Consider the following 95,502-nt stretch of genomic DNA (forward strand, 5'->3'; position numbering starts at 1 on the left):
GAGTCCCTCGTTGCAGGCCTGGTGCAGCAGGCGGGCGAAGACGTATTCGGGGTCGGCGTCCAGCGCGAGACCGAGAGCGACCCGGGCGGCGGGTTCGTCCCCGGTGGACCAGGCGACCCAGCCGGCGAGGGTGAGCGGCGCCGCCGCGTACTCGTCGAACGGCGCCACGCATCGCCGGGCCAGTACTCCCCACAGCCGCAGGGCCGCAGCGCCGTCCGGGCCTTCCATCCATTCGGCGGCCCGGTCCCGTGTGTCACGGTCCTGGAGCCCGAGAATCAGTGCCGCGGCCTTGACGGGGTCGATCAGTGCGTCGTCGGCCGCGTCCCGCTCCGTGGTTCCCGTGCCGCGTACCACCCGGACGGACTCGGATGTCCGTGCCGGTCCTTCGGCCACGGTGGCCGGCCCGCCGTACCTCCGCAGCATCTCGCGGGCGAGCGTGAGCGTCTTCTCCCTGATGTCCTCCCTGCCAGGGCCCGGCGGGTCGTCGAGGATCTGGGGGACGATCACGGACGCGGCCTCGTTCAGGGCCTTGCGCTGCCGCTCGTCGTCGGGCGACGCCCGTGGCCTGAGTCGCGCCTCCATGTCGCGCAGCGATCCCCTCACCTGGATTCCGGCGTAGGCGGCCGACGCCGCCATGACCGATGTACCGGTCAGAGCGAGGGGGGTGCCGTCGGGCGGACAGCAGCGGGTGTCGGGGCAGACGTACGAGAAGTAGAGACCGTCGGAGATGCAGAGGACTTCGTAGACGGGAATGTCGAGCTCGCCGCAGGCCGTACGCAGCCGCTGGGAGAAGGGGCGCAGTCGCTCCATGACGTGGCGGCCGGTCTCGCCGGGCGCGGGGTCCTGGCAGAGGAAGACGACGACGCCGTCCGGGCGGGTGCCGCGCCGGGCGCAGCCTTCGACAAGGCACTCCGCGAGGTGCTCCGCCGTCGAGGGCCACTCGGCGGACGAGCGCGGGATGCCGAGCCTGACCCTGCCGCCGAAGCGGCCGTGCTCGCCGTGGAGGGCGACGAGGACGACGGAGTCGGTGGGGTGGAAGCCCAGCATGAAGGGGAGAGCGTCGGCCAGTTCTGCCGGGCCGCGCAGGGTGATCTGCTGCGATTCGGTCGATCCACGGGATTCGTGCGGGTTCGTGTTCATGGTCACGACGGTCTCGCGGGCGGCGTCGACTCCGAAACCCCTGTGGATAACTCTCGGCGGCCCTCGATCCCGGTTGTCCACAGGTTTCGCGGCTCGTTCGCGCAATGTCCGACCCATCGGGTTGCATGGGGGGATGACCAACGCAGACCGTCTCACCGACCGCGCGGGCCTCCGAGCCACCGCCGATGCCGTACTCGCCCGTCTCGTCGGGGATCCGACCGGCACGGCGAGACTGCGGGAGGACCAGTGGCGGGCCATCGAGGCGCTCGTCGCGGACAAGCGGCGGGCGCTGGTGGTGCAGCGGACCGGGTGGGGCAAGTCCGCGGTGTACTTCGTGGCGACGTCCCTGCTGCGCGAGGCCGGAAGCGGCCCCACGGTGATCGTCTCCCCGCTCCTCGCGCTGATGCGCAACCAGGTCGAGGCGGCGGCCCGTGCCGGTATCCGTGCCCGCACGATCAACTCGTCGAACACGGAGGAGTGGGAGACCGTCCAGCAGGAGGTGGCCGCGGGCGAGGTGGACGTGCTGCTGGTCAGTCCCGAGCGGCTCAACAACCCCGACTTCCGTGACGAGGTTCTTCCTCGGCTCGCCGCCGCCACGGGTCTGCTCGTGGTCGACGAGGCACACTGCATCTCCGACTGGGGCCACGACTTCCGGCCCGACTACCGCCGTCTGCGCACGATGCTGGCGGAGCTTCCGGCCGGCGTCCCCGTGCTCGCCACCACGGCGACGGCCAACGCCCGGGTGACGGCGGACGTCGCCGAGCAGCTCGGTACGGGCGCGGGGACGGACGCGCTGGTGCTGCGTGGCCCGCTCGACCGGGAGAGTCTGAGTCTCGGTGTGGTCCAACTGCCCGACGCCGCGCACCGGCTGGCCTGGCTGGCCGACCATCTCGGCGAGCTTCCCGGATCCGGGATCATCTACACGCTCACGGTCGCGGCCGCCGAGGAGGTCACCACCTATCTCCGCCAGTGCGGGCACACGGTGTCCTCCTACACGGGCCGGACGGAGAACGCGGACCGGCAGCAGGCGGAGGAGGACCTGCAGGCGAACCGGGTCAAGGCGCTGGTGGCGACATCGGCCCTGGGCATGGGGTTCGACAAGCCGGACCTCGGCTTCGTGGTGCACCTCGGTTCGCCGTCCTCTCCGATCGCGTACTACCAGCAGGTGGGCCGTGCCGGGCGTGGGGTGGAGCACGCGGAGGTGCTGCTGCTGCCGGGCAAGGAGGACGAGGCGATCTGGCAGTACTTCGCGTCGGTCGCCTTCCCGCCCGAGGAGCAGGTGCGCCGCACTCTGGACGTCCTGGCACACGCGGGCCGCCCGCTCTCCCTGCCGGCTCTGGAGCCGCTCGTCGAGCTGCGTCGGACCCGGCTGGAGACGATGCTCAAGGTCCTGGACGTGGACGGCGCCGTGCAGCGGGTGAAGGGTGGCTGGACGAGCACGGGACAGTCATGGGTGTACGACACCGAGCGGTACGCCTGGGTGGCGCGTCAGCGAGCGGCCGAGCAGCAGGCGATGCGTGAGTACGCGGCGACGGCGGGCTGTCGGATGGAGTTCCTGCGGCGCCAGTTGGACGACGAGGAAGCCGCCCCGTGCGGCCGCTGCGACAACTGCTCGGGGTCCCGGTTCGACCCGAAGGTGACCGACGCCGCGCTCGACGCCGCCAAGGGTGAGCTGGGGCGGCCGGGCGTGGAGGTGGAGCCGCGCAAGATGTGGCCGACCGGACTCACGGCGGTCGGTGTCGATCTGAAGGGCCGCATCCCGGCGGGTGAGCAGTCGTTCGGCGGGCGGGCGCTCGGGCGGCTCTCGGACATCGGTTGGGGAAACCGTCTGCGTCCGATGCTCTCGGAGCGGGCGGCCGACGGTCCTGTTCCGGACGATGTGGTGCAGGCGGTGGTCCGCGTGCTCGCCGACTGGGCCAAGGGGCCCGGTGGTTGGGCGTCCGGCGCGCCGGACGCTCCCGCTCGGCCGGCCGGCGTGGTCACGATCGCCTCGCGCAGCAGGCCGAACCTGGTCGACTCACTGGGGCGGCGGATCGCGGGGATCGGCCGGATGCCGCTGCTGGGAGCGGTCGAGTACGTGCCGGAGGCGGAGGAGCTGCGGATCTCGCGAACGAACAGCGCCCAGCGGGTTGTGGGGCTCCATCAGGCACTGACGGTTCCCCCCGCGCTGGCCGAACGGCTGGCCTCGGCCGGCGGTCCGGTGCTGTTGGTGGACGACCTGTCGGACAGCGGCTGGACCCTCGCCGTGTCGGCCCGACTGCTGCGCCGGGCGGGAGCGGACGGCGTGTTCCCGCTGGTGCTTGCCGTCCAGGGGTGAAACGGGGAGTGAACACTAGGTGGCTGGGCAGGGATATGAGTGTCATACCGGCGCATTCCAGTCAGCTGCCTCAATTGCTCGTTGCCGCCCGCGCACAGGCCCGCAAGAATTGGGACCCCGCCCCGCACAGCCTTGTACGCGGTCCGGAAGGACTGTGCTGTGGTGCGCCCTCACTCGACTCTGCCCGCCAGCGGGCGCGTATCCGAAGGGAGGACCGTGACCTTCGGATTCGCTCCGTCCGCAGCCACCTCGATCAACTCGCCGTCCGAGTCCGCCAGCCGCCTCGCCCGGATACTGGAACCGTCCGAGTGGGCCGCGGCGGGGATCCCGCTGCTCGGCAACCCTCGTGACGTGGTGAGCGGTCTGCACACGCGCCACCGGCCGACACCCACGACCGCTGTCGTCGCCGTCCTCGACCACGAGGAACGGCTGGCCGCCAGTGCGTCGTTCACCCGCCGGGCCGTCCCCGCGGACGGCTGGGAGTTCCGCAACGCGCTCCTCGCGCATCTGCGCCGGGTCATCCCGCACGATCTGCGACGCCGGACCCCGGTGCGGACGGCCGTGCTGCTCTACTGCCGTGACGGGGACGAGCGATGGACCGAGGAGGACGGCGCCTGGATGTGGGGGCTGCGCGACGCCTGCACGCTCCACGGGCTGCGCTGCGGTGCGTACATCACGCTGACCCGCGGCGGTTGGCAGGTGCTCGGTGAGGGCCGGGGTGGCCGGCATCCCGGCTCCGACTCGCGTCCGACCGCCTTGGGAGACGTCGCCTCCGAGATCGGTGTCCTGACTCCGCGTACCGCGGGCGGCGCCACCGAGTTGTTGCGCAGGACGGCGGCACGCTGACGCGGCAACTCCCGCGCCGGTGCGCGGGACCCTCGGGGCCACGGCCCGGCCGCCCCCATGGGGCAGCCGGGTCAGGACCGCGAGACGTACTCCGCGTCAGACACCCGCGCCGAGTACGGCGTTGATGCGCTGCGGGTCACCGCAGACGACGAGCAGCGCGGTCGCGCGTCCCATCGCCAGGGGCAGGGCGTGTGCGGCGGCGCCATCGGCTCCGCCGTTGACCGCCACGACGACCACGGGTCGCGCGGCGGCCCGCTCCACGGCGGCGGCGTCCGCGAAGAACACGTCGTCGCGGGCGTCCTGCTGGGCCCAGTACGCGGCATCACCGAAGGACAGCTCGTGCGCCGCCCACGGGTGCTGCTCACCGGTGGTGAGAACGAGGATGTCGCCAGGCGGGCGGCCGGTCTCCAGAAGCAGATCGACAGCCTCTTCGGCGGCGTCGAGCGCGCCGTCGACCGGGGCGGGGATCAGCTGGATCTGTGGACCGGACCCTGGTTCGGAGCGATTCTCCGAACGGGACGACGGGGACTGCCCGGCACCGGGGTGCGGGCGCTGCGCCGGCGGCGCGGGCCTGGCCGGTGCGGGGCCGGGACGCCCTGGACGCGGCGAGGCCGCCGAGCGCGGACCGGGTACGGGACGAGGGGTCGGCGCGGGGTGGCCGGCGGCCATGGCGCGGGGACCCTGGGCACTCTCGTGAATCTGAGGCTCCTCGGGGATGAGAGGCATGGGTGGATGTCTATCAAACGCCGGTGCGCGAGGCTCCGGCGGGTGGGCACAATCGTGCGACCCGGCTGGCGACATGGCGCTGCCGGGACGTTCAGAAGTCGAAGCCGAGTTGGCCCCCGCTTTCCAGTGCGACCGCCTCGGCGGAGATGCGGACCTTCTTGAGGTGCCGCCACTGGGGCAGCGCGTCGAGATACGACCAGGAGAGCCGGTGGTACGGGGTGGGCCCCCGCTCCTCCAGGGCAGCCTTGTGGACCGGCGACGGGTAGCCCGCGTTGGCGCCGAAACCGAAGGCCACGCACTCCTCCGCCTCGCTCTCCAGCTCGGCCATCATCGCGTCGCGCCGGACCTTGGCGATGACCGAGGCGGCCGCGACGGCGATGCAGGACTGGTCGCCCTTGATCACCGTACGGACCTTCCAGGGGCTGCCGAGGTAGTCGTGCTTACCGTCGAGTATCACCGCGTCCGGGCGTACGGGCAGGGCCTCCAGCGCGCGCACGGCCGCCAGCCGGAGCGCCGCGGTCATCCCGAGCTCGTCGATCTCCTGGGGGGAGGCGTGCCCGAGCGCGTAGGCGGTGACCCACTTCTCCAGTTCCGCCGCCAGGGCCGTACGGCGCTTGGGGGTGATCAGCTTGGAGTCGGTGAGCCCCTCGGGGGCCCGGCGCAGGCCCGTGACGGCCGCGCATACGGTGACCGGACCGGCCCATGCCCCGCGTCCGACCTCGTCGACCCCGGCAACGATCTTGGCGCCGGTGGTGGCTCGGAGCGATCGCTCGACGCTGTGGGTGGGTGGTTCGTACGGCATGGCGCCAGACAGGTTACGCCGGTGGGGACCGCCCGCGATACCCGGATTCCCATCGGATGCCCGAAGTCGCCACGGGAGGCTGCTCACGAGCTCGGAGGACGGAGCAGCGGCTCCATGATCCGATCGATCACGGCGGCAATCTCGACGGCGAGCCATTCACTTATGCACATTCTTGATCGATGCACCGCCATCGCCGGCGTAACACTGAAGATCAGGCCATCGGCGAGATCGACACTCGCATCTCTGTGCAAATAATCCCCGCTCAACCACCCACAAGAGGGGCCGAATGCAGGGGGTCAACCACCCGGTCACGACCGGCCCGCACAATCGTTCCATCATCTGGCCATCGCATTCGCGAACGTTCCGACTGCTGAGCGAAGTCGGGCTTCCGCCTGCACGGCAGCTGTCGGCATGGAGGTGCTCGCGCGGATCACGGCGGTGGGCGGTGATCCGGGTGCCCAAGCGCGATCCTGACGCGTCCAACGGCAAGGCCGAGGCCGCGGACCGGCCGTCCGGAGCGCCCCGGGGCGGTCGCGCGGCCGCCCCTCCCCCGAAGCGAGTGGGGAAGGGGCGACGCCAGTGGTTCCGGTGCGATGGAAGGGAGGATCGGACTCAGGGGATGCTGTACGGATCGCCGTCCGCGTCCGGGTTGTAGTCCTCTTCCCTGCTCGGCCCGTCGCAGTCGACGGAGGACCGCTCGATCCCACGCTCAGCCAGGATCGAACGGGCCCTCGCCTCCGACCAGCTGGTGGCGAACCACCCACCGTCGTCGGCGCGCAATCGCGCCTCGATGTCCATCAGTGCGCAGGAACGTTGCGGCTCGGGCAGCCGATCGAGCGCGGGCACGGCGTCGGCCGAGAGCCCCGCGAGGTAGGGGACATCGATCTTCTCGAGGCGGTCGTACCGCGCGACGTTGTTCTCGGCAACGATCGCGTCGGGCGAGGCAAGGCCGAAGGCCAGCACGGCCGCCGCGGCACTCGCCGCCACCGCCCGCGGCAGCAGGCGCGCGCCGAAGATCCCCGCGGCCATGATCAACAGGATGACCAGTCCCAGCCAGATCTCCATCGCTGCCACCGAGATGCGCAGCCGGGTGAGCCCGTACGCGTCCACGTACAGGTCCATCCTGCGCAGCGCGGAGGCGACCACGATCAGGGTGAGGACACACAGGGTGCCGAGCACGGCGCGCACGAGGGTCCGGTCGCGGGCCTCCGCGCGTGGCGCCCACCACAGGGCGAGCCCGATGACCACGAGGGTGAGCAGGGTGGCCATCAGGAGCTGCCAGAAGCCCTGGCGCGCGTACTCGGAGTAGGTCAGGTCGGTCTCTTCCAGGACCTTGTCGTATCCGCCGAAGAGAACCGTGAGTTGGACCGCGTTGAAGGCCGCGAAGAGCAGGTTCAGGACGATCAGCGGCGCGGCCCACTCCAGTCGGGCCCGCGCCCGGCCGGGACGGATGACCATACGGTCCCAGCGCAACGGAGCCGCGGCGGTACGGGCGAGGGAGATCGCACCGAACAGGCCGAGCAGGAAGAAGGAGAGCCGCCACGGCACCTGGGCCGGCGAGAAGTCGGGGATGAGCGAGCCGAGCAGATCGGCGAAGGCCGCGTCGGCGCCCGCGAACAGCGCGCCGAAGACGACGAGGAGGGCGACGGCCACTCCGACCGTACGCACGACCGGGCCCCATCGACCACGGGAACCGTCAGCCCGGTCACGCAGCCCTCGCCACGCCCAGGTGGTGCCGGAACCCAGCGAGTCGATCAGACCGATGGGGCCGAACAACACGCTCGGCCAGCCACGACCGCCGTGCAGGGCGAAAGAGGTCAGCACCAGCGCGGAGACGACCGCGAGGAAGGTCGGCCAACCGGCGTCCCGCAGGGCGGGGATGCCGAGGAGGGCGAGTCCCCCGATCGCCCAGATCAGCGTCCAGGGGCGAAGACGGCGGCCCGCCGCCCGCGCTGCGAAGGACGCGGCGATCACCGCCGGGACGGCCACGAGCACCAGATTCACGCCGAGTCCGTCGCCGAGGAGCAACGCGCTGAGGAGCGCGGTGGCCCCGACGGCCGCCAGGGTCGCGGTCGTGGCCCGGGCCGGCGCGGCCGGCCGCAGGCGGGTCAGCCAGCTGTCGCTCGGAGGCCTCGGTGGTGCCCAGGGATGCTGAGGTCTCTGCCCCCCGGGCCATCCGGACGACGCCGATGCCCGGTGCTGTGGCGGTACGGGTGGCACGACACCGGGTGGCGTCGCGGCGGCGGGCGGCGGCGTTGCCGGCGTGCCGGGCGCCGACTGGGACGCGGCGCCGCCCTTCGGTTGAGGAGTGCTGCTCTCTGGTGAAGGAGTGCTGTCCTTCGGTGGTGGTGCGGACGATGTGTCGGACACGGGACCCCCTCCCGACCCGGTCCGCAAACGGGGCCATGGGGGCGGAGGGCCTGCGTCCGGGTGTCTCGTCGGCGCTCTCTCTTCATGATCAGCGCTTGGGAGTGGCCGACTCTAACCGTGCCCCCGGATAATCGACCCCGGTGGACCGGCGCTGTGGCAGGACCGTGACATGCGTCCCGGGCGGGGCCGCAAATCCGCGTGCCCGGCGACTCGGCGGATGGGGCTCGCCGGGCAGGCGGAGCGTCGTCAGGGGCGTACGGCGGCCGGGACCCAGTCCGGCAGTTCCTCGGTCTGGTCCAACCAGGCGGCGGGAGGTGCACCGGTCGTGGCGGAGGCCACGACGCCGCCGGCGATCGCACATGTGGTGTCGACATCGCCGCCCACCTGCGCGGTCGTCCAGAAGACCCGCTCGAAGTCGCCGAGGCCGCGGGCGGCCGACCAGAGCGCGTACGGCACGGTGTCGTGCGCGCTGGTGCGGCGGCCGCTGCCCAGGACCGCGGCCACCGTCGCCGCGTCGCCGTAGTCGAGCATGTCGCGGGCCCTGCGCAGCCCCGCGCCGACGGCGCTGCGCGGGATGAGCGCGATCACGCCGTCCAGGAGGTCGGTGGGGGTGGGCGGCCCGGCCGGGTCCGCGGCGAGCGCGGCCGCGGCGGCCACCGCCATCGTGCCCACCACGGCCTCGCGGTGCTGGTGCGTGGTGTACGCGGAGATCTCGGCCTGATGGGTCGCCTGCTCGGGGTCGTCGGCATACCAGGCGCCGAGCGGGGCGATCCTCATCGCGGCCCCGTTCCCCCATGAACCCTGGCCGTTGAAGAGCGCCGCGGCCAGCTCCCGCCAGTCGCCACCCTCCCTGATGAGCCGGAGCATCCGGTTGACCGCGGGCCCGTAACCCCGGTCGAAGTCATGATGCTCGGCGAACGCCTGCGCGAGCGCGTCCTGGTCGATCCGGTTGTGGTGCGCGAGCACGGCCAGAACGGAGCAGGCCATCTCGGTGTCATCGGTCCACTGCCACGGTCCCGACGGCACTTCGCGTCGTTTGAGCAGGGGATAGTTGGCGGGGACGAAGTACTGGGAGCCCAGGGCGTCTCCCACGGCCAGCCCTCGGAGGCTGGCCAGGGCGCGGTCGAAGCGCCGGTCGAGAGAGGAGTCAGCGGTCATCGCTCTGCCACTCTATCCGGTGTGGCCGTACGGTTCGGGGGTACGCCAGCGTTCGAACGGCCGGTCCAGGCGGTATCGGCCGTCTTCGCCGAGCAGCAGGGTCCGCGTCTCGGCGTTGCCCGGGTTGGACAGTGACTCGAAGTCGGCGACCGTCCAGTGGAACCAGCGCATGCAGAACAGCCGCATGGTCAATCCGTGGGTCACCAGCAGCACGTTGGGCGGATGGTCGGGCGCCTCGAAGCTGCGGTACAGGCTCTCCAGGAACGCCCCGACCCGGTCGTACACATCGGCCCCCGACTCGCCCTGGGCGAAGCGGTAGAAGAAGTGGCCGTAGGCGTCGCGGTACGCCTTCTGCAGCCGTACGTCGTCCCTGTCCTGCCAGTTTCCCCAGTCCTGCTCCCGCAGCCGCGGCTCCTCGCGCACGCGCACCTGCCCGGGATCGAGGCGGAAGGCCCTGAACGTCTCGTGGGTGCGCCGGTACGGCGAGACGTAGACGCTGACCTGTTCCTTCCCGAACAGTTCCCGAAGCCGTTCCCCCGTCTCCTCCGCCTGCCGCAGACCGGTCTCGGTGAGCCTGAGCGCATGGTCCGGCTCACGTTCGTACACCGTGTCGTCGGCATTGCCCTCGGACTCTCCATGCCGTACGAGAACGATGCGCCGCGGTCGTGCCATGCCATGACCCTAGATCGCCCGCTCCGTACGGGCTCAGCCGAGGAGGTGTCCGGAGTCCATCCGGCGTATCCGGCCGGCGAAGCGACGGCGCAACTGCCGGTCGTGGGAGACCACGACCAGAGCCCCGGACCACTGCTCCAGCGCCTCCTCCAGTTCTTCGACGAGGCCGAGTGCGAGATGGTTGGCCGGCTCGTCGAGGAGCAGCAGGTCGGCCGGGCGCGCCAGCAGGCGGGCGAGAGCCAGCCTCCGGCGCTGCCCCGCGGAGAGGCTGCCGACGGGCACCAGGAGGTCCGCCGGGCGGAACAGGCCGTACGACAGAAGCAGTTCGGCCTGCTCGTCCTCGGAGAGCGCAAGCCCGCGCCCGAAGGCGGCGAGAACCCGCTCCGCCGGCCGGTGGGCCGGTATCTCCTGGGCCAGGAATCCGATGCGCCCGCTGCGGCGCACCTCCCCCGCCTCCGGCTCGGCCAGGCCCGCCATGACACGGAGCAGCGTGGACTTGCCCGCTCCGTTGCCGCCGTGGATCAGGAGTTTCTCCCCCGCCCGTACGGTCAGACGGTCGACAGTCAGCCGGTCCGCGACGCGCACACCGGTCAGCGTGACCAGATCTCCCTGGGCGCCGGCGGCGACCGGCCGGGCGGCGAAGGCGAGCGGGCGTGGGGGCTTGGCCACGGGCTCGGCCCGGAGGCGGCGCAGGCGCTCCTGGGCGTTGCGCACCCGCCCGGAGACCGACGCCTGGACCCGGCCGCCCGCCCGGTCGTAGGCCATCTTGTTGTTGTCCTTGATGGAGCGTCCGGCGGCGACGCCGTGCGCGGTGGTCGTGGCGTACTCCTCGAGCCGTGCCGTCTCCTCGTGCCACTCCTCGTACGCCTGCTCCCAGCGCTGTCGAGCGGCCGCCCGCCCGGCCCGGAACCCGGCATAGCCGTCGCCGTACCGGACGACCGTACGGCGGTCGGCGTCGACCTCGAGGACGGCTGTGGCCACCCGCTCCAGGAAGACCCGGTCGTGGGAGACGGCCACGACGGTGCCCCGGTGGGTCGTCAGCGCCTCCTCCAGCCAGCCGAGGGCCTGTTCGTCGAGGTGGTTGGTCGGCTCGTCGAGCAGCAGCACCTCGGGCGCGGCGGCGACCGCGCAGGCGATACCGAGCCGTGCCTGCTCGCCGCCCGAAAGGCTGCCGAGCCTGCGATCCCTGCTTATCGAGGCGAGCCCGAGGCCGTGCATGGCCTTGTCGACCCGTGCGTCCGCTTCGTACCCGCCTCGCAGTTCATAGGCGGTCAGCAGTTCCCCGTACGCGTCGAGCGCGCTTCCGTCGGCGGTGCCGAGCGCCGCCTCGAGTTCCCTGAGCCGCCGCTCCATGGTGCGGAGTTCTGCCAGGGAGTCGTCGATCGCGTCGGCGACGGTGTGTTCGGCGGACAGCCGCGGTGTCTGTGCCAGCAGTCCCGTGCCGCCGTCGGCCACGGTGACGACGTCGCCCTCGTCGGGCGCTTCGACTCCGGCGAGCAGGCGGAGCAGGGTGGTCTTGCCCGCCCCGTTCTCCCCCACGATCCCGATTCGCTCGCCAGGGCGCACGGCGAGCGAGATCCGGTCGAGCAGCAGCCGTTCGCCACGGGACACGGTCACGTCATGCAGAGAGATCTGTGTGGGCAAGGGCGCCTCCAATGATGAGCGGGAACGAACCGAACAGGATGGGACAGAGCGCTACGCACCCGCCCCGGCAAATGCAACCTGAGTCGCGTTATGAAGAGTGTGACAGACTCGATCCACTAACGCAACGGGAGTAGCAATTGAATGCATCCATCGAAGATGAGCAGTCGCCCGCCCCGGGCAGCAGGCGCCCCGGCGGCCGTACGGCACGCACCCGGGCCGCCGTGCGCGACGCGGTCCTGACGGGCCTGGCCGAGCACGGCTATCCGGCCCTCACCGTCGAGTACGTGGCGGAGCACTCCGGAGTGCACAAGACGACGCTCTACCGCCGCTGGGGCAGCCTGGAAGGACTGCTCGCGGACGCCCTCGACCTTGCGGGAGAGGACAGCTGGACTCCGCCCGACACCGGAAGCCTCGACGGCGATCTGCGGGCGCTCGCCCATGAGGTGGTCGATTCCTTCGCCGACCCGACCGCCGCGGCGGCCCCCACCGCGTTCGTCGGCGCCGCCTTCCAGTCCGAGCGGGCCGCCGAAGCGCTGCGCGCCTTCTACACCGAGCGGTTCACCCGCTGCGAGGCGGTCGTCGAGCGGGCAGTGGCCCGCGGTGAGGCGCCGGTGGGCACGGACGCCGGCGCGGTCGTCCGCGCCGTCTCCGCGCCCCTGTTCCTGCGCCTGTTCGTCACCCGCGAGCCGGTCGACACCGCCACGGCGGACCAGGCGGCCCGAACGACGCTCGCCGCGGTCACCGCGGGCGCGTTCGTGCGGCGAACGGAAGACGGCGGCCGGGAGCAGGCCGCAGAGGAGTGATCAGACGGTCCAGGTCGGCTCGAGCTGCACCACGTCACCGGTCAGTGCCGCCACGTCGGCCTCCGTCTGGGCACGCAGCCCGAGCCGCTCGACGCGCTCGACCCGGTACTTTCCGTGCTCCGCCGCCGACCGCCACATCGACAGCACCACGAACTCGTTGCCCGGCGCCTCGCCGAACACACCGCGCAGCATTCCGGGGGAACCGGCCATCGCCGGATTCCACACCTTCTCCTGCATCAGGGCGAAGTGCTCGACCCGGTCCTCGTGGACGCGGCAGTGCGCCACCCTCGCCACATCGGCGTCGGTGAACTTCGGCTCGAATCCCGTCTTCACATCGAAGCGGTGGTCGAAGAGCTTGACCTGGGCGTCCCTGTACGTGCCCGACTGCGCGGCGGCGAGCCGGTCGTGGGAGCGCGCCATGAAGGAGTCGTAGAACGCGCGGCTCTCCCAGAACCCGAAGACATGGGCCACATCCGGCCGCGCCCGGCTCCATCCTCCGCCCTGTCCCCGGAATCCCGGCTCACCGAGCAGCCCCGCCCATTTCCGCTGTCCCCGCTCGAACCCCCGACGGTCCACCACGGTGCAGCGAATCCACTTGACCAGCACCGCGCCATCGTACGGGGCGGGACGGGGCCCCCGTCAGACTACGGAGGAGCGCACTGCGGCAAGTACGGCCGCCTGCTCACCACCCGACGCCCCACCGGCGGCGCATGACACCATGAACAACCTGCCCGCGACCACGGGCAGTTGGTCTGACCGGCGGCGCATGTCGTACACGGAGAGGGGATTCACGGTGAGCGGACTCAACAAGGGGGTCGGCAAGGTCGAGGTGACGCTCAAGTGGGATCCGAGTCCGATCGGCGCCTCGGCGCACGACCTGGACATCATCGCCGGGGTGTACACGACGGACGATCCCTACGGCTCGCCCGCCTATCTGGTGCACTTCGACAGTCGCTCCCCCGACGGCACGATCACGCTCAGCCGGGACAGCCGTACGGGACAGGGTTTCGGCTACGACGAGGCCATGACCCTGGAGCTGAACCGGCTCGCACCCCTGTACGCGCGCGTGGTGGTGGGCGTGGCCATACAGCAGGGCGGGGGCCGACTGACGTTCGGCGACGTCGCCAACACCGGCGTACGGGTCCGTGAGGGCTACACGGACCTCGCCGCGCACGGCTTCGACGATGTCGCAGAGGCGACGGCCGCGACGGTCGTGGAGTTCACCCGGGACGGCGCGCAAGGCTGGTCGTACCGGTCGATGCGCCGTGGGTTCGACGCGGACCCGCAGGTGTTCGCGACGCTGATGGGTGCCCGGCGCTCCTGAGGCTTCCTCGCCCGATACGGACAACCACGAAGGGGACCGGCCACGGGCCGGTCCCCTTCGTCAGTCACTGCTCAGCGGTTCAGCTGCAGCCGCTGGTCGAGCCGCAGCCCTCGCAGATGTAGCAGGAGCCCGCCCGCTGCATCTTGGTACCGCAGGAGAAGCAGAGCGGGGCGTCCGCGCTGATGCCCAGCTGCATCTCCACGAGCTCCGCCGAGGTGTGCGCCTGCTTGGGCGCCGGGACCTCGGCCTTGACGGCCGGGGCGACGGCCTTCAGGGTCTCCGTCTGGCGCGGAGCGGACTGGGCCAGGCCCTCGACGTCCATCTCGTCGTCGGCGGGCTCGTAGGAGCCCGTCTCCAGGTGGCGCTGACGCTCCTCGGCCGAGTGGATGCCGAGCGCGGAGCGCGTCTCGAAGGGCAGGAAGTCCAGCGCCAGGCGGCGGAAGATGTAGTCGACGATCGACTGCGCCATCCGCACGTCCGGGTCGTCCGTCATGCCGGCCGGCTCGAAGCGCATGTTGGTGAACTTCGAGACGTACGTCTCCAGCGGGACGCCGTACTGCAGGCCGACGGAGACCGCGATGGAGAAGGCGTCCATCATGCCCGCGAGCGTCGAGCCCTGCTTGGACATCTTCAGGAAGACCTCGCCGAGACCGTCGTCCGGGTAGGAGTTGGCGGTCATGTAACCCTCGGCGCCACCGACCGTGAAGGACGTGGTGATCCCCGGGCGGCCCTTGGGGAGGCGCTTGCGGACCGGGCGGTACTCGACGACCTTCTCGACGGCCTCGCGGATCGTCGCCTCGGACTTCGCGGTGACCTCGACCTTCTCCTCCTCCTTCTTCTTGGCGGAGAGGGGCTGGCCGACCTTGCAGTTGTCGCGGTAGATGGCGAGCGCCTTGACGCCCATCTTCCAGGCCTCGAAGTAGACCTCCTCGACGTCCTCGACCGTGGCCGTCTCCGGCAGGTTCACAGTCTTGGAGAGGGCGCCGGAGATCCACGGCTGGATGGCGGCCATCATGCGGACGTGGCCCATCGCGGAGATGGAACGCTCGCCCATGGCGCAGTCGAAGACCTCGTAGTGCTCGATCTTCAGACCGGGGGCGTCGATCACATTGCCGTGCTCGGCGATGTGGGCGACGATCGCCTCGATCTGCTCCTCCTGGTAACCCAGGCGGCGCAGGGCCTGCGGAACGGTGCCGTTGACGATCTGCATCGAGCCGCCGCCGACCAGCTTCTTGAACTTGACCAGGGCGAGGTCGGGCTCGAGGCCGGTGGTGTCACAGGACATCGCGAGACCGATGGTGCCGGTCGGAGCGATGACCGACGCCTGGGCGTTGCGGAAGCCGTTCTTGGCGCCGAGGCGGATCACGTCCTGCCAGGCCTCCGTGGCGGCGGCCCAGATCGGCGAGTCGAGGTCGTCCATGCGGACGGCCACGGTGTTGGCGTCGGCGTGCTGCTTCATCACGCGCTGGTGCGGCTCGGCGTTCCGGGCGTAGCCGTCGTACGGGCCGACGACCGCGGCGAGCTCGGCGGAGCGCTTGTACGAGGTGCCGGTCATCAGCGAGGTGATGGCACCCGCCAGGGCGCGACCGCCGTCGGAGTCGTACGCGTGGCCGGTGGCCATGAGCAGGGCGCCCAGGTTGGCGTAACCGATGCCCAGCTGACGGAAAGCGCGGGTGTTCTCGCCGATCTTCTGGGTCGGGAAGTCGGCGAAGCAGATGGAGATGTCCATCGCCGTGATGACCAGCTCGACGACCTTGGCGAAGCGCTCGGAGTTGAACGACTGGTTGCCCTTGCCGTCGTCCTTGAGGAACTTCATGAGGTTCAGCGAGGCGAGGTTGCAGGACGTGTTGTCCAGGTGCATGTACTCGCTGCACGGGTTCGAGCCGTTGATGCGGCCGGACTCGGGGCAGGTGTGCCAGTGGTTGATCGTGTCGTCGTACTGGATGCCCGGGTCGGCGCAGGCCCAGGCGGCCTCGGCCATCTTGCGGAAGAGCGTCTTGGCGTCGACCTCCTCGATGACCTCGCCGGTCATCCGGGACGTCAGGCCGAACTTGCCGCCCTCCTCGACCGCCTTCATGAACGTGTCGTTCACGCGGACCGAGTTGTTGGCGTTCTGGTACTGGACGGACGTGATGTCGTCGCCGCCCAGGTCCATGTCGAAGCCCGCGTCGCGCAGGGCGCGGATCTTCTCCTCTTCCTTGACCTTGGTCTCGATGAAGTCCTCGATGTCGGGGTGGTCGACGTCAAGGATGACCATCTTGGCCGCGCGACGGGTGGCGCCGCCCGACTTGATCGTTCCTGCGGACGCGTCGGCGCCGCGCATGAAGGAGACCGGGCCGGAGGCGTTGCCGCCGGAGGAGAGCAGCTCCTTGGAGGAGCGGATGCGGGAGAGGTTCAGGCCGGCGCCGGAGCCGCCCTTGAAGATCATGCCCTCTTCCTTGTACCAGTCGAGGATCGACTCCATGGAGTCGTCGACGGACAGGATGAAGCAGGCGGAGACCTGCTGGGGCTGCGGCGTGCCGACGTTGAACCACACCGGGGAGTTGAAGCTGAAGATCTGGTGCAGGAGGGCGTACGCCAGCTCGTGCTCGAAGATCTCGGCGTCGGCGGGCGAGGCGAAGTAGCCGTACTCCTCACCGGCCTTGGTGTACGTCTTCACGATCCGGTCGATGAGCTGCTTGAGACCGGTCTCGCGCTGCGGGGTGCCGACGGCCCCACGGAAGTACTTGCTGGTGACGATGTTGACCGCGTTCACCGACCAGAAGTCGGGGAACTCGACGCCACGCTGCTCGAAGTTGACCGAGCCGTCGCGCCAGTTGGTCATGACGACGTCACGACGCTCCCAGACCACCTCGTCGTACGGATGCACGCCCGGGGTGGTGTGGATGCGCTCGATACGCAGGCCCTTGCTCGCCTTGGCTCCCTTGGCTCGGGAACCTCGTGCCGGACCGCTCGCCGTCTCTGTCATGCCGCCTCCCATATACGGGCAAAACACCTTTAAGTGCCCAGATAGTCCCAGGGCACTGTCTTCTTGTCTGCTGTCGTGAGCACCGCTCGGGGCACTCGCGACACGTCTTTTCAGCCGCGCGCGGCCGGCCTCGGCCGGACCCTGGTCCGGCCCGCCGGTCAGTCGGCGGCGGTGGCGGGAACGGGGACCTCGGGGGTCGCTCCGGTCCCGCAGTCCACTGCGGGAGGCCGCTGCTCACGGAGTTCCGCGATGGCGGCCTCGAAGTCGTCGAGGCTGTCGAAAGCCTTGTAAACGGATGCGAAGCGCAGGTACGCGACGAGGTCGAGCTCCTGCAAGGGGCCGAGGATGGCCAGGCCCACGTCGTGGGTGGTCAGCTCGGCGCTTCCGGTGGCACGCACCGCCTCTTCGACCCGCTGGCCGAGCTTGGCGAGGGCGTCCTCGGTCACGGGTCGGCCCTGGCATGCCTTGCGGACGCCGGAGATGACCTTGGTGCGACTGAAGGGTTCGGTCACGCCCGACCGCTTGATCACCATCAGCGATGCGGTCTCCACCGTCGTGAAACGACGGGAGCAGTCGGGGCACTGGCGGCGGCGTCGGATCGACGTCCCGTCGTCGGTGGTGCGACTGTCGACGACACGGCTGTCGGGGTGCCTGCAGAAGGGGCAATGCATGGTTCCGACCCTCCCTCGCGGCACGACTGAATAGCCTCGCCGAGCCCGTCAAGGCCCCTCGAAGCGACCACCAGCATAGGCGATGCGGGCACCGCCGATAGACCGGGGACCACAACTTGTAGGTGGCTGATGCCATGCAACCACTAGATCTGGGGTTGGCTCGCGTTTCCGGCACTTCGCGCGTGTCGCGCGTCCGGCGCGCCCGCGACCGGGCACGAGGGTACGGGAGGCGCGCGCCGCCGCCGATTCCGGCCCCAGGAGTGCCACACTGGGAAGGCACCCCCGCTCCCAGGCGGCTCGGCGACGAACGCTACCGTAATGACCGAATTGCCACCGCAACCGGGGTCTGCGTATACACCCACCTACGCATACACGTAAGGCAATCTGCGATTTTTCACTCGAACGTGTGTTTGGCGCAACCTTTCGAAAGCCACTACCGTTGTGCCAGCCAGGGAGACCATTCGAGAGGGGCCGCCGACGTGACCACCACCGCAGACAGTGCCACCATCACTGCCCAGGACCGCTCCCAGGGCCGACTCGAGCCGGTGCATGCCATGAATGACGCAGCCATGAACGGGGACGGGGAGCCAGGCCGACCTACGCGCTCGCTGCCCGGGCGACCTCCAGGGATCAGGGCGGACAGCTCCGGCCTCACGGACCGCCAGCGGAGGGTCATCGAGGTCATCCGCGACTCGGTCCAGCGGCGCGGCTACCCGCCGTCGATGCGAGAGATCGGCCAGGCGGTCGGCCTCTCCAGCACCTCCTCCGTGGCACACCAGCTGATGGCCCTGGAGCGCAAGGGCTTCCTGCGCAGGGACCCGCACCGTCCCCGGGCGTACGAGGTACGCGGCTCCGACCAGCCCAGCACGCAGCCGACGGACACCACCGGCAAGCCTGCCGCGTCGTACGTGCCGCTCGTCGGCCGCATCGCCGCCGGTGGCCCGATCCTCGCCGAGGAGTCCGTCGAGGACGTCTTCCCGCTCCCCCGGCAGCTGGTGGGCGACGGTGAGCTGTTCGTTCTGAAGGTCGTCGGAGACTCGATGATCGAGGCCGCGATCTGCGACGGCGACTGGGTCACCGTGCGCCGCCAGCCGGTCGCGGAGAACGGCGACATCGTGGCGGCCATGCTCGACGGCGAGGCCACGGTCAAGCGCTTCAAGCGCGAGGACGGCCACGTCTGGCTGCTGCCGCACAACGCGGCCTACCAGCCGATCCCCGGCGACGAGGCCACCATCCTCGGCAAGGTCGTCGCGGTACTGCGGCGGGTGTGACACCACCACGCCGGCTCCGACCGGGCCCCGGGACCCACTGCGCCGGTCCCGGGGCCCTGCTGTGTCCCTCCGGGGTCCTGCCGATGCGGCAGGACCCCGGCCGGCTCTCAGACCCCTGCCGCCTTCGAAGCGGCGTCGATCGCCGCCAGTGACTTGCGCACCTGATTGCGGTCCGTGGTGTACCAGAAGTCGGGCAGCGAAGCCTTCAGGTAGCTGCCGTACCGGGCCGTGGCGAGCCGCGGATCGAGTACGGCGACGACACCACGGTCCCCGGTCGCCCGCACGAGACGGCCGGCGCCCTGGGCCATCAGCAGCGCCGCGTGCGTGGCCGCGACGGCCATGAAGCCATTGCCCCCGGCGTCCTCCACCGCCTTCTGGCGGGCGCTCATCAACGGGTCGTCGGGGCGCGGGAACGGAATCTTGTCCATCACGACCAGCTGACAGCTGGCGCCGGGGACATCCACTCCCTGCCACAGCGAGAGCGTGCCGAAAAGACAGGTCTGCGGTTCGGCCGAGAAGTTCTTGATCAGCTCGCCGAGTGTGTCCTCGCCCTGGAGCAGGATCGGGAAGTCGGGGATACGGGAGCGCAGCTCCTCGGCCGCGAGCTGAGCGGCTCTCATGGAGGAGAAAAGGCCGAGCGTACGGCCGCCGGCGGCCTGCATCAGCTCGGTCAGCTCGTCGAGCATGTCGCCGCGATCGCCGTCCCGCGCGGGGCGGGCCAGGTGCTTGGCGACGTAGAGGATGCCCTGCTTGGGGTAGTCGAACGGCGAACCGACGTCGATGCCCTTCCACACCGGAATGTCATCGCCCTGAGTGCCCTCCGGGGCCAGCCCCAGGGAGGCTCCCACCCCGTTGAAGTCACCGCCGAGCTTGAGCGTGGCCGAGGTGAGGACCACGGACCGGTCCGCGAACAGCTTCTCTCGCAGCAGCCCCGAGACAGAGAGCGGCGCCACCCGCAAGGAGGCTCCGAAACGGTCGTGGCGCTCGTACCAGACGACGTCGTACTCGGAGCCCATCGTGATCCGCTCGGCGACACCGTGGACGGTCTCCACGGACGCCATCGCCTGCTTGCGGACGGCGTCCTCGTCCTGGACGGACTTGTCGCGCGTGGAGCCGAGCGCCGTGATGACAGCGCGAGCAGCATCACGCAACGCCATCAGCGCGTACGCCAGGTCTTCCGGAATCTCCTCCAGGCGGCCCGGCAGGGCGAGCTCCATCAGCCGCTCGAAGCCCTCGGCCGCGGTCTGGAGCTGGTCGGCGACCTTCTCGTCGACGAGCTTCGCGGCACGGCGGACCGCCCGGTTGACCTGGCCGGGGGTGAGCTCGCCAGTGGCGACGCCGGTGACCCGGGAGACGAGCTCATGGGCCTCGTCGACGATCAGCACCTCGTGCTGGGGCAGCACCGGGGCGCCCTCGATCGCGTCGATGGCCAGCAGGGCGTGGTTGGTGACGACGACCTCGGCGAGCTTGGCGCGCTCGCGGGCCGCCTCGGCGAAGCACTCCGCGCCGTACGCGCACTTGCTCGCCCCCAGGCACTCCCGGGAGGAGACCGACACCTGCCCCCATGCGCGGTCGGAGACGCCCGGCGTCAGATCGTCCCGGTCTCCCGTCTCCGTCTCGTCCGACCAGTCGCGGAGCCGCAGCAGGTCCTGTCCCAGCTTGCTCGTGGGGGCCGCGGCCTCGAAGGGATCGAAGAGGCCGTCCTCCTCTTCCTGGGGTACGCCCTCGTGGAGGCGGTGCAGGCAGAGATAATTCGACCGCCCCTTGAGCATGGCGAACTCCGGGCGTCGACGCAGCTGCGGGTGCAGTGCGTCGACCGTCCGCGGAAGATCACGCTCGACCAGCTGCCGCTGGAGCGCGAGGGTGGCCGTGGCCACCACGACGCGCTCACCGTGCGCCAGCGCCGGCACCAGATAGCCGAGGGACTTTCCGGTGCCGGTGCCGGCCTGGACGAGGAGGTGGGAGCTGTCGTCGATGGCCTCGGCCACCGCTTCGGCCATGGTGACCTGGCCGGGGCGCTCCACACCGCCGACGGCGGAGACGGCGGCGTGGAGGAGGTCGGGGAGGGATGGCTTCGTCATAGCGCGTCCAGCCTACGGCGCGGTACTGACAGTCGGATCACGCGAGCGGATTCGGGACCGTCCCGTGGACGGCGGCATGGGGCCGCTCCGGGCGGTCGCGGTAGCCGTCCAGGTGCAGACGGTTGCGGTTGAGGCAGAGTCGCTCGATCCGGGGTGTGAGGAGATCGAAGAGCTCGAACCGTTCCTTCAGCTCTGGAAAGCGCGCTTGGTGGCGAAGGATCTCGGTGCGTACCAGCGTCCAGAAGTCTCCCTCCGGCACGGCGAGTTGTTCCTCGCACAGGGGAGCCAGGAAGCGGAACACCCCGACGAAGAGCCCTGAATGGATGAACTGGGTGAGGAAGTCGGGCTCCTCGGTGAGCAGGACGGCCCGGACATCGTCCGGCATCGCGTCGTGCTCGGGCAGCGGCCGGGCGCTGATGTTCACGTCGTCGACGAAGTCCTTGATCGCCAGCCGTACGGGGACGTCCTGGTCGTCGTAGACGACGATGGCGTTCTCTCCGTGCGGGGAGAACACGGTGCCGTACTGGTAAAGGAAGTGCAGCAGCGGCGGCAGCATGGCCGCGAAGAGACGCTGGAGCCAGATCCTCGGCGCGAGCCCGGAGCGCTCGACCAGTTCGGCGACGAACGCCCGGCCGTCCGGGTCGGTGTGGAGCAGGGAGGCGAGGGTGCGGGCGCGCTCGCCGGGCGGGAGCCTGAGGGGTTCGCGCCAGATCGCGCCGAGGAGTTCCTTGTACTGGTACGGGACCTCGGGCAGCCGGTCGTAGAGGGGGTGCTCGACCGTGACGGAGGCTACTTCGCCGAGCAGGATCACCCCGCACTCGTCGCGCAGGAACGTGTCGGCGTCACGCAGCCCGTGGACCCAGGAGGTGACGGCGGGGGCGGCGAGGGTCCGCTCCGTGGGGAGGCCGCGCCAGACGAGGGTGTTGAGGACCGACAGCGGAAGCTTGACGGTGTGCCTGTCGGGCCGGCTCGTGTTGAGGAACGTGCGGATGGACTGCTGCGGCAACCGGAGGTCCCCGTCGGCCGGCAGCGGCACGATGGCTCCGGCGGCGACGGCGGGGGTGTAGAGCGGGAGGACGATCTCGTCCCACTGCCAGGGGTGGACGGGCAGGAGGAGGTACGTCTCGGGGTCGAGCCCACGGGCCCGCAGCGTGCTGTGGAAGGTCTCGCGGGTGTCGGCGTCGAGCTCGCCCTCGTAGAGGCGGTCCGGGGTGTCGAGGCCGGGGACGCCGCGGTAGGCGGCGAGGTCGGTGCTCACGGCGATCCAGGGGAGCCGAGTGGCACGGCGCGCCTCGGGCGCCCAGCGGGCCGCGTCGGTCGCGGAGAAGCCGATCCGGCCCTTGTTGAGAACGAGCCACGGATGCCCGGTCTGGTGGCCTTCGAGTTCGGCGTATCCGAGATCGGCAAGCCGGTCGACCGTCAGCGCGGTCCGGTCGAGGCGGGCGTCGGCGGCGAGGGTGGTGGTGAACTCGCGGATGAGATGGCCGAGGGTGGCGCCGTCGAGACGGAGGAGCCTGCGGGCCCGGACGAGGAAGTCGAGGGGGTCGGTCATCGGCTGCCCGTCGAGGGCGAGGGAGTCGGGAGCGACCCGCCAGCTTCCGTACGCGCCGCGGCGGGCCGTGAAGGTGAGTGTCGAGCCGTTGTCGAGCCGCAGGAGATAGCGGTCGGGGTCGTCGGCGGCGTCGGTCTCCGGGTCGGCGGAGACGGGCTCGACGATCTCCTCGTACGCGAACTCACCGATGGTCTTGGCGAGCAGGCGCGCTGCGGCCCTGGTCCAGGCCGCGGCAGTCAGCTCGGGGGGTGTGAGCAGCGCGGAGTCATGGGTGGCAGGGGACGACGGCACGGGGACTCCTCTGGGTGGGAACCGCTGTGGGTCGAGCGGTGTATGTAAGGCAGGGAGGCGTTCACAGGACGTGACGAAGGGCGCGGTCACGGACCACGAGCGCGGCTCGTTTGTCGGGAAGGTCGACTTCCGCCGAGAGCCGGAAGCCGGCGCTCAGGAAGGCCGAGACGGAGGGGGTGTTGCGAAGGTCGGGTTCTGCGATGACTCGCGTGCAGCGAGGCCGGTGGTCGAGCACGAGGTCGGCGACTGCTCGTAGCAGTGTGGTGCCGACTCCGCGGCCGCGGTCGGCGACGCCGCCGAGGAGGAGGTGAATGCCGGTGTCATGGGGCCGGGCGGGATAGTGCCGGGCGAGCGGGTCGAGGTCGGCGCGGTAGATCTCGAAGTAGCTCATCGGTGTGGAGTCGAGGACGCCGAGGCAGGGCACGCTGCGCCCGTCGCCGTCGAGTTGGGCGCGGAGGTGGGACTCGGTCACCGACTCCGGGCCAGCGAGCTCCCAGAACGCGGCCACCGCCGGGTCGTTCATCCAGCGGGTGAGGAGCGCCAGGTCCCGTTCGATCCGCACTGGTACGAGGTGGAACGAGCCGACAGAGGTGGCCGCCGGACCCCAGGTGGCGACGTCGTCGAGGAGGTCGCCGAACGTTGTCGCCGTGCCGTCGGTGGCGAGCAGGGCGACGAGTTCGTCCGCGAGGTGCAGGTCCAGGGTGTCCTCACCGCCCGTGTCGGTCGGTGGTCGGGAGCCGGCTCCTGGGTCGGTGCTCGCATCGGTGGGGGGCATGGTGACGCTCCTCTCGGCGGTTCGGTTCGGATCGTGGTCTTTCGGCCGGGCGGTGGGCGGGTGGTCGGGGTGGGTGCGGGGTGTGTCCTCAGGAACGGAGGGGGTTGGTGATGGCGACGTAGACGGACTGGGTGTCGACGGGTCCGACGAGTTCGTCGAGGCCGTGCAGGCGGGTGAGGAGGTTGGCCTTGCAGCGCAGGGTCGCGGCTTCCAGGAGCCGGTGCGGCAGCGGGGAGCCGAGGCCGGTGGCGGAGGCGAGGAACTGGCGGAAGCCGGCGAGCAGGACGCGTTCGTCGGCGAGACGCTGGGCGCCGAAGGCTCCGATGAGGCCGAGGACGTTGTTGATGCCGAGGTAGTAGGCGAATCGCTCGTCGGTGACCTGGTCGGAGACGAACGTGTCGCTGACGGTGCCGATGCCGGGGAGCCGGCTCTCCAGCTCGTCGCGGCGGGACTCGCGGAAGTAGTAGCCCTGGTTGTCGCGGTAGCGGCCGCCGACAGGCCAGCCGTCGGCGTCGAGGAGCACCAGGGTGTTCTGCTGGTGGGCTTCGAGGGCGACGCCCGCGTGGCCGTCCAGCCAGAGCACGGGGCGGACGACCTGGTCGAGATAGCGCAGGAACCACTCCGCGGCGACGGCCGTGGTGGGGCGGCCGGTGCGGGCGGCGAGGCGGGTGACGATGTCGGCGAGGCGGGAGCGCATCCGCGTGGTGCCGGGCCACGGGCGCGGCGCGGTGAGGGCGGCGATGCAGACGGCGTCGTCCCCGGCGGCGAAGGGGTTGTGGCGGACCATGACGTCGAGTCCGGGAATGGGTTCGCCTGCCGGGGTGTCGACCGCGAGCCAGGCGGGGTCGCGGACGATGTCGAAGCCGGGGTGGGCGGCCTGCCACTGGTCGACGAGCCCGGTGCGGAGCAGCCGGTGGACCTCCACGCCACGGTGGAGTTCCTTGCGGAGGTTCTCGCGACGGGAGTTGGTGATGCGTACGCCGAGGGAGAGCTTGAGCATCGTCCGGGCGCCGGGTCGGTGCACAGTCCGGACGGAGGAGGTGGGGTGCCAGGTGGCGCCGTGGGGACCGAGGTCGTGGAGCAGGCCGGCGTCCAGGAGGGCGGCGACGGCGGGGCGGTGCGACAGCTCGCGCGCCTGCCAGGGGTGGAGGGGCAACGGCACTGTGCCGGAGGGCAGTTCCAGACCTTCGGCGAGGCCGGTGGCGAGCTGGGCCGCGGTGACCGGGCGGCCCTGTTCGGTCCAGGCTGAGTCGGCGGCGAGGATCGTGGGGTCGACGGCCATCCAGTGCAGGGGGAAGGAGCCGTGGAGCTCGGGTGAGTAGAGCCTGGCCTCGGCTTCCGAGAGCCCTTCACGGCTCTTGGGGGTGGGGTGGATGGGGTGGCCGAGCAGCAGGGACTGCTCGGCGGTGAGGAAGAGGTCCGCTTCGGGGCCGGGGTTGGGGCGGCGACGGCGCTCGGTGATGAACTCGGCGGTGCGGCGGGTCGAGTCGGCGACGCGGCCGACGAGTTCGGTTCCTTCGGGGCGGCCGGTCTCGCGGCTCAGGAGGGCGGCGACGGTGACGGCGTCGGCGGTGGGAGCGGTGGGGTGCAGTCCTTCGAGGGCGGGAGGCCCGAAGCGATGCCATCCCGTCGGCGACCAGTAGAGGACGGGGACGAGGAGGGCGGTGCCGCTGGCTTCGAGGGGGATGCGGAGGGTCGTGGACTCGGGGGCGGGAAGGTTCTTCTCGCGTACCCAACAGCGCAGCAGGTTCTCGATGGTCGCGGCGTCGGCGGCGCGGTGTGCGTCCGGGTCGTCGAGGTGGTCCATCCGGGCCGCCGTACTGCCCACGGCCGCATCGATGTTGACGGGTGCGTGCGGAGCGGGGGCGGGCTGGGGGTCGTACGGGCCGACGTGCTGCCGGGGGACGGTGGCCGGTTCGACGGTGAGCGGGCCGCGTGCGGCGCTGCCGGTGTCGGACGCTTCGGATGCGGGGCTGGCGTTCACGGGGGCTTCCTTGTGAGGGTGTCCGGATTCGGTCCGGAATCAGTGGGACGGTCCGGTCGGTCCGGTGTCGTTGCCGAGACGCGTACCGCGGGCGTGAGGAGCTGGGCGGTGGACGCCTTCGGCTGCGGCCAGGGCGTCGGCGAAACGGTCGAGGACGGCTTCCGCCTGCTCGTCGGTGAGGGTGAGCGGAGGGAGGAGGCGTACGACTCCCGAGTGGCGGCCGCCGAGTTCGACGATGAGACCGCGGTCGAGGCATTCCCGCTGGACGGCGGCCGCGAGGGCGGGGTCGGCCGGCGGGACGGTGGCGCCGAGGTCGCCCGGCTCTTCGGAGTCCGGGTCCACCAGCTCGACGCCGATCATCAGCCCCCGGCCGCGCACATCTCCGATGCAGGGGTGTGCCGCGGCCAGGCCCTGGAGCCGTCCGAGCATCCGGGCACCGAGGGTGGCCGCCCGGTCGGCGAGCCGGTGCTCCCGTACGTACGCGAGAGTGGCCGCTCCGGCCGCCATGGCGAGCTGGTTGCCACGGAAGGTGCCCGCGTGGGCGCCGGGTTCCCAGGCGTCGAGCTCCGACCTGTAGACGATGACCGCGAGCGGGAGGGAGCCGCCGATGGCCTTGGAGAGGACCATGACGTCGGGGACGATGCCGCTGTGCTCCACGGCCCAGAAGGCGCCGGTGCGTCCGACGCCCGTCTGGACCTCGTCGGCGATGAGTGGGATGGAGCGGGCCGCGGTGATCTCCCGCATCCGGCGCAGCCAGGCGTCCGGTGCGGGGATCACGCCGCCCTCGCCCTGGACTGGTTCGAGGATCATCGCGGCGGGGGTGGGGACCCCGCTCTTGGGGTCGTCGAGGAGGTTCTCCGTCCAGCGCGCGGACAGTTCGGCTCCTCGTTCGCCGCCGACGCCGAAGGGGCAGCGGTAGTTCTGCGGATAGGGCAGCCGGGTGACCCGTACGTCCGTCGCACCCCCCGAGGCGTCGAGGGCTCCCGCCGTCATGCCGTGGTAGGCGCCGGTGAAGCTGAGCAGGCCGCGTCGGCCGGTGGCGGTGCGAACGAGTTTGAGGGCGGCCTCGACCGCGTCCGTGCCCGCGGGTCCGCAGAACTGGATGCGCGCGTCGCGGGCGAGTGCGGCCGGCAGCGTGGCGAACAGCTCGGTGGTGAAGGCGTCCTTGACCGGGGTGGCGAGGTCCAGGACGTGCAGGGGGGCTCCGGAGTCGAGGACCTTCCTGATGGCTTCGAGGACCACCGGGTGGTTGTGCCCGAGGGCCAGGGTCCCCGCGCCGGACAGGCAGTCCAGATATCGCCGGCCGTCCGCGCCCTCGATGGTCAGTCCCCGGGCCCGTACGGGAACGATCGGCAGCGAGCGCGCATAGGTGCGCGCCGCCGATTCGCGCAGCGACTGGCGACGCAGGATGCCTTCAATTGCGCCCCCTTCACCCGCCCTCCGATCCCGCTGGTGCGCCTGCGCGGCCGGCGGTACGGCCGGAGCTGGTTCGGTCACGGCCACGGCTCGGTGTCCTCCCGCTGTAACAGTTGCGTTGCACATCGGTACGTTGCTCCGCCGCGCGAACGGCGTCGCTGAACGCTCCATATGTGTCCCCCGTACGTACCAACGACGAGGGCTGCCAAGGATCACGGGAAAATCCCAAGATCCTTGAGACGGTGGGGATCACGACCTGGCAACGGCCGCGCGGGGGCCGGAACCGCGGACCTGCCGCGCGCCGTCCCACCGGGCACCGGCATAGTGGGGGCGCACATCGGCGCCGGTCACGGCGCCACCACAGTTCACTCATGCACAAGTTGACGTAGTCCCAGGGGGATCACGAGATGCGATCGATTCGTCCGCTGCTGGCCGCGGCAGCCGCCGTCGCGGCGTTGACGCTGACGGCGACGGCCTGCGGCCCGACCGAGGAGAACGCGGGAGACAAGCCCAGTGCTTCCGCGAGTCCGTCCACCGGCGACAAGATCACGATTCCGGACGATCTCAAGGACCGGCTCAAGGAGCACGGGATCGATCTGGACAAGTGGAGGAACGGCGAGTGGAAGAACTGGGACCGCGACAAGTGGCTTCGTGAGGCGAAGGACTACGTCAACCCGATCATCGAGGACCTCTGGGACCCGGACCGGATGCGGGACGCCCAGCGGCCCGACAAGCCGGTCGAGGAGGAGGACATCTCGGGCGACGACGGTGTCACCGACCCGACCCCCGCGCCGGTCAGGGCGAAGGGTGTGCAGTCGCCGTACCACTCCAACGCCCCCGAGGCGGGCAAGGTGTTCTTCGACGGTCCCGAGGGTTCGATGGTCTGCTCGGCCACGGTCGTGAAGGACCCGGCCAACCCCGGCAAGTCCAACATGGTCTGGACCGCGGGTCACTGCGTGCACGCGGGCAAGAAGGGCGGCTGGTACCGCAACATCGCCTTCGTCCCCTCGTACAACGACCGCGCCCTGTCGACCGCGAAGCTGGAGAACGCGACGCGGGAGCAGGTCGCTCCGTACGGCGTGTGGTGGGGCGACTGGGCGCAGACATCCGAGCAGTGGATCTCCCAGGGTGCGGCGACGGGCGGTCAGGGCGCTCCGTACGACTTCGCGGTGATCCATGTGACGCCGGAGAAGGGCAGCACGGGCAAGTCGCTGGAGGAGACGGTCGGTTCGGCGCTTCCGGTGGAGTTCAACGCTCCCGCGGTGTCGAAGATCGCGAGCATGACGGCGACCGGTTACCCGGCGGGCCCGCCGTTCGACGGTCAGACGATGTTCCAGTGCCAGGACAAGCCGGGCCGTCTGTCGGTGAAGGCGGAGCAGCCGACGATGTACCGAATCGGTTGCACGATGACCGGTGGTTCGTCCGGCGGTGGCTGGGTCGCCGCGGGGCAGGACGGCAAGCCCGCGCTGGTGTCCAACACCTCGATCGGCCCGGTGACGGCCGGCTGGCTGGCCGGTCCGCGCCTGGGCGCCGAGGCCAAGGGCGTCTACGACGAGGTCAGCAAGAAGTTCGCCGGCCGCTAGAACGGCGGCCGAGGGGCGGGACCCTGCGGGGTCCCGCCCTTTTCCTACGGGCATACTGTGCACCGCAAGTGACGCGTCCATGGCAACTTCGACCGTGGCATTCGGTCCGTGGCGTCGCCCGGACGCGGAAACATCATCTGGGGGATCTCAACGCATGCGTTCCACACGACTCATACCGGCCTTCGCCGCGCTGGCGTCAGCGCTCGCGCTGACCGCCACCGCCTGCGGCCCGACCGAGACACCGGCGGCCGACAAGCCCGCGGCGGAGACGAGCGCTCCCGCCACCGGAGGCGGCGATGCCGCTCTTCCCAAGGATCTCGCCGACAAGCTGAAGAAGCACGGCGTCGACCCGGACAAGTGGAAGAACGGCGAGTGGAAGAACTGGAACACGGACACGTGGCTCCGTGAGGCCGAGGACTTCGTCAACCCGGTGATCGACGGGCTCTGGGACTCCCAGCGGATGCAGTCCGCGAAGAGCCCGGACCAGACGATGGCCACGACGGCGGGCTCCGGGGGCAGCGACCCCACGCCGCGCCCCGTCCAGGCCCAGCGGGAGAAGACGCCGTACCACCGCAACGCGGCGCCGGTCGGCAAGATCTTCTTCGACTCGCCCCAGGGTCATATGGTCTGCTCCGGCACGATCGTGAAGGACCCGCGTCGGCCCGGGAAGTCCAACATGGTGTGGACCGCGGGTCACTGCGTCCACGCAGGTCAGCGTGGCGGCTGGTACCGCAACATCACCTTCGTCCCGGCGTACAACGACCTCGGCAAGTCGCCGGCCGCGCTGCGCAACGCCCAGCCGCACGAGGAGGCGCCGTACGGCCAGTACTGGGCCGACTGGGCCGTGACCTCGGGCGAGTGGATCCAGCGTGGCGGGTCGCAGGCCGCCTGGCCGTACGACTACGCCGTGCTGCACGTCCAGCCGGCCCGTGGGAAGAAGTCCCTGGAGGAGACCGTCGGCGCCGCGCTGCCGATCGACTTCTCGGCGCCCGCGCCCGCGCAGGCCGGGACGGTGGGAGCCTGGGGTTACCCGGCGGCGCCTCCGTACAACGGTCTGATCATGCACAAGTGCCTGGACCGGGCCACCCGGCTCACCACGGCACCGGCGACGCCGACCATGTACCGCATCGGATGCACGATGACCGGTGGCTCGTCCGGCGGCGGCTGGTTCCGTGCGCTGCCCAACGGGACGACCGCGCTGGTGTCGAACACCTCGATCGGCCCGGCCGGCGGCAACGGCTGGCTGGCCGGACCGCTGCTGGGTCGCGGCGCGAAGGACGCGCACGAGATGGTGAGCAAGAAGTTCGCCCGCTGACCCCACGGCACTGATGCCCACGCCGGCGGAGACCGGCGTACGACATGCGGAAGGCCCCGCCCCCTGATGAGGGGGGCGGGGCCTTCCGCATATGAGCGAACCGGTCAGTGAGCGGCCGGTACGTACGGCGTCAGGAACGCCGCCAGCTCTTCGTGCACACGCGCCTTGAGCAGCGTGCCCTCCGGGGTGTGCTCCTCGGAGAGCAGCTCGCCCTCGGCGTGGACGCGGGAGACGAGACCGCCTTGCGTGTACGGCACGAGTGCCTCGATCTCGACCTGCGGCCGCGGCAGTTCGGCGTCGATGAGCGCGAGCAGCTCCTCGATGCCCTCGCCCGTACGGGCGGAGACCGCGATCGCGTGGCGCTCGGCCCGCATCAGCCGCTGCAGAACGAGCGGGTCGGCCGCGTCCGCCTTGTTGACGACCACGACCTCCGGCACGTTCACGGCGCCGACGTCGCGGAACACCTCGCGTACCGCCGCGAGCTGCTCCTCCGGAGCCGGGTGCGAACCGTCGACCACGTGCAGGATCAGATCGGAGTCGCCGACCTCCTCCATCGTGGAGCGGAACGCCTCGACCAGGTGGTGCGGCAGGTGCCGTACGAACCCGACGGTGTCGGCCAGGGTGTACACCCGGCCGCTGGGCGTCTCGGCCCGGCGCACGGTCGGGTCGAGTGTGGCGAACAGCGCGTTCTCCACCAGCACTCCCGCACCGGTCAGCCGGTTGAGCAGCGAGGACTTGCCGGCGTTGGTGTAACCGGCGATGGCGACCGAGGGAACCTTGTGACGGCGCCGCTCCTGCCGCTTGATGTCGCGGCCGGTCTTCATCTCCGCGATCTCCCGGCGCATCTTCGCCATCTTCTCGCGGATCCGACGCCGGTCGGTCTCGATCTTGGTCTCACCGGGACCACGGGTGGCCATGCCGCCACCGCCGCCGCCACCCATCTGGCGGGAGAGCGACTGACCCCAGCCTCGCAGTCGCGGCAGCATGTACTGCATCTGCGCGAGCGCGACCTGCGCCTTGCCCTCTCGGGACTTGGCGTGCTGGGCGAAGATGTCGAGGATGAGCGCGGTCCGGTCGACCACCTTCACCTTGACGACGTCTTCGAGGGCGATGAGCTGGCCGGGGCTGAGCTCGCCGTCACAGACGACGGTGTCGGCGCCGGATTCGAGCACGATGTCCCGCAGCTCACGGGCCTTGCCGGAACCGATGAACGTGGCCGGGTCCGGCTTGTCACGGCGCTGGATCACGCCGTCGAGCACCAGGGCACCCGCCGTCTCGGCGAGGGCCGCGAGCTCCGCCAGGGAGTTCTCCGCGTCCTGGACGGTCCCCGAGGTCCATACGCCGACCAGCACGACGCGCTCGAGGCGCAGCTGCCGGTACTCGACCTCGGTGACATCCTCGAGCTCGGTGGAGAGGCCCGCCACGCGCCGCAGGGCCGCGCGCTCGGAGCGGTCGAACTGATCGCCGTCCCGCTCTCCGTCGATCTCGTGGCTCCAGGCGACGTCCTCTTCCATCAGGGCATCGGCCCGAAGGCTCTCGGTGCGGCTCGTCTCCGCGAAGCTCTGCTCGTCCTGGGAAGGGGATGAAGAGGAGGTCATTTGATCCTTACGTCGATGGAAAGTGGTTGCGTCGATCACAACGTGTGACGGCACGGAAAGATTCCCGGGCCGACCGCGTCGTCGACCTGACGATGGTGACACGGTCCGGCGTGGCCCGTCACCCCGGTTTTACGGCGCTGCGGGCCTTGGTGGCCGGGAGGGAGCGCCAGTCCGCGTGCCCGGGCATCGGCGGGGTCTTCTCCGCGTACAGCCAGCCCGCGAAGAACGACGTGAGGTCACGCCCCGCGATCTCGGAGGCGAGCGCCGTGAAGTCGGCGGTGGTGGCGGTGGAGTCGGCGTGCTCGCTCACCCAGCGGCGTTCCAGGCTCTGGAAGGCCTCCTTGCCGATCTCCTGACGGAGGGCGTAGAGGACCAGGGCACTGCCGTCGTAGACGACGGGCCGGAAGAGGCTGATCTTCTGGCCGGGTGTGGGCGGCTCGGGGGCGGCGGGCGGTCCACCGCCGGCACGCCAGGTGTCGGAGGCCGCGTAGGCGGCCTTCATGCGCTGCTCCAGGGACTGCTTGGCCGTCTCCTCGGCATACAGCGCCTCGTACCAGCTCGCGTGCCCCTCGTTGAGCCACAGGTCGGACCAGGTGCGGGGCGAGACGCTGTTGCCGAACCAGTGGTGGGCCAGCTCATGGACCATGATCGAGTCGACGTACCACTCCGGATACGCGGGCTCGGTGAAGAGCCTTCTCTCGAAGAGAGAAAGGGTCTGGGTCTCCAGCTCGAATCCGGTGTCGGCGTCGGCCACCAGGAGTCCGTACGTCTCGAAGGGATAGGGGCCGACCTGGCGCTCCATCCACTCGATGTGGCCGGGGGTGCGCTTCAGCCAGGGCTCCATGAGCTCACGGTCGGCGGTGCGCACCACGTCCCGCAGGGGGAGCCCGTGGGGTCCGGTCCGGTGGACGACGGTGGTGCGGCCGATGGAGACCTGGGCGAGCTCGGTGGCCATGGGGTGGGTCGTGCGGTACGTCCAGGTCGTGGTGGTCCCGTCGGCCTTCTGATCGACCGGGAGGCCGTTGGCGACTGCCGTCAGCGAGCTGGGGACCGTGATCCGGAAGGTGAAGAACGCCTTGTCGGCGGGATGGTCGTTGGAGGGGAAGACCCGGTGGGCGGCGTCGGCCTGGTTGGCCATGGCGAGACCGTCGCCGGTGCGGACCCAGCCGCCGGTGTCGGCGGGGCCACTGGGATCGCTGGTGTGGGTGACGGCGATGGTCAGCGGGTCGCCGTCCTCGGTCGGCTGGGCGGGTGTGATCACCAGGTCCTCGCCGGTGGTCACGAAGTCGGCCGGTTCGCCGTCGACGGTGACCGAGGAGACCTTGCCGTGGGTGAAGTCGAGGTTGATCCGCTCCAGGTCGGCGGTGGCGAGGGCGTCGATCCGGGTCACCGCAGCGAGCGGCTCGGTGTTCTTGCCCTGATAGGTGAGATCGATGTCGTACGAGAGGACGTCGTAGCCCGGGTTGCCGAGGTGGGGGAAGAGCGGGTCTCCGATCCCGAGCGGCGCGGGTGCGGGAAGGGAGGCGGCGACGAGCCCGGCCGAGGCGGCGACCAGGACGGCGGAACGCAGCCAACGCGCGCGTGGGGAGCGATTTCGGGGTGTGAACGGCATGGGCTACGGCTACCAGTGCCCGCGCCGCTCCCCCGTGCGGCGCGCTCGCCCGCCACCCGAAGGAGTCACCGCCGTGCTGACGTCACCGGCGTGCTGCCCGTCATGCGCGCCGACGTCACTCCTCGTGCGAGGCGGGGTGCCGGGCGCGGCTCACGTCGTACACCCCGGGCACGTCCCGCATGGCTCTCATCAGGGCGGGCAGCCCTGCCGCGTCGGGAAGTTGCAGGGTGTACGTGTGGCGGACCCGCTGCTCGTTGGGGGGCTCGACCGTCGCGGCGACAACGGCGACGCCCTCGGTGGCGATGGCTTCGGTGAGGTCCGCGAGGAGGCGGGGGCGGCCGAAGGACTCGGCGACGAGCGTCACACGGCACTCGGCGGTGTCGCCCCAGTGGACGGGGACCGGAGCGCGCCCGAGCCGCCTCATGGTGTCGACGGCGGCGCAGCCGGTGCGGTGGACGGTGACGGATCCACCACGGACCTGGAAGCCGGTGATCTCGTCGGGCGGTACGGGGGTGCAGCAGCCGGCCGGCCGTACGACGGCGTCGGTCGCGGTTGCCTCCGGCAGGTCGGCGTGGAGCTTGGCGCCCGAGCGCCGATCGGCGGCGAAGGAGACCGATGGCCGGGGATCGGCCTCGGGCGCTCTCACGGCTTCCGGGTGTGCCTGGAGCCAGGCGGTGATCGCGATGCGCGCGGCGGGGGTACGGGTGTGCTCCAGCCACTCGGGGGACGGCCCCGACGTGGCGTCCTGGGCGAGCAGCAGCTGCACGGTGTCGCCGTCGTTCAGCACTGTACTGAGCGTGGCCAGGCGCCCGTTGACGCGGGCGCCGAGACAGCCGTGGGCGGCGTCGCCGTGCTGAGCGTAGGCGGCGTCGACGCAGCTCGCGCCGGCCGGGAGGCTGATCTTGCCAGGGGCGCTGCCGTCGGCGCGGAAGACGGTGATCTCCTGGTCCTCCGCGAGGTCCGCGCGCAAGGAGGTCCAGAAGGTGTCGGGGTCGGGGGTGGCCTGCTGCCAGTCGAGGAGCCGGGAGAGCCAGCCGGGGCGGGTGGGGTCGACGCGCTCCCCGTCGTCGGCCGGCTCGGGGCCGTCACCGCCCGCCGGAGGGGTGTACGGGTTTCCGAGCGCGACCACGCCGGCCTCGGCGACCTGGTGCATCTGGTGCGTACGGATGAGGACTTCGGCGACGGCACCGTCCGGGGCGGCGACGGCAGTGTGCAGCGACTGGTACAGGTTGAACTTGGGGGCGGCGACGAAGTCCTTGAACTCGGAGATCACCGGGGTGAAACACGTGTGGAGTTCCCCGAGGACCGCATAACAGTCGGCGTCCTCGCCCACGAGGACGAGGAGCCGCCCGAAGTCGCTGCCCCGCAGGTCACCGCGCTTGAGGCGGACACGGTGGACGGAGACGAAGTGCCGTGGCCGGACGAGGACTTCGGCGGCGATGTCCGCGTCCCTCAGGACGGCGGAGACGCTGTCGGCGATGGCGGCGAGCGCGTCGCCCGCGCCGGTGTTCTCGGCGATCAGCGCCCGGGTCGCTTCGTACTCCTCGGGGTGGAGGATCGCGAAGACGAGGTCCTCCAGCTCGGTCTTGAGCGCCTGGACACCGAGCCGCTCGGCGAGCGGGATGAGGACGTCGCGGGTGACCTTGGCGATCCGGACCTGTTTCTCGGGTCGCATCACGCCCAGGGTGCGCATGTTGTGGAGCCGGTCGGCGAGCTTGATCGACATGACCCGGACATCGTTGCCGGTGGCGACGAGCATCTTGCGGAAGGTCTCCGGCTCGGCGGCTGCTCCGTAGTCGACCTTCTCCAATTTGGTGACGCCGTCGACGAGATAGGCGACCTCGTCGCCGAACTCCTTGCGAACCTGATCGAGCGTCACCTCCGTGTCCTCGACGGTGTCGTGGAGCAGGGCGGCGGTCAAGGTCGTGGTCTCGGCTCCGAGTTCGGCAAGGATCAGGGTGACCGCGAGCGGGTGGGTGATGTACGGCTCGCCGCTCTTGCGGAACTGTCCGCGGTGCGAGTACTCCGCGAGGACGTACGCCCGGCGCAGCACGGCGAGGTCGGCGTCGGGATGGTGCGCGCGGTGCGCCTCGGCGACGTGCCCGATGGCGTCGAGCAGCCGGTCCCTGGTGGTGGGACCGAGGAGAGCGGCGCGGCCCAGCCTGCGGAGGTCGATCCTCGGACGGGCGCGCCTGCGGCTGGGAGCGTCGGGGCCGGTGGCCTCCGCTGCGCTCACGGGATTGGTGGCCTCTGCGCTCATGGGGCACCTCCGGCGGCGTCGACCGGCGGTGGGCGGGCAAGGCGTGCCTGCCGGGCCGGTGCTTGATGCTACCGACCCCACCACGTGGCGCAGTCACGCTCTCGCCCAGCGTGAAGCGGATCACCCATTCGAGCGACGGATCAGTCGTTGACTGTTTCGAATTCTCCGGCGCCGAGCCAGGACGGGTCGATCGTGCCCTCGGCGACGATGACGGCCGGGCCGGTCATCTCGATCTCGCCGTCGGGGTGCTCGGTGATGATCAGCGTGCCACCGAGGACGTCCACGGTGTACGTGACGGGCATCCCGATCACGGCAGGGTCGGCGCCGTCCCGGCGGGCGGTTGCCACGGCGACGGCACACGCGCCCGTACCGCAGGAACGGGTCTCGGCGGCGCCGCGCTCGTGCACGCGCATCGCGACGTGGCGGGGGCCTCGGTCGGCGACGAACTCGATGTTCACGCCGTCCGGGTAGACCTCGGCGGGGGCGTACGGCGGCTCGGTGAACAGGTTGCCCGCGTGGTCGAGGCTGTCGACGAAGGCCACGGCGTGCGGGTTGCCCATGTTCACGTTGCGTGCGGGCCAGCTGCGGCCGTCGACGGTGACGACGACGCCGTCCTCGGGAAGGCGGGCGCGCCCCATGGAGACGGTGACGGAGCCGTCCTTGTCGAGGTGGACCCGCTTGATCCCGCCGCGGGTGGCGACGGCGACCTCGCCGGCCGTGACGTGTCCGGCGTGCTGCAGGTAGCGGGCGAAGACACGGACGCCGTTGCCGCACATCTCGGCGACAGAACCGTCCGCGTTGCGGTAGTCCATGAACCACTCGGCCTCGTCGGCCATGGCCCTGGCCTCGGGGTGGGCGGCGCTGCGGACCACGTGCAGCAGCCCGTCGCCGCCGACACCGGCCCGTCGGTCGCACAGCCGCGCGACGGCCCCTGCGGGCAGCTCGACGGCGTTGTCGGCGTCGGGGACGATCACGAAGTCGTTCTCGGTCCCGTGGCCCTTGAGGAATGCGAGCGGCGAGGTCTGCGTGGTGGTCACGGGATCAACTGTACGGGTCGGGTCCGACAAGGTCCTCGACGGTCCACGGAGCGAGCGACGGCGTGCCGGGCGGCCGGGACGCAGGCCGACAGGGCTGTAAGGCGCCCGGGCGGCGGGGTCAGCGGAGGCGGGCCACGCGCCAGACGGCCAGGACGACGAGGAGCGCGCTGAAGAACACGTACAGGGCGATCACCCGCCAGTTCGGCCGCTCACCGGAGCCGCGGGCCGGGAGGCCGGGCCAGGTGTGACCGACCTTGCGGGCGGCCATCATGCCCCAGCCCGCCGCGCAGGAGCTGATCAGCAGACCGAGCATGGCGACGACGGCGCCGCCCTCACCGGAACCGAAGGCGAGGGGGAAGGCGAACATCAGCGAGCCGACGGCGGCGAGACCCACGATGGGCGCCAGCTGCCAGATCCGCAGACGTCGCTGGGGCCGCAGTTCGACCTCGACCTCGTCGGCGTCGACCTCGACGGCGGTGCCTTCGGCGTCGTCCGGACCGTCCGGGCTCAAACCGGGCGCGTCACCCGGGGCTTCGCCCCGGATCGCGTCGTTCTGTTCTCTGTCGCGAGGGCCGGCCTCCATCGCCACGCGCCCTCCCACTCGGACTCCACTTGGTCGATCGATGCTCGATGATGGCACGCCGAAGACCACTGGAATGACGGGCATGGCGTCCCGATGCCATCACGTGATCAGGCTGTAACCGCTCGTTCGACCAACGCCAGCGCCTCTCGGGGGAGTTCCCGCCGGTGTTCTGCCGCACCGCTCAGCCAGTGAACGCGCGGGTCGCGCCGGAACCACGAATCCTGACGGCGCGCGAAGCGCTTGGTGGCGCGCACGGTCTCGGTGCGCGCCTCGTCCTCGGTGCACTCCCCCGCGAGCGCCGCGAGCACCTGCTGGTAGCCGAGCGCACGTGCGGCCGTGCGCCCCTCCCGCAACCCCTGCGCCTCCAGGGTGCGCACCTCCGCCACGAGCCCGGCCTCCCACATCCGGTCCACGCGCGTGGTGATCCGCTCGTCGAGCTCGGGGCGCTCCACGTCGACGCCGATCTGCACGGTGTCGTAGACCGAGTCGTGCCCGGGCAGGTTGGCGGTGAAGGGCTTGCCCGTGATCTCGATGACCTCGAGCGCCCGGACGATGCGGCGGCCGTTGCTGGGCAGGATCGCCCGCCCGGCCTCGGGGTCGGCCGCGGCGAGGCGGAGATGCAGGGCACCCGAGCCCCGCTCCTCCAGCTCCGCCTCCAGGCGGGCTCGTACGGCCGGGTCGGTGCCCGGGAACTCGAGGGCGTCGATGGCGCCGCGCACGTACAGGCCGGAGCCGCCGACCAGGACGGGCGTACGGCCCGCGGCGAGCAACCGGTCGATCTCCGCGCGTGCGAGGCGCTGGTACTCGGCGACGCTGGCCGCCTCCGTCACGTCCCAGATGTCGAGGAGGTGATGCGGGATGCCACCACGCTCATCGAGCGTCAGCTTGGCGGTTCCGATGTCCATCCCTCGGTAGAGCTGCATCGAGTCGGCGTTGACGACCTCGCCGCCCAACTGCTGGGCCAGAAATACACCCAGATCGGACTTTCCGGCCGCAGTGGGACCGACGACGGCGATGACCCGCGGGGCGGGAGCTGCACTTCTCACCGCCCCAGTCTCGCAAACCTCTCGGCGGGTCCCCGAATGAGCGACGTGACGGCCCGCATCCGGGTTCGTTGCCAGTTGCGAGGTTCCGACCGCCGGTTTCCGTACCGGCTGCGCCGGGTGGCGCAAGAGGGCGCCCCAGGCGCCGCGGGGCTTCTCCCACACGAGTACGCTATGGAGTGGTAATGGGCGTTTTTGCAATGTTTCGCCGTAAGGGCAAGGAAGCTGCCGAGGCGTCAACGGAGGAGGCCCAGGTCGTCGCTCCGACGGAGACGCAGGAGGACGCGGAGAAGGCCGAGGCGTCCGCGCTCGACGCAGGGGACTCCGAGACCGAGGCGCCGGAGGGTGCCGGGGCCGGCGAGACCGCGGAGACGGCCGATGTCGTGGACGTGGTCGAGTCGGTGGAGATCCCGAAGCAGCAGTCGGTCGAGGCGGCCGCGGACAACGAGGCCGGCGAGAGCGCCCGGAAGTAGCGCCTGGATACAAGGCACGGCATACGGACCGACCGGAGGGAAGGTGACCCATGGGTCTCCTGGATTCACTGAAGGCCAAGCTCGCCCCGGCCAAGGACAAGGTCTCCGATCTCGCGCAGCAGCACGGGGAGAAGATCGAGCACGGCGTCGACAAGGCCGCGAAGCTCGTCGACGAGAAGACCAAGGGCAAGTACAGCGCCAAGATCGAATCGGGCACCGGCAAGGCCAAGGGCGCCCTTGACCGGATCGCCCACAAGGACGACGGCCCGAAGGGCGAAGGCCCGACCCCGCCGCCGGCCGCCTGACGCACTGCGTCACCTGACGGTCCCTCCGCACGGCGGACGGCCGCGGAGCACTCAGCTCCGCGGCCGTCCGCCGTTTCGTGTTCCGGAGAGCCGTCTCCGAAGCGGTCTACGACCAGGCGGCCACGAAGTAGCCGACGCCGTACGGCGCGTCCTCGTACAGCAGCCTCCCGTCGAGGCCCGCGCCTTCCGCGGCGCCCGCGAGGACCTGCCAGGGGGCCCGGCCGGCAGCCTTGAGCTCGTACGCGAGGTTCTCGTCCAGCGCCAGGAGCGCGTCCACGTCCGCGGCGCCCAGGGCCCGGGCGGCCTCCGCGTCGAACGCGGCGGCCCGCTCGTCCAGATAGCCGGGTGCTTTGAGGGTCCGGCAGGCGCTGCCGTCGCCCATCACGAGCAGCGCGACGCGGTCGGCCGTGGCGGCCAGCTCCCGGCCGGTGGAGACGCACTTCGTGGGCTCCAGGGGTTCGCCGACGCCGAGCCCCTCGACGGGGGCGTCGGCCCAGTCGGTGCGTTCCAGGAGCCAGGCGGCGACGGCGAGGGAGGCGGGCAGCCGCCGCTCTCCGGCCGGTCCGTCGCCGAGCGTGACGGAGAGGTCGACGCCGAAGGGCGCGAAGCTGCCGGCCGAACCGGCGGGAAAGGGTCCGCGCGCACTCTCGTCGGCGGGGCCGACGACATAGAGGCGATCGGGCCGAGAGGCGGCGAGCAGCCCGACGGCGTCGGAACAGGCTGTACGGGCTGCGTCGAGCTCACCGGCGGCTCCGGCCGCCACCTCGGGCACGAGCAGGGGAGGACAGGGGCACACAGCTGCGGCGACAAGCATGATCCGCAGCCTACTGCGACGTGCTCCGGTCCCCCGCCACCGAGCCGGAACGGGTTCGGTGACTCACCCCGGTGTCAGTGGCTCCCGCAGGCCGGGGCCGAGGCCTCGGGCAGCGGCTCGGGCACGCCGATCTTCGGCAGGCCGAGCAGGACGCCCGCCGGCTTGGCGTCGGCCGCGGCGGTGCGCTTCTCCCACGCGTCGCCGGCGCGGGTACGACGTACGGACGTCGTCGGGCCCTCGGCGAGCAGGTGGTGCGGGGCGGCGTAGCTGATCTCGACGGTCACCACGTCGCCGGGGCGGACCTCGGTCTCCGGCTTGGTGAAGTGGACGAGCCGGTTGTCGGGGGCGCGGCCGGAGAGGCGGTGGGTGGAGCCGTCCTTGCGTCCCTCGCCCTCGGCGACCATGACCTCCAGGGTCCGGCCGACCTGCTTCTTGTTCTCCTCCCAGGAGATCTCCTCCTGGAGGGCTACGAGGCGCTCGTAGCGCGCCTGCACGACCTCCTTGGGGATCTGCCCCTCCATCTCGGCCGCGGGGGTCCCGGGGCGCTTGGAGTACTGGAAGGTGAAGGCGTTGGCGAAGCGTGCCTCGCGGACCGTGTGCATCGTCTGCTCGAAGTCCTCCTCGGTCTCGCCGGGGAAGCCCACGATGATGTCGGTGGAGATGGCGGCGTGCGGGATGGCGGCGCGCACCTTCTCGATGATCCCGAGGAAACGCTCCTGCCGGTACGAGCGGCGCATCGCCCTCAGGACCGTGTCCGAGCCGGACTGCAGCGGCATGTGGAGCTGCGGCATCACGTTCGGCGTCTCGGCCATCGCCGCGATGACGTCGTCGGTGAAGTCACGGGGGTGCGGCGAGGTGAAGCGGACCCGCTCCAGGCCCTCGATCTCGCCGCAGGCGCGGAGCAGCTTGGAGAAGGCCTCGCGGTCGCCCAGGTCGGAGCCGTACGCGTTGACGTTCTGGCCGAGCAGGGTGATCTCCGAGACGCCCTCGGCGACCAGGGCCTCGATCTCGGCGAGGATGTCGCCGGGGCGACGGTCCTCCTCCTTGCCGCGCAGCGCCGGGACGATGCAGAACGTACAGGTGTTGTTGCAGCCGACGGAGATCGAGACCCAGGCGGCGTACGCGGACTCGCGGCGGGTCGGCAGCGTGGAGGGGAAGGCCTCCAGCGACTCGGCGATCTCGATCTGGGCCTCCTCCTGGACGCGGGCGCGCTCCAGGAGGACCGGCAGCTTGCCGATGTTGTGCGTGCCGAAGACGACGTCGACCCAGGGGGCCTTCTTGACGATGGTGTCGCGGTCCTTCTGGGCGAGACAGCCGCCCACGGCGATCTGCATGCCGGGGCGCGTGGTCTTCCTGGGGGCGAGCCGGCCCAGGTTGCCGTACAGCTTGTTGTCCGCGTTCTCACGGACGGCGCAGGTGTTGAAGACGACCACGTCGGCGTCACCGTCGGAGCCCTCGGGGGCTCGGACGTAGCCGGCGTCTTCCAGCAGACCGGAGAGCCGCTCGGAGTCATGGACGTTCATCTGGCACCCGTAAGTGCGCACTTCGTAGGTTCGCTGGACGTCCACTGTCTGGCTCCGGTCGCTGCTGGTCATGGCACAAGGGTATGCGGTGCCGGGCATTGCCCCGCCCCGAGCCGTCGCCGGGCGGTCCCGAGGCCACCGGAAGGCCGCCGGAAGGCCACTGCGAAGTCTCCGGTGCCCTGCCGCAGCCCTTCAGCGCACCGCCGTGGACGTGGCCTCGACGGCGGCGGCCAGCTGGGACCGGAGTGTTCCCGCGTCGGGCCTGAGGGAGCCGCTGAAGGCGGCGGAGCCGATGGTGAAGGCGTCGGCCCCGGCGTCCGCGAGTGCCTGTATCTGGTCGGCGGTGGTGATGCTTCCGGCCACCACGAGGCGGCCGGTGGTCGCGGCCCGGGCGGCACGGACCAGGGCGAGCGGATCCGCGTCGGTGGCCCGGTAGGCGAGGAGGTCCACGCCCGCGCAGCCCGCCGCCTCGGCTCGGCGGCAGTCGTCGGCGATGCGGGCCGCGTCTCCGGCCAGGCGCGTGGGGTGACCGAGCGGTTCGCCTGCGAAGGGGAGGTACTCGATGCCGGTGCCGGCGAGCAGGGCCAGTGTCTCGTCGATCCAGGTGCCGCCCATGAGCCGGTCCACACCCAGGTCGATCGCGGACTTCACCGAGGCGAGGGCCTGCTCGCGCGTGGTGCTGACCACCTCCAGGTAGCTGGTGGCACCCATGTCCTTGATCTGCCGGTGGAGGAGGGCGAGTGTGCCGGGCTCGACGCCCATGTCCTTGAAGCCGATGTGCGCGATACCGAGGTCGCGGACGGTGTCGAGGACGTCGAGGCAGTCGGTGACGGTCCGGTCGTCACGGGTGAGCATGAAGATGAAGTCCACGGCGAGAGTCCTCCAGGTCGGGGCGGGCCGGGGCGGAGCGGGGGCCTGTGCATACGGGTGAGAGCGCGCGGTGCCAGTGCAGGCGCGGGGCGGGCGGGCTGAAGCCTGTGCGGGTGAGGGCGCGGTGCTGGTGGCGGTGCCGCCGGGCCGGTGACCGCGGGCGCAGTGCCCGTGGCCCGTTGGCGTGGCGGCGCCGCCGGGCCGGTGACGGCGGGCGCAGTGCCCGTGGCCGGGCGGGCCCATGCGGGCGCGATCGGGTCAGGTGTCGGTCGGTTTGGCGATCGACGACCCCGTACCGGCAGCGGCGGCGGTGCCGGTTTCCGTACCGGCGAGGTCGTCGGCATGGTGGAGGGCGGTGAGCAGGCTGGTGTGGTCGGCGGTGCCCTGGCCGGCGAGGTCGAAGGCCGTGCCGTGGTCGACGCTGGTCCGTACGAACGGCAGGCCGATGGTGATGTTGACTCCGTGCTCCAGGCCCAGGTATTTGACGGGTATGAGCCCCTGGTCGTGGTACTGCGCGACGACCGCGTCGAACTCTCCGGCACGGGCACGCATGAAGACCGTGTCGGCGGGCCAGGGGCCGCTGGCGTCGATGCCTTCGCCCCTCGCGGCCCGGACGGCCGGTTCGATGATGTCGTGATCCTCGCGCCCGAAGAGCCCGTTCTCCCCCGCGTGCGGGTTGAGTGCGGCGACGGCGATACGTGGGCGGGTGCCCGTGCGGCCGCCGGCCCGGAGCGTGCGGTGCGTCAGCCGGATGATCTCCAGCTCGCGGGCGGTGGTGAGCGCGTCGAGCGCGGTGCGCAGGGACTGGTGGACGGTGACCAGGACGACCCGTAGCCCATCGTTGGCCATCATCATCGCGTAGTCGCTCGTGCCGGAGAGCTCGGCGAGGATCTCGGTGTGCCCCGGGTAGGGCAGCCCGGCCAGCCGCAGTGCCTCCTTGTTGATGGGAGCGGTGGTGAGGGCCCGGATCTCGCCGCGGAGGGCGAGTTCGATGCCCCGGCGTACGTACTGGAAGGAAGCGGCTCCGGCGCGGGCGTCCACCGTGCCCGGCGTCAGGTCCTCCGGAAGTGTGCCTTCGGCCAGGACGTTCATGAATCCGGGGCTGTGGACCGCCTCCGCCACGGAGTCGACCGGCCGCACGGTCACCTCGGTGCCCGTGATGCTGCAGGCCCGGGCGAGGACGTCCGGGTCGCCGATGACGATGGCGGTGGGGCGGCGGCGTGGGTCGGCGTACGCCTTGACCGTGATTTCAGGCCCGATGCCGTTCGGGTCGCCCATGGTGATGGCGATGGGCGGCGTGGCGGGTGGTGTCGGCCTCAGAGGTGTCGTCATGAGACCGGCCCGCCCTCCATGAGGAGGCGGCACAGGCGGTCGAGGGTTCCCTCGTCGCCGAAGCCGCCGGCTTTGATCAGGACGGGGATCCGGGTCGGACTGAGCAGTACGCCGCGCGCGACCCCGGGTTCGGGCTCGTCGATCAGGTCGATGCCCTCGGACCGGAGCGCTTCGAGAACGGCTGCGGCGGTCTCTCCGCCGGTGAGCACGAGCCCGTCGACGGTCCCGGCAGTCGTCAACTCCCTTACCACGTGGGCCAGATTGCCCGTGAGGGAGGCGGAGGCGGTAAGGCGTTCGTCGGGGGTGTGGACCACAAGGACGGGCGCGGAGGCTCCCTGCAAGGCGTGGAAGGCCGCACGGGGGTCGTCGTCGGCAGTGGCGGTGGCCACGTCCGCTCTCGTCCGCATGCGGTCCAGTTGGCGCCGGGTGGCCGGGTTCGCGCTGCCGACGACCACGAGCGGGCGCCGGGCGCGGGGAAGCTCCGGGCGAACGGCCTCCGGCGTGCGGGAGTGGTGTCGGGCCAGCGCCGCGGCGAGTCCCGGGGAGCCGACCCAGAGCACCTCGCGCGCCGGGGGCACGGAGGAGACAAGGCGGTCGAGATCGACGTCCGTGACCGCCGAGCAGACGAACACACCTCCCCGTCCGATCAGTTCGGGCAGTTTCTCGAACTGATCCGGTTCCAGATGCTCGGCCTCCGGCAGCAGCCGCGTGAGGTCCGAGCAGCGCACCGGGTGCGCCGGGTCTCGGGCGAACTCCGTGTCGTGCACCGGCACGCCCTGCACGTGCTGAATCCCGCGGAGCGTGGTCCTGCCCTCAGCGGGGAACGCGGGCGCGACGACGACCGCCCGCCGGCCCGAACCGACGTGGGCGGCGCGGACCTCGGCCGCCACATGCCCCCGCAGTGTCGAGTCGACCGTCTTGACCAACAGGTCTGCCGTCGCGAACGCGCGGGCGGCCTGCGTGGTCCGGGTCTCGGCGGCCGGCTCGTCCAGCAGCCTGCTGCCGAGGTCGAGGGCGACGACACCGTCCGGGGCCGACGCGGCCGCTTCGTACACGTTCCGCCCGCCGGAACCGGCGTCACCCTCGACTGGGGTCAGCAGGACCTTCGCCTGGTGCCCGGCCCTGCGGAACGGCGCCGCGCCGTCGCCGGCGCTGGTGAGATCGTCCGCGAGCACCGCGATGCTCGACACGGGATCGTCCTGGGGTCCCACCCACATGCGTCGTCCTCCTCGGATCGCCGACCGGTGACGACATCAACACTGACGCCCGGAAAGCCGCTGGACAAGCGATTCCTTCTCACCCCACCTGTGAGTAGATTTCACACATGCGCTGGCCCGACCTTCCTCCACTGAATTCGCTGCTGCCCTTCGAGGCGACCGTGCGGCACGCGAGCATGACCCGAGCCGCTCAGGAGCTCCATGTCACCCACGGCGCGGTCAGCCGTCAGATCCAGAACCTGGAGAAGTCCCTGGGCGTCACCCTCTTCGAGCGTGGGACACGGTCCCTGCGCCCCACACCGCAGGCGCGCCGTCTGGCGGCCGCCGTCCGTGACGCACTCGATCAGGTCGACACGGCCGCCCGGGAGGTCGCGCGCCGGGAACGCGGCGGCCCGCTCGCGCTGTCCTGCGAGCCCACGCTGTTGATGCGCTGGCTCATCCCCCGCCTGCCGGACCTCGCCGTCCAGGTACCCGGTCTCACCGTGCATCTTTCGGCGGGCGGTGGGCCCGTGTCGTTCGATCGGGACACCATCGACGTCGCGCTGCGCCGCGACGACTTTCCGGTACCGGAGGAGGTGAGCCGCTCTCCGCTGTTCATGGAGCGGATCGGTCCGGTCTGCAGTCCGGACATGGCTGAGCGGATGACGGGCAAGGGGGGCGTCGTCGGCGTGACGATTCTGCACACGAGCACCCGGCCGCGGGCCTGGGAGGACTGGCAGCGTCTGGCACGTCGACGGGTCGAGGCCGCCGAGGAGCAGACCTTCGAGCACTTCTATCTGGCGCTGCAGGCGGCCGTCGCGGGCGTCGGTGTCGCCATCGGCCCGTACGCGCTCGTCCATGACGATCTGGTGCGCGGACAGTTGGTGGCACCGTTCGGCCTGGTCGCGGACGGGACGGGGTACCACCTGCTGAGCCCGCAGCCGCCCGAGCAGGACGGCCGGATCGCCGGGCTGCTCGGGTGGTTGAGGAGCCAGGCGGCCGAGTTGTGACCCTCGGCTCACCGGAGTGGACGGCTTGATGAAGCCCCCGCGGTCACGCGCTGACGAAGCGCTCCGCCTCTGCGCCACGCAGGCGGCCGCCGGGCAGTCGGCGACCGAAGGCGAGGAGCAGCAGGTCCTGCGCGTTGCCGGTCACCGGTGCACCACTGCCGAATGACCAGTCGAGGTCGTCGGCGCGGAGGGCGATCCCGCCGAGGTCGGCGCCGAAGAAGCGGGCGCCTCGGGGGGTGACCCGCGCGAGGACGGTGCGCAGTCGGCCCTCCGGTACGCGTCGCTCGAGACCGAGGGCGACGGTGATGTCGAGGCCGTGGATCACGTCGTGGGCGAGCGCCATCGCGTGACCGCCGACCGGCGGCTTCCAGGGGTGGTCGGCGTTGTCACGCAGGGAAGCGGCCAGCTCCTCCGCTTTCAGGCCGGCGGTGTCGTGGCGCGCGAGACGGTCGGCCATGCGGTCGAGGCTGCCGCGGCTCCTGACGAGCTCGGCGGCGATGCGCGGGACGGAGTGACGCATGGCCATGGTCATGTGGGCGGCCACCTCCCGCACCCGCCATCCCGCGCAGAGACTGGGCGTGTCCCACTGCGCGTGCGTGAGAGTGCCGAGGAGGGCGGCGAGCTCGCGGCGTTCGGAGGCGATGTCGTCTCTGATTCCCATGGCTTCAGCCTGGGCGCGGGGTCTCCATAAGTCCAAGACATGCATCTTCTGGTTTCTAGAATCACTGGTTATGGAACTTCGTCAGCTGCGGTACTTCGTGACGGTGGTCGAGGAGGCCAACTTCACCCGGGCCGCCGCGCGCCTCCATGTGGCGCAGCCGGGGGTCAGCGCGCAGATCGCGCAGCTCGAGCGGGAGCTGGGTCAACGGCTGCTCGACCGGTCGGGGCGCGCGGTCACGCCGACGGAGGTGGGGGCGGCGGTGCTGCCGTACGCGCGGGCGGCTCTGGCCGCCGTCGACGCGGTACGGGAGACGGTCGCCGAGTTCACGGGGCTGTTGCGGGGGCGGGTGGCGATCGGGATCGTGTCGGGAGCCGCCGCTCACGCGTTCGACATGGCGGGGCTGCTGGCCGACTTCCACGCCTCGCATCCCGAGGTGGAGATCGCGCTCACCGAGGACACGTCGGCGCGGATGCTGGGCGCGCTGCGCGCCGGTGAGCTCGACATCGCGATGGTCGGTCTCGCGGAAGCGGGGCCGCTGCCGGGACTCGCGCTGCGGCTGGTGGTCGACGAGCCGCTGGTCGCCGCGGTGACCTCGGGCGACGAGCTGGCGAGCGAGGGCGGGGAGCTGGCGCTCTCCGCGTTGCGCGGCCGACGGCTGATCTGCCTGCCGCGTGGGACGGGGGTGCGTGGGGTCCTCGACCGGCTGTGCGCGGAGTCGGGCTTCGCCCCGCATGTGGCCTTCGAGGCGGCCGCGCCCCATCTGCTGGCGCAGCTGGCGGCGCGGGGGCTGGGGGTGGCGGTTCTTCCGGCGCGTCCGGAGGAGGCGGCGGCGCTCTCGGGGCTACGGCTCCGGCCGCTGGCCGATCCACGCGCGCGTGGCCGCGTCGCCCTGGCCTGGCGCACCGAGGGCCCGTCCGGCCCGGCCGCCAAGGCGGTCCTGGATCTTTTGCACGAGGCGCTCCCGGTACCGGGTGGAACACCACAGTGAGGTCGAGTCCCAGCCGGTGGTGGCCACCGGCTCCGTCGGGGCTGCGCCGTACCGCCGCACCCGTGGGCACCTTACGGACCGGGAGCCTGCGCCCGGCAGGGGCGCGCCGTCCGTTGTGCCCCACCCTCCGCAGCCTTCGTGCGGGGAGGGGACCCGCAGGCCCAGCGGAACAGCTGTCCACAACAGGGGTAAGCGGGGGTTGAGGGTGCGCCCGCCCCGGCGGAACGGGTGCCCACAGCCGGCGTGGGAAGGTCGAGGATGGGCGCCGCCCCTGCGGGCCCCGTCCGGCCGGCCTGGCCAGGTCGGCATCCGAGCTGGCAGGATCGCGCCATGCTCCAGTCGTTCTCCCGTGCGGTCCGTCGTCGCCTGCTCCCGGTGTCGGCGGCGGTTCTGGTGGTGTGCGGGCTGCTCGTCTGGTGGCTGGTTCCTTTCGGTACGCCCGCGCCCAGTGGACAGGTCACATTCAGTACGGGAGTCCCCACCGGCGTCTACCAGCGGTACGGCGAGCTCTTGCAGCAAGCCCTCGCCCGTGATCTGCCGGACGTCTCGATAGCGCTCCGGAACAGCGAGGGCTCCCAGCAGAATCTCGCGCGGCTGGCATCCGGCGAGGCGGACTTCACCATCGCGACCTCCGATGCCGTGGCGCAGTACCAGCGGGACCGGAAGCCCGGGTTCGACCAGCTGCGCGGCTGTGCCCGCCTCTACGACGACTACGTTCAGCTCGTCGTCCGCAAGGGAGCCCCCGTGCGGTCGGTCGCCGACCTGCGCGGGCTGCGGGTCGGCGTCGGTCAGGAGGGCTCCGGGGTCCGGCTCATCGCGGACCGGGTCCTCGCGGCAGGGGGCCTCACTCCCGACGTCGACATCAAGCCGGTGTCGGCCGGCATCGACACGATGCCGGGCCTCCTGGAGCGCGGGCAGCTGGACGCGTTCTTCTGGTCCGGCGGTCTGCCCACCCAAGCCGTCCAGGAACTCTCCGAGCGCCTTCCGGTACGGCTCGTTCCGCTGGACGCGACGCTGGTCGACAACCTCCACGACGTCGGCGAGTCGAACCGCCACTACCGCTCCGCCGTCATCCCGGCCGACGCCTACACCCGCGCGCAGGACGGACAACCGGTGGAGACGCTCGCCGTCGCGAACCTCCTCGTGACGACCGACGCGTCGGATTCGTCGCTCGTGGAGGGTTTCACCCGCACAGTGATCAGAAGCCGTGACCGGATCGGCGGCCAGGTGCACCCGGCCCAGCTGGTCGATCTGCGGACCGCCATCTATACGGAGCCCTTGGCCCTGCACGAGGGCGCCCAGCGCTACTACCGCTCCGTGAAGCCGTAAACCGCAGTCGCAGTCGCAGACAGTGGCCGCGGCAGCAGCCGATTGCCGTATGCCCTACGCCGTGAACCGCAGGCCGCCAGCCGCCGGCCACGAACCGCGAGCCCCAAACGCCAAGCCCCGAGCCCCGAGCCGTACCCCCAAGGACCAACACCGCCCCCTCACCGCCCCTGCGGCCCCGTCCTCGGCACCGTGACCGTCACCCGCAGCCCGTGCGGCTCGTTCGGTGCGTACGCGATCGAGCCACCCCCTGCCGCCAGCAGGACCCGGGAGATGGACAGCCCCAGGCCCGAGCCCTTGATGTTCTGGTGTCGGTTGCTGCGCCAGAAACGGTCGCCGACCCGTTCGAGCTCCTCGCCCGTCAGCCCCGGGCCGTGGTCCGCCACCACGATCGTGCAGGTGTCTCCACCGGACGCGACGGCGACCGTCACCTCCTCGCCCGACGGCGTGAACTTCAGCGCGTTGTCGATCACCGCGTCCAGCACGCTGGAGAGCGCCACCGGGTCCGCCCACGCCGTCACCGCGCGCCGTTCGCCGCTCAGCCGCACGCCCTTCTCCTCGGCGAGCGGCCGCCAGGCGGACATCCGCTCGGCCGCCAGCGCGCCGATGTCGGTGAGCCGAAGATCGGCGGCTGCGTGCTCGGCGAGCGCCAGATCGAGCAGGTCGTCGAGGACCTGTGCGAGCCGCTTGCCCTCGGTGCGTACGGAGGCGATCTCCTCGTTTCCCTCGGGCAGTTCGAGGGCGAGCAGCTCGATGCGCAGCAGCAGCGCGGAGAGCGGGTTGCGCAACTGGTGGGAGGCGTCGGCGACAAAGGCCCGCTGCTGTTCCAGCACGTCCTCGACGTTGTCGGCCATCTCGTTGAACGAGCGGGCCAGTCGGCGCAGTTCGGGCGGACCACCCGTCTCGGCCACCCGGGAGTTCATCTGACCGGTGGCGATGTCGTGCGTGACGGCGTCGAGGACCCGGACCGGTCGCAGCACCCAGCCGGTGAGCCGGAAGGCGGCGCCGACGGCGAGCAGCATCGCCGCGAACTCGCCCGCCGCGATGATCAGCCAGCCGTGCAGGATGCGCGAACGCAGCTGCCCGGTGGGCGAGTCGGTGACCACGACGGCGACGACGTCACCGTCCCGTACGACGGGCGAGGCGATGGTGAGGCGGGCGTTCGGCTGCCAGGGCCAGACCTGCGGCGGGTCGTGGCTGCGGCGTCCGAGCAGCGCCTCCTGGAAGGCCCTGCGGCCCTCGCCCTCGTCGGGTACGCCCCAGTCCGAGGGAGCGGCGGCCATGGCCCGGTAGTCGCGGTAGAAGATGCCGGTACGAATGCCGTACACGTCGTGGTAGCTGTCGAGTTCGCCGCGCAGCGTCGTACGGCGCTCGTCGATCCCGGGGTCGGTCTCGCTGACGAACTGCGCGAGCGCGGCGAACCGCGCCGCGTCGTCGAGCCGGTCGACGATCACCCGCTGCTGCTCGGCCGCGGCCAGGCTGGCGGCGAGCGGGAAGCCGAGGGCGAGCAGCACCCCGGCCATCAGGACGAGGAGAAGCGGGAGGAGGCGGGTGCGCACGTGGGGCCCGGGCGGCTACGCGGCCGGGACGACCAGGCGGTAGCCGACGCCACGCACGGTCTCGATCAGGGCGGGCATGGCCAGCTTGGAGCGCAGCGAGGCGACATGCACCTCGAGCGTGCGGCCGGTCCCCTCCCAACTGGTGCGCCAGACCTCGCTGATGATCTGCTCGCGCCGGAAGACCACACCGGGCCGCTGGGCGAGCAGGGCCAGCAGATCGAACTCCTTGCGGGTGAGCTGCACGGCGGCGCCGTCGACGCTGACCCGGCGGGTGGGCAGCTCGATGACAACGGATCCGAGCCGTAGCGCCGCGTCGTCGCCGGCCGCGCCGGACTCCTCGCCACTGGCCGTACGCCGGCTGACGGCGTGGATCCGGGCGAGCAGTTCCCCGGTGTCGTACGGCTTGACCACGTAGTCGTCGGCCCCGAGATTGAGCCCGTGTATGCGGGAGCGCACGTCCGCCCGCGCCGTCACCATGATCACGGGGGTGGCGGTGAGCTTACGGATCCGGCCGCAGACCTGGTACCCGTCCTGGTCGGGCAGGCCGAGGTCGAGCAGGATCACCCCGTACGAAGGCCGCTCTCCGTGCGCGGCGGGCAGGACGGCCTGCAGCGCCTCCTCGCCGTTTCGAGCGTGCGTGACCGTGAACCCGTGCTTCGCCAGTACGGCTGACAGAGCCGCGGCGACATGGTCGTCGTCCTCGACGAGCAGAAGTCTCATGGCCCCCCTCCGGTGGCTTCGTGATCGTGTGACGGTGATGGCTATCTGTGTACCAGGGTGTACCAACGCATGAACGCCGATCGTCGCCGTCACAGTCAAGTGTCCCCCTGTAGCCCCGGGGTTTCTGTTATGCACCCGGTACGCCACCGGGCGTCCTGTTCACGCAGTGTGTCCGGTTGCGGCCGTATCGTTATCCTCAATTTCCGCTCAGATGTAATGACGCTGGTAGCACCGCGTGCCTAGTGTCCTCCCCAACCGAGGAGGACGGAGCAAGAGCCGATGAGCGGAGTGTCAGTGACCAAGGGCTCGGAAGACGCCGTACAGGCGGCGGGCGACCTGGTCGTGCTGTCCAACGTGAACAAGCACTTCGGCGCGCTGCATGTGCTCCAGGACATCGACCTGACCATCGCCCGTGGCGAGGTCGTGGTCGTCATCGGACCCTCCGGGTCCGGTAAGTCCACGCTGTGCCGCACGATCAACCGCCTGGAGACGATCGACTCCGGCCACATCACCATCGACGACCGGCCACTGCCCCAGGAGGGCAAGGAGCTGGCCCGGCTGCGCGCCGACGTCGGCATGGTCTTCCAGTCGTTCAACCTCTTCGCGCACAAGACGGTGCTCGAGAACGTGATGCTGGGGCAGGTCAAGGTCCGCAAGACCGCGAAGGGGGCTGCCGAGGCCAAGGCCCGCGCACTGCTCGACCGGGTGGGTGTCGGCACGCAGGCCGACAAGTACCCGGCGCAGCTCTCCGGCGGTCAGCAGCAACGCGTGGCGATCGCACGGGCGTTGGCGATGGACCCGAAGGTCATGCTGTTCGACGAGCCGACGTCTGCGCTCGACCCCGAGATGATCAATGAGGTCCTCGAGGTCATGCAGCAGCTGGCGCGCGACGGAATGACGATGGTGGTCGTCACCCACGAGATGGGTTTCGCCCGTTCCGCCGCCAACCGCGTGGTGTTCATGGCGGACGGCAAGATCGTCGAGCAGGCCACGCCGGACGAGTTCTTCAGCAACCCGCGCAGCGACCGGGCGAAGGACTTCCTTTCGAAAATCCTGCACCACTGACGACGGTCAGCCCTCATGATTCACCCTGCCGACCAACAACCCACGAACCAAGGGATGTTCACCATGAAGCTCCGCAAGTCCGCGGCCGTGGCCATCGCCGTGCTCGCGCTCACCGCGACCGCCTGTGGTGGCAAGGAGGGCTCGGCCGGCGACAAGCCCGCCGTGAAGCCCGGCGACTCGAGCGCCCCCCAGCTCCCCAAGTACATCGTCGCCACCGATGTGAAGCTGGAGTCGCCCACCTTCAAGGAGGCGCAGAAGCGCGGCAAGCTGGTCATCGGCTCCAAGGCCGACCAGCCGTACCTCGGCTTCGAGGACCAGGCCACGAAGGAGCGGTCCGGCTTCGACGTCGAGATCGCCAAGATGATCGCGGCGGAGCTCGGCTTCACCGAGGACAAGATCGAGTGGAAGACCGTCGACTCCAAGTCCCGTGAGACGGCGATCTCCAAGGGTTCGGTCGACTACTACGTCGGTACGTACACGATCAACGACAAGCGCAAGGCGCAGGTCGGCTTCGCGGGTCCGTACTACAAGGCCGGCGCCGACCTCCTGGTCCGCAAGGACGAGACCGCGATCACCGGTCCGGAGACCCTCAAGGGCAAGAAGGTCTGCTCCATCACGGGCTCCACCCCGCTGCAGGAGATCAAGAAGCCGCAGTACGGCGCCGAGACCACCGAGCTCGCCAAGTACTCGGACTGCGTGCAGCAGCTGCTGACCAAGCAGGTCGACGCCGTCACCACCGACGACTCGATCCTCAAGGGCTACGCGGCCGCCAACGCCGGCAAGCTCAAGGTGGTCGGCAAGCCGTTCACCGAGGAGCCCTACGGTGTCGGCGTGCCGAAGGACGACACGGTCCTGCGCAACAAGATCAACGACATCCTTGAGAAGTACACCAAGGACGGCACGTACAAGAAGATCTACGAGGCGACTCTGGGTCTCTCCGGCTCCGCGTACGTCGAGCCGCCGGCGGTCAACCGCTACTGATCGCCCGCTTGGACGCGAGCGCCCCGTACGGGTGTACGGGGCGCCGCTCCCCCTGCGCGCGCACGCCCGCCCCTGCCTTGCCCGTCTGCCTTGTCCGTAGGCCGCTGACCGCCGACGCGGAGACCTCATGAACGTACTGCTCGACCATTTCCCGGAGTTCCGCGACGGCTTCATAGGAACCGTGTCGATCACCGCCGTCAGCTCGGTCATCGCGCTGGTCCTCGGCATCATCGTCGCCGGCTTCCGGGTCTCGCCCGTGCCGCCCCTGCGCTTCTTCGGCACCCTCTGGGTCACCCTGCTGCGCAACACCCCGCTGACGCTGCTCTTCCTGGTCTCGTTCTTCGTCATCCCGGAGATCCTCTTCCCGGGTATGAGCCCGTTCGTGCTCGGCTCGCTCGCGCTCGGCTTCTACACCTCCGCGTTCATCTGCGAGGCCGTCCGGTCCGGCATCAGCACGGTGCCGCTCGGACAGGCGGAGGCCGCCCGCTCGCTCGGTATGACGTTCTCCCAGACCCTGCGGATGATCGTGCTGCCGCAGGCCACCCGGACCGTGCTGCCGCCCCTGAGCTCGATCTTCATCGCACTCACCAAGAACTCGGCCATCGCGGGCGCCTTCAGCGTCACCGAGCTCTTCGGCTGGCAGACGCTGATGAGCGAGCAGGGTTACGACATCATCCCGATCTTCGTCTGGGTCGCCGCCGCGTACCTCGTCGTCACCTTCACCATCAGCGGGATCTTCCGTCTCCTTGAGCGCCGCATGGAGGTCGCCCGATGAGTGCCAGTGTTCTGTACGACACCCCGGGCCCCAAGGCACGCGTCCGCAACCGGATCTACGCCGTCGTGGGCACCCTCGCCATCGTCGCGCTGATCGCCGTGAGCGTCGTCCGGCTGAGCGAAAAGGGTCATCTCGACCCCGCGATGTGGGACATCTTCAACTACGCGGGCATCCGGCAGAACATCGCCGACGCCGTCATCGCCACCCTGAAGGCGTTCGGTCTCGCGGCGGTCGGCTCGATCGTCCTCGGTGTCCTCCTGGCCGTCGCCCGGCTCTCCGACCACAAGCCGGTCCGTCTGCTGGCCACCGGCTTCATCGAGGTCTTCCGCTCGATCCCGCTGCTGATCACGATCTACGCCGTGTGGGTCGGTTTCCTGGTCGACTACTCGATGTGGGCGCTGGCGCTCGGCCTGTCGGTCTACAACGGCTGTGTGCAGGCCGAGGTCCTGCGCGCCGGCGTGAACGCGGTTCCCAAGGGGCAGCGCGAGGCCGCGTACGCCCTGGGCATGAGCAAGACCCAGGTCATGACGACGGTCCTGATGCCGCAGGCCGTCCGGGCCATGCTGCCGACGATCATCAGCCAGCTGGTGGTCACCCTGAAGGACACGTCGCTCGGCTTCGTGATCCTCTACCCCGAGCTGCTCCAGACGGCCCGCCTGATCGCCTCCAACACGCAGGTCAACGGCCAGTACCCGTATGTGTCCACCATCGTGGTCATCGGCATCATCTACATCGCGATGTGTCTGGCGCTCTCCGCGCTCGCCACGTGGATCGAGAAGCGGGGCCGTCGGGCGAAGACGGGGATCCTGGCTTCCGACTCCGCCGCGAAGGAGGTCGTGCTCACCGCCGACGCCGGTCAGGCCTTCGGGAACACGGTCGGCGGCGGCGCGGGCGGCGCCGACGGGCCTGGTATCACGAAGAACTGACAGTATGTGACATCATCCGGGGGCAGTGGCGGTCGCGCCGCTGCCCCCGTCGCTTGACGCAAGCACCCGCAATGGGTTGCATACGTTCTGTGATCACGCACCGGGCTCGCGCCACACTTCGCTGTGCTACCCGCATGACCGAACGGCCTTCAGGAGCCGCGCCGTGGACCCGGTGATCATCGTCGGCGCGGGGCCCGTGGGCCTCGCGCTCTCCCTTGCCCTGGCCTCGCAGGGCGTGCCCAGCGTCGTCCTCGACGAGGGGCCCGGCAAGGAGGAACCCCGCCCCGCCCGCACGGTCGTGCTGCGCGCCGACATGGCGGCCATGGTGGAGCGCCTCGGCTGCGCCACCCTCCGTGACGAGGGGGTCCGCTGGGTCGGCTGGCGCTCACTGCGCCGCAAGCAACAAATGAGGCACATCGAGCTGAGCCTCGGTCTCGGCGGTACGGAGAGTGACGGCGAGGGCCCCGCCGCTCCCCTGCACATCCCCCAGCACGCTCTCACGCGGGGACTGCGCGACGCGATCGCCGGGCAGGCGCTCATCCAGCTGGTACCCGAGGCGCGGCTGGACACCATCGAGCAGGATGCGAGCGGTGTCACCGCGCACACCCGCGGTCCCGGCGGGACCTGGTGGCGCGGCAGTCATCTGGTCGGCTGCGACGGCGCCCGCTCCACGGTGCGCAAGCTTCTCTCGATCCGCTTCCCGGGGCGTACGGCGGTGGAGCGCCACGCGGTCGCCGCGCTGCGCACCGAGCTCCCCTGGCCGGGCGAGGCCCTGTTGCACCGTCAACCGCCGTGGCGGGGCGGTGGCGAGGAGGTCACGGCACGGCCGCTGCCGGACGGTGTCTGGCGGATCGACTGGCTGCTGCCACCGCGCGGGGACCTCGTCACCCCGGACGTGCTCGTCTCCAGGATCCGCGACACCCTGGCCGGCTGGTGCGGCGGGGAGACTCCTCCGTACGAGTTGATCGACACCGGCGTCCACACCCTGCACCACCGGCTCGCGCGGCGCTGGCGGGTGGAACGGGTCTTCCTCGCGGGCGACGCCGCCCATCTCCTCGGCGCCGTGGGCACCCAGTGCCTCGACGAGGGGCTGCGGGACGCCGACAACCTGGCCTGGAAGCTCGCGTACGCCTGGCACCACGGGGCCTCGGACACACTGCTCGACAGTTACCAGAGCGAGCGGCGGGCGGCGGTGGCCTCCCGGCTGCGGGCCGCCGACCAGTCACTGCCCGTGCTGCGCGGCGGCGGGGGGCTGCGGACGTATCTCTCGGGCGGCACACGGAGCCACGACAGTCTGCTGACCGATGGGCATCTGGGGCGCGGCCCGCTGGGCGCGCCCCCCGCGTATCCGCACTCCCCCCTCGCGCCCCAGGACGCCGGTGTGTCCCAGGTGGCGGTGGGTACGGACGAGGGCGCACCGGTCGAGGACGTCCGGGTGACCGCGCCGGACGGCACGACCGTACGGCTCCGGGACCGGCTGGGGCAGGGGCGGCTCCTGGTGGTCCTGGTCGCGCCCGGAACGGGTGTGTGGGACCGGCGGCACTGGATGAGCGCGGGCGTGATGCCCCGACTCGTGGAGGCGGTACGGGCGCTGCCGGTGAAGGCCGAGTTGCTGGTGACCGAGGCGTATCCGGGAGCCGCGGCCCACACCGTCCTGCTGGTACGGCCGGACGGCCATCTGGTCGCCTCGTTCCCCGGGGTCCGGCCGGACGAGCTGTACGCGGCGGCGGACGCGACGCGGGGTGGCAAGGCGGCCGAGCCCGAGCCGCGCAGGACCGCACCCAAGGCTCCCCCTGCTACCAAGAACACCCCCGCGTCCGGGTCCGGGCCTGGCGCGAAGCCCGCATCCCAGGCCGTCGCCAAGCCCATGTCCACGTCGGTGCCCAAGTCCGTGCCCAAGTCCGTGTCCGAGAAGAGCGACCGCACCGCGGACATCAATTGACCCTCGTGGGCGCACATGGTGTACTCCGGAGCGTGACCGACACCGATGTGCGCCTGTGGCGGAGGGTCCATATGGACCTCGTCCGCTACGCGGGCTGCGTGTGTCGCCCGTCCTGCTGAATTCGCCCCTCCCTTCGCGTGCCCTTCGCCGCTGACGTCGGCGTACGTGTCGCGCGCTTCTTCCGCGAACCCTCAGGATGGTCTTCCGTGTCCCAGCATGTCTCCGCGACTTCAGCGCCTGCCGCTGTCTCATCCGGCTCCTTCGCGCCCACTGCCGCCGACCTTCTGGACTTCGTCCGCCGTACCGCCGCCGACACCGGACTGATCGACTCCCTCCCGCTCGACCCGGAGGGGCGTACGTGGGTACGGCTCGACGGCCCCGGCGGCAGCGAGGCGTGGCTGATCGGCTGGCCGCCCGGGACGGGCACCGGCTGGCACGACCACGCCGAGTCGCAGGGCGCGTTCGCCACCGCGCGCGGCACCCTGAAGGAGAACTCGCTGGCGGTACGGCTGCCGTCGAGCGGCTGGAAGACCCTGGAACTGGCCGACGGGGTCGACCGCGAACGGCGGTTGCCGGAGGGCAAGGGGCGCGCGTTCGGGCAGCACCATGTGCACGAGGTGCTCAACGAGTCCCGTGACACGCATGCCGTGTCCGTGCACGCGTACTATCCGCCGCTCCCGCTGCTCCGGCGCTTCAGCCGCTCGGGCGCGGTGCTCCGTCTTGAGCAGGTCGAGCGCCCGGAGGACTGGCAGTGAGCGAGCGGAACGAGGCCGAACGGGTGGGAATCGACGAGTTGTTGGAGCGAGTCAGGTCCGGCCTGGACCGGATCGAGCCCCGTGCGGCCCACGAGGCGTACGAGGCGGGTGACGCGCTCCTGGTGGACACCAGGTACGCGGCGCTGCGCGAGCGGGACGGGCTGGTCCCCGGCGCGCTGATCGTGGAGCGCAACGAGCTGGAGTGGCGGCTGGACCCGCTGGGCAGTCATCGCGCGGCGGAGGCGAACAGCCACGACCTGCGGGTGGTCGTTTTCTGCAACGAGGGGTACGCGTCCTCGCTGGCGGCCGCGTCGCTGCGGCAGCTGGGTCTGCACCGTGCGACCGATGTGATCGGCGGCTTCCAGGCGTGGAAGGCTGCGGGCCTGCCGGTGCTGCTGCCCGCGGCGCGGGGGTAGCCCGCGCGTACGGTCGGTGGCCCGCCGTGCGCGGGCCAGCTGCCGACCTCGCCGTGCGCGGGCCAGCTGCCGACCTCGCCGTGCGCGGGCCAGCTGCCGACCTCGCCGTGCGCGGGCCGTCTGCCGTCCTCGCCGTGCGCGGGTCGGCTGGTGTACCGCCGCGAACCGGCCGCTGCTCCGCCGCACACGGGCTGGTGTACCGCCGCGAACGGGCCGGCGCTCCGCCACACACGGGTGTGTACCGCCCACACGGTCGGCTAGAAGGGGTCGTCCAGCCCCTCCGTGTCCTCGCCCTCTTCCTCCAGGGCCTGGCGGACGACCCGGAGCGCCATGCCCTCCGCGTAACCCTTGCGGGCGAGCATCCCCGCGAGCCGCCGCAGCCTGCGGTCGCGGTCGAGGCCGCGGGTGGCACGGAGCTTGCGGTCGACGAGCTCGCGCGCGGTGATCTCCTCCTGCTCGGAGTCCAGCTGCCCCACCGCCTCCTGGATCAGCGAGGGGTCGACGCCCTTCGTGCGCAGCTCGCGGGCGAGGGCCCGTCGGGCGAGTCCGCGACCGTGGTGCCGGGACTCCACCCAGGCGTCCGCGAAGGCGGCGTCGTCGATGAGCCCCACGTCCTCGAAGCGCGAGAGCACTTCCTCGGCGACCTCGTCGGGGATCTCGCGCTTGCGCAGGGCGTCGGCGAGCTGCTTGCGCGTGCGGGGGGTCCCGGTGAGCAGGCGCAGGCAGATCGCCCGCGCCCGCTCAGCCGGATCCTGGGGCGACAGCTCTTTCTCGGCCCTCGACGAGTCGGAGCTGTCGCCCGGCCATTCGGTGCGACCGGTCACAGCGTCAGCTCTTGGCCGCCGGGGCCTTGGTCGCCTTGGTGGCCTTTGCCGCCGGGGCGGACTTGGCCGTCTCGTCCGTCGCCGCCGGCTCCGCGCCACCCGCGGCGTCCGTGCCCGCCTCGGCCGTGGCGGCCTCCGGCTTGACCCCGACGCCGAGCTTTTCCTTGATCTTCTTCTCGATCTCGTCGGCGAGGTCGGGGTTGTCCTTCAGGAAGTTACGGGCGTTCTCCTTGCCCTGGCCGAGCTGGTCGCCCTCGTACGTGTACCAGGCGCCGGCCTTGCGGACGAAGCCGTGCTCCACGCCCATGTCGATCAGGCCGCCCTCACGGCTGATGCCCTGGCCGTAGAGGATGTCGAACTCGGCCTGCTTGAACGGCGGCGCGACCTTGTTCTTGACGACCTTGACGCGCGTGCGGTTGCCGACCGCGTCCGTGCCGTCCTTGAGGGTCTCGATGCGGCGGATGTCGAGACGCACCGAGGCGTAGAACTTCAGGGCGCGGCCACCGGTCGTGGTCTCCGGCGAGCCGAACATGACGCCGATCTTCTCACGGAGCTGGTTGATGAAGATCGCGGTGGTCTTGGACTGGTTGAGCGCGCTGGTGATCTTCCGGAGGGCCTGGCTCATCAGACGAGCCTGCAGACCCACGTGCGAGTCGCCCATCTCGCCCTCGATCTCCGCACGCGGAACGAGCGCGGCGACGGAGTCGATGACGATCAGGTCGAGGGCGCCGGAGCGGACCAGCATGTCGACGATCTCGAGGGCCTGCTCACCGTTGTCCGGCTGGGACAGGATGAGGTTGTCGATGTCGACGCCGAGCTTCTTGGCGTATTCGGGGTCGAGGGCGTGCTCGGCGTCCACGAACGCCACCTGACCGCCGGCCTTCTGGGCGTTGGCGACGGCGTGCAGGGTCAGGGTCGTCTTACCGGAGGACTCCGGTCCGTAGATCTCAACGACACGGCCGCGCGGCAGACCGCCGACGCCGAGGGCGACGTCGAGGGCGGTCGAGCCGGTGGAGATCACCTCGATCGGCTCCTGGGTGCGGTCGCCCATGCGCATCACGGCGCCCTTGCCGAACTGCCGTTCAATCTGAGCGAGGGCGGCTTCGAGGGCCTTCTCGCGGTCGGTACCTGCCATGGGTTCCACCCGGTTTGCTTGAGTCGATCGCTTCATGTGAAAGACGCTAACCCCTGCCACTGACAACGGGCCCCGCCGTCCCTCCGACCTGTGGATAACTCGCCCACAACCCCGCGATTCCAAGGGCCGGAATCCCATAAGAATGCATGTTCGATTTTAGTGTCAAGCGCACCACGCGAGGCCTGTCGCACCCGCCTATCCTTCCTGACATGGCCCTCCCCTTCCGCGTCCGACGCGGCCGCATGTCGCCGCGGGCCGCCGATGCTGTCGTGGCTCTGGTCGTCGCCCTCGTCGTCGCCGTCTGGACGCTGGTGTCCGCGCAGTACACGAGCGAGCCCGCGGGCCGCACCGCCATCGGCTGGGCGCTGATCGCGGTCGGGTGCGGGGCACTGTGCTTCCGGCGGCGGGCTCCCGTCACGGTCGCGGTCGTCACGCTCGTCGCCTGCGTGGCCTACTACCCCGTGTCCGCGCAGGACGGGCCCCTGATGATCACCTTCGCGCTCGCGCTCTACACCACGGCCGCGGAGGGCCGCTTCGCCGCCGCCGTCGCGCTCGCCGCCGTCACGCTGTTCGCCGTCGGGATCGGAGAGATCCGTCAGTCGCCCGGACACCGCCAGATCGACGACACCTCGCTCGCGATGCTGGCCGGCTGGCTGATCAGCCTGGTCGCCGTCGGCCGAGCGCAGCGGACCCGGCTCGCCTATCTGCGCGAGGTGGAGCAGCGGGCGCTGGCGGCCGAGCGCGAGCAGGAGGCGCGGGCCCGGCAGAGCGCCACCGAGGAACGGCTGCGGATCGCCCGGGAGCTGCACGACGTCCTCGGCCACAGCATCTCGCTCATCAACGTCCAGTCCGGCGCGGTGCTGCACCGGCTCGGCAAGAAGCCGGATCCCGATGTCGCGCTGGCCGCGGCGGAGGAGGCGCTCGAGGCCGTGAAGGCCACCAGCAAGGACGCGCTGCGTGAGCTGCGCGCGACGCTCGGAGTGCTGCGCCAGGCCGACGAGGCCGCGCCGACCTCGCCGACCTCCGGGCTCGCCCTGCTCGGCGAACTGGTCGAGCGGGCCAGGAGCACCGGCCTCGACGTCCGTACCGAGCTGACCGGGACGCCCGTACCGCTGGCGCCTCCGGTCGATCTCGCCGCGTACCGGATCGTGCAGGAGTCGCTGACCAATGTCACCCGGCATTCCGGGGCCCGTACCGCCACGATCGCGCTCGACTGGCGTGCGGACGAGCTGCGCCTGCGGATCGAGGACGACGGCGAGGGGGCTCCGGAGGAGCAGCCGCTGGGGAGCGGCATCCGCGGTATGGCCGAGCGCGCCCGGGCCTTCGGCGGCGATCTGACCGCGCACAGCACCGCCGGGGGCTTCCGGGTCGACGCCCGGCTGCCACTCGAAGCACCGGCATCCACGACCACCACGTCCAAGGGGGACCCTCGATGATCCGCGTCGTACTCGCCGACGACCAGACCCTGGTACGGGCGGGCTTCCGCTCGATCCTGACCGACGAGGACGACATCGAGGTGGTCGGGGAGGCCGCCGACGGTGAGCGGGCGATCACGCTCGCACGCGAACTGCGCCCGGACGTGGTCCTGATGGACATCCGGATGCCGGGCCTGGACGGTCTGGAGGCCACCCGCCGGATCACCGCCGACGCCCGGCTCGCAGAGGTCAAGGTGGTGATCCTGACCACCTTCGACGTCGACGACTACGTCTACGGAGCGCTGCGTGCCGGAGCGAGCGGCTTCCTCGTGAAGGACACCGAGCCCATGGAACTGCTGCACGGGGTACGGGTGGTGGCTCGCGGCGACGCGCTGATCGCCCCGGCCGTGACCCGTCGGCTGATCGCCGAGTTCGCCGGCCGCTCGAAGCAGCCCGATCCCAGCCCTCGCTTGAACGCGCTCACCGAGCGCGAGCGCGAGGTGATGGGCCTGGTGGGCGCGGGGCTCTCCAACGACGAGATCGCGCAGCGGCTCGTCCTGTCCCCGGCGACGGCGAAGACGCATGTCAGCCGGATCATGACCAAGCTCGACGTCCGGGACCGGGCGCAGCTGGTGATCCTGGCGTACGAGTCAGGGATGATCACGCCCGGCTGGCTGGGGTGACACAGAAGTCCTGCCGCCCCCGGGCTTGATCCACCACCCCTAGGGGGCACGCACGCGTGGACGCAACTCCTGGGGTACGCGCGCGTGGGGCGGCGCAACCGCGGGGGTACGCCCGGTGTCCACCGCCGGGCGACGCCGACCCCGTAGCCGTACGCCGACGCTGGCTGCGTGAATCCAGACGTCCTCGATCTCGCCCGGTTGCAGTTCGCCCTCACGGCGGGCGGACACTTCCTCTTCGTCGCCCTCACCCTGGGGCTCGCGACCGTCGTCGCCGTCGTCCAGACCGTGGCGACGATCGGACGGAAGCCTCTGCACGCGCGCATGGTCCGGTTCTGGGGCCAGCTCTACATCATCAATTACGCGGTCGGGATCGTCACCGGCATCGTGATGGAGTTCCAGTTCGGCATGAGCTGGAGCGGGCTCACCCACTACGCGGGCAATGTGTTCGGCGCCTCGCTCGCGGTCGAGACGATCGTCGCGTTCTTCGTCGAGTCGACCTTTCTGGGTCTGTGGATCTTCGGCTGGCACCGCTTCAACCGATGGGTGCATCTGGCGATGATCTGGGTCGTCACGCTGACCGCGTACCTCTCCGCGTACTGGATCCTCGTCTCCAACGGCTTCCTCAACAACCCGGTCGGGCACCGGACCGAGGGCGGCAAGCTGGTCCTGGACGATCCGGTGGCGGTGCTGACCAACCCCTCGGCCCTGCTGGCCTTCGGCCACATATTCGCCGGGGCGCTGCTGACGGCCGGCTTCTTCGTCGCGGGCGTGAGCGCGTACCACCTCTTCCGGCGCACGCCCGAGTGGGAGTTCTTCGGCCGGAGCCTGCGGATCGGGGTGTTCCTCTCCTTCCCCGCCCTCATGGTCACCGCCGCCTTCGGTGGCATCCAGTTGGGCTCACTGCGCACCCTCCAGCCCATGAAATCGGCCGTGTTCAGCCAGAATGCCGCCGACATCGCGCGGATCCAGGCGGACATGGTCGCCCGCTTCGGGCCCGGCGACTACATCCCCTCCGAGGCATGGACCCGTGGCGGCGGTCTGGTCATGCTCATCTGCTTCGGCCTGATGATGTACTTCACCCTCGCCGGCGTGATCCTGGCCTGCTTCAAGAAGGTCGTCTTCCGCTTCCGGCTCTGGCATCTGACCCTGATGATCGCGGTGCCGCTGCCCTATGTCGCGATGATCAGCGGCTGGGTCTTCCGTGAGGCAGGCCGCCAGCCCTGGGTCGTGTACGGGCTGCTGAAGACCGAGGACGCGGTCTCCGACCTCTCCCCCGGCACCATGCGCGCCTCCCTGATCGTCTTCACCACCCTCTTCGCGCTGCTCGTCGTCCTCAATGCCTGGCTCCTCGCCCGATGGGCCCGCCGGGGCCCCGTCGACGAGGGTCTCGGCCACGACGACCGGGGCGGGCCCGAGGACGAGGACGCCACCGACTCCCTGCCCGCCACGAGCTACTGAGGAGCCGACGTGGAATCCCTAGCCATCGCCCTGCTCGCCTTCTTCGCCACCGGCTACTTCGTGCTCGCAGGCGCGGACATCGGGACCGGGATGCTGACCCCGTACCTCGGCCGCACCGACCACGAACGGCGGCTCGTCATCGCCTCCTTCGCACCGTTCTTCCTGGGCAACGAGGTGTGGCTGATCGCCACGGCCGGTGTGCTCGTCGGCTGCTTCCCCGATCTCGAGGGGGAGCTGCTGACCGGCCAGTTCGCGGTGCTCGTCCCCCTGCTGGCCGGCTGGATCGTCCGTGACATCGGGCTGTGGTCGCGCGGCCGTGGCCGCGGTCGCGTCTGGCGCGCGGTGTGCGACGGTGCGGTGGTGTGCGGCAGTTGGACGCTCGCGCTGACCTGGGGCTGGCTGCTGGCGGCGCTCCTCACCGGCACGCCGGACGAGACCGCCACCGGCCCCGCCGCGATCCTCGTCGCCCTCGCCACGGCCGCCCTGTTCGCCGCACACGGACTGGGCTTCGCCATGCTCCGGCTGACCGGCCTCCCGTACGAACGCGCCCGACTGCTCGTGGGCCGGACCGGCCGTCCCTGGCAGTCCTTCGCCCTCACGGCCGCCCTCCTGGGCGTGCTGCCGCTGCTGGCCGGAAGCGCGCTCCCGCTCACCGATCGGGCCGCGGACGGCACGACCCTCACCCTCCTCGTTCCCGCGCTGCTCGTCGTCACCCCGTTCCTCGTCGCCGCCCAGGTGTGGACCTGGTGGACCTTCCGGCACCGGGTGACCCGCCCCTCGTACCTCTAGCTCCTCCAACTCCCAGAAGGAGAAACGACCATGACCGTCACGCGGGACACCGATCCCACGGCCGACCCGGCGAACCCACCGACCCCGACGCCCCGGCGGGGCAGCGTCTTCGAGCGCCTGGCCGCCTTCTCGTACCGCCACCGCTGGTCCGCCGTGCTGCTGTGGGTCGTGGTCGTGGCCGCCGCGACCGGTGCCTCGACGATCGCCGGCAGCGCGTACCACAACGACTTCTCGCTGCCCGGCACCGATTCCCAGGCGGCACGGACCGTCCTGGAACGGCACGGCTCCGCGCAGGCCACGGACGCGACACTGCAGATCGTCGTCAAGGACGAGGACGGCATCCGCGAGAAGACGGTCCACGCGCGCGTGGAGGGGCTGCTCGACAAGGTCGAGGGGCTTCCCGGGGTGACCGACGTCCGCAGTCCGTACGAGGACGGCGCGGCCGTCTCCCGGGACGGAACGGTCGCCTACGCCACCGTCACCCTCGACGGGGAGGCGGAGAACACGGACCGCACCGAGGTACTGAAGATCATCGAGACCGTGCGCGCGGCGCAGGGCGACGGGCTGACCACCGCTGTCGGCGGCGACGCGGCACGCGGCGCCGAGGAGGGCGGAGGCGGCGCGGCCGAGGGCGCGGGCATGCTCGGCGCGCTGGTCATCCTGGTCTTCCTGTTCGGCTCGCTGGTCGCGGCCAGCCTGCCGGTGGTCACCGCGATCTTCGCCGTCGGCAGCTCCATCGGGCTGATCGCGCTCGCCTCGCACCTCGCCGACGTCGCGGACTTCACCCCGCCGATCATGATGCTGGTCGGTCTCGGCGTCGGCATCGACTACGCGCTGCTGATCTTCTCCCGCTACCGCGGCGAGCTTCTGCACGGCGCCGAGCCCGAGCGAGCCGCCCGGACCGCGCTCGACGCGGCGGGACGCACGGTGTTCTTCGCGGGTTGCACGGTGATCATCGCGCTGATGGGTCTCGTCGCGCTCGGACTCGGCTCGCTGCAGGGCGTCGCCCTCGCCGTCGCCCTGACCGTCCTGGTCACGATGGCCGCCTCGCTCACCCTGCTCCCGGCGCTCCTCGGGATCTTCGGCCGGCGGATCCGGCGCCAGGTGGCCAAGCGGGCCGCGAAGTCGACACGCCCGGAGGGCGCCCGGTGGCGCGGCTGGGCGACGGCGGTGCAGAAGCGGCCGTGGGCGGCGCTGCTCGTCTCCGTCGCGGTGCTCGGGGCGCTCGCGACGCCCGCGCTCGACATGCGGCTGGGCTTCGCCGACGCGGGCAACGACGCCCCGGCGAAGTCGAGCAGGCAGGCGTACGACCTGCTGGCCGAGGGGTTCGGGCCCGGGTTCAACGGGCCGCTGATCGTGGTCGCGGACGGCGGCGGCGAGCGCACGGCGGTCGCCCTGCGCCAGGCCCTGGAGAACACCGACGGCATCGCGGCCGCCACGGCGCCCATCCCGACGAAGGACGCCTCCGTCTCGACCGTCATCGCCTTCCCCGACTCGGCCCCGCAGGCGGAGGCGACCTCGGAGCTCGTCGAGCGGCTGCGGTCGGACGTCCTGCCGCCGCTGGAGCGGGAGACCGGCGCCGATCTGCTGGTGGGTGGGCCGACGGCGGCGACCGAGGACTTCGCGTCCACCGTCGCCGACCGGATGCCGCTGTTCGTCGCGATCGTCGTGGGTCTCTCCGCGCTCCTGCTGCTCCTCGTCTTCCGGTCCGTGCTCATCCCGGTGAAGGCCGCGCTGCTCAACCTGATCAGCATCGGGGCTGCGCTCGGGGTCATCACGCTGGTCTTCCAGCACGGCTGGTTCGGGGTGCAGCCCGGGCCGATCGAGGCGTTCATCCCCGTCATGATCTTCGCCATCGTCTTCGGTCTGTCGATGGACTACGAGGTCTTCCTGCTCTCCCGGATCCACGAGGAGTGGGAGCGCACCAAGGACCCGCAGCACGCGGTCCGCGAGGGTCTCGCCGCGACCGGCAAGGTCATCACGGCCGCCGCGGCGATCATGATCGTGGTGTTCGCGGCCTTCGTCCTGAGCCCCGACCGGATGCTCCAGCAGTTCGGTCTCGGGCTGGCCGTGGCGATCCTGCTGGACGCGGTGGTCATCCGGTGTCTCATCGTGCCGGCGGTGATGCAGCTGCTCGGCCGTCGCGCGTGGTGGCTCCCGGCCCCGCTGCGGCGGGTCCTGCCGACGGTACGGCTGGAGCGCGACTGACGCCCGGGCCGGCGGTCACCCGGCCGGCGGTCACCCAACCCTGGCCGGCGGGCCGGCCATCGGGCTTGGCGCGGGTCAGGGGCGGGTCAGGCGCGGGTCAGGCGCGGTCCGGCAAGCGGGCCGGGCGCGCGCGGGGCGCGACTCAGGCGCCGTCCCGGGAGGACGCTTCCTCCGGGGACGGCGCCGGCCCGTGGTCCTTCCGCTGGTGCAGCGCCTTCTGCAGCCGGGCGACGACCGCCTCCCCGTAGCGCCGGTGGCCGTGGACACGCGGATCGTCGGTGACGTCGTACCGCTTCACATAGGCACCGAGGAACGCCTGCAGCGTGGCGACGGCCGGGATGGCGATCAACGCGCCGACGGCACCGAGCAGCGCCGTACCGGCGATCACCGAGCCGAAGGCCACCGCCGGGTGGATGTCCACGGTCTTGGACGTCAGCTTCGGCTGGAGGACGTAGTTCTCGCACTGCTGGTAGACCACGACGAAGACCAGCACCCACAGCGCGTACCAGGGGTCCTCGGTGAACGCGATCAGCATGGGCAGCGCGCCCGCCAGATACGTGCCGATGGTGGGGATGAACTGCGAGACCAGGCCGACCCAGACCGCCAGCGCGGGCGCGTACGGCACCCCGAGGATCTCCAGCAGGACGTAGTGCGCGACTCCGGAGATCAGCGCCATCAGTCCGCGGGAGTAGAGGTAGCCGCCGGTCTTGTCGACGGCGATCTCCCAGGCCCGCAGCACCTCGGTCTGGCGGGCCGGCGGCAGGACCGAGCACAGGGCGCGGCGCAGCCGGGGACCGTCGGCCGCGAAGTAGAACGAGAACAGGAAGATCGTCAGCAGCTTGAAGAGACCGCCGAGGACGGTCGCCGAGACGTCGAGGACGCCGGTCGCGCTGTTCTGCACGTACTTCCGCAGCCAGTCGGAGCGGAGCACGCTGTCCTGCACCTCGACACGGGAGAGCTCGGTGTGGAAGGTCTGGTTCATCCAGTTGATCAGCGAGTCGAGGTACTTCGGGAAGTTCTCGACCATGTCGACGATCTGGCCGGCCAGCATCGACCCGAGCAGCACCACGAAGCCGATGCCGACGACCATGACGGTGAAGAAGACGAGGAACGTGGCGAGGCCGCGGCGCATCCCCCGGGCGGCCATGCGCCCGACGGCCGGTTCGATGGCGAGGGCGAGGAAGAACGCGACGAGGATGTTGATGAGGAGCCCGATGAGCTGGTGGAAGGCCCAGCTGCCGAGCTGGAAGCAGGCGTAGAGCGCGAGGGCCAGCAGCAGCGCGCGCGGCAGCCAGCGGGGCATCCGCGCCGCGGATCCGGCCGAGGCGGGGCCGGAGCCGATGGGCCCGGCCCCGCCGGCTCCGGCGGCGGCCGAGCCGGGCGCCGAAGGGGCCGGCGCGGGAGACGCCGGTACGGAGGGCGAGCCGGTGGACGGGGCCGGCACGGACGGCCCCGGCGCGGCCGCGGGCTCACCCCCAGGGGCTCTCATCGGGGCGCCGCGCACGGCCGTGCGCATCGTCGGCCCCGTCTCCGGGGCGCTCGCGGTCACGGTCTGGTCGGAGGTTCCGCCGAGGGTCGCGTCGAAGGTCCCGTCGGGAGTCGTCTTGTCGTTCTCGTCGGTGTCGTCAGTCGCAGCCACCCCGCCAGTCTCGCGTACGGCGCGGACATTCCGCCCCGGCCGGGGCTCAGCGCTTGTCGGCCGGTACGTCGACTGCCGAGCAGACCGCCCGCCACACGTCCTTCGCCTCCCAGCCGGCGTCCAATGCCTCGCGCACCGTACGGCCGCCCAGTTCCGACATCACATGGTCCCTGGCGAAGGACTCGGCGTACGACGCACCGAAGTGGTCCGCCATCCGCTCCCAGAAAATCGTCAACCGCATGAACCCAGTATCCCGCTCCCAAGAGTGCAGCCCGGTCCGTAAGCCTTGTCACACGTCCTGCGCGGCCTACGGTCGGACCATGCCTGGAACTCCTCTCGCGGCTCCGCACCCGACGCTCCTCGCGCGGGCCGAGCACTTCATCTGGCTGACGGCCCGCGTGCTCGAACAACGCCGGTTCGCCTATCACTTCCTGCGCGGCGGCGCGGAACCCGTCGAGGTCGCCCTCAACGCGTACCTCAACGAGGACGGAGGCTACGGGCACGCGCTCGAACCGGACCTGCGCGGCCCCGTGAGCCAGCCGCTGCACACCGGGCACGCGCTGCGGATCCTCGACTCGATCGGCCGCTGCGGCGGGCTGCGGGTCGAGCGGATCTGCCGCTACCTCACCGATGTCTCCACGCACGAGGGTGCACTGCCGGCGATCCATCCGTCACTGCGCGGCTACCCCGCCGCGCCGTTCGTCCCGATCGTCGACGATCCGCCCGGCGCCCTGCTGTCCACAGGCCCCGTGGTCGGACTGCTCCACCGGAACCAGGTGTGGCACGCCTGGCTGTTCCGCGCCACCGAGTTCTGCTGGTCGGCGGTCGAGTCCCTGGAGAAGTCCCATCCGTACGAGATCCAGGCGGCGGTCGCCTTCCTCGACGGGGTTCCGGACCGTTCGCGGGCACAGGCGGTGGCCGACCGGCTCGGGCGGCTGGTGCGGGAGCAGCGGCTGGCGGTCCTGGACCCCGAGCGTCTCGACGACTTCCCCGTGGCACCGGGGTACGCGCCGGGTGAGCACCACTTTCCGTACGACTACGCGCGCGTGCCGGACTCCTTGGCCCGCCGCTGGTTCACGGACGAGGAGATGGCACGGTCGCTGGACCACCTCGCCGCCGACCAGCAGGAGGACGGCGGCTGGCCGGTCACCTGGCGCCGGTGGGCCCCGGGAACGGCGCTGGAGGCGCGTCCGACGGTCACCATCGAGGCGTTGCGCACCCTGCGCGCCCACGGGCGACCGATCGACTGACGGCATCGGGCACGGGGCTCACGCCCGCCACGCGGACCGGGTGAACGGCCCGCGGGCGACCGTCAGCCGCCCAGGGCCCTCGCTCCCGCCGTGACCAGCACCGCCGCGGCGACGACGACCAGGAAGGGTGCCCGCAGGACCAGGGCGACGGCTGCCGCGGTGACACCTGCGGCGCGAGCGTCCAGGGTGAGAGCGCCGTCGCTGCTGAAGGTCTGCTGGGCGGTGAGCGCCGCGAGCAGAGCGACCGGCAGCAGGGCGGCAAGGCGTTGGACGAGCGGGCGTTCCAGCGCGCCGGCGGGCACGAGGAGCCCGACCAGCTTGACGAGGTAGCAGCCGACGGCCGTGAGGCCGATCGCGATCCAGACGCTCATCGGGTGTTCTCCTCACAGGTCTCGTCGGTCGTCTCACCGGTGCCACAGGTCTCGTCGATGTCACCGGTCTCATCGATGCCATCGGTCCGGCCTCCCATGTGCCGGCCCCGCAGCCACAGCACGGCCGGCGCGGCGAGCGCCGCCGCCAGGACCGGGACGCCCGCCGGGAGGACGGGCAGCAGCCCGAGGCCCAGGACGACGGCGATCCCCGCGGTGTACCGCTCCGTCGCCGTCTTCAGCATGGGAGCGAGCAACGCCAGGAAGACGGCCGGTCCGGCCGCGTCCAGACCCCAGGCGTCGGTGTCGCCGATGGCCTCCGCCCCGAGGGCGCCCAGCAGGGTCGTCAGGTTCCACAGCGCGTAGAGCGTGATACCGGTGACGGTGAACCCCATCCGCGCGGCCCGTCGCGTCGGCTGCGCGAGCGCCACCGCCGTCGTCTCGTCGATCACCCACTGGGCGGCGAAGGGCTTGGCGGCACGCGGCAGGGCGAGAAGCTGCGACAGCCGCAGCCCGTAGAACGCGTTGCGCGTGCCCAGGAAGAACGCGCCCGCGGCGGCCGTGAACGGGTTCCCGCCCGCCGCGAGCGCCCCGACCAGGGCGAACTGCGAGGCGCCCGTGAAGACGAGCAGGCTGAGGACACAGGTCTGGAGCAGGCTGAGTCCGGATCCCGCGGACGTCACTCCGAAGGCGAAGCCGGAGAGACCGACGGCGATGCCGACCCCGAGCGCGTCGCGTACGACCGCCGAGTCCGCCTTCGTGCTCTCCCGTACGACTGGGGTTGCTGTCTGTTCTGCCACGTGAGGGACGTTACGAGCCCCGGCCACCGGCCGTCTTGTACGTTCTTGCGCCCGCCGCGTTCTGCCCGCCGCCGCCTCGCATGCCACTGCGTTCTTGCACGCCGCCACGTTCTCGCGCCCCGGCGCGGGTTCTACGTTCTGGTGCCCCGCGCACGCTGGTACGCCCCCGGCGGGACGCCGACGCTTCGCGTGAAGTGCCGGTTGAGGTGCGGCTGGTCGGTGAAGCCGACGGCGACGGCCGCTTCCGCCGGCGCCGTACCCGCGTCCAGCAGCCGCCGCGCCCGCCGCACGCGCGCGTCCGTCAGCCAGGTGTGCGGCGGCATCCCGTACGTCTCACGGAAGGCCCGCAGCAGGGCGAAGGGACTGGTGCCGAGCTCGGCGGCGAGACGCTCCAGGGTCGGCGGGTCGGCCATCCGCTCCTCCAGGACGGCACGCGCGCGTACCGCGTTGCTCGCGCCGGCCGAGCGCGGGGGCAGCGGCGACGCCAGGCGGCCCCCGTGGCTGCGCAGCATCCTCGCCGTGACCAGCCTCAGCAGGCTGTCGGCGGCCAGCGCGTTGCCCTCCTCGGCGGCCCGGTGGACCCCGATGACGAGCTGCGCGGCGTACGGATCGTCCACGACGGGTTCGGTGAAGCCGACGGCCCCCCGCAGCGCGATGGTGTCGGCCGCGATCGACCGGATCACCTCCGCGTCCGGGTAGATCGTCCGATAGGTCCAGCCCTCCGGGACGCCCGCGTGCCCGGTGTGCGGGGTGTCCGGGTTGACCAGGGCGATCTGCCCGGGTCCGGCGTGCACGAGGTCGTCGCGGTAGTGGAACGCCTCGACACCCTCCGTGATGGCGGCGAAGACGAAGGTCTCGTGGGTGTGCCGGGCGAAGGCCTTGCGGACGTAGTGGGCATGCAGCAGGTCGACGCCGGGCAGCTCGGAGTACTGCCAGTACCGTGCCCGCTCCCCACTCGACATGCCTCCATTCTGCGCCACCGACCGCTTCGGCATCGAGCGGGTTTCCCCAGGTCCGGGCGGTTGTCAGTGACGGGGTGCACGATGGGTGGCATGGTCAGGTCTGCGCTCGACTCGTTCTCCCCCGCGACCCGCGGCTGGTTCACCGGGGCCTTCCGCGCGCCCACGTCGGCGCAGGAGGGTGCCTGGCAGGCCATCGGCGCGGGTTCGGACGTCCTGGTGGTCGCCCCGACCGGTTCCGGCAAGACCCTGGCCGCCTTCCTCGCTTCCCTGGACCAGCTCGCCTCCACCCCGCCGCCCGCGGACCCCAAGAAGCGCTGCCGGGTGCTGTACGTCTCCCCGCTGAAGGCGCTCGCCGTCGACGTCGAGCGCAATCTGCGCTCCCCGCTGACCGGTATCCGCCAGGAGTCGGTCCGGCTAGGGCTGCCCGAGCCGGACGTACGGGTCGGTATCCGTTCCGGCGACACCCCGCCCGCCAAGCGCCGGGCGCTGGCCACGAAGCCACCGGACATCCTGATCACGACGCCCGAGTCGCTGTTCCTGATGCTGACCTCCGCCACCCGAGAGGCACTGGCCGGGATCGAGACGGTGATCCTGGACGAGGTCCACGCGGTCGCCGGGACCAAGCGCGGCGCCCATCTCGCGCTGTCCCTGGAGCGTCTCGACGAGCTGCTGCCCCGCCCGGCCCGCCGGATCGGTCTGTCGGCGACGGTCCGCCCCGTCGACGAGGTGGCCCGCTATCTCTCCCCGCAGCGCAAGGTGGAGATCGTCCAGCCGCCGTCCGGCAAGGAGTTCGACCTCTCCGTGGTCGTCCCGGTCGAGGACATGGGCGAGCTGGGAGGCTCCCCGGCCTCCGAGGGCACGGACGGCGGCGACAAGCCGTCGATCTGGCCGCATGTCGAGGAGCGGATCGCCGACCTCGTCCAGGCCCATCGCTCCACCATCGTCTTCGCCAACTCCCGCCGGCTCGCGGAGCGGCTCTGCAACCGTCTGAACGAGATCGCCTACGAACGTGCCACCGGCGAGGCCCTTCCGGACGGTCCGCCGCCCGCCGAGATCATGGCCCAGTCCGGTGCCGCCCAGGGCGCGCCCGCCCTGCTCGCCCGCGCCCACCACGGGTCGGTCTCCAAGGAGCAGCGCGCCCAGGTGGAGGAGGACCTCAAGGCGGGCAGGCTGCCCGCCGTGGTGGCCACCTCCAGCCTGGAGCTGGGCATCGACATGGGCGCGGTGGACCTGGTCGTACAGGTCGAGTCGCCTCCCTCGGTCGCCTCCGGACTCCAGCGCGTCGGCCGCGCAGGACACCAGGTCGGGGCCGTCTCCACGGGCGTGGTGTTCCCCAAGTACCGCGGCGACCTGGTCCAGGCGGCCGTGGTCACCGAGCGGATGCGCAGCGGCTCGATCGAGTCGATGCGCATCCCGGCGAACCCGCTGGACGTGCTCGCGCAGCAGCTGGTCGCGATGGTCGCCCTGGACACCTGGCAGGTGGACGACCTGATGGCGACGGTCCGGCGGGCCGCGCCGTTCGCCTCACTGCCCGAGTCCGCGTTCACGGCCGTCCTGGACATGCTGGCAGGCCGCTATCCCTCGGACGCGTTCGCCGAGCTGCGCCCGCGCGTGGTCTGGGACCGGGTCGCCGGCACGGTCACCGGCCGCCCGGGTGCGCAGCGGCTCGCCGTCACCTCGGGCGGCACGATCCCCGACCGGGGCCTCTTCGGGGTCTTCCTCGCGGGCGCCGACCCCAAGAAGGGCGGTGGACGGGTCGGTGAGCTGGACGAGGAGATGGTGTACGAGTCCAGGGTCGGCGATGTCTTCACGCTGGGCACGACCTCCTGGCGGATCGAGGACATCACGCGGGACCGGGTCCTGGTCTCGCCCGCCCCCGGGGTGCCGGGCCGGCTGCCGTTCTGGAAGGGCGACCAGTTGGGTCGCCCGCTCGAACTGGGCCGTGCGGTGGGCGCCTTCCTGCGCGAGGTCGGTTCGCTGGAGACCGAGGACGCCCGGCTGCGGCTGGTCGCCGCGGGCCTGGACGCCTGGGCCGCCGACAATGTGCTGGCGTATCTGGACGAGCAGCGCCAGGCCTGCGGACATGTGCCGGACGACCGCACGATCCTGGTCGAGCGGTTCCGGGACGAGCTCGGCGACTGGCGGGTCGTCATCCACTCCCCCTTCGGGGCCCAGGTGCACGCCCCGTGGGCGCTGGCCCTCGGGGCCCGTCTCGCCGAGCGGTACGGCATGGACGCCCAGGTCATGCATGCGGACGACGGGATCGTGCTGCGCCTGCCGGACGCCGACCTGATGGGCCTCGACCTCCTCGACGACCCTGTGAGCCCGGACCGGCACCTCGACACCACGTACGACTCCGATCAGGCCCCGATCGGTGCGGCGGACGCGCTCTTCGACAAGGGGGAGATCGGGCAGATCGTCACCGACCAGGTCGGCGGCTCCGCCCTGTTCGCCTCCCGCTTCCGCGAGTGCGCCGCGCGGGCCCTGCTGCTGCCCAAGCGCAATCCCGGGAAGCGCACTCCGCTCTGGCAGCAGCGCCAGCGCGCCGCCCAACTGCTGCAGGTGGCGAGCGAGTTCGGTTCCTTCCCGATCGTTCTGGAGGCCGTCCGCGAGTGCCTCCAGGACGTCTTCGACGTCCCCGGGCTCCAGGAGCTGATGGGCGACATCGAGTCCCGGCGCGTCCGCCTGGTCGAGGTGACCACCCCCGAGCCGTCGCCCTTCGCCCGCTCCCTGCTCTTCGGCTATGTCGCCCAGTTCCTGTACGAGGGCGACTCCCCGCTCGCCGAGCGGCGGGCCGCCGCCCTGTCGCTGGACTCCCGCCTTCTCGCCGAGCTGCTCGGCCAGGCGGAGCTGCGGGAGCTGCTCGACGCGGACGTGCTCACCGAGCTGGAGCGGGAGCTCCAGTGGCTCGCCGAGGACCGCCGCATCAAGGACGTGGAGGGTGTCGCCGACGCGCTGCGGGTCCTCGGCCCGCTCACCGAGGCCGAGTTGACCGAGCGCGGGGGCGAGCCCGCCTGGGCACAGGAGCTGGGAGCGGCCCGGCGGGCCATCCGGGTCCGCATCGGCGGAGCCGACCACTGGGCGGCGATCGAGGACGCCGGCCGACTGCGGGACGCCCTGGGCACCGCCCTCCCCGTCGGCGTCCCCGAGGCGTTCACGGAGCCGGTCAAGGACCCGCTCGGCGACCTTCTGGCCCGCCACGCGCGCACCCACGGCCCGTTCACCTCCTCCGCGGCTGCTGCCCGCTTCGGCCTCGGCGCGGCCGTGACCGACGGCGCCCTCCAGCGTCTGGCCGCCGCCGGGCGGGTCGTCCAGGGCGAGTTCCATCCCTCCGGCATCGGCCAGGAGTGGTGCGACGCGGCCGTACTGCGACGCCTGCGCCGCCGCTCGCTCGCCGCACTCCGTCATGAACTGGAGCCCGTGTCCCCCGCGGCGCTCGCCACCTTCCTGCCGCAGTGGCAGCACCTGGGGAGCAACGGCCTGCGCGGGATCGACGGGCTGGCCCGCGCCGTGGAGCAGTTGCAGGGCGCGCCCGTGCCGGCCTCGGCCCTGGAGAAGCTGATCCTGCCGTCCCGGGTCAGGGACTACTCCCCCGCGCTGCTCGACGAGCTGACCACGACCGGCGAGGTCGTCTGGGCCGGTGCGGGCGCGCTGCCCGGCAAGGACGGCTGGGTCTCCCTCTACCTCGCCGACGCGGCGCCCCTGCTGCTGCCGCCCGCGCACCCGCTCGAGACCACCGCGCTCCACGAGTCGGTGCTGACCACCCTGTCCGGCGGGTACGGTCTGTTCTTCCGTCAGATCGCCGACCAGGTACGGGCCACCACCCACCCGGACGTCACCGATCCCCAACTGGCGGACGCGGTCTGGGATCTGGCCTGGTCGGGACGGCTCACCAACGACACCCTCGCGCCGCTGCGCTCCCTCCTCGGCTCCGGCCGTACGGCGGGGTCCACGGCCCACCGCGCCAAGCGCACGGTCCCGCGTGGCCGTTACGGCACGCTCACCGCGGCAGCCCGACCGGCCTCACGGACCGGTCCGCCCACCGTCAGCGGTCGCTGGTCGCTGCTGCCGCCCGCGGAGCCGGAGCCGACCCATCGCGCCCACGCGCTCGCCCGCACGCTTCTGGACCGGCACGGCGTGGTCACCCGTGGCGCGGTGGCCGCCGAGGGTGTCGAGGGCGGCTTCTCCGCCATGTACCGCATCCTGTCGGCCTTCGAGGACAGCGGGCAGGCCCGCCGCGGCTATGTGGTGGAGGGGCTCGGCGCCGCCCAGTTCGCGATGGACGGAGCCGTCGACCGGCTGCGCGCGGCGGCGACCGCCCGGGATCGCGGCGCGGAGGCGGGCGCCGGCCCGCGCGCGGTGGTCCTGGCGGCGGCCGACCCCGCCAACGCGTACGGGGCGGCACTGCCCTGGCCCGAGCCGCCGACCGGCGCCGGGCACAAGCCGGGCCGCAAGGCCGGCTCGATGGTCGTCCTGGTCGACGGGGAGCTGACGCTGTACATGGAGCGCGGCGGCAAGACCCTGCTGTCCTGGCCCACCGACCCTGACGACCCCGCGCTGAGAACCGCGGCCGAGTCCCTGGCCTCGGCCGCCCTCGCGGGATCCCTCGGCACGGTCACGGTGGAGCGCGTCAACGGAACCGCCGCTCTCACCTCTCCCCTCGCCCGTCCGCTGGAAGCCGCCGGCTTCCACGCCACGCCGCGGGGGCTGCGCCTCCGCCCGTGACCGACCGATGATGGAGTCATGCCCGAAGGAGACACCGTCTGGCAGACAGCCCGCCGACTGCACTCCGCGCTCGCCGGACGCGTCCTGACCCGGTCGGATCTGCGCGTGCCCCGTTTCGCCACCGCCGATCTGACCGGCCGTGCGGTCCTGGATGTGACGCCACGCGGCAAGCACCTGCTCACCCGCTTCGACGGCGGCCTGACCCTCCACTCGCATCTACGGATGGAGGGCTCATGGCGAGTGTTCGCTACTGGTGAGCGCTGGCGCGGCGGCCCCGCCCACCAGATCCGGGCGATCCTCGGCAACGAGGAGCACACCGCGGTCGGCTACCGCCTCCCCGTGCTCGAACTGATCCGCACCACCGACGAGCACGATGTCGTGGGCCACCTCGGACCCGACCTCCTCGGCCCGGACTGGGACCCGACGGAGGCTGTCCGCAGGCTCACCGCCGACCCCACCCGCACCCTGGGCGAGGCCCTCCTGGACCAGCGGAATCTGGCGGGCATCGGCAACGTCTACAAGTCGGAGCTGGCCTTCCTCGCCGCGGTCACCCCCTGGCTCCCGGTCGGCGAACTGCCGCCCGGCGTCCCCGAGCGGCTCGTGGCAACCGCCCATCGCCTCCTCGAAGCGAACAAGGACCGCCCCGACCGCCGCACGACCACGACCCGGCAGCCCGCGCACCATCTCCACGTCTACGGCCGCGAGCACCACCCCTGCCTGCGCTGCGGCGCCGCCATCCGCAGGGCCGAGCTCGGCGAGCGCGTCACCTACTGGTGCCCCGGCTGCCAGAAGGGTCCCTCCGGGGAATCCCCGCACATCAATTGACGGTCTGTCAGATTCGGTCGTACGGTCCGGTCATGGCCCTCACGGCGTACGACCTCACCGGCCGCACCGCGTTCGTCACCGGCGCAGCGAGCGGGATCGGCCGCGCGACCGCCGCGCTCCTCGCGGAGGCGGGCGCGACCGTCCACTGCGCGGATCTCGACGAAGTCGGCCTCCGCGGAACCGCGGATCTCGTCGAGAAACGGGGCGGCACGGCACACACGCACATCCTCGACGTCACCGACCGCGCCGCCCTCGCCGCCGCCGTCGCGAGCGCCGGCCCGCTGCACACGATGGCGGCCGTCGCCGGAATCATGCACACCAGCACGGTCCTGGAGACCCGTGACGAGGATCTGGACCGTGTTCTCGGGGTCAATTTCAAGGGTGTCCTCTACGCCTGCCAGGAGGCGGCCGGCTCGATGATCGCGAGCGGGACCCGTGGCTCCATCGTCACGATGGCCTCGGGCGCGATGGACACCGCGAGCCCGGGCCTGCTCTGCTACAGCGTCACGAAGGCCGCCGTCGTGCAGCTGACCAAGACCCTGGCCACGGAGGTCGGACGGCACGGCATCCGGGTCAACGCGATCGCCCCCGGCTGGATCCGAACCCCCATGACCGACCGCCACGAGCCGGCCGCGCAGCAGCAGGCGGAGACGGCCATGGCCCGCCACTCCCCCCTGGGTCGGGTGGGCGAGCCGGAGGACATCGCGCACGCGGTCCTCCACCTCGCCTCCGACGCGGCGTCGTTCACGACGGGTCAGATCCTCCGCCCCAACGGCGGGGTCGCGATGCCGTGGTGACCGGTGCGCCCCCCGTGCGCTCCGCCGGCCCGCCGTCGCGTGCTGTGCCGCCCGCGGCGGCTGACGGCGCGACGTGCACCGGCAGCAGACTCAACCCCCAGCCACCGGCAGCGACCGCCCCCTCCACCAGTCCCGAGTGCTCCGGGACCAGCACCAGTCGCAGCACCGCCCACCACCACAGCCCGCCGGCCACCAGCCCGCCCGCGATCCACGCGGGCGTCACCAGCGGAACCCGTCGCCGCTCCATGGCCGCCTCCTCCGGTCGACGCTAGACCGGGCGTATCGCACGACGGGAGGGCGCACCGGAGGCAGACCCGGCGCACGCCCAGCACGACATGCGCGGCGCCCGCGGCCCGCTCGGCACCCGCGCCACGCCTAGGCGCTCTCCGCCTGGAACATCCACGCGTGCTTCTCGAGGTCGGCCGTCAGACCGATGAGGATGTCCTGAGTGACCGGATCGGGGTCCTCGGTCACCTTGATGCGCTCTCGCATCCGTACGACCACGGAACCGAGCGCATCGACCAGGATCCCGACGGCGTCCCCGTCCTTGATCCACCCCTCGGGGACGGACACGGTACCGATCGCGCTCGTCGACGCGACCGTCGCGGAACGCCCGTCAGGGTTCACGCCGATCGCGGAGGCACGTTCCGCCACGATGTCGGAGTGCTGACGCGCGGTGACCACGACCTCGTCGAGCTGCAGATGAACGGAGCGGAAGCGTGGCCCGACCACGTTCCAGTGCACCTGCTTGGCCACCAGGGCGAGATCGACGAGGTCGACCAGCGCGCCCTGCAGGGCGCCGCCGACCGTCTTGAGGTCGGCGTCGGACAGCGAGCTCTTGACGACAGACATGCGGGATCTCCAACCAGTCGTACGTTCCTCCCCACCATGGCATGAACCCATGAAACCGGGCATCTCGGAATAAATAAGAGCAAAACAACAAGATGACGCCCGAAACACGACGAAAGCCCCGGCTGGCGTCCAATGGAGGACACCATCCGGGGCTTTCGCCCACTTCGGTTCAGGCAGCGACGACGTCCACCGCTTCTGCGGGCGCCTTGATGGTCACCCGCTCGGTGGGCACACCTGCCACCGACGTCACCGACACCGAATTGAGCATCGGGCGACGTACCGGCGCGGGCACCGGTTCGCTCGCCGCTGCAGACTCGGCCAGTTCGGCCAGCGACAGCTCGTCGCTCACTTCACGCATGAGCTCGGACATCCGTACGTCAAGCGCGTCGCAGATCGCGGAGAGCAGCTCGGAGGAAGCCTCCTTCTGCCCCCGCTCCACCTCGGAGAGATAGCCGAGCGAAACTCGGGCGGACGAGGAGACTTCGCGCAGAGTACGGCCCTGGCGCTGGCGCTGCCGACGCAGCACGTCACCCAACAGGCGACGGAGCAGAATCATCGGTGGCTCCCTCCTCGGACCGCGTAGCCGCATCCTTCACGCCCCACCGTACCGCCTCGCGCTGCGGCCGTGCGGGGAGCGATGTCGTGTTCACTCAGGGCTGCAAACATCAATTCCCCCCGTTCTGTTCCGTATCCTGTGCCCGCGCATTTCCCGAGAGTTCGTCGCCGAGCAGTTCCAGCACGCTCCGTACACTCTCTCTACGGATTTCCGCACGGCCGCCGTTCAACCGCAATGCGGCCACTTTCCCGGCTCCGACGGGTCCCGCGACGGCCACGTACACCGTTCCGACGGGCTGTCCGTCCTGCGGATCGGGCCCGGCGACGCCGGTCGTCGCGATCCCCCAGTCGGCGCCCAGTCGCCGGCGCGCACCGGCCGCCATCTGCAGCGCGACCTCGGGATCGACCGCTCCACGCTCGGCCAGAAGGGTCCTGTCGACCCCCAGGAGTTCGTGCTTGAGGGCCGTGGCGTACGCGGTGACGGACCCGCGGAAGTTCTTCGATGCTCCGGGTGCCCCCGTGAGCTCCGCGGCCACCAGGCCGCCCGTGAGGGACTCCGCGGCGGCCACTGTGTGACCACGCTCCGCGAGCAGTTCCAGCACCCGGGCGGCTTCGTTCATCGCGCCGACCCCGCCGCCGGTCCCTTCGCGGACGCCCCGGAACCCCCGGGAACCTCGGGCGCCTCGGCCTCCGGCCCCGTGGCGGGCTGCCCCGGAACGGACTCACCGACCGACCCGCCGACGGACTCGCCGCCCGAGGTACCCGAGTCGCCCGACCCTGCGACCGGCCCATCGCCCGCGCCGACCGAACTGTCGCCCGAACCGCCGACCGCCCCTCCGCCGGACTGCGCGGCGCGTTCCGCCAGCCCCTTGCGTCGCAGGACGATCGCCTCTCGTACATAGTCCAGAGCGGTGACGACCGTCAGCACGACGGCCACCGCCATCACCCAGAAGCGCAAGGTGGCGAGTGGACCGGTGAGCACCAGCACGTACATGCCGACCGCCGTGCCCTGCGCCAGCGTCTTCATCTTGCCGCCGCGGCTGGCCGGGATGACCCCGTGCCGGATCACCCAGAACCGCATCAGCGTGATGCCCAGCTCACGCGCGAGAATCACGGCCGTCACCCACCAGGGCAGGTCCCCGAGCGACGACAGACAGATCAGCCCCGCGGCCATGATCGCCTTGTCGGCGATCGGGTCGGCGATCTTCCCGAAGTCCGTGACCAGGTTGTACGTCCGCGCCAGATGGCCGTCGAAGACGTCCGTGATCATGGCGACGGCGAACGCGGCCCATGCCCAGGCACGCCAGACCGGGTCGTGCCCACCGTCCTGGAGCAGCAGCACCACGAAGGCCGGCACGAGTACCAGGCGGATCATGGTGAGGATGTTCGCGATGTTCCAGAGGCCCGCCTGGTCGACGGCCTTGGCTCCCCCTGCGCCCTGCGGGCGAGGGGGGACCCCCAGCTTGCCGCCGGGCGCGGGCCTACCGGTCCCGCCCGAAGCGGATGCCGGGACTCCGGTCATCTGCCCGCCTCCTCAAAAAGACACTCGGCCACCAGGTCGACGCCTTCCGTTCCCACGACCTTCGCCACGACCATACGGCCGGGAGCGAGATCCCGGCCGTCGACCGAGTCCGTGGTGATGACGACCTGCCCGTCCGTCTCGGGCGCCTGGTGGGCCGCACGGCCGATCACGCCGTCCTCCTCGTCGATCGATTCGACGAGTACTTCCAGGGTCTCTCCGATCCGCTCCTCCGCACGCTGGGCGGTGAGCTCCTCGGCGAGCCGTGAGAGATGGGCGAGCCGCTCGTCGACGACCTCCTGGTCGAGCTTGTGCTCGTACGTGGCGGCTTCCGTGCCGTCCTCGTCGGAGTAGCCGAAGACGCCGATGGCGTCGAGTCGGGCGTGGGTGATGAAGCGTTCCAGCTCAGCGAAGTCCGCCTCGGTCTCGCCGGGGAAGCCGACGATGAAGTTGGACCGGGCGCCGGCCGTCGGGGCCTTGTCACGGATCGTGCCCAGGAGCTCCAGGAAGCGGTCGGTATCGCCGAAGCGGCGCATGGCCCGGAGCACGTCGGGGGCGCTGTGCTGGAAGGACAGGTCGAAGTACGGGGCGACCTTCTCGGTCGACGTCAGAACGTCGATGAGGCCGGGGCGCATCTCGGCGGGCTGGAGGTAGCTGACCCGTACCCGCTCGATGCCGTCGACGGCCGCGAGGTCGGGCAGCAGGCTCTCCAGGAGGCGGATGTCGCCCAGGTCCTTGCCGTAGGAGGTGTTGTTCTCGGAGACCAGCATGATCTCCTTCACGCCCTGCTCGGCGAGCCAGCGCGTCTCGTTCAGGACGTCGGAGGGACGTCGCGAGACGAAGGAGCCGCGGAAGGACGGGATGGCGCAGAAGGAGCAGCGGCGGTCGCAGCCGGAGGCGAGCTTCACCGAGGCGACGGGGCTGCGGTCCAGCCGGCGCCGCAGCGGGGCGCGCGGGCCGGAGGCCGGGGCGAGTCCCTCGGGGAGGTCGGTCGGCACGTTCTCGGGCTCCTCCACGGCGCCGTGGCCCGGGAGGGCGACCTCGGCGGCGGCCTGCTGCCGCTCCACCGGGGACAGCGGAAGCAGCTTGCGCCGGTCGCGCGGGGTGTGGGCCTCCACACTGCCACCGCTGAGGATGGTCTGGAGGCGGCCGGAGATGTCGGCGTAGTCGTCGAAGCCGAGCACACCGTCGGCCTCGGGCAGCGCCTCGGCGAGCTCCTTGCCGTACCGCTCGGCCATGCAGCCGACGGCGACGACGGCCTGGGTCTTGCCGTGATCCTTCAGATCATTGGCTTCGAGGAGGGCGTCGACGGAGTCCTTCTTGGCGGCCTCGACGAATCCACAGGTGTTGACGACGGCTACATCCGCGTCCTCGGCGTTCTCGACGAGCTCCCAGCCGTCCGCTGCCAAGCGGCCTGCGAGCTCCTCCGAGTCCACCTCGTTACGGGCGCAGCCAAGAGTGACAAGGGCGACGGTACGGCGTTCGGGCATGGGCTCAAGACTACTTCGTCCTGGCCGTACCCCCGCCGCGCAGGGTTCACCTGCGCGACGGCTGCCCGGAACCTCATCCGGACTCGGGGGCACCCTTGGTGTACGAGAGCCGCTCGACGGCACCCGACTCGAACTTCTCTTCGATCTTCTTGCCGTTCACGAAGAGCTCGATCGGGCCGGCGTTGCCGAGGATCAGGTCGACGCGCTCGTCGTCCTGGAAGGTCTTGGACTCGCCCTTGAGGAGGAGCCCGTCGAAGAGCAGCTTGCCGTCGCTCGCCTTGGCCGAGATCCAGCTCTTGTCGTCGACCGCGGTGAGCTTGACCGTGACCTTGTCCTTCGGGACCGCCGCGATGGCGCTGCCGGTGGGGACCGGCTTCGGGGTCTTGGTCGGTTTCGTGGTGGGAGCGGTGGTCTTCTTGTCGGGGGCCGGGCCCTCGGCCACCGCGCCACCGGTGTTCGTCGTGTCGTTCCCGTTGAACATCGTGAAGCCGACGAAACCGACGACGGCGACGATCGCGGCCACCATGGCGGCGGTCCAGTTGGGACGGCGCGGCTCGGGGCGGATGCGTTCCGCCTCGAAGAGGGGTGCGGCGGGGGTGGGCGCGGGCCGGCCGCCGTGGTCGGCGTCGTACTGCTCGATGAGAGCCGAGGGATCGAGTCCCACGGCACGCGCGAGCGTACGAATGTGACCGCGGGCGTAGACATCGCCGCCGCAGCGCGTGAAGTCGTCCTCCTCGATCGCGTGAACGATCGGGATACGGACGCGCGTGGAGGCACTGACCTCTTCGACGGTGAGACCGGCGGCGATCCGGGCCTGCTGGAGAGCACGACCGATCGAATCCCGGTCGTCTGCCGGGAAGTTCCGGTCGTCTTCGGGGGATTCGGGGGAGTTGCCGATGGACACGAGAGCGCCTTTCGAGCGTGTAACCACCTGCTGGATGTTCAGTCTATGGGTGGTACGAAAGGGTGGGGCAACCGGGCGGACGCAGTTTGTACGCCATGAGGCTGGGACATCGTTCTGTCCCTCCCTCCAACTTGACGAACGTCCAAGGGAAACGGTTGCCCAAGTTCCCTTACGAGTGAGTCTCGGCCAGGTCTCGTTATGGCGAGACCCACCCGCGGATCAGGCCCGCGACTCCCCCGCGGACCATGCCGGGAACATCCGCCGATCGGGTGCCGGACTCCCGCGGTCTCACTCCCCGGACTCCCCTCGAATGACGGCCAGTACCCCGTCCAGCTCATCCGGCTTGACGAGCACGTCGCGCGCCTTGGACCCCTCGCTCGGCCCGACGATGTTCCGCGACTCCATCAGGTCCATCAGTCGCCCGGCCTTGGCGAAGCCGACGCGCAGCTTGCGCTGGAGCATCGAGGTCGAGCCGAACTGCGTGGAGACGACCAGTTCGGCCGCCTGGCACAGCAGGTCCAGGTCGTCGCCGATCTCCTCGTCGATCTCCTTCTTCTGCTTGGTCCCGACGGTGACGTCGTCCCGGAAGACCGGCGCCATCTGGTCCTTGCAGTGCTGCACGACGGCCGCGACCTCGGCCTCGGTGACGAAGGCACCCTGCATCCGGACGGGCTTGTTCGCGCCCATCGGCAGGAACAGACCGTCACCCTTTCCGATGAGCTTCTCGGCGCCCGGCTGGTCGAGGATGACCCGGCTGTCGGCGAGCGAGGAGGTCGCGAAGGCGAGCCGCGAGGGCACGTTCGCCTTGATCAGACCGGTGACGACGTCCACCGAGGGCCGCTGGGTGGCGAGCACGAGATGGATGCCGGCGGCGCGGGCCAACTGGGTGATGCGGACGATGGCGTCCTCGACGTCCCGGGGCGCGACCATCATCAGGTCGGCCAGCTCATCCACGATCACCAGCAGGTAGGGATAGGTCTTGAGCTCACGCTCGCTGCCCTCGGGCAGCTTGACCTTGCCGTTGCGGATGGCCTCGTTGAAGTCGTCGATGTGCCGGAAGCCGAAGGCGGCCAGGTCGTCGTAGCGCAGGTCCATCTCGCGTACGACCCACTGCAGGGCCTCGGCGGCCCGCTTGGGGTTGGTGATGATCGGCGTGATCAGGTGAGGGATGCCCTCGTACGCGGTGAGCTCGACCCGCTTGGGGTCGACGAGCACCATCCGGACGTCCTCGGGGGTCGCTCTTATCATGATCGACGTGATCAGGCAGTTGATGCACGAGGACTTTCCGGAGCCGGTGGCACCGGCGACCAGAACGTGCGGCATCTTCGCCAGGTTGGCCATCTCGTAGCCGCCCTCGACGTTCTTGCCGAGCGCGACCAGCATCGGATGGTCGTCCTCCGCGGCCGCGGCCAGGCGCAGCACGTCGCCGAGGTTGACCATCTCCCGGTCGGAGTTCGGAATCTCGATGCCGACCGCGGACTTGCCGGGGATCGGCGAGATGATCCGGACGTCCGGTGAGGCCACGGCGTACGCGATGTTCTTCGTCAGGGCCGTGATCTTCTCGACCTTCACGGCCGGACCGAGCTCGACCTCGTACCGCGTGACCGTCGGCCCCCGGGTGAATCCGGTGACAGCCGCGTCGACCTTGAACTCGGTGAAGACGTTGGAGAGCGAGTCCACCACGGCGTCGTTCGCCGCGCTGCGCGTCTTGCCCGGGCCACCACGCTCCAGCAGGTCGAGCGAGGGGAGGGCGTAGGTGATGTCCCCGGAGAGCTGCAGCTGCTCCGCCCGGGGAGGCAGCTCGGTGTGCTCGGGCGCCGGCTTGGTCAGATCCGGTACGGCTCCGGGGATGCGCCCGGCCTTCTCGCCGCGGGCGGTCGGCACCGGGGCGGCGGGCGGAGCCCCGGCCGCTTCGGCGGCGGCCGCGGCCAGGGCGGCGGCCCGCTCGGCGGTGACGTCCCGGGTCAGGTCGGCGACCAGCGGCGAGGGCGGCATCCCGTTGAGCACGGCGCCGTCGAGGGCGGCGGCCGCCGCGGCTGCCACGTCCACCGCGTCCATGGGACGGTCGAAGGCGGGCTGCACCGAGGGGCGGCGCGGGCGGCTGCGCCGGGTGAGCGCCTCCTCCTCGGCCCGGTCCACGTCGTAGACCTGGGCGGGTCCGGGGGCGCCGCGCCGGGAGCGGGCGGCGGGCTGCGGGGCGGCCTCGCGCCAGTCCTCGTCGTACGTCTCCTCGGCCTCGGGGTCGTCCGCGGGCTCGACGACGCCGAGCCTGGCTCCGAGCGCGCGCAGCCGCTGCGGGATGGCGTTGACGGGGGTTGCGGTGACGACCAGGAGCCCGAAGATCGTGAGCAGGACCAGCAGGGGTACGGCGAGGACCTCGCCCATCATGAAGACGAGCGGCTTGGACGCGGCCCAGCCGATCAGGCCGCCGGCGTCCTGCATGGCCTCGGTGCCCTCGCCGCGCCCCGGGGAGCCGCAGGCGATGTGGACCTGTCCGAGCACACCGAGGACGAGGGCGGACAGGCCGATCACGATCCGGCCGTTGGCCTCGGGCTTCTCCGGGTAGAGGATCAGCCGGATGCCGATGGCGCCGACCAGCAGCGGCACGAGCAGGTCGAGGCGGCCGAAGGCGCCGGTGACGAGCATCTCGACGAGGTCGCCGACCGGGCCGCGCAGATTGGACCAGGTCCCGGCGGCGACGATCAGCGCGACGCCGAGCAGCAGCAGCGCCATGCCGTCCTTGCGGTGCGCCGGGTCGAGACCCTTCGCTCCGCGTCCTATGCCCCGGAACATCGCTCCCACCGCGTGCGCGAGGCCGAGCCACAGTCCGCGGGCGAGCCGGTAGACGCCCCCGGTCGGGGACGGCGCGGGCTTGGGGGCCGCCTTCTTCGCCGCGGTCTTCTTGGTGGGCGCGCGCTTCGCCGGCGCGGCCTTCTTGGCCGCGGTCTTCTTCGCGGGGGGCTTGGCAGGGGACTTCGCGGGCGCCGCTTTCTTCGCAGCGCCAGTCGTACGGCCGGCGCGCGGCTTCGCGGTGCCCGCCGCGCCCTGGGAACCTTTGCCGGACGTACGTGAGGCCATGATGCTGAGGTTACCGGTGTGAGCGGCGAGGGACACGTGCGTGTCCGGGCTCACCCGTTCGTGTCGTGCTTGCCTGGGCACGAAACTGACGCCCGCTCACCACGGGCACCGAATGGCTGATGGTGCGTCAGCTCTGCGAGGGAAGGACGGGCGGCCCGCCGGTGCCGGGCTCCAGCGCGTCGAGCGCCCGCCGCAGCCCGGTGAGCTTGCGCTCCAGATGGGCGGCGGTGGCGACGGCCGCCGCGTCGGCGGAGTCGTCGTCGAGCTGTTTGGACAGGGCTTCGGCCTGCTCCTCGACCGCGGCGAGGCGGGCGGAGAGTTCGGCGAGCAGCCCGGCCGACTCCTTGGCGTGGCCGCCGTGGCCGCTGCCGCCCTCCAGTTGGAGGCGGAGCAGCGCGGCCTGCTCGCGCAGCTGACAGTTCTTCATGTACAGCTCGACGAAGACCGAGACCTTGGCGCGCAGCACCCACGGGTCGAACGGCTTGGAGATGTAGTCGACCGCGCCCGCGGCGTAGCCACGGAAGGTGTGGTGCGGGCCGTGGTTGATCGCGGTGAGGAAGATGATCGGAATGTCCCGGGTCCGCTCGCGCCGCTTGATGTGCGCGGCGGTCTCGAATCCGTCCATTCCGGGCATCTGGACATCCAGCAGAATGACCGCGAAATCGTCGGTCAGCAGCGCCTTGAGCGCTTCCTCCCCGGACGATGCCCGCACCAGCGTCTGATCGAGCGCGGAGAGAATGGCCTCCAGCGCCAGCAGATTCTCCGGCCGGTCATCGACCAGGAGGATCTTGGCCTTCTGCACCATGCCCCGTCCTCCTCGCCCCGGCATCGGCTCTCCCCGACTCGCCGAGCCGGGGGAAGCACCGGGCGCCGCCCCAGAAGACGACTCCCATGCGCCGTCCGTCCTTGTGCCGGTCATGGTAGCCGCACCCCGCCTGTCGCCACACCCTGTCACCGCGATGTCACTGTGCACGAAGCAGAAACGCGGTGAGAGACCAGAAGGTTCCCCGAATAGCGCGCTCTCACACGCCCTCGGCGACAGTCCGTCAACAACCCCCGGTTCCGTTTCCGCGCATCCACTCTTCCATCACGGAGAGCAGGTGATCGGGATCGACGGGCTTGGTGACGTAGTCGGAGGCACCCGACTCGATCGCCTTCTCCCGGTCGCCCTTCATCGCCTTCGCCGTGAGCGCGATGATCGGCAGCCCCGCGAACTGCGGCATCCGCCGGATCGCCGTCGTCGTCGCATAGCCGTCCATCTCGGGCATCATGATGTCCATCAGAACGACCGTCACATCATCGTGCTGCTCCAGGACCTCGATGCCCTCGCGGCCGTTCTCCGCGTACAGCACCGCCAGGCCGTGCTGTTCCAGGACGCTGGTGAGGGCGAAGACGTTGCGGATGTCGTCGTCGACGATCAGCACCTTCTCGCCGCCGAAGGAGAACGTGCGGCGCGGCTCGGAGTCCGCCCGCTCGTCGGCCGCCGTCTGCTCGGTCTGACCGGCCCGGCCGGGCTGGCCCGGCAGCGCCGGCCGCGCGTCCACGCCGCTCGGCGCCGCCTTGCGCCGGTGCCGGAACAGCGCGCCCGCGCCGGAGCGCAGGTCGGCCGCCATCGGCCCGGGCGCGTACTGCGCCCCCTCGCCCGTACCGTCCTCCAGACCCGTCTGCGGGTCGATCGACCCCGGATCCTGTCCGTACCCGTGCGGCGGCAGCTCGCTCGGGCTCAGCGGCAGATAGAGGGTGAACGTCGAGCCACGGCCCGGCTCGCTCGCCGCGTAGATCTCACCACCGAGCAGCCGCGCGATCTCACGGCTGATGGAGAGCCCCAGACCCGTACCGCCGTACTTGCGGCTGGTCGTCCCGTCGGCCTGCTTGAACGCCTCGAAGATCACCCGCATCTTGCCCGCCGCGATCCCGATACCGGTGTCCGTCACGGAGAACGCGATCAGCTCGGCCTCCGGGTCGCGCAGCGAACCGGCCTCCAACAGCTGCTCGCGGATCGACTGCGGCACGTCCGTCCCGGCCGGCCGGATGACCAGCTCCACCGCGCCCGTGTCGGTGAACTTCACCGCGTTGGACAGCAGGTTGCGCAGCACCTGGAGGAGCCGCTGCTCGTCGGTGTGGAGCGTGGCGGGCAGTTCGGGCGAGACCCGGACCGAGAAGTCGAGCCCCTTCTCCGCGGTCAACGGCCGGAACGTCGCCTCGACGTAGTCGACGAGCTGGACCAGCGCGATACGGGTCGGGGAGACGTCCATCTTGCCCGCCTCGACCTTGGACAGGTCGAGGATGTCGTTGATCAGCTGAAGCAGGTCGGAGCCGGCGCCGTGGATGGTCTCGGCGAACTCGACCTGCTTGGGCGAGAGGTTGTGGTCCGCGTTGTCGGCGAGCAGCTTGGCCAGGATCAGCAGCGAGTTGAGCGGCGTACGCAGCTCGTGCGACATGTTGGCCAGGAACTCCGACTTGTACCGCATGGAGACGGCGAGCTGTTCGGCACGCTCCTCCAGAACCTGCCGGGCCTCCTCGATCTCGGTGTTCTTCACCTCGATGTCCCGGTTCTGCCGGGCGAGCAGCTCCGCCTTCTCCTCCAGCTCCGCGTTGGAGCCCTGGAGCTCCTTCTGCCGATGCTCCAGCTCGGCCGAGCGCTCCCGCAGCTGCTCGGTCAGCTCCTGCGACTGCTTCAGCAGCACCTCGGTCTTGGTGTTGACGCTGATGGTGTTGACGGTCGTCGCGATCAGCTCGGCGAGCTGGTTGAGGAAGTCCCGCTGGATCTGGGTGAACGGCTGGAACGAGGCCAGCTCGATCACGCCGAGGACCTTCCCCTCGAAGAGGACCGGGAGCACGATCACATGCGCCGGCGCCGCCTCGCCGAGACCGGAGGAGATCTTCAGATAGCCCGGCGGCACGTTGACCTGAATCGTCCGCTTCTCCTCGGCGGCCGTCCCGATGAGCGTCTCGCCGGGCCGGAAGGAGGTGGGCATGGAGCCGGCGGAGTATCCGTAACTGCCACGCATCCGCAGCTCGTACGAGCCCTCACCCTGCCCGCCGAGTTCGGCGCTGGCCGTCGAGGAGCCGGTCTGCAGCGCCACGAAGAAGGCGCCGTGCTGGGCGGAGACGACCGGCGTCAGCTCGCTCATGATGAGCGAGGCGACGTCGTCCAGATCCCGCCGGCCCTGCATCAGACCGGAGATCCGCGCCAGGTTGCCCTTCAGCCAGTCCTGCTCCTCGTTGGCGAGGGTCGTGTCGCGCAGGTTGGCGATCATGGTGTTGATGTTGTCCTGGAGGGCCTGGATCTCACCCGCCGCGTCCACACCGTCGATCTTGAGGTTGAGATCGCCGCGGGTCACTGCGGTGGCGACCGCCGCGATCGCGCGCACCTGCCGGGTCAGGTTCCCGGCCATCTCGTTCACGGACTCGGTCAGGTCCCGCCAGGTGCCGTCGACATCCCTCACCCGGGCCTGGCCGCCCAGCTGGCCGTCCGTACCCACCTCACGGGCCACACGCGTGACCTCCTCGGCGAAGTTGGACAGCTGGTCGACCATCGTGTTGATGGTGTTCTTCAGCTCCTGGATCTCGCCGCGCGCGTCGATGTCGATCTTCTTGGTGAGATCGCCCTTGGCGATGGCGGTGGTGACCGTCGCGATCTGGCGCACCTGACCGGTCAGGTTCGACGCCATCGAGTTCACCGACTCGGTCAGGTCCTTCCAGGTGCCCGAGACGCCCGGAACCCTTGCCTGACCGCCCAGCTCGCCTTCCGTACCCACCTCGCGGGCGACTCGCGTCACCTCGTCCGCGAACGACGACAGGGTCGTCACCATCGTGTTGACGGTGTCCGCGAGCTCGGCGACCTCGCCACGCGCCTCGACCGTCACCTTCTTGGTCAGATCGCCGTTGGCGACGGCCGCGGAGACCCGGGAGATGTTCCGCACCTGACTGGTCAGGTTGTTGGCCATCAGATTGACGTTGTCGCTCAGGTCCTTCCAGGTGCCGGTGACCCCGCGGACCCGCGCCTGGCCGCCCAGGATGCCTTCCGTACCCACCTCACGGGCGACTCGCGTCACCTCGTCCGCGAAGTTGGACAGCTGGTCGACCATCGTGTTGACGGTCGTCACCAGCTCCAGGATCTCGCCCTTGGCGTCGACGGTGATCTTCTTCGACAGATCGCCCTTGGCGACCGCCGTCGTGACCTCGGCGATGTTGCGCACCTGCGAGGTCAGGTTGTTCGCCATGAAGTTCACGGACTGGGTGAGGTCCTTCCAGGTGCCGGAGACCCCCTGCACCTCGGCCTGACCGCCCAGGATGCCCTCCGTACCCACCTCACGGGCCACCCGCGTCACCTGCTCGGCGAAGCTGGAGAGCTGGTCGACCATGGTGTTGAGGGTGTTCTTCAGCTCCAGGATCTCGCCGCGCGCGTCCACGTCGATCTTCTGCGACAGGTCACCGCGCGCCACCGCCGTGGCGACCTGCGCGATGTTGCGGACCTGGGCGGTGAGGTTCCCGGCCATGCCGTTCACCGAGTCGGTCAGATCGCGCCACACACCGGCGACGCCCGGCACCTGCGCCTGCCCGCCGAGCCGGCCGTCCGTACCCACCTCACGGGCCACCCTGGTCACCTGCTCCGCGAAGGCGGACAGCTGGTCGACCATCGTGTTGATGGTGTTCTTCAGCTCCAGGATCTCGCCGCGCGCGTCCACGTCGATCTTCTGCGACAGATCACCACGGGCCACCGCCGTCGTCACCTGGGCGATCTGCCGCACCTGGGACGTCAGATTGCCGGCCATGAAGTTGACGGAGTCGGTGAGCTCCTTCCAGGTGCCGGAGACTCCGTCGACACGGGCCTGACCGCCGAGGCGGCCCTCCGTGCCCACGTCCCTCGCCATGCGCGTCACCTGGTCGGCGAAGGAGGACAGCTGCGACACCATCGTGTTGACGGTGTTCTTCAGCTCCAGCATCTCGCCCGCGACATCGACGGTGACCTTCTGCGACAGATCACCGTTGGCGACCGCCGTCGTCACCTGCGCGATGTCACGCACCTGACCCGTCAGGTTGCGGAACGCCGTGTTCACCGAGTCGGTGAGGTCCTTCCACGTACCCGCGGCACCCGGCACCTGCGCCTGACCGCCGAGCAGACCCTCGACACCGACCTCACGCGCGACGCGGGTCACCTCCGAACCGAACGCCGACAGCTGGTCCACCATCGTGTTGACGGTGTTCTTCAGCTCCAGCATCTCGCCGGCCACATCAACGGTGACCTTCTGCGACAGATCACCGTTGGCGACCGCCGTCGTCACCTGCGCGATGTCACGCACCTGCGTCGTGATGTTCCGGAAGACGGTGTTGACCGAGTCGGTCAGGTCCTTCCACGTACCCGCGGCACCCGGCACCTGTGCCTGCCCACCGAGCAGACCCTGCGCACCGACCTCACCGGACACCCGGGTCACCTCGTCGGCGAACGTCCGCAGCGTCTCGGTCATCTGGTTGATCGTGTCCGCGAGTTGCGCGACCTCACCGCGCGCGCTCACCGTGACCTTCTGCGAGAGGTCACCATTGGCGACCGCCGTGGTCACCTCAGCAATACCCCTCACCTGATTGGTGAGATTTCCCGCCATCGTGTTGACGGAGTCGGTCAGGTCCTTCCAGACACCGGCGACACCCGCGACCTCCGCCTGACCACCCAGCTCGCCCTCGGTACCCACCTCACGCGCGACACGGGTCACCTCGGAGGAGAACGACGACAGCTGGTCCACCATCGTGTTGACGGTGTTCTTCAGCTCCAGCATCTCGCCGGCCACGTGGGCCGTGACCTTTCGGGACAGATCGCCCTTGGCGACCGCCGTCGTCACGAGAGCGATGTCACGCACCTGCGCCGTCAACCGGTACGCCATGGTGTTGACCGAATCCGTGAGATCCTTCCACGAACCGGACATACCGCGCACCTGAGCCTGACCGCCCAGCTTGCCCTCGGTACCGACCTCGAGTGCGACCCTTGTCACTTCGTCAGTGAACGCCGACAGCTGGTCGACCAGATTGTTCACGGTCCGCGCGACCTTCAGGAACTCCCCGCGCAGCGGCCGCGCGGCCCCGTCGGGCCCGTCCGAACGCAGGTCCATCCGCTGGTCCAGATCGCCCTCCGCCACCGCCGAGAGCACCCGCCCCACCTCGGAGACCGGCCGCGTCATGTCGTCGACCAGCGCGTTCGCGGCCTCGATCGCCGCCGCCCACGCACCCTCGCTGGCCCCCGCCTCCAGACGCTCGGACAGCTTGCCCTCGCGCCCGACCATGCGCCGCACCCGGGACAACTCGCCGGTCAGATGCATCTGCCGGTCGGCGACCTCGTTGAACACGGCGCAGATCTCCGCCATGACCCCGTCGCCGGACACGGTCAGCCGCTTGCGCAGGTTCCCGTCCCGCATCGAGACCAAGGCGGCCAGCAGCCTGTCCATGGCCGCCGCGTCCACCTGCACCGTCCCACCACTCCGGGACCGTCCGCCCTTCGCCCGCGTGCCGCTGCCGCTGTTGCCGCCGCGCCGCGCCGCCGTGCCAGACTCCACCGTGTCCCTCCCGAAGGGGTTGACCGAACTGCCCGGGCCGTCACCACAAGCCTGCCCAGTGTTTCACCGCAGCCGAACCAGGCGATAACAGTTCGGCGACTTCGCATAGCGTCCCCGCCCTCGGGGGACGGAAACAGTGGTGACCGGCATCCGGTCGGACAGCGAAGGTAAGTAACCTGGCATCCGGCTGTCCAACCGCCCCGGTCCGCCCGGCGGGGGTGGGGTGGCGCGAAGACGACCACCGGGCAGCGGGAGGGACAGACCGACCATGGCGGAGCCGGGCGTCGAGAGGCGTACGAGGAGTTCAGTGATCACCGCGCGGGCGGCTGCCACCTTCGACCCCGTCGGGCGGTCCGTCGCGACCGCCCGCGCCTTCGTACGGGACACCCTCCAGGGGTGGGGGTACGCCGAGGTCGTCGACGACGCCGTCGTCCTCACCAGCGAACTCGTCACCAACGCCGTCATCCATGCAGGCACCGCCGCCGACGTGCTGTGCCTGCGCAGCGACGACGGCGTCCGCGTCGAGGTCGCCGACCACTACCCGGAGCGCGAGATCCCCCTGCAGGGCGGCCGCACGCTCGCCCACCCGGACCGGGAGAACGGCCGGGGCCTGCTCCTGTGCGCCGCCCTCGCCACCCGCTGGGGCGTCGAGTACACCCCCACGCACAAACATGTCTGGTTCCAACTCGACCTGCCCGAGCGCTCGATCGGCACCCGCTCCGCCGGCCCGGTCCTCCCGGACGCCCTCCTCCCGGTCGCGGACACCCGCGTCCGCGTCGCCGTCGCCCAGATCGACCGCGGCGGCGCCATCACCTCCTGGAACGAGGACGCCGAGGAACTCTTCGGCTACGGCTCCGAACAGGTCACCGGCAAGCCGCTCGGCGACTTCGCCGCCTGGCCGCACACCCCCGGCATCGGCACCGGCCTCGCCGAGGCCCTCCGACTCTCCCGCTGGGAAGGCAGCTACGGCGTCCGCTGCGCCGACGGCCGCGTCATCCCCGTGTACGCCTCCCATCTGCGCGTCCGCGACGCCGAGGGCGAGCCGTCCACGGTCTGCCTCCTCGTACGGGAGTACGAGCGCGCGGTCCTCCAGACCCCGCAGCGCCCCGCGGGCTCCGACTCGGGCGCCGAGAGCCGCACCGCGGACCCCTTCGAGGTCTTCATCGGCTCCCCCGCCCCGGACGACCTCGACGGCCTCCTGCAGCGCACGGTGGAGCGCGCCCGCGACATGCTCGACGGCGACGCCGCCTTCCTGCTGCTCGCCACGGACGACGAGACCGAGCTGGAGGTACGGGCCACCACCGGACTCCCCTCCGCCCGCCAGCGGTTCGCCCGCGTCCCCGTCGAGACCGGCGCCAGCCGCTACGGCTCCGCCCGGATGCCGGCCGTCCACGAGGACCTGGCCGCCGTACCCGGTGCCGTCCCGCTCCTTGAAGGCACCGGGATGCGCTCGGTCGTCACGGTCCCGCTCAAGGTCGAGGGGCGCCTCACCGGTTCGCTCGGCGTCGCAGCCGAAGGCTCGAACCGCTACTCCAACGAGGAGGCCCTGCGCCTCCAGTTCGCCGCCGACCGCATCGCCCTCGCCGTCGAATCGGCCCGCCTCGGCGAGCTCGAACGGCTCCGTCGCGGCTCCCTCAGCTTCCTCGTCGAGGCCTCCGACCTCCTGGCCGGTACCCTCGACCGCGACCAGACCCTGGCCCTGATGGCCCAGATGACGGTCCCCACCCTGGCCACCTGGTGCGCCGTGTACACGATCGCCGACCAGGTGTCGGAGCCATATCTCTCCTATGTCCTGCACGAGGACGAGGACCGCATCGACGGGCTGAAGGCCCTGCTGTCGTCCATCGCCCCGCCCGACCCGGTGCCCACCCCGGGCGCCCGTGTCTGGGCAGCCCCGGCCGAGGCCGCGCACCGGGTCGCACTCTCCACTTCGCTCCGCGAACTGGGCGAGGGCAGCGGCCCCTTGTCCTCCGGCATCGATACGACGCTGGCCACGGCGGCCGCGGTCGGCGGCGAGACCGTGGTCCTGCCACTGGTCGCCCGGAACCGGGTCATCGGAATGCTCACCCTCGGGAAGCCCTCCGACGACCACTTCCGTCAGGAGATCCTGGAACTGGCCGAGGACCTCTCCCGCCGAGCGGCCCTCGCCCTCGACAACGCCCGCCTCTACTCGGAGCGTATGGCGATCAGTCAGTCCCTCCAGCGCAGCCTGCTGCCCCCTGGTCTCCCCCAGATCCCCGGCGTCGAGGTCGAGGTCATCTACCGGGCGGCCGGCGAGGGCAACGAGGTCGGCGGAGACTTCTACGACCTCTTCCCGATCCGCGACAACGCCTACGGCTTCGCGATCGGCGACGTCTGCGGTACGGGCCCGGAGGCCGCGGCCGTGACGGGCCTGGCCCGGCACGCCCTGCGCCTGCTGGCCCGCGAGGGTTTCGGCGGCCCGGCGGTCCTCGAGCGCCTCAACGCCGCCATCCTCGACGAGGGCGCCCGGAGCCGCTTCCTGACGCTGCTGTACGGCGAGATGTGGCCGCAGGAGGACGGCTCGGCCATCCTGAAGGTCGTCTGCGCCGGGCACCCACTGCCGCTCCGTCTGCGCCAGGACGGCACGGTCGTCCCGGCAGCCGATCCGCAGCCGCTCCTGGGCGTTCTGGACGACCTGGAGCTGTACGAGCAGACGATCACGCTCGACCCGGGTGACGTCCTGCTCTGCGTCACCGACGGCGTCACAGAACGCCGCGAGGGCACACGGATGCTCGGCGACGACGGCCTGATCGAGGTCCTGAAGACGTGTACGGGCCTCACGGCCGGCGCGGTCGCCGCCCGCATTCTGCGCGCGGTCGAGCGCTTCGCCCAGGAGCCCGCCTCCGACGACATGGCCATCCTGGCGATGCGCCTCCCGGAGCCCTTCGACGGCGACTGACCGTTGACCGTGGGCCTGCCCCGAACGGGGCGGTCCCACGTCCCCTTGCATCGTCGGCCCAAAACAAAGAAGGCCCCCGCCATGAGGCGGGGGCCTTCTTTAAGTGGAGCCCTTTAACGGAATCGAACCGTTGACCTTCTCCTTACCATGGAGACGCTCTACCGACTGAGCTAAAAGGGCGGGAGTTCGGCGGCGTCCTACTCTCCCACAGGGTCCCCCCTGCAGTACCATCGGCGCTGAAAGGCTTAGCTTCCGGGTTCGGAATGTAACCGGGCGTTT

75 protein-coding genes, 1 tRNA gene, 1 rRNA gene and 1 pseudogene (1 of these 78 running past the window's edge) are annotated in these 95,502 nt (G+C 71.0%); 30 read left to right on the forward strand and 48 right to left on the reverse strand.

Annotated features, from left to right (window positions below; genetic code table 11):
- Positions 1 to 1,140, reverse strand: partial view of a DUF4192 domain-containing protein gene (locus tag ACZ561_RS25625; RefSeq protein ID WP_470999198.1) — the 5' portion only. The gene continues 228 nt to the left of window position 1, outside the view; only the first 1,140 of its 1,368 coding nucleotides appear in the window; it begins with the start codon at positions 1,138 to 1,140; its stop codon lies beyond the left edge, outside the window.
- 133 nt (positions 1,141 to 1,273) lie between these two features.
- Here ACZ561_RS25625 and ACZ561_RS25630 point away from each other — a divergent pair, with 133 nt between their 5' ends.
- Together ACZ561_RS25630 and ACZ561_RS25635 are read left to right on the forward strand one after the other, a co-directional pair.
- The gene (locus ACZ561_RS25630; protein ID WP_470999200.1) at positions 1,274 to 3,457 is read left to right on the forward strand and encodes a RecQ family ATP-dependent DNA helicase; all 2,184 of its coding nucleotides are present in this window, start codon (positions 1,274 to 1,276) and stop codon (positions 3,455 to 3,457) included.
- Positions 3,458 to 3,673: 216 nt separating this feature from the next.
- Positions 3,674 to 4,303 carry a hypothetical protein gene (locus tag ACZ561_RS25635; RefSeq protein WP_470999202.1) on the forward strand — a complete coding sequence of 210 codons (630 nt, stop codon included), beginning with the start codon at positions 3,674 to 3,676 and terminating at the stop codon, positions 4,301 to 4,303.
- A gap of 96 nt (positions 4,304 to 4,399) precedes the next feature.
- On the opposite strand, the gene ACZ561_RS25640 is transcribed toward ACZ561_RS25635, so the two are convergent.
- The 6 genes from ACZ561_RS25640 to abc-f all read right to left on the reverse strand — a co-directional run bounded on the left by ACZ561_RS25640 (position 4,400) and on the right by abc-f (position 11,675).
- Positions 4,400 to 5,029, reverse strand: coding sequence for a hypothetical protein (locus ACZ561_RS25640; protein ID WP_470999204.1), 630 nt, complete (start codon positions 5,027 to 5,029; stop codon positions 4,400 to 4,402).
- Positions 5,030 to 5,120: 91 nt separating this feature from the next.
- Positions 5,121 to 5,831: a ribonuclease HII gene (locus ACZ561_RS25645; protein ID WP_376440628.1), complete on the reverse strand. Its 711-nt coding sequence runs from the start codon at positions 5,829 to 5,831 to the stop codon at positions 5,121 to 5,123.
- A 612-nt stretch (positions 5,832 to 6,443) separates the two neighbouring features.
- On the reverse strand, positions 6,444 to 7,835 hold the full coding sequence (locus ACZ561_RS25650) for a DUF4153 domain-containing protein (RefSeq protein WP_470999206.1): 1,392 nt from the start codon (positions 7,833 to 7,835) through the stop codon (positions 6,444 to 6,446).
- A 612-nt stretch (positions 7,836 to 8,447) separates the two neighbouring features.
- Positions 8,448 to 9,359, reverse strand: coding sequence for an ADP-ribosylglycohydrolase family protein (locus ACZ561_RS25655; protein WP_470999208.1), 912 nt, complete (start codon positions 9,357 to 9,359; stop codon positions 8,448 to 8,450).
- A 12-nt stretch (positions 9,360 to 9,371) separates the two neighbouring features.
- Complete coding sequence (locus ACZ561_RS25660) at positions 9,372 to 10,031, reverse strand: histidine phosphatase family protein (protein ID WP_470999210.1); 660 nt, start codon at positions 10,029 to 10,031, stop codon at positions 9,372 to 9,374.
- A 33-nt stretch (positions 10,032 to 10,064) separates the two neighbouring features.
- Positions 10,065 to 11,675, reverse strand: coding sequence for a ribosomal protection-like ABC-F family protein (gene abc-f, locus ACZ561_RS25665; RefSeq protein ID WP_470999212.1), 1,611 nt, complete (start codon positions 11,673 to 11,675; stop codon positions 10,065 to 10,067).
- Between the two features lie 137 nt (positions 11,676 to 11,812).
- Here abc-f and ACZ561_RS25670 point away from each other — a divergent pair, with 137 nt between their 5' ends.
- The gene (locus ACZ561_RS25670; protein WP_470999214.1) at positions 11,813 to 12,478 is read left to right on the forward strand and encodes a TetR/AcrR family transcriptional regulator; all 666 of its coding nucleotides are present in this window, start codon (positions 11,813 to 11,815) and stop codon (positions 12,476 to 12,478) included.
- Here the strand turns inward: ACZ561_RS25670 and ACZ561_RS25675 are convergent, their stop codons facing one another.
- Positions 12,479 to 13,084, reverse strand: coding sequence for a YdbC family protein (locus ACZ561_RS25675; protein ID WP_376440645.1), 606 nt, complete (start codon positions 13,082 to 13,084; stop codon positions 12,479 to 12,481).
- Positions 13,085 to 13,271: 187 nt separating this feature from the next.
- Between ACZ561_RS25675 and ACZ561_RS25680 the strand changes: the two genes are divergently transcribed.
- A complete protein-coding gene (locus ACZ561_RS25680) occupies positions 13,272 to 13,802 on the forward strand; it encodes a TerD family protein (RefSeq protein ID WP_470999216.1) in 531 nt (176 codons plus the stop codon).
- A 79-nt stretch (positions 13,803 to 13,881) separates the two neighbouring features.
- Here the strand turns inward: ACZ561_RS25680 and ACZ561_RS25685 are convergent, their stop codons facing one another.
- Both ACZ561_RS25685 and nrdR read right to left on the reverse strand, forming a co-directional pair.
- Positions 13,882 to 16,770 carry a vitamin B12-dependent ribonucleotide reductase gene (locus tag ACZ561_RS25685; RefSeq protein WP_470999218.1) on the reverse strand — a complete coding sequence of 963 codons (2,889 nt, stop codon included), beginning with the start codon at positions 16,768 to 16,770 and terminating at the stop codon, positions 13,882 to 13,884.
- A 158-nt stretch (positions 16,771 to 16,928) separates the two neighbouring features.
- The gene (gene nrdR, locus ACZ561_RS25690; protein WP_376440652.1) at positions 16,929 to 17,441 is read right to left on the reverse strand and encodes a transcriptional regulator NrdR; all 513 of its coding nucleotides are present in this window, start codon (positions 17,439 to 17,441) and stop codon (positions 16,929 to 16,931) included.
- Positions 17,442 to 17,920: 479 nt separating this feature from the next.
- Here nrdR and lexA point away from each other — a divergent pair, with 479 nt between their 5' ends.
- Entirely contained in the window at positions 17,921 to 18,712 is a 792-nt protein-coding gene (gene lexA, locus ACZ561_RS25695; RefSeq protein ID WP_329115078.1) for a transcriptional repressor LexA, read from the forward strand.
- A 107-nt stretch (positions 18,713 to 18,819) separates the two neighbouring features.
- On the opposite strand, the gene ACZ561_RS25700 is transcribed toward lexA, so the two are convergent.
- From ACZ561_RS25700 to ACZ561_RS25720, 5 genes are all read right to left on the reverse strand, one after another.
- Entirely contained in the window at positions 18,820 to 20,793 is a 1,974-nt protein-coding gene (locus ACZ561_RS25700; protein WP_470999220.1) for an ATP-dependent DNA helicase, read from the reverse strand.
- A 37-nt stretch (positions 20,794 to 20,830) separates the two neighbouring features.
- Positions 20,831 to 22,636, reverse strand: a complete 1,806-nt coding sequence (locus ACZ561_RS25705) for an IucA/IucC family protein (protein ID WP_470999222.1) — start codon at positions 22,634 to 22,636, stop codon at positions 20,831 to 20,833.
- Positions 22,637 to 22,697: 61 nt separating this feature from the next.
- Complete coding sequence (locus ACZ561_RS25710; RefSeq protein WP_470999224.1) at positions 22,698 to 23,411, reverse strand: GNAT family N-acetyltransferase; 714 nt, start codon at positions 23,409 to 23,411, stop codon at positions 22,698 to 22,700.
- Between the two features lie 88 nt (positions 23,412 to 23,499).
- Positions 23,500 to 25,395 (reverse strand): IucA/IucC family protein, encoded by a 1,896-nt coding sequence (locus ACZ561_RS25715; RefSeq protein WP_470999226.1) that lies wholly within the window; start codon positions 25,393 to 25,395, stop codon positions 23,500 to 23,502.
- Between the two features lie 39 nt (positions 25,396 to 25,434).
- Entirely contained in the window at positions 25,435 to 26,898 is a 1,464-nt protein-coding gene (locus tag ACZ561_RS25720; protein WP_470999228.1) for a diaminobutyrate--2-oxoglutarate transaminase family protein, read from the reverse strand.
- Positions 26,899 to 27,218: 320 nt separating this feature from the next.
- Between ACZ561_RS25720 and ACZ561_RS25725 the strand changes: the two genes are divergently transcribed.
- Both ACZ561_RS25725 and ACZ561_RS25730 read left to right on the forward strand, forming a co-directional pair.
- The gene (locus ACZ561_RS25725) at positions 27,219 to 28,394 is read left to right on the forward strand and encodes a trypsin-like serine peptidase (protein WP_470999230.1); all 1,176 of its coding nucleotides are present in this window, start codon (positions 27,219 to 27,221) and stop codon (positions 28,392 to 28,394) included.
- Between the two features lie 154 nt (positions 28,395 to 28,548).
- On the forward strand, positions 28,549 to 29,709 hold the full coding sequence (locus tag ACZ561_RS25730; protein ID WP_470999232.1) for a trypsin-like serine peptidase: 1,161 nt from the start codon (positions 28,549 to 28,551) through the stop codon (positions 29,707 to 29,709).
- A gap of 104 nt (positions 29,710 to 29,813) precedes the next feature.
- Here the strand turns inward: ACZ561_RS25730 and hflX are convergent, their stop codons facing one another.
- The 6 genes from hflX to miaA all read right to left on the reverse strand — a co-directional run bounded on the left by hflX (position 29,814) and on the right by miaA (position 37,845).
- Complete coding sequence (gene hflX, locus ACZ561_RS25735) at positions 29,814 to 31,307, reverse strand: GTPase HflX (RefSeq protein WP_470999234.1); 1,494 nt, start codon at positions 31,305 to 31,307, stop codon at positions 29,814 to 29,816.
- 118 nt (positions 31,308 to 31,425) lie between these two features.
- Positions 31,426 to 32,919, reverse strand: coding sequence for a M1 family metallopeptidase (locus ACZ561_RS25740; RefSeq protein ID WP_470999236.1), 1,494 nt, complete (start codon positions 32,917 to 32,919; stop codon positions 31,426 to 31,428).
- A 115-nt stretch (positions 32,920 to 33,034) separates the two neighbouring features.
- Positions 33,035 to 35,179: a RelA/SpoT family protein gene (locus ACZ561_RS25745; protein WP_470999238.1), complete on the reverse strand. Its 2,145-nt coding sequence runs from the start codon at positions 35,177 to 35,179 to the stop codon at positions 33,035 to 33,037.
- Between the two features lie 140 nt (positions 35,180 to 35,319).
- Positions 35,320 to 36,216, reverse strand: coding sequence for a diaminopimelate epimerase (dapF, locus tag ACZ561_RS25750; RefSeq protein WP_470999240.1), 897 nt, complete (start codon positions 36,214 to 36,216; stop codon positions 35,320 to 35,322).
- A gap of 118 nt (positions 36,217 to 36,334) precedes the next feature.
- Positions 36,335 to 36,799: a hypothetical protein gene (locus ACZ561_RS25755; RefSeq protein WP_470999339.1), complete on the reverse strand. Its 465-nt coding sequence runs from the start codon at positions 36,797 to 36,799 to the stop codon at positions 36,335 to 36,337.
- Between the two features lie 107 nt (positions 36,800 to 36,906).
- Positions 36,907 to 37,845: a tRNA (adenosine(37)-N6)-dimethylallyltransferase MiaA gene (gene miaA, locus ACZ561_RS25760; RefSeq protein ID WP_470999242.1), complete on the reverse strand. Its 939-nt coding sequence runs from the start codon at positions 37,843 to 37,845 to the stop codon at positions 36,907 to 36,909.
- Positions 37,846 to 38,027: 182 nt separating this feature from the next.
- On the opposite strand from miaA, the gene ACZ561_RS25765 reads away from it, so the two are divergent.
- Together ACZ561_RS25765 and ACZ561_RS25770 are read left to right on the forward strand one after the other, a co-directional pair.
- The gene (locus ACZ561_RS25765; protein ID WP_470999244.1) at positions 38,028 to 38,315 is read left to right on the forward strand and encodes a hypothetical protein; all 288 of its coding nucleotides are present in this window, start codon (positions 38,028 to 38,030) and stop codon (positions 38,313 to 38,315) included.
- A 50-nt stretch (positions 38,316 to 38,365) separates the two neighbouring features.
- The gene (locus ACZ561_RS25770) at positions 38,366 to 38,620 is read left to right on the forward strand and encodes an antitoxin (RefSeq protein WP_329115105.1); all 255 of its coding nucleotides are present in this window, start codon (positions 38,366 to 38,368) and stop codon (positions 38,618 to 38,620) included.
- Between the two features lie 106 nt (positions 38,621 to 38,726).
- Here the strand turns inward: ACZ561_RS25770 and ACZ561_RS25775 are convergent, their stop codons facing one another.
- The 5 genes from ACZ561_RS25775 to ACZ561_RS25795 form a co-directional block, all read right to left on the reverse strand.
- Positions 38,727 to 39,434, reverse strand: coding sequence for a class III extradiol dioxygenase subunit B-like domain-containing protein (locus ACZ561_RS25775; RefSeq protein WP_470999246.1), 708 nt, complete (start codon positions 39,432 to 39,434; stop codon positions 38,727 to 38,729).
- Between the two features lie 74 nt (positions 39,435 to 39,508).
- Positions 39,509 to 41,029, reverse strand: coding sequence for a tRNA (N6-isopentenyl adenosine(37)-C2)-methylthiotransferase MiaB (miaB, locus tag ACZ561_RS25780; RefSeq protein ID WP_470999248.1), 1,521 nt, complete (start codon positions 41,027 to 41,029; stop codon positions 39,509 to 39,511).
- A gap of 120 nt (positions 41,030 to 41,149) precedes the next feature.
- Positions 41,150 to 41,827 (reverse strand): HisA/HisF-related TIM barrel protein, encoded by a 678-nt coding sequence (locus ACZ561_RS25785; protein ID WP_470999250.1) that lies wholly within the window; start codon positions 41,825 to 41,827, stop codon positions 41,150 to 41,152.
- 258 nt (positions 41,828 to 42,085) lie between these two features.
- On the reverse strand, positions 42,086 to 43,159 hold the full coding sequence (pdxA, locus tag ACZ561_RS25790) for a 4-hydroxythreonine-4-phosphate dehydrogenase PdxA (protein WP_470999252.1): 1,074 nt from the start codon (positions 43,157 to 43,159) through the stop codon (positions 42,086 to 42,088).
- Positions 43,156 to 44,376, reverse strand: a complete 1,221-nt coding sequence (locus tag ACZ561_RS25795) for a four-carbon acid sugar kinase family protein (protein ID WP_470999254.1) — start codon at positions 44,374 to 44,376, stop codon at positions 43,156 to 43,158. The genes pdxA and ACZ561_RS25795 overlap by 4 nt, the downstream gene beginning before the upstream one ends.
- A 107-nt stretch (positions 44,377 to 44,483) precedes the next feature.
- Between ACZ561_RS25795 and ACZ561_RS25800 the strand changes: the two genes are divergently transcribed.
- Positions 44,484 to 45,365 (forward strand): LysR family transcriptional regulator, encoded by an 882-nt coding sequence (locus ACZ561_RS25800; RefSeq protein WP_470999256.1) that lies wholly within the window; start codon positions 44,484 to 44,486, stop codon positions 45,363 to 45,365.
- Positions 45,366 to 45,408: 43 nt separating this feature from the next.
- Here ACZ561_RS25800 and ACZ561_RS25805 read toward each other — a convergent pair whose 3' ends face one another.
- Entirely contained in the window at positions 45,409 to 46,026 is a 618-nt protein-coding gene (locus ACZ561_RS25805; protein WP_470999258.1) for a maleylpyruvate isomerase family mycothiol-dependent enzyme, read from the reverse strand.
- Positions 46,027 to 46,096: 70 nt separating this feature from the next.
- On the opposite strand from ACZ561_RS25805, the gene ACZ561_RS25810 reads away from it, so the two are divergent.
- Positions 46,097 to 47,014 (forward strand): LysR family transcriptional regulator, encoded by a 918-nt coding sequence (locus ACZ561_RS25810; RefSeq protein WP_470999260.1) that lies wholly within the window; start codon positions 46,097 to 46,099, stop codon positions 47,012 to 47,014.
- Positions 47,015 to 47,344: 330 nt separating this feature from the next.
- The gene (locus tag ACZ561_RS25815; RefSeq protein ID WP_470999262.1) at positions 47,345 to 48,343 is read left to right on the forward strand and encodes a TAXI family TRAP transporter solute-binding subunit; all 999 of its coding nucleotides are present in this window, start codon (positions 47,345 to 47,347) and stop codon (positions 48,341 to 48,343) included.
- Positions 48,344 to 48,501: 158 nt separating this feature from the next.
- Here ACZ561_RS25815 and ACZ561_RS25820 read toward each other — a convergent pair whose 3' ends face one another.
- Together ACZ561_RS25820 and ACZ561_RS25825 are read right to left on the reverse strand one after the other, a co-directional pair.
- Entirely contained in the window at positions 48,502 to 49,899 is a 1,398-nt protein-coding gene (locus ACZ561_RS25820) for a sensor histidine kinase (protein WP_470999264.1), read from the reverse strand.
- A 15-nt stretch (positions 49,900 to 49,914) separates the two neighbouring features.
- On the reverse strand, positions 49,915 to 50,619 hold the full coding sequence (locus ACZ561_RS25825; RefSeq protein WP_470999266.1) for a response regulator transcription factor: 705 nt from the start codon (positions 50,617 to 50,619) through the stop codon (positions 49,915 to 49,917).
- Between the two features lie 279 nt (positions 50,620 to 50,898).
- On the opposite strand from ACZ561_RS25825, the gene ACZ561_RS25830 reads away from it, so the two are divergent.
- The 8 genes from ACZ561_RS25830 to ACZ561_RS25865 all read left to right on the forward strand — a co-directional run bounded on the left by ACZ561_RS25830 (position 50,899) and on the right by ACZ561_RS25865 (position 57,479).
- Positions 50,899 to 51,684, forward strand: coding sequence for an amino acid ABC transporter ATP-binding protein (locus tag ACZ561_RS25830; protein ID WP_470999268.1), 786 nt, complete (start codon positions 50,899 to 50,901; stop codon positions 51,682 to 51,684).
- Positions 51,685 to 51,747: 63 nt separating this feature from the next.
- On the forward strand, positions 51,748 to 52,665 hold the full coding sequence (locus tag ACZ561_RS25835; RefSeq protein WP_470999270.1) for a glutamate ABC transporter substrate-binding protein: 918 nt from the start codon (positions 51,748 to 51,750) through the stop codon (positions 52,663 to 52,665).
- A 127-nt stretch (positions 52,666 to 52,792) separates the two neighbouring features.
- The gene (locus ACZ561_RS25840; protein WP_470999272.1) at positions 52,793 to 53,440 is read left to right on the forward strand and encodes an amino acid ABC transporter permease; all 648 of its coding nucleotides are present in this window, start codon (positions 52,793 to 52,795) and stop codon (positions 53,438 to 53,440) included.
- On the forward strand, positions 53,437 to 54,366 hold the full coding sequence (locus ACZ561_RS25845) for an amino acid ABC transporter permease (protein ID WP_470999274.1): 930 nt from the start codon (positions 53,437 to 53,439) through the stop codon (positions 54,364 to 54,366). Before ACZ561_RS25840 ends, ACZ561_RS25845 begins: the two co-directional genes overlap by 4 nt.
- 163 nt (positions 54,367 to 54,529) lie before the next feature.
- Positions 54,530 to 56,308 carry an FAD-dependent monooxygenase gene (locus ACZ561_RS25850; RefSeq protein ID WP_470999276.1) on the forward strand — a complete coding sequence of 593 codons (1,779 nt, stop codon included), beginning with the start codon at positions 54,530 to 54,532 and terminating at the stop codon, positions 56,306 to 56,308.
- 47 nt (positions 56,309 to 56,355) lie between these two features.
- Positions 56,356 to 56,427: a putative leader peptide gene (locus ACZ561_RS25855; protein WP_309544753.1), complete on the forward strand. Its 72-nt coding sequence runs from the start codon at positions 56,356 to 56,358 to the stop codon at positions 56,425 to 56,427.
- Between the two features lie 87 nt (positions 56,428 to 56,514).
- Positions 56,515 to 57,063 (forward strand): cupin domain-containing protein, encoded by a 549-nt coding sequence (locus tag ACZ561_RS25860; protein WP_470999278.1) that lies wholly within the window; start codon positions 56,515 to 56,517, stop codon positions 57,061 to 57,063.
- Entirely contained in the window at positions 57,060 to 57,479 is a 420-nt protein-coding gene (locus ACZ561_RS25865; protein WP_376439175.1) for a rhodanese-like domain-containing protein, read from the forward strand. The genes ACZ561_RS25860 and ACZ561_RS25865 overlap by 4 nt, the downstream gene beginning before the upstream one ends.
- A gap of 257 nt (positions 57,480 to 57,736) precedes the next feature.
- Here ACZ561_RS25865 and recX read toward each other — a convergent pair.
- Together recX and recA are read right to left on the reverse strand one after the other, a co-directional pair.
- A pseudogene (gene recX / locus ACZ561_RS25870) lies at positions 57,737 to 58,408 on the reverse strand (recombination regulator RecX); the annotation flags it as partial.
- A complete protein-coding gene (gene recA, locus ACZ561_RS25875; protein WP_376439233.1) occupies positions 58,308 to 59,447 on the reverse strand; it encodes a recombinase RecA in 1,140 nt (379 codons plus the stop codon). The pseudogene recX and the gene recA, both read right to left, overlap by 101 nt.
- A gap of 200 nt (positions 59,448 to 59,647) precedes the next feature.
- Here recA and ACZ561_RS25880 point away from each other — a divergent pair, with 200 nt between their 5' ends.
- The 5 genes from ACZ561_RS25880 to ACZ561_RS25900 all read left to right on the forward strand — a co-directional run bounded on the left by ACZ561_RS25880 (position 59,648) and on the right by ACZ561_RS25900 (position 65,991).
- Complete coding sequence (locus ACZ561_RS25880; RefSeq protein ID WP_470999280.1) at positions 59,648 to 60,874, forward strand: sensor histidine kinase; 1,227 nt, start codon at positions 59,648 to 59,650, stop codon at positions 60,872 to 60,874.
- On the forward strand, positions 60,871 to 61,536 hold the full coding sequence (locus tag ACZ561_RS25885; RefSeq protein WP_470999282.1) for a response regulator: 666 nt from the start codon (positions 60,871 to 60,873) through the stop codon (positions 61,534 to 61,536). The genes ACZ561_RS25880 and ACZ561_RS25885 overlap by 4 nt, the downstream gene beginning before the upstream one ends.
- A 168-nt stretch (positions 61,537 to 61,704) precedes the next feature.
- Entirely contained in the window at positions 61,705 to 62,994 is a 1,290-nt protein-coding gene (locus tag ACZ561_RS25890) for a cytochrome ubiquinol oxidase subunit I (RefSeq protein ID WP_470999284.1), read from the forward strand.
- A gap of 9 nt (positions 62,995 to 63,003) precedes the next feature.
- Positions 63,004 to 63,783, forward strand: coding sequence for a cytochrome d ubiquinol oxidase subunit II (locus tag ACZ561_RS25895; protein WP_470999286.1), 780 nt, complete (start codon positions 63,004 to 63,006; stop codon positions 63,781 to 63,783).
- A 30-nt stretch (positions 63,784 to 63,813) separates the two neighbouring features.
- Positions 63,814 to 65,991: an MMPL family transporter gene (locus tag ACZ561_RS25900; protein ID WP_470999288.1), complete on the forward strand. Its 2,178-nt coding sequence runs from the start codon at positions 63,814 to 63,816 to the stop codon at positions 65,989 to 65,991.
- Between the two features lie 142 nt (positions 65,992 to 66,133).
- On the opposite strand, the gene ACZ561_RS25905 is transcribed toward ACZ561_RS25900, so the two are convergent.
- Positions 66,134 to 67,294: an AI-2E family transporter gene (locus ACZ561_RS25905; protein ID WP_470999341.1), complete on the reverse strand. Its 1,161-nt coding sequence runs from the start codon at positions 67,292 to 67,294 to the stop codon at positions 66,134 to 66,136.
- Between the two features lie 382 nt (positions 67,295 to 67,676).
- Positions 67,677 to 67,871, reverse strand: coding sequence for a DUF3046 domain-containing protein (locus ACZ561_RS25910; RefSeq protein WP_329115157.1), 195 nt, complete (start codon positions 67,869 to 67,871; stop codon positions 67,677 to 67,679).
- Between the two features lie 79 nt (positions 67,872 to 67,950).
- Between ACZ561_RS25910 and ACZ561_RS25915 the strand changes: the two genes are divergently transcribed.
- A complete protein-coding gene (locus ACZ561_RS25915; RefSeq protein ID WP_470999290.1) occupies positions 67,951 to 68,880 on the forward strand; it encodes a hypothetical protein in 930 nt (309 codons plus the stop codon).
- 62 nt (positions 68,881 to 68,942) lie between these two features.
- On the opposite strand, the gene ACZ561_RS25920 is transcribed toward ACZ561_RS25915, so the two are convergent.
- The 3 genes from ACZ561_RS25920 to ACZ561_RS25930 all read right to left on the reverse strand — a co-directional run bounded on the left by ACZ561_RS25920 (position 68,943) and on the right by ACZ561_RS25930 (position 71,010).
- Positions 68,943 to 69,251: an AzlD domain-containing protein gene (locus tag ACZ561_RS25920; protein ID WP_470999292.1), complete on the reverse strand. Its 309-nt coding sequence runs from the start codon at positions 69,249 to 69,251 to the stop codon at positions 68,943 to 68,945.
- Positions 69,248 to 70,048, reverse strand: a complete 801-nt coding sequence (locus ACZ561_RS25925) for an AzlC family ABC transporter permease (protein ID WP_470999294.1) — start codon at positions 70,046 to 70,048, stop codon at positions 69,248 to 69,250. The genes ACZ561_RS25920 and ACZ561_RS25925 overlap by 4 nt, the downstream gene beginning before the upstream one ends.
- Positions 70,049 to 70,179: 131 nt before the next feature.
- Complete coding sequence (locus ACZ561_RS25930) at positions 70,180 to 71,010, reverse strand: AraC family transcriptional regulator (RefSeq protein WP_470999296.1); 831 nt, start codon at positions 71,008 to 71,010, stop codon at positions 70,180 to 70,182.
- A 90-nt stretch (positions 71,011 to 71,100) separates the two neighbouring features.
- On the opposite strand from ACZ561_RS25930, the gene ACZ561_RS25935 reads away from it, so the two are divergent.
- The 3 genes from ACZ561_RS25935 to ACZ561_RS25945 are packed head-to-tail and all read left to right on the forward strand — an operon-like array spanning position 71,101 to position 77,357.
- Positions 71,101 to 75,735, forward strand: coding sequence for an ATP-dependent helicase (locus tag ACZ561_RS25935; RefSeq protein WP_470999298.1), 4,635 nt, complete (start codon positions 71,101 to 71,103; stop codon positions 75,733 to 75,735).
- Between the two features lie 18 nt (positions 75,736 to 75,753).
- Entirely contained in the window at positions 75,754 to 76,560 is an 807-nt protein-coding gene (locus ACZ561_RS25940) for an Fpg/Nei family DNA glycosylase (protein WP_470999300.1), read from the forward strand.
- A gap of 32 nt (positions 76,561 to 76,592) precedes the next feature.
- Entirely contained in the window at positions 76,593 to 77,357 is a 765-nt protein-coding gene (locus tag ACZ561_RS25945) for an SDR family NAD(P)-dependent oxidoreductase (protein ID WP_470999302.1), read from the forward strand.
- On the opposite strand, the gene ACZ561_RS25950 is transcribed toward ACZ561_RS25945, so the two are convergent.
- From ACZ561_RS25950 to ACZ561_RS25995, 10 genes are all read right to left on the reverse strand, one after another.
- Complete coding sequence (locus ACZ561_RS25950; RefSeq protein ID WP_470999304.1) at positions 77,305 to 77,604, reverse strand: hypothetical protein; 300 nt, start codon at positions 77,602 to 77,604, stop codon at positions 77,305 to 77,307. The genes ACZ561_RS25945 and ACZ561_RS25950 overlap by 53 nt on opposite strands.
- A gap of 128 nt (positions 77,605 to 77,732) precedes the next feature.
- On the reverse strand, positions 77,733 to 78,209 hold the full coding sequence (locus tag ACZ561_RS25955; protein WP_470999306.1) for a Dps family protein: 477 nt from the start codon (positions 78,207 to 78,209) through the stop codon (positions 77,733 to 77,735).
- 169 nt (positions 78,210 to 78,378) lie between these two features.
- Positions 78,379 to 78,765 carry a helix-turn-helix domain-containing protein gene (locus ACZ561_RS25960; protein WP_352018529.1) on the reverse strand — a complete coding sequence of 129 codons (387 nt, stop codon included), beginning with the start codon at positions 78,763 to 78,765 and terminating at the stop codon, positions 78,379 to 78,381.
- Between the two features lie 109 nt (positions 78,766 to 78,874).
- Positions 78,875 to 79,384, reverse strand: coding sequence for a CinA family protein (locus ACZ561_RS25965; RefSeq protein ID WP_470999308.1), 510 nt, complete (start codon positions 79,382 to 79,384; stop codon positions 78,875 to 78,877).
- Positions 79,381 to 80,286 carry a CDP-diacylglycerol--glycerol-3-phosphate 3-phosphatidyltransferase gene (gene pgsA / locus ACZ561_RS25970; RefSeq protein ID WP_470999310.1) on the reverse strand — a complete coding sequence of 302 codons (906 nt, stop codon included), beginning with the start codon at positions 80,284 to 80,286 and terminating at the stop codon, positions 79,381 to 79,383. Before pgsA ends, ACZ561_RS25965 begins: the two co-directional genes overlap by 4 nt.
- Complete coding sequence (rimO, locus tag ACZ561_RS25975; RefSeq protein ID WP_470999312.1) at positions 80,283 to 81,773, reverse strand: 30S ribosomal protein S12 methylthiotransferase RimO; 1,491 nt, start codon at positions 81,771 to 81,773, stop codon at positions 80,283 to 80,285. Before rimO ends, pgsA begins: the two co-directional genes overlap by 4 nt.
- Before the next feature lie 73 nt (positions 81,774 to 81,846).
- The gene (locus tag ACZ561_RS25980) at positions 81,847 to 82,677 is read right to left on the reverse strand and encodes a helix-turn-helix domain-containing protein (RefSeq protein WP_470999314.1); all 831 of its coding nucleotides are present in this window, start codon (positions 82,675 to 82,677) and stop codon (positions 81,847 to 81,849) included.
- A gap of 288 nt (positions 82,678 to 82,965) precedes the next feature.
- Positions 82,966 to 85,755: a DNA translocase FtsK gene (locus ACZ561_RS25985; protein ID WP_470999316.1), complete on the reverse strand. Its 2,790-nt coding sequence runs from the start codon at positions 85,753 to 85,755 to the stop codon at positions 82,966 to 82,968.
- A 127-nt stretch (positions 85,756 to 85,882) separates the two neighbouring features.
- The gene (locus ACZ561_RS25990; protein ID WP_376439115.1) at positions 85,883 to 86,560 is read right to left on the reverse strand and encodes a response regulator; all 678 of its coding nucleotides are present in this window, start codon (positions 86,558 to 86,560) and stop codon (positions 85,883 to 85,885) included.
- Positions 86,561 to 86,801: 241 nt separating this feature from the next.
- Positions 86,802 to 92,303, reverse strand: coding sequence for a HAMP domain-containing protein (locus tag ACZ561_RS25995; RefSeq protein WP_470999319.1), 5,502 nt, complete (start codon positions 92,301 to 92,303; stop codon positions 86,802 to 86,804).
- 268 nt (positions 92,304 to 92,571) lie between these two features.
- Between ACZ561_RS25995 and ACZ561_RS26000 the strand changes: the two genes are divergently transcribed.
- On the forward strand, positions 92,572 to 95,223 hold the full coding sequence (locus ACZ561_RS26000) for a SpoIIE family protein phosphatase (RefSeq protein WP_470999321.1): 2,652 nt from the start codon (positions 92,572 to 92,574) through the stop codon (positions 95,221 to 95,223).
- 104 nt (positions 95,224 to 95,327) lie between these two features.
- Here ACZ561_RS26000 and ACZ561_RS26005 read toward each other — a convergent pair.
- Positions 95,328 to 95,403 (reverse strand) — tRNA-Thr (locus ACZ561_RS26005).
- Between the two features lie 4 nt (positions 95,404 to 95,407).
- Positions 95,408 to 95,502 (reverse strand): 5S ribosomal RNA (rrf, locus tag ACZ561_RS26010); the annotation flags it as partial.

The organism is Streptomyces sp. NPDC039609 (assembly GCF_055596705.1).

Coding starts and splice junctions, on each gene's coding strand:
- ACZ561_RS25630 (WP_470999200.1), top strand. CDS start 1,274: ATGACCAACGCAGACCGTCTCACCGACCGCGCGGGCCTCCGAGCCACC.
- ACZ561_RS25640 (WP_470999204.1), bottom strand. CDS start 5,029: ATGCCTCTCATCCCCGAGGAGCCTCAGATTCACGAGAGTGCCCAGGGT.
- ACZ561_RS25645 (WP_376440628.1), bottom strand. CDS start 5,831: ATGCCGTACGAACCACCCACCCACAGCGTCGAGCGATCGCTCCGAGCC.
- ACZ561_RS25655 (WP_470999208.1), bottom strand. CDS start 9,359: ATGACCGCTGACTCCTCTCTCGACCGGCGCTTCGACCGCGCCCTGGCC.
- ACZ561_RS25660 (WP_470999210.1), bottom strand. CDS start 10,031: ATGGCACGACCGCGGCGCATCGTTCTCGTACGGCATGGAGAGTCCGAG.
- ACZ561_RS25685 (WP_470999218.1), bottom strand. CDS start 16,770: ATGACAGAGACGGCGAGCGGTCCGGCACGAGGTTCCCGAGCCAAGGGA.
- nrdR (WP_376440652.1), bottom strand. CDS start 17,441: ATGCATTGCCCCTTCTGCAGGCACCCCGACAGCCGTGTCGTCGACAGT.
- ACZ561_RS25700 (WP_470999220.1), bottom strand. CDS start 20,793: ATGACGAAGCCATCCCTCCCCGACCTCCTCCACGCCGCCGTCTCCGCC.
- ACZ561_RS25710 (WP_470999224.1), bottom strand. CDS start 23,411: ATGCCCCCCACCGATGCGAGCACCGACCCAGGAGCCGGCTCCCGACCA.
- ACZ561_RS25725 (WP_470999230.1), top strand. CDS start 27,219: ATGCGATCGATTCGTCCGCTGCTGGCCGCGGCAGCCGCCGTCGCGGCG.
- ACZ561_RS25730 (WP_470999232.1), top strand. CDS start 28,549: ATGCGTTCCACACGACTCATACCGGCCTTCGCCGCGCTGGCGTCAGCG.
- hflX (WP_470999234.1), bottom strand. CDS start 31,307: ATGACCTCCTCTTCATCCCCTTCCCAGGACGAGCAGAGCTTCGCGGAG.
- ACZ561_RS25740 (WP_470999236.1), bottom strand. CDS start 32,919: ATGCCGTTCACACCCCGAAATCGCTCCCCACGCGCGCGTTGGCTGCGT.
- ACZ561_RS25745 (WP_470999238.1), bottom strand. CDS start 35,179: ATGAGCGCAGAGGCCACCAATCCCGTGAGCGCAGCGGAGGCCACCGGC.
- ACZ561_RS25755 (WP_470999339.1), bottom strand. CDS start 36,799: ATGGAGGCCGGCCCTCGCGACAGAGAACAGAACGACGCGATCCGGGGC.
- ACZ561_RS25765 (WP_470999244.1), top strand. CDS start 38,028: ATGGGCGTTTTTGCAATGTTTCGCCGTAAGGGCAAGGAAGCTGCCGAG.
- ACZ561_RS25770 (WP_329115105.1), top strand. CDS start 38,366: ATGGGTCTCCTGGATTCACTGAAGGCCAAGCTCGCCCCGGCCAAGGAC.
- ACZ561_RS25775 (WP_470999246.1), bottom strand. CDS start 39,434: ATGCTTGTCGCCGCAGCTGTGTGCCCCTGTCCTCCCCTGCTCGTGCCC.
- miaB (WP_470999248.1), bottom strand. CDS start 41,029: ATGACCAGCAGCGACCGGAGCCAGACAGTGGACGTCCAGCGAACCTAC.
- pdxA (WP_470999252.1), bottom strand. CDS start 43,159: ATGACGACACCTCTGAGGCCGACACCACCCGCCACGCCGCCCATCGCC.
- ACZ561_RS25795 (WP_470999254.1), bottom strand. CDS start 44,376: ATGTGGGTGGGACCCCAGGACGATCCCGTGTCGAGCATCGCGGTGCTC.
- ACZ561_RS25800 (WP_470999256.1), top strand. CDS start 44,484: ATGCGCTGGCCCGACCTTCCTCCACTGAATTCGCTGCTGCCCTTCGAG.
- ACZ561_RS25805 (WP_470999258.1), bottom strand. CDS start 46,026: ATGGGAATCAGAGACGACATCGCCTCCGAACGCCGCGAGCTCGCCGCC.
- ACZ561_RS25810 (WP_470999260.1), top strand. CDS start 46,097: ATGGAACTTCGTCAGCTGCGGTACTTCGTGACGGTGGTCGAGGAGGCC.
- ACZ561_RS25815 (WP_470999262.1), top strand. CDS start 47,345: ATGCTCCAGTCGTTCTCCCGTGCGGTCCGTCGTCGCCTGCTCCCGGTG.
- ACZ561_RS25825 (WP_470999266.1), bottom strand. CDS start 50,619: ATGAGACTTCTGCTCGTCGAGGACGACGACCATGTCGCCGCGGCTCTG.
- ACZ561_RS25830 (WP_470999268.1), top strand. CDS start 50,899: ATGAGCGGAGTGTCAGTGACCAAGGGCTCGGAAGACGCCGTACAGGCG.
- ACZ561_RS25835 (WP_470999270.1), top strand. CDS start 51,748: ATGAAGCTCCGCAAGTCCGCGGCCGTGGCCATCGCCGTGCTCGCGCTC.
- ACZ561_RS25840 (WP_470999272.1), top strand. CDS start 52,793: ATGAACGTACTGCTCGACCATTTCCCGGAGTTCCGCGACGGCTTCATA.
- ACZ561_RS25845 (WP_470999274.1), top strand. CDS start 53,437: ATGAGTGCCAGTGTTCTGTACGACACCCCGGGCCCCAAGGCACGCGTC.
- ACZ561_RS25880 (WP_470999280.1), top strand. CDS start 59,648: ATGGCCCTCCCCTTCCGCGTCCGACGCGGCCGCATGTCGCCGCGGGCC.
- ACZ561_RS25885 (WP_470999282.1), top strand. CDS start 60,871: ATGATCCGCGTCGTACTCGCCGACGACCAGACCCTGGTACGGGCGGGC.
- ACZ561_RS25900 (WP_470999288.1), top strand. CDS start 63,814: ATGACCGTCACGCGGGACACCGATCCCACGGCCGACCCGGCGAACCCA.
- ACZ561_RS25905 (WP_470999341.1), bottom strand. CDS start 67,294: ATGCCCCGCTGGCTGCCGCGCGCGCTGCTGCTGGCCCTCGCGCTCTAC.
- ACZ561_RS25910 (WP_329115157.1), bottom strand. CDS start 67,871: ATGCGGTTGACGATTTTCTGGGAGCGGATGGCGGACCACTTCGGTGCG.
- ACZ561_RS25915 (WP_470999290.1), top strand. CDS start 67,951: ATGCCTGGAACTCCTCTCGCGGCTCCGCACCCGACGCTCCTCGCGCGG.
- ACZ561_RS25920 (WP_470999292.1), bottom strand. CDS start 69,251: ATGAGCGTCTGGATCGCGATCGGCCTCACGGCCGTCGGCTGCTACCTC.
- ACZ561_RS25930 (WP_470999296.1), bottom strand. CDS start 71,010: ATGTCGAGTGGGGAGCGGGCACGGTACTGGCAGTACTCCGAGCTGCCC.
- ACZ561_RS25935 (WP_470999298.1), top strand. CDS start 71,101: ATGGTCAGGTCTGCGCTCGACTCGTTCTCCCCCGCGACCCGCGGCTGG.
- ACZ561_RS25940 (WP_470999300.1), top strand. CDS start 75,754: ATGCCCGAAGGAGACACCGTCTGGCAGACAGCCCGCCGACTGCACTCC.
- ACZ561_RS25945 (WP_470999302.1), top strand. CDS start 76,593: ATGGCCCTCACGGCGTACGACCTCACCGGCCGCACCGCGTTCGTCACC.
- ACZ561_RS25950 (WP_470999304.1), bottom strand. CDS start 77,604: ATGGAGCGGCGACGGGTTCCGCTGGTGACGCCCGCGTGGATCGCGGGC.
- ACZ561_RS25955 (WP_470999306.1), bottom strand. CDS start 78,209: ATGTCTGTCGTCAAGAGCTCGCTGTCCGACGCCGACCTCAAGACGGTC.
- ACZ561_RS25960 (WP_352018529.1), bottom strand. CDS start 78,765: ATGATTCTGCTCCGTCGCCTGTTGGGTGACGTGCTGCGTCGGCAGCGC.
- ACZ561_RS25965 (WP_470999308.1), bottom strand. CDS start 79,384: ATGAACGAAGCCGCCCGGGTGCTGGAACTGCTCGCGGAGCGTGGTCAC.
- pgsA (WP_470999310.1), bottom strand. CDS start 80,286: ATGACCGGAGTCCCGGCATCCGCTTCGGGCGGGACCGGTAGGCCCGCG.
- rimO (WP_470999312.1), bottom strand. CDS start 81,773: ATGCCCGAACGCCGTACCGTCGCCCTTGTCACTCTTGGCTGCGCCCGT.
- ACZ561_RS25985 (WP_470999316.1), bottom strand. CDS start 85,755: ATGGCCTCACGTACGTCCGGCAAAGGTTCCCAGGGCGCGGCGGGCACC.
- ACZ561_RS25990 (WP_376439115.1), bottom strand. CDS start 86,560: ATGGTGCAGAAGGCCAAGATCCTCCTGGTCGATGACCGGCCGGAGAAT.
- ACZ561_RS26000 (WP_470999321.1), top strand. CDS start 92,572: ATGGCGGAGCCGGGCGTCGAGAGGCGTACGAGGAGTTCAGTGATCACC.